This window comes from Pseudomonas sp. 008 (assembly GCF_016861935.1).
GTDB lineage: Bacteria > Pseudomonadota > Gammaproteobacteria > Pseudomonadales > Pseudomonadaceae > Aquipseudomonas.
Window position 1 is genome coordinate 57,672 of the sequence record NZ_BOMA01000011.1, and the last position, 115,343, is coordinate 173,014.

Genomic DNA, 115,343 nt, shown 5'->3' on the forward strand with positions numbered 1-115,343 from the left:
GTTCGAACACGATCGGCTTGAGCACTTCCAGCACCGACGGATCGGCGACTTTCTTCTGCTTGCCGCGCTTGTCGGTCTCGTAGGCGTAGAAGCCCTTGCCATTTTTCTGGCCCAGGCGCTTGGCTTCATAGAGCACGTCGACGGCCGAACGGCGATCGTCCTTCATGCGATCCGGGAAGCCTTCAGCCATGACGTCACGACCATGGTGGCCGGTGTCGATGCCGACCACGTCCATCAGGTATGCCGGGCCCATTGGCCAGCCGAACTTCTCCATGACCTTGTCGATGCGGACGAAGTCCACACCGGCGCTGACCAGCTTGGCGAAACCGCCGAAGTACGGGAACAGCACGCGGTTGACCAGGAAGCCCGGGCAGTCGTTGACGACAATCGGGTTCTTGCCCATTTTCTTGGCGTAGGCAACGGTGGTGGCAACGGCCACTTCGCTGGACTTCTCGCCACGGATCACTTCAACCAGCGGCATCATGTGCACCGGGTTGAAGAAGTGCATGCCGACGAAGTTTTCCGGACGCTTGAGGGCTTTGGCCAGCAAGGTGATGGAAATGGTCGAGGTGTTGGACGCGAGGATGGTGTCCTCTTTGACCTTGTCTTCGACTTCGGCCAGAACGGCTTGCTTGACCTTCGGGTTCTCGACCACGGCTTCGACCACCAGGTCGACGTGACCGAAATCGCCGTAGGACAGGGTCGGACGAATGCCATTGAGCACTTCAGCCATCTTCGCCGGGGTCATGCGACCTTTATCAACGCGGCCAACCAGCAGCTTGGCGGCTTCGGCCAGACCTTGCTCAATACCGTGCTCGTTGATGTCCTTCATCAGGATCGGCGTGCCTTTGGAGGCCGACTGATAAGCGATACCGCCACCCATGATGCCGGCGCCCAATACGGCGGCCTGCTTCACTTCCTTGGCGATTTCGTCGTAGGCCTTGGCCTTTTTCTTCAGCTCCTGATCGTTCAGGAACAGACCGATCAAGCTCTGTGCGGCAGAGGTCTTGGCCAGTTTGACGAAACCGGCGGCTTCGACTTCCAGGGCCTTGTCGCGACCGAAGTTCGCGGCTTTCTGGATGGTCTTGATCGCTTCGACCGGCGCCGGGTAGTTCGGGCCCGCCTGGCCGGCCACGAAACCTTTGGCGGTTTCGAACGACATCATTTGTTCGATGGCGTTGAGCTTGAGCTTTTCGAGCTTCGGCTGACGCTTGGCCTTGTAGTCAAACGTGCCGGAGATGGCGCCCTTGATCAGGTTCAGCGCCGCTTCGTGCAACTTCTGCGAGTCGACCACCGCATCGACGGCACCGACTTTCAGTGCGTCTTCAGCGCGGTTTTCCTTACCGGCGGCAATCCACTCGATGGCGTTGTCGGCACCGATGATGCGCGGCAGGCGCACGGTACCGCCGAAGCCTGGGTAGATGCCCAGCTTGACTTCCGGCAGACCGATTTTGGCGGTGCTGGCCATGACGCGGAAATCCGCCGCCAGGCACATTTCCAGACCGCCACCCAGTGCGATGCCATTGATCGCGGCAACAGTCGGGACGTTGAGGTCTTCGAAATCGCTGAAAATCTTGTTGGCTTCGAGGTTGCCAGCAACAAGCTCGGCATCCGGCAGCTTGAAGTTGTCGACGAATTCGGTGATGTCGGCGCCGACGATGAATACGTCCTTGCCACTGCTGACGATCACACCCTTGATCGAAGCATCTGCCTTGATGGTGTCTACAGCCTGACGAAGTTCGTTCAGGGTAAGACGGTTGAACTTGTTGACGGACTCACCCTTGAGGTCGAACTTCAGTTCGACGATGCCACTTTCAAGAGCCTTAACCGTGATGGCTTTACCTTCGTAAATCATCAACTGATCTCCACGATATGGAAGCTGAACAGTACACGTCGGACGCAGGCGGCTGGCTCGGCAGGGACGTTTATCGTCAATGCTAACGCCAACTCACCCGGCACACCCGCCAACGCGATAGTCGGGATTCTGTAGGAGCAGTCTGTAATACAAACGCTCAATTCATACGCCCGTTTGATTTGGGTGTGTCACCTTCACGGAATTTCCGGCAATTGTCAATCGCCCAAAATACTGGTTGAAACGCGACTTTCCGGTCACTTCCGTACCACGAAGCCCTGCAACACGCGGATGCATGTGAGGCCATTCATAGAATCAATAGTTAGAAAAGTCGCCCTAATTCGCGGCAACCTGTGTTTAACAGGCTACGCTGGCGGGACCCTGGAGAAAAAATTGAACGCTTTTGACGAATGCCAAGCGTAAGATCTGTGCCACAAAGAATTACCGGCCTGCCTGGCCAACCCCAGCCCGATGATGATGTCGGGCTTTTTATTGCCTTCCGCAGCAGATCGGGGTTCAGGCGAGTGCTTTGAGCGTAGCGTCGATCTGTTGCAGAACCTCGGCTTCGCCCTTCTCGCCCCAATACAGGGCAATCATTTGCTTGTCTGCCTCGACCTTGTAGACGTTGGCAGGCAATTTTTCGAAATGATTCAGCAGCACTCCATCCTCGCAGACTTCCTGCCACTGATTGACCCACACACCCGGCGCCTTCTGCCAATAGCTCCAGCACGCCGGCTGAGTGCCACGGCGCGGCCGGTGGTACTGGGCGCAAGGGCTTGGCGGCTCCTGGCTCAGCCAGTGCGGCCACTCCTGGGGCGACAATTGCATGGCAAGGCCGATGCGCCGCGCCTCCATGCGCAGGGCCATGCGACCGCTCTGGACACGAGACGGTCGCAACCAGGCCAGCGGGCTCAGCACCACCAGCAGGATTGACACCACTATCCAGACCGTCATATCTGTACTCCCGATTCTTGATGAGCCCATTGGGTCACGTTGAAACCAATGCACTTGAAACCAGCCATACTTACCAATATTGCAATCCTCAGGAGGAGCACCTCATGCCCTACCACCATATTCTGGTCGCTGTAGATCTAACCGAAGAGTGCGATCCTGTAATCCACCGCGCCCGCGAACTTTCGGTGAGCAATGGCGCAAAGCTGTCCCTGGTGCATATCGTCGAGCCGATGGCCATGGCCTTTGGCGGCGACGTGCCGATGGACCTTTCCCAGTTGCAACAGCAACAGTTCGATCAGGCCAAGGAGCGCCTTGAGCGGCTGATCCTGAAATACCCGGAGCTCTCCAAGGAATACAGCCACTTGACCTACGGCCAGCCGCGACAGGAGATTCACCATCTCGCCAAGGAGCAAACGTGCGACCTGATCGTGGTGGGCAGTCATGGCCGGCATGGCCTGGCACTGTTACTCGGTTCCACTGCCAATGACGTGCTGCACGGCGCGCCTTGCGATGTACTTGCCGTGCGCCTGCAAAAAAGCTGACAACTAGCAACAATAAAACCCTTACGAAAAGCCCGGCATTCACACGAGTGAAGCCGGGCTTTTTTATAGCCGGATCAATCAGGCATCCAGTTCTGCCCAGCGCTCGACCATCACGTCGAGTTCAGCCTGTAACTGCTCAAGCTGAGCGATCACTGCAGCCGTCTCGGCAGGAGGACGCTGATAGAAACCGGCGTCCGCCATCTGCGCTTCAACCACCGCGATCTGCTGCTCCATGGCTTCGATCTGGCCAGGCAAGGCTTCCAGCTCGCGCTGCAACTTGTAGCTGAGTTTCTTTTTTGCCACCGGCGCTGGCGTTTCCACTGCAGCAACCGGCGCAGGTTCGGCCGTCACGACAGCCGAATTCAGGTCGGCTTTGCCGGACTTGCTCTCGGTCACACCCAGCAGGCGCGGCGAGCCGCCCTGACGCAGCCAGTCCTGATAACCGCCGACGTATTCGCGAACCTTGCCTTCGCCTTCGAAGACCAGGGTACTGGTGACCACGTTGTCGAGGAATGCCCGGTCGTGGCTGACCATCAACACGGTGCCGTTGAAGGTCAGCAAGACCTCTTCCAGCAGTTCGAGGGTTTCCACATCGAGGTCGTTGGTCGGTTCGTCGAGCACCAGCAGGTTCGCCGGTTTGCTGAACAGTTTGGCCAGCAGCAGACGCGCACGCTCACCACCGGACAACGCCTTGACCGGCGTGCGGGCACGCTGCGGGCTGAACAGGAAGTCGCCAAGGTAGCTCAGCACGTGACGGCTCTGGCCATCGATATCGATGAAGTCGCGACCTTCAGCCACGTTGTCGATCACGGTCTTTTCCAGATCCAACTGATGGCGCAACTGGTCGAAATAGGCCACGTCGATGCGCGTCCCCTCTTCCACTGTGCCGCTGGTCGGTTGCAGACCGTTGAGCATCAGCTTCAACAGCGTGGTCTTGCCGGTACCGTTGGCGCCGAGCAGACCGATGCGGTCGCCGCGCTGCAGGACCATCGAGAAATCCTTGATCAGGAACGGGCCGCCCGGGTGAGCGAAACTCACGTTCTCGAGCACCATTACCTGCTTGCCGGACTTGTCGGCGGTATCCAGCTGAATGTTGGCCTTGCCGGTACGCTCACGACGCTCGCTACGCTCGACGCGCAGGGCTTTCAGTGCACGGACACGGCCTTCGTTACGGGTGCGACGCGCCTTGATGCCCTGGCGGATCCAGACTTCTTCTTGGGCCAGTTTCTTATCGAACAGCGCGTTGGCGGTTTCTTCAGCGGCCAATGTGGCCTCTTTGTGCACGAGGAAGCTGGCGTAATCGCCGTTCCAGTCGATCAAGCCGCCGCGATCCAGTTCCAGGATCCGGGTTGCAAGGTTCTGCAGGAATGAACGGTCGTGCGTGATGAACAGCACGGCGCCCTGGAAATCCTTCAGCGCTTCTTCAAGCCAGGCGATGGCACCGATGTCCAGGTGGTTGGTCGGTTCGTCGAGCAGCAGCAGGTCCGGTTCGGAAACCAGGGCCTGGGCCAGCAGGACGCGACGACGCCAGCCGCCGGACAATTCGGCGAGGGTCTTGTCGGCAGGCAACTGCAGACGGCTCAAGGTGCTGTCGACCAGTTGCTGCAAGCGCCAGCCATCTCGGGCTTCGAGGTCGTGCTGGACGTGCATCAGTTTGTCCAGATCGGCGTCAGTGACGATGTTCTGGCTCAGATGGTGATATTCGGCAAGCAACGCGCCAACGCCGTCGAGGCCTTCGGCGACCACGTCGAACACGGTCCGCTCGTCGGCTACCGGCAATTCTTGCGGCAATTCACCAATCTTGAGGCCAGGTGCGCGCCAAACGGAGCCATCGTCGGGCTTCTGGTCGCCCTTGACGAGCTTCATCATGCTGGACTTGCCAGTGCCGTTGCGGCCGATGATGCACACCCGCTCACCACGGGCGATCTGCCAGGACACCTTGTCCAACAACGGCATAGCGCCGAAAGCAAGGGACACATCGCTGAATTTGAGCAGGGTCATGAGCTTCTCCAAAAACCGGGCGCGCATTCTACCTGACTTGAGGCTACAGAAGGCCGGCAATTTCAATGTCGAAGCACTCTGCACAACAATTGTTGCGAACTTATGCTGGCATGTCGGCAAAGCTTTCGCCCGTTGCTGGCAAAAGGCTAAGCTACAGATAATTAGGTGCCGGTTTTATCGGCACTTGTCATGATTTCTCTGCCCGGATGTCTCATGCGCAGTCGCCTTTTCAGTCTTTTTTCATGCTTGCTTCTTACAGCCGCTGCCGTTCAATCCGCCCAGGCGGTAGACCTGTCTACCCAACGACAATATTACGACGAAGCCAAGCGTGCCTTGGCCAAGGGCGATTCCGGCCCATATTTCCGTTATAGCCAGGCGCTCAGCGATTATCCGCTGACACCCTACCTGGCCTATGACGAACTGACCGCGCGACTGAAAACCGCGAACAACGCCGAAATCGAGAGTTTCCTCGCCGAACATGGTGACCTGCCGCAAGCCAACTGGATGAAATTGCGCTGGCTGCGCTGGCTGGCTGAACGCGGCGATTGGGAAACGTTCGTCAAATATTATGACCCCAAGCTCAATTTCACCGAACTGGACTGCCTGAACGCGCAGTATCAGATCAGCCATAACCGTAAGGCCGAAGGTTACGCCAACGCTGACAAACTCTGGCTGAGCGGCAAAACCCGGCCCGAGGCATGCGATGCAGTGTTCGGCATGTGGGCCGCCGATGGTCAACTGACTGAACAGAAACGCTGGGAACGCACCAAGCTCGCCGCCCAGGCCGGCAACTACCCGCTGGCCAACAGCCTGATCAATGGCCTGACGACCCTCGCCCCGCGCGGTCGCCTGCTGGTGGATGTGGCGCAGAAACCCGAACTGCTGAATCAGCCGTCGCGCTTTACCCCGGCCGATGAGCCGATGTCCGACATCGTCAGCCTTGGCCTGCGCCGCCTGGCCCGTCAGGATCCGGACAGGGCCATGGCCCTGCTCGACGGCTACGCCAGCAGCATGCATTTTTCCCGAGACGAAAAAGTCGCGATCGCCCGGGAAATCGGGCTGACCCTCGCTCGACGTTTTGACAGTCGCGCACTGGACGTGATGACCAAATATGACCCGGAACTGCGGGACAACACCGTTTCGGAATGGCGCTTGCGCCTGCTGTTGCGCCTGGCTCGTTGGGACGACGCCTATCAGTTGACCCGCCGCCTGCCTCAGGACCTGGCCACCACCAACCGCTGGCGTTACTGGCAGGCTCGCACCCTGGAGTTGGCGCAGCCACAGAATCCACAAGCGCAAACGCTTTACAAGGGCCTGGCTCGCGAACGCGACTTCTACGGCTTCCTGGCGGCCGATCGTTCGCAGTCTCCCTACTCGCTGATCAACAAACCGCTGATGCTCAGCCAAGCGCTGATCAACAAGGTGCGCAATACACCCGGTGTGCGCCGCGCGCTGGAGTTCCATGCACGCGGACAGATCGTCGACGGCCGACGTGAGTGGTACCACGTCAGCCAGCATTTCAGTCGTGACGAGATGGTCGCCCAGGCGAAACTGGCCTATGACCTGAAATGGTATTTCCCGGCAATCCGCACCATCAGTAAGGCGCAGTACTGGGACGACCTGGACATCCGCTTCCCGATGGCTCACCGCGATACCCTGGTGCGTGAAGCCAAGGTCCGTGGCCTGCACTCGAGCTGGGTGTTCGCGATCACTCGTCAGGAAAGCGCCTTCATGGACGACGCCCGTTCCGGCGTTGGCGCCAGCGGCTTGATGCAACTGATGCCCGGCACCGCCAAGGAAACCGCGCGCAAGTTCAGCATTCCCCTGGCCTCGCCACAGCAAGTGCTCGATCCGGACAAAAACATCCAGCTCGGCGCCGCTTATCTGAGCCAGGTCCATAGCCAGTTCAACGGCAACCGCGTCCTCGCCTCCGCTGCCTACAACGCCGGCCCCGGCCGCGTGCGTCAATGGCTGCGCGGCGCCGATCACTTGAGTTTCGATGTGTGGGTGGAAAGCATCCCGTTCGACGAAACCCGCCAGTACGTGCAGAACGTGCTTTCGTATTCGGTGATCTACGGCCAGAAGCTCAATTCACCGCAGCCGCTGGTGGATTGGCATGAACGTTACTTTGACGATCAATAAGCCTGCTTTGAAACGCTGACAAAAATGCCCGCATCGATTGATGCGGGCATTTTTATGGTGCTCGACTTGGTCGGTTACTTAGTCAGTTACTTGGTCGATTGGGGTATGGAGCCCATCACTAAACTGCAATGCAGCCAATCGCGCATACAACGCATTGCTCGCAATCAACTCTTGATGCGTCCCCACCGCCACCAGTTTACCTTGGTCCATCACCGCGATTCGGTCAGCGTTTTTCACTGTCGCCAGTCGATGGGCGATGACCAGTGTGGTGCGGTTTTTCATCAGGCTGGGCAGGGCTTGCTGGATCAGATGCTCGCTCTGGGCGTCGAGGGCGCTGGTGGCTTCGTCGAGCAGCAGGATCGGCGCGTCCACCAACAGTGCCCGGGCGATAGCCAGGCGTTGGCGTTGACCGCCGGACAAACCGAGACCCGCGTCGCCGAGGTGGGTCTGGTAGCCGTTGGGCATTTGCTCGATGAAGTCGTGGGCGTAGGCAATTTTGGCGGCTTCCTGGACCTGGGCCAAAGTCGCCGTCGGGTGGCCGTAGCGAATGTTCTCTTCGATGCTGCCGAAGAACAGCGCCGGGGTTTGCGAGACGAGGGCGAAGCAGCGACGCAGGTCCAGAGGGTCGAGTTGGGTCAGCGGCACACCGTCCAGCAGGATGCGTCCTTCAGCGGGGTCGTAAAAGCGCAACAGCAGGTCATACACCGTCGATTTGCCAGCACCTGACGGCCCGACCAGAGCGAGGGTTTCGCCGGCGTTGATCGTCAGACTCAAACCATCGACGGCATAGCTCTCAGGACGCGACGGGTAGGAAAAGCGCACATCTTGCAGCACCAGATCGCCCTTCACCCGCTCAGGCAAGGTCACCAGCCCATGGGTCGGGGGCTGAATGATGTTTTCCGAACGCAGCAATTCGGCAATCCGTTCCGCCGCCCCTGCTGCTCGCTGCAGTTCGCCGATCACTTCACTCAAGGTGCCGAAGGCGCCGCCGACGATCAGGCTGTAGAAGACAAACGCTGCCAGTTCGCCTGCGGAAATCCGCCCGGCGATCACATCCATGCCGCCGACCCAGAGCATTACCCCGACAGCCCCCAACACCAGCAGGATCACCAGGGTAATCAACCAGGCCCGCTGGAAGATGCGCTTGCGGGCGGTATTGAAAGCCTCTTCCACGGTCGCGGCAAAACGCTGCTCGTCCTGCACCTGATGGTTGTAGGCCTGCACGGTTTTGATCTGACTCAGGGTTTCGGACACATAACTGCCGATATCGGCAACCCGATCCTGGCTCTGGCGCGACAGGGTGCGTACCCGGCGGCCAAAAATCAGAATCGGCGCGACCACCAACGGCAACGCGACCACTACGATGCTGGTCAGCTTGGGGTTGGTAATAAACAACAAGACAATCCCGCCGATCACCATCAGCCCGTTGCGCAGGAACAGCGATAGCGAAGAGCCGATCACCGATTGCAGCAGCGTGGTGTCGGCAGTCAGTCGTGACTGGATCTCGGAGCTGCGGTTGTCTTCATAAAAGCCCGGATGCAGATAGACCAGGTGGTTGAACACCCGACGGCGGATGTCCGCGACAACGCGCTCGCCGATCCACGACACCAGGTAAAAGCGGACAAAGGTGCCGATCGCCAGACCGATCACCAGCAACATGAACAGGCCGATGGACTGATTGAGCAAATGCGTCGACTGGGTCATGAAACCCTGATCCACCAACAGGCGAATCCCCTGCCCCATGGACAAGGTGATGCCGGCAGTGACAATTAACGCCAGCAAGGCGCCTAAGGCCGGCCAGCGATAAGGCGTGATGAAACGGCTGGCCAGGCGAATGGCGCGGCGGTGACGGGCAGAGAGCATGAAGATCATCCGATGATGCAACCAATGGGTTTTGACCCGATCAAGCCTACACCGGTCAATCGGCTTGAACGCTGTAAATCACAATGAGTAACGTTAATTATGACCACCAAGACTAGTGGCTAGAGGTTATTGGTCTAAAGTCCGGGTGGAAACGTCAGGGTATTTCTGATGGACTGAAGAGGCCGACCTGAAAGATCGCAGGGAGTTGTCACAGCCCGGTCACTTGGCGGTTCTACAGTAAGCAAACAACCTGATGAGGAGACAGGCCATGTCCTTGCAAAACAGCAGCGATGACAAGATTCCAGTGATCCGCACGCAGCCAGACCAGTCTCTGGGTTGCTCGATTATTGATGAGGATGGGCGCGAAGTACCGATCACTGAAAGCATGATCCAGGACGCTTGCCGCGAACTGGAAAAGCGATTGGTCAAGCCTGCCGAACAAAAGTGATATAGCCACCGTCTTCTTGACCCGGCCCTGTTGACCGGGTTTTTTATGGGTGTCTGTTTTGTGTGGCTTTTGTAGGGATCCGGTCAGTTTGCTAGGCAGAGGTTGCGCCTAAGGCCGCCACGATCTGCTGCAACGCCGGCGAATCCCCTTCGACCCGCACTTTCAACCCATCGATTTCACGCCGCAGCGGGTAATGTTTGCGCAACGCATCGAACGCCACACGTTGTTCGTTCACATTACCTACAAGGCTACGACGGAAATCCGCGTCGTCACGGCGCGGGTCATACACGCCACGGCACAACATCGCCAGCGCCCAGGCCGGATCGGTGTCAGCATTCAACGTAACAGCCGACAGCCATGGCGCTGGCAACAAATCGTTCAGGCTGACCTGTTCCGGTTGCCCAAGAAATTTGCAAAACGCCTGATAGATCTGCGCCGTCCCGCGCTGTTTGCCGTCGAGGCTGTAGCCGGCAATGTGCGGCGTCGCGATGACACACAACTCCGCCAGCGCTACATCGACTTCAGGCTCAGCCTCCCAGACATCCAGCACCGCTTGCAGATCTTCACGCCGCAACAGCACCTGACGCAGGGCGGCGTTGTCGATCACCGGGCCACGACTTGCATTGATCAGCCAGGTGCCGGGTTTGAGTTGGTTTAAACGGTTTTTATCGAACAGATGCCAGGTTGCCTGAGGGCCCTGTTTGTCCAGCGGCGTGTGCAGGCTGACGACATCGCATTGCTCGATGATCTGCTCGAGACTGACGTAATCGCCCCCTTCAGCGGCTTGCCGTGGCGGATCGCAAACCAGCACATTCCAGCCCAGGCCTTGCAGAACCTTGACCAGCCGCCCGCCCACCTCGCCGGCGCCGACCACGCCGTAAGTGCGCTGAGTCAGGTCGGCACCTTCGATTTCGGCCAGGGTCAGCAAGCTGCCCAGCACGTAATCGACCACACCCCGGGCATTGCAGCCTGGCGCGCTGGACCAGGTGATGCCGGCCTGCTGAAAGTAGTCCAGATCCAAATGATCGGTGCCGATGGTGCATGTGCCGACAAAGCGCACTTTGCTGCCTTCGAGCAATGCGCGATTGACGTTGGTCACTGAGCGCACCAGCAGCACATCGGCCTGTTCGACGGTGGCGCGGTCGATGGAACGTCCCGGCACTCGGCGGATTTCACCGAAACCTTCGAAGAAGGCATCGAGCAGCGGGATATTTTCGTCGGCAACAATCAACATGGCAGGCTCCTTTGGCGGACCGGCAGTTTAGGCGCAGATGGAGGTGATGGGCCAGCAGGTATTAAGCACCTTAGTTGCCCCCCTGTGGCGAGGGAGCTTGCTCCCATCCGGCTGCAAAGCAGTCGCAAAGACTGATGCCGCGGTGTGTCTGAAGGAACTGGACAGCTGCTTTTGGGGCTGCTGCGCAGCCCAGCGGGAGCAAGCTCCCTCGCCACAGGGAGTGGGGGATGCCTGTAAAACTGATTACAAATCCGCAACACAGGATTTTTCCTGACCATTGCGTCAAGGCGTAGAATGCGCCGCCTCGCGCATCAAAATCCTTTGGACGTTTCGCCTTGAATTCCGTGACCGACCCCACCGCCGCTATTTCCCTCAACCGCCCGGCCCGGGTTCGCCTGGAGCTGAAAAACCTGCTCGGCCTGGCGTTGCCGATCATGATCGCGCAACTGGCGACCACCGCCATGGGCTTCGTCGATGCGGTGATGGCGGGACGGGTCGGGCCTCGCGATCTTGCGGCCGTCGCGTTAGGCAACTCGATCTGGGTGCCGGTGTTTCTGTTGATGACCGGTACGCTGCTGGCCACCACCCCGAAAGTCGCCCAGCGCTTCGGTGCCGGCACTCACAGCGAGATCGGCCCGATCGTGCGTCAGGCCTTGTGGCTGGCGTTGGTGGTGGGTTTGATGGCGACCGGCCTGCTGTTCAGCGCCGAACCGATCCTGCATATCATGAAGGTCGATCCCGAGCTGATCGGCCCGTGCATGCAGTACCTGCACGGCATCGCCAGCGGCCTGCCCGCCGTCGCGTTCTATCACGTATTGCGCTGCTTCAGTGATGGCCTGGGTCGCACGCGTCCGGCCATGGTCCTTGGCTTGTGCGGGCTGGCGCTGAATATTCCGCTCAATTACATTTTCATCTATGGCCACTTTGGTGTGCCGGCGATGGGCGGTGTCGGCTGCGGCTGGGCCACGGCAATCGTGATGTGGGTGATGGCGCTGGGGATGGCCGGCTGGGAACGGTGGGCGCCAGCCTATCAGTCGAGCCAGTTGTTCAGCCGTTTCGACTGGCCCCAGTGGGCGGTGATCAAACGTTTGCTGGGCATCGGCCTGCCAATCGGCATCGCCGTTTTCGCCGAGTCGAGCATCTTTGCGGTGATCGCCCTGCTGATCGGCAGCCTCGGCGCCACGGTGGTCGCCGGGCACCAGATCGCCCTGAATTTCAGCTCACTGGTGTTCATGATCCCCTACTCCCTGGGCATGGCCGTGACCGTGCGGGTCGGCCAGGCACTGGGCCGTGAAGAACCACGCGAAGCACGCTTCGCCGCCGGGGTCGGTATGGGCACGGCACTGGCTTATGCGTGCATTTCCGCAAGCATGATGCTGTTGCTGCGTGAACCCATCGCCGCAATCTACACCGCCGATCCGACGGTGATTCACGTAGCCGCGATGCTGATTGTGTACTCGGCGCTGTTCCAGTTTTCCGATGCGATCCAGGTGACAGCGGCCGGCGCACTGCGCGGCTATCAAGACACGCGAGTGACGATGATCCTGACGCTGTTCGCTTATTGGGGCATCGGTTTGCCGGTGGGTTACGCCTTGGGCCTGACCGATTGGTTCAGCGCGCCGAGTGGCCCGAGCGGGCTGTGGCAGGGTTTGATCGTCGGCTTGAGTTGCGCGGCGCTGATGCTGTCGATCCGCCTGGCACGCAGCGCACGCAAACGGATCCGCATCAGCCGTTCGGCCGGTTAAGCGAGCGCAAAAAAAGGGCCTGCACATGCAGGCCTTTTTTGTGCCCGTTAAGCGAGTTTCTTGCGGATCCAATACAGGTAGGTGCCTGCCTCTTCGTGCTGCGCCACCAACTCGTGGTCGAGGAACACGCAGAACTTGGGGATGTCGCGACGGGTCGACGGGTCAGTGGCGATCACCTTCAGCAGGCCGCCGGGCACCAGGTCACGGATGTGCTGGTGCAGCATCATCACCGGTTCCGGGCAATTGAGGCCGGTGGCGTCGAGGGTGCCGTCGACCGGCGTATCGATCATTTCACTCATGGTTTACTCCTGAAACTTGCCGGCATTGTCGCGCATTGCCGGGTGTTCGGTCACCTGTGGGAGCGGGACCGTGTGAATCAGCGGGATTTCGGTTTTTTCACGTCAAGCCGGCGCAAATGGCAGGTCACTTCTTCACGGTCGTGATACAGCTGCTTGCAGCCGATTTCAACCCGAATGCCCCGCGCCTTGAACCCCTCGGCAATACGCTCCAGCAAGCGCTTCACTTCGGCATAACGCTGTTTCATCGGCAGCTTGAGGTTGACCACCGCTTCCCGGCAATGCCCCTCGCCAATCCATTCTTCCAGCATCGCCGCGTTGCGCGCCGGCTTCTCGACAATGTCACAGACCATCCAGTCCACCGGCTGCTTGGGCTTGAAGGTGAAACCGTCCGCCATCAAATGCTGCACCAGACCAGTATCCATCAGGCTTTCGGCCATCGGGCCATTGTCGATGGCGGTCACCAGCATGCCGCGGTTGACCAGTTGCCAGGTCCAGCCGCCCGGGGCGGCGCCGAGGTCGACACCGGTCATGTCGCTGTGCAGACGCTCATCCCACTGGTCGCGGGGAATGAAGTGATGCCAGGCCTCTTCCAGCTTCAACGTCGAACGGCTCGGCGCTTCACGGGGGAACTTCAGGCGCGGAATGCCCATCGGCCACATCGCCGAGTTGTTCGACTCCGCCAGCCCCATGAACACTTCGCGGCCGCTCTTGAAGGTCAGCAGCAGACGCGGCTTGTTAGGGTCTTCCACCAGTTTGCCGGCCGCCATCAACGCCTTGCGCAGGTGCACTTCAAACTTCTTGCAGAAGTTCGACAGCTCTTTGCCATCGTTGGTGTCGACCATTTCCAGCCACAGGCTGCCGCACAGCGGGAAGTCCGCCATGTGGGCGAGGATCACGCTGATGCGGTCGGTTTCCGGCAGATCAATAAAGATCCCACGGGCCCACTGGCGCGGGAAGATCAGGTCGGCGAAACGCTGGCCACGCATCAGGCGTTCGGCGCCGTCTTCTTCGGTGCAGATGAATTCGGCATAGGCGCTGGCGGTTTTGGCCTTGGCATAACCGGCCACGTTCAGCCGCGCGGCATGTTCGGAAATCTCGGAACAGACTTCGCCTTCGAAGCCCGGTCGGCAATGCATAAAGAGGGTGTTCATTCTTACTCCTGGGCAGTTGGCGGAAAAATTGCGCCACTGCGCGATGCCCAGGCTTGCGTTGAAGCAAAGCCTGTCACGAAAACCGGCGCATGATAGCCGAGTTCGGAACCTTGGACTTGCCCTTAGGGTCCAGTTATTAGCCTTAAGCACCAAACAGGACTAGGTTTAAACATCTGCCCGTCCCTCAGTCCGTAGCCGTGTGGACTTAAAGGAGTCATTTCAATGCCGTCCCTCGATAGCCTGAAAACCCTTAAAACCTTACAAGTCGACGACAAGACCTATCACTACTTCAGCTTGCCCGAAGCCGCCAAGAGCCTGGGTGATCTCGACAAGCTGCCCATGTCGTTGAAAGTGTTGCTGGAAAACCTGCTGCGCTGGGAGGACGAGAAAACCGTCACCGGCGCCGACCTCAAGGCGATTGCCGCCTGGCTCAAGGAGCGTCGCTCCGACCGCGAAATCCAATACCGCCCCGCGCGGGTATTGATGCAGGACTTTACCGGTGTCCCGGCCGTGGTCGACCTGGCCGCCATGCGCGCCGCCATGGCCAAGGCCGGTGGCGACCCACAGCGCATCAATCCGCTGTCGCCGGTGGACCTGGTGATCGACCACTCGGTGATGGTCGACAAGTTCGCCAGCTCAAGCGCCTTCGAACAGAACGTCGACATCGAAATGCAGCGCAACCACGAGCGGTACGCCTTCCTGCGCTGGGGTCAGAGCGCCTTCGCCAACTTCAGCGTGGTGCCGCCGGGCACCGGTATCTGTCACCAGGTCAACCTTGAATACCTAGGACGCACGGTCTGGACCAAGGATGAGGACGGCCGCACCTATGCTTTCCCCGACACCCTGGTCGGCACTGACTCCCACACCACCATGATCAACGGCCTCGGCGTACTCGGCTGGGGCGTCGGCGGGATCGAAGCGGAAGCGGCGATGCTGGGTCAACCGGTGTCGATGCTGATTCCGGAAGTGATCGGCTTCAAACTCACTGGCAAGCTCAAGGAAGGCATCACCGCCACCGACCTGGTGCTGACCGTCACCCAGATGCTGCGCAAGAAAGGTGTGGTCGGCAAATTCGTCGAGTTCTACGGCGACGGCCTCGCCGACCTGCCGCTGGCCGACCGCGCGACCATTGCTAACATGGCTCCGGAATACGGCGCCACCTGCGGCTTCTTCCCGGTGGACGAGGTGACCCTGGAATACTTGCGCCTGTCCGGCCGCACCACGGAAACCGTGAAACTGGTGGAGGCCTACAGCAAGACCCAGGGCCTGTGGCGCCTGCCCGGCAAAGAGCCGGTGTTCACCGACAGCCTGGCGCTGGACATGGGCAGCGTCGAAGCCAGCCTCGCCGGGCCGAAGCGCCCACAAGACCGCGTCTCGTTGCCGAATGTCGCGCAAGCGTTCGCTGACTTTCTCGGCCTGCAAGTCAAACCGACCAGCAAGGAAGAAGGTCGCCTCGAAAGTGAGGGCGGCGGCGGTGTCGCAGTGGGCAACGCCGATCTGATCGGTGAGGCGGACTACGCCCACGAAGGCCATACGCATCGGCTGAAAAACGGTGCGGTGGTGATTGCCGCGATCACCTCTTGCACCAACACCTCCAACCCCAGCGTGATGATGGCGGCCGGGCTGCTGGCGAAAAAAGCCGTGGAAAAAGGCCTCAAGCGCAAACCGTGGGTCAAGAGCTCCCTGGCCCCCGGTTCGAAAGTGGTCACCGACTATTACAAGGCAGCCGGTCTGACCCAATACCTCGACCAACTCGGTTTTGCCCTGGTCGGTTATGGCTGCACCACCTGCATCGGCAACTCCGGGCCGTTGCCGGAGCCGATTGAAAAAGCCATCCAGAAAGCCGACCTGACCGTCGCCTCGGTGCTGTCGGGCAACCGCAACTTCGAAGGCCGCGTGCATCCGCTGGTGAAAACCAACTGGCTGGCCTCCCCGCCCCTGGTCGTCGCCTACGCGCTGGCCGGCACGGTGCGCATCGACATCAGCAGCGAGCCCTTGGGAAACGACAAGGACGGCCACCCGGTTTACCTGCGAGACATCTGGCCGAGCACCAAGGAAATCGCCGACGCGGTAACTCAGGTGAACACCGCAATGTTCCACAAGGAGTACGCCGAAGTGTTCGCCGGCGACGAGCAGTGGCAAGCCATCGAAGTGCCGCAGGCGGCGACTTATGTCTGGAACAACGATTCGACGTATATCCAGCATCCGCCCTTCTTCGATGACATTGGCGGTCCTGCGCCGGTGGTCAAGGATGTCGAAGGGGCGAAAGTCCTCGCGCTGCTCGGCGACTCGGTGACCACCGACCACATCTCCCCGGCCGGCAACATCAAGACCGACAGCCCCGCCGGCCGTTACCTGCGTGAACAAGGAGTGGAACCGCGGGACTTCAACTCCTACGGCTCACGTCGCGGCAACCACGAAGTGATGATGCGCGGCACCTTCGCCAACATCCGCATTCGCAACGAAATGCTCGGCGGTGAAGAAGGCGGCAACACGATTTACATTCCGACCGGGGAAAAACTGCCGATCTACGACGCGGCCATGCGTTACCAGGCATCGGGCACGCCGCTGGTGGTGATCGCCGGGCAAGAATACGGCACCGGATCGAGCCGTGACTGGGCGGCCAAGGGCACCAACCTGCTGGGGGTCAAAGCCGTCATCGCAGAAAGCTTCGAGCGGATTCACCGTTCAAATCTGGTGGGCATGGGCGTGTTGCCGCTGCAGTTCAAGCTGGATCAGAACCGCAAGAGCCTGAACCTCACCGGCAAGGAAACCCTGGACATTCTTGGCCTGACGGGCGTCGAACTGACTCCGCGGATGAACCTGACGCTGGTCATCACCCGTGAAGACGGCAGCCAGGAGAAGGTCGAGGTATTGTGCCGGATCGATACCCTGAACGAAGTGGAGTACTTCAAGGCTGGAGGGATTTTGCATTACGTGTTGCGGCAGTTGATTGCCTCGTAACAGCCAGCTGACAACGACACCGCCTTCGGGCGGTGTTTTTGTTTGGGCGGTGTATGTCTCTATAATTGCGCGCCCCAAGAAAACAGGCACCTCCGCCCTCAAGGACTTCAAATGATCGCTCTGCCATGGATCTATCTGGCACTTCTCTCGCTCGGCTACGGCCTGGCTTTGATCTACGGCCATCTCGGCTGGCTGGCTGCCATTTCTTTCGGGTTACTGCTGATCGCCGGTTTCGCCGTTCGCCAACAACAGATTCCCCTCGGCCGCTACCTCGGCCACGGCTTGTTCATCGTCCTGGCGGTGGCGCTGGCGACACACTGGCTTCCCGGTTTCTACAACGGTCGAGCCATCGATCCCCAGCGTTTCACCGACGATGCCGTGCGGTTCGCCATGTACCTGAATCTGGACAAACCCCTGATCGGCTTCTGGCTGTTGCTGGTTTGTCCGTGGATTATCGGTCGGCGCTCCCTGCGCCTGTCCGTGTATGCCACCGCCCTCGCCCTGACCGTGAGTGCCGTACTGGCTCTGGGTGGTGCGCTGTTGCTGGGGGTGATCAGTTGGGCACCGAAATGGCCGGATCAGGCCTGGCTGTGGATGCTGAACAATCTGTTGCTGGTGACGCTGGTGGAAGAAGCGCTGTTTCGCGGCTACATCCAGGGCGGTCTGATCCGGCAGTTTAAACACCTGCCTTATGGCGAAAGCCTCGCGCTGGTGCTCGCATCATTGCTATTTGGCCTCGTTCATCTGGGCGCTGGCTGGCAATGGGTGTTACTGGCGAGCCTGGCCGGTATCGGCTATGGCCTGGCTTACCGATTCGGTGGGTTAGGTGCGGCCATCGCCACCCATTTTGGTTTGAATCTGCTGCATTTCGGCTTGTTCACGTATCCGATGCTCGCGGGATGATGACGCAGCGGTCGTTTTGCGACGCGTTACTGATCTATTGAAAAAAAACTTCAATAAATGCCCGACGATGCCGATACACCATCAAAGCCTTGCGGATTGAAAAAGCCATGCGTAACAACCAGCCCATTACACAACGCGAACGGACCTTCCCGGCTCAGCAACGGTTGATTTCCACCACCGATGCCAAGGGCATGATCACCTACTGCAACGATGCTTTCATCGAAATCAGCGGGTTTTCGCGTGAGGAACTGATCCGTGCGCCGCATAACCTGGTTCGTCACCCCGACGTCCCGGCTGCGGTGTTCGCGCACATGTGGGGCACACTGAAACAAGGCTTGCCATGGATGGGCATTGTCAAGAATCGCTGCAAGACCGGTGACCACTACTGGGTTAACGCCTATGTCACACCGGTGTTCGAAGGCAATCAGGTGATCGGTTACGAGTCGGTGCGGGTCAAGCCCACCGCCGAGCAGATCCGCCGTGCCGAAGCGCTCTACCAACGCATCAACCAGGGCAAGTCCGCCGTTCCTCAAAGAGATAAGTGGTTGCCAGTACTTCAGGATTGGCTGCCGTTCATTCTGGTCAGCCAGTTGAGCTTCATGATCGGCGCCACCCTGACGTCGCAATGGGGCTTCGCCCTCGCCGCCGGTCTTTCGGTGCCGTTGGGCTTGATGGGCTTGAGCTGGCAACAGCGCGGCATCAAGCGTTTGCTGCGCCTGGCCGAACAGACCACGTCCGACCCGCTGATCGCGCAGATGTACACCGACAGCCGCGGTGCCCAGGCACGCTTGGAAATGTCCATTCTCAGCCAGGAAGCTCGCCTGAAAACCTGCCTGACGCGCCTGCAAGACACCGCCGAGCATCTGAACGAACAAGCGAAACAGTCCGACACGCTGGCTCACAACAGCTCCACCGGCCTGGAACGTCAGCGCGTCGAAACCGAGCAAGTGGCGACCGCCGTCAATCAGATGGCCGCTACCACTCAGGAAGTCGCCAGTCACGTGCAGCGCACCGCCGACGCCACTCAGGAAGCCAATCGCCTGACCGGTCGCGGTCGCGACATCGCAGGTGAAACCCGCGAAGCCATTCAACGCCTGTCAGTGGTGGTCGGTGAAACCGGCCTGACCGTTACGCAACTGGCCAAGGACAGCGACGAAATCGGCGGCGTGGTCGACGTGATCAAAGGCATTGCCGACCAGACCAACCTGCTCGCCTTGAACGCTGCGATCGAAGCCGCGCGTGCCGGTGAGATGGGTCGTGGTTTTGCGGTGGTGGCCGACGAAGTGCGCCAATTGGCGCAGCGCACCAGCGAATCCACCGGGCAGATCCACGCCCTGATCGCCAAGCTGCAACAAACCGCCAGCACGGCGGTGCAAACCATGGAGGCCGGCCATCGCCAGGCCGAAGAAGGTGTGGCGCGGGTATTGGAAGCGGATCAGGCGCTGGTGGGCATCAGCGAAGCGGTAGCCCACATCACTGACATGACCACCCAAATCGCTGCTGCGACCGAAGAGCAAAGTTCGGTGGCCGAAGAAATCAGCCGCAACATCAGCAACATCTCGCAACTGGCTGATCAGACCTCGGAACAGGCACAGAACTCGGCGCTGCTGAGTGAAGAACTGACCAAGACCGCGAATACCCAGTATTCGTTGGTGGAGCGGTTTAACCGCTGATCGTGGTCGAAAAACAAATAACCCGGACAGCGAAAGCTTCCGGGTTTAATGAGATGGTCAGCCTGACCGAGAAGCCCTGCAGGTTTACGCTTGCAGGGCTTTTCTCGTTTTCGGCGGAGGATCTCTCATGAACACGATGACGCTTCTCGGTATCGACATTGGCAAACACAGTTTCCACCTGCATGGCCATGGATGCCAGCTGCCAAAATCTCTGCACTTTTTGAACAAATAGACAACTGGCAAAACTTCGCCGCACACTTTTACAACTACAAAGTTGTGCGGCGAACTGCCGACTATTTTCGGGCGAGACGAACGGCTCGACCTCAGCGATATGCACCACATCCACCTGGCAAGCACTCAAGCGATTCAAGCCCAATGGGCAAAAATCGACCGCCAGTATTACCGAACCGCTCTGGTTGAAGATCCTGACAATGACTTCTGGCTGATCTATGCCTTTGATGCCTTTCGGGATGAATACCTTTTGCTGACTGTCACCGGCCCTGATGCCCATAACCGAAGTGAGTGGGGTTCATTCCTGCGCACTGTGCATTGTGAAATCGTTGGGCCTTGGGTAGTGGGTAAAGTCATCTTTCCCGACCTGGACGACTGTTGATTCAAATGACGGACCAGACCTCGGAACAGGCACAAAACTCGGCGCTGCTGAGTGAGGAACTGACCAAGACCGCGAATACCCAGTATTCGTTGGTGGAGCGGTTTAACCGCTGACAACAAAGTCAAAGGCTGCGATCTTTTGATCTTGCTTCTCACAGAAACCCGGCGACTTTCTTCGCTGTCGCGTCCAAATGCTGCTCATGCGTAAACCCCGAAGCCTTCAACGGTTTCAAATCATGGTCCGCCGCCCCCAGCCAGAACACTTCGATACCTGGTGCCAACGTGTAAGCCTCAACGGCTTCACGATTCCCCAGCGCATCGCGCTCGCCCTGCACAATCAACGTCCGTGTCTTTAGCGCAGCCAAATGCTCAACCCGAGGTTTCTCCGGTTTGCCGACGGCATAGAACGGATAACCGAGGCACACCAAGGCATCCGCACCCAGTTCATCAGCCAAAAGACTGGCCATCCGCCCGCCCATGGACTTGCCGCCAATGGCCAGACGCCCAGTGACATGGCGTCGCACCACGGCATACACCTCACGCCAGCATTCCAGCAGTTTCGGTGCCGGGTTCGGTGGGCGCTTGCCGCCGTCCACTCGCCGCTGGGCCATGTACGGAAACTCGAAGCGCAACACGTTGACGCCTTGCGCGGCAAGGCGCGCAGCCATGTCGCTCATCCAGCCGCTGTCCATCGGCGCACCGGCGCCATGGGCGAGAATCAGTGTCGCCGAGGCCGGTACCGAGGCGGCATTCCACAGCCATCCGTGATCCCGCACGCACTGCGCCCATTGATCCCCGTCAATACTGGCCTTGTGCTGTTTGTCCATGCTTGCCTCGCTTTTAGTCTGCCTATAACTCCAGGCGAAGGGAGCGCCTGCCTTGCGGCTTACTCGCAAAGACAGGCCCTCACTTCGGCTGAACCGTGGATGGGGAACCATGAACACTTCTATCAGTACCGCCTACAACTACAAGGTGGTCCGCCAATTCGCCATTATGACGGTGGTGTGGGGCATCGTCGGCATGGGGCTCGGGGTTTTTCTCGCCGCCCAGTTGGTCTGGCCCGAACTCAACTTCAATCTGCCATGGACCAGTTTCGGCCGGTTGCGCCCGCTGCACACCAACGCGGTGATCTTCGCCTTCGGCGGCTGCGCGTTGTTCGCCAGTTCGTTCTACTCGGTACAGCGTACCTGCCAGACTCGATTGTTTGCGCCGAAAATCGCCGCGTTCTGCTTCTGGGGCTGGCAACTGGTGATCCTGTTGGCGGCGATCAGCCTGCCGCTGGGTTACACCAGTTCCAAGGAATACGCCGAACTGGAATGGCCGATCGACATCCTGATCACCATCGTCTGGGTGGCCTACGCCATCGTGTTCTTCGGCACGATCATGCAGCGCAAGACCAAGCACATCTATGTCGGTAACTGGTTCTTCGGTGGATTCATCATCACCGTGGCAATCCTGCATATCGTCAACAACCTGGAATTGCCGGTGAGTCTGACCAAGTCCTACTCGCTGTACTCCGGTGCGACCGATGCCATGGTGCAGTGGTGGTACGGCCACAACGCCGTAGGATTTTTCCTCACCGCCGGTTTCCTCGGGATGATGTACTACTTCGTGCCGAAACAGGCCGAACGCCCGGTGTATTCCTATCGCTTGTCGATCGTGCACTTCTGGGCGCTGATCACCCTGTACATCTGGGCCGGTCCCCACCACTTGCACTACACCGCGCTGCCGGACTGGGCACAATCGCTGGGCATGGTGATGTCGCTGATCCTGCTGGCGCCCAGCTGGGGCGGGATGATCAACGGCATGATGACCCTGTCGGGTGCCTGGCATAAGTTGCGCAGCGACCCGATCCTGCGTTTCCTCGTGGTGTCCCTGGCGTTCTACGGCATGTCGACCTTCGAAGGGCCGATGATGGCGATCAAGACGGTCAACGCCCTCTCCCACTACACCGACTGGACCATCGGCCACGTTCACGCCGGCGCGCTCGGCTGGGTGGCGATGATTTCCATCGGTGCGCTGTATCACATGATCCCGAAAGTCTTCGGCCGCGAGCAGATGCACAGCATCGGCCTGATCAACGCGCACTTCTGGCTCGCCACCATCGGCACCGTGCTGTACATCGCCTCGATGTGGGTCAACGGCATCGCCCAGGGCCTGATGTGGCGCGCAGTCAACGAGGACGGCACGCTGACCTACTCCTTCGTCGAAACCCTGGTGGCCAGCCATCCTGGCTTCATCGTGCGACTGGTGGGCGGCGCGATCTTCCTCAGCGGCATGCTGCTGATGGCTTACAACACCTGGCGCACCGTGCGGGCCTCGCAGCCTGCCGAAGCCGTCGCTGCCGCGCAGATCGCCTGAGGAGTCCGCCATGAAACACGAAACAATCGAGAAAAACGTCGGCCTGTTGATGTTGCTGATGGTGTTCGCCGTGAGCATCGGCGGCCTGACCCAGATCGTCCCGCTGTTCTTCCAGGACGTGACCAATAAACCGGTGGAAGGCATGAAGCCCTACACCGCGCTGCAACTGGAAGGTCGCGACATCTACATCCGCGAAGGCTGCGTCGGTTGCCACTCGCAGATGATCCGCCCGTTCCGCGCCGAAACCGAACGCTACGGCCATTACTCGGTGGCCGGGGAAAGCGTGTGGGATCACCCGTTCCTCTGGGGCTCCAAGCGCACCGGCCCGGACCTGGCGCGAGTCGGCGGGCGCTACTCCGAAGACTGGCACCGCGCGCACTTGTACAACCCGCGCAACGTGGTGCCGGAATCGAAGATGCCGGCGTATCCATGGCTGGTGGCCAACCCGCTCGACAGCAGCCACACCGAAACCAAGATCCGCGCCATGCGCACCCTCGGCGTGCCGTACACCGACGAAGACATTGCAGGCTCGGTCGCTTCGCTCAAGGGCAAGACCGAGATGGACGCGCTGGTCGCCTACCTGCAAGTGCTCGGCACTGCCATCAAGAGCAAGAGGTGAGTCATGGTCATTGATATGAGCACAGGCCTGATCCGCGGCCTCGGCACAGTCGTGGTGTTCGTGGCCTTCGTCGGCCTGACGCTGTGGGTGTTCAACAGCAAGCGCAATCCGCAATTCGCCGAAGCGCGCCTGCTGCCGTTCGCTGACGAGCCGCAACCCGAAACTACCCAAGAATCTGCAACAACAAGGAGCGCCCGGCCATGACCACCTTCTGGAGTGCGTGGATCTGCGTACTGACCATCGGCAGCCTGATCGGCCTGACCTGGCTGCTGATCGGCACCCGCCGCGGCGAAACCAAGGGCAGCGTCGACCAGACCATGGGCCACAGCTTCGACGGCATCGAGGAGTACGACAACCCGCTGCCGCAGTGGTGGTTCATGCTGTTCGCCGGCACCCTGGTGTTCTCGGTCGGCTACCTGATTCTTTATCCGGGCCTGGGCAACTGGAAAGGCATATTGCCCGGTTATGAAAACGGCTGGACCGGCGTGCACGAATGGGAAAAGGAGATGAGCAAGGCGGACGCCAAATTCGGGCCGATCTTCGCCAAATTCGCGGCAATGCCGGTGGAAGAAGTAGCGAAAGACCCGCAAGCGCTGAAAATGGGCGGACGCCTGTTCGCCTCCAACTGCTCGGTGTGCCACGGCTCGGATGCCAAGGGCGCGTTCGGTTTTCCCAACCTGGCTGACAGCGATTGGCGCTGGGGCGGCAATGCCGAGACCATCAAGACCACTATCATGGGTGGCCGGATGGCGGCCATGCCGGCCTGGGGTGAAGTGTTGGGTGAGACCGGGGTGAAGAACGTCGCCGCGTACGTGCGTCACGAATTGGCCGGCCTGCCGCTGCCGGCCGACAGTGGTGCCGACGTGCAAGCCGGACAGCAACTGTTCAGCACCACCTGTGTAGCCTGTCATGGGGCAAACGGCCAGGGCACTGAAACCATGGGCGCGCCGAATCTGACGCACCCGGCCGGTTTTATCTATGGCACCAGCCTGGCGCAACTGCAACAGACTATTCGCCACGGCCGCCAGGGCCATATGCCAGCGCAAAACGAACTGCTGGGCAACGACAAGGTGCAATTGCTGGCCGCTTATGTGTACAGCTTGTCCCACGGAGTCGGCACCGAGCGTTTGCAGGCACAAGGCAAAAGCGAATAATTTTTGACCGCTCTGCTGCCGCATTCTGCGGAATGCGGCAGTTCCCTGCCTCTTTGCGACCCATTGTCGCACCCTCCCGTTCCCCTTCCTTTCGGTTCACCAGATTCGGGTCTAAGCTTCCTCGGTGCGGACTGGCATGAGTCGGTTCCAGGTCGATTTTACCGGATGTGTTCGACGATTCTGTTCGATGACAGGCCGCAAAGGCTGGTAGATACCGGCTGTCGCGCAAATTGCCGTCTGTCCCTCGATCGTTGCGTTTGAACACACCCCGTTACATCTGACTTGAACCCCTCGCCTTTTTCATCCGCTGCGACATTTTGTCAGAGGGCAATTTTGTCCTTACGCGGCGCATGGAAAGGCCGCAGAATCAGGTTTTGAAAGCATTGACCCAGGTCATGGCGCGTTGCAATGACCCCCCGCTTTCTCCATACTTGCGGCCGATTTTTACTCCTAATAAAACACCCAAACCGTGGAACCTTAGAATGAGCACAGCAATCAGTCCGACTGCTTATAACTATAAGGTAGTCCGCCAGTTCGCCATCATGACGGTGGTCTGGGGGATCCTTGGCATGGGGCTTGGTGTCTTCATCGCCTCACAGCTCGTATGGCCGGAATTGAACTTCGGTCTGCCGTGGACGACTTTTGGACGCTTACGCCCGTTGCACACCAACCTGGTGATTTTCGCCTTCGGTGGTTGTGCTCTGTTTGCCACTTCTTATTACGTCGTGCAGCGAACCTGCCAAACGCGACTGATCTCCGACAGCCTCGCGGCCTTCACCTTCTGGGGTTGGCAAGCGGTGATCGTCGGCGCGATCGTGACCTTGCCGATGGGTTTCACCACCACCAAGGAATACGCGGAACTGGAATGGCCCCTGGCTATTCTGCTGGCCATCGTCTGGGTCACCTACGGTCTGGTGTTCTTCGGCACCATCGTCAAGCGCAAGACCAAGCACATCTATGTCGGTAACTGGTTCTACGGTGCCTTCATCGTCGTGACCGCGATGCTGCACATCGTCAACCACATGTCGCTGCCGGTCAGCCTGTTCAAGTCCTACTCGGCCTACTCGGGTGCGACCGACGCGATGATCCAGTGGTGGTACGGCCACAACGCCGTGGGCTTCTTCCTGACCACTGGCTTCCTGGGGATGATGTACTACTTCGTGCCGAAACAGGCCGAGCGTCCGATCTACTCCTATCGCCTGTCGATCGTGCACTTCTGGGCGCTGATCACCCTGTACATCTGGGCCGGTCCGCACCACTTGCACTACACCGCACTGCCGGACTGGGCTCAGTCCCTGGGCATGGCGATGTCGATCATCCTGCTGGCTCCGAGCTGGGGCGGCATGATCAACGGCATGATGACCCTGTCGGGCGCCTGGCATAAGCTGCGTACCGACCCGATCCTGCGCTTCCTCGTGGTATCGCTGGCGTTCTACGGCATGTCGACCTTCGAAGGCCCGATGATGGCCATCAAGACTGTCAACTCGCTCTCGCACTACACCGACTGGACCATCGGCCACGTACACGCCGGCGCCTTGGGCTGGGTAGCGATGATCTCGATCGGCGCCATCTACCACATGATTCCGAAACTGTTCGGCCGTGCACAAATGCACAGCACCGGCCTGATCAACGCGCACTTCTGGCTCGCGACCATCGGTACCGTGCTGTACATCGCTTCGATGTGGGTCAACGGCATCACCCAGGGCCTGATGTGGCGTGCAATCAACGACGACGGCACCCTCACCTACTCGTTCGTGGAAGCGCTGCAAGCCAGCCACCCTGGTTTCATCGTTCGTGCCCTGGGCGGCGCGTTCTTTGCCAGCGGCATGCTGTTGATGGCCTACAACGTGTTCCGTACCGTTCGTGCCTCGGACCCGGCTGAAGCTGAAGCCGCCGCCAAGATTGCTGTAGTTGGAGCTCACTGATGAAGCATGAAGCAGTCGAGAAGAATATTGGCCTGCTGGCCTTCTTCATGGTTATCGCCGTCAGCATCGGCGGCCTGACCCAGATCGTTCCGCTGTTTTTCCAGGACGTTACCAACAAGCCGGTCGAGGGCATGAAGCCTCGTACCGCCCTTGAACTGGAAGGCCGTGACATCTACATCGCCAACGGTTGTGTCGGCTGCCACTCGCAGATGATCCGCCCGTTCCGTGCTGAAACCGAACGCTACGGCCACTACTCGGTCGCCGGTGAAAGCGTCTGGGACCACCCGTTCCTGTGGGGTTCCAAGCGTACCGGTCCGGACCTGGCCCGTGTCGGCGGTCGTTACTCCGATGACTGGCAGCGTGCGCACTTGTACAACCCGCGCAACGTGGTGCCCGAGTCGAAAATGCCAGCTTACCCGTTCCTCGTGGAAAACAAGCTCGACGGCAAAGACACCGCCAAGAAAATGGAAGTCTTGCGCACGCTCGGCGTCCCTTACACCGACGAAGACATCGCCGGCGCCAAGGATGCTGTGAAGGGCAAAACCGAAATGGACGCGCTGGTGGCCTATCTGCAAGGCCTGGGCACCATCATCAAAAGCAAACGGTGATTTAGATGGATATCGGGATGATTCGTGGCCTGGGCACCGTTGTTGTGATGGTGGCCTTCATCGGTCTGGCGTTGTGGGTATTCAGCCCCAAGCGCAAGTCGGAGTTTGAAGACGCGACCTTGCTGCCTTTCGCGGATGATCCCGAAGCCATCAAGCACGTCGAGCAAGCTTCTAGGAGTAACAAAGAATGACTACGTTCTGGAGTCTGTACGTCACAGTCCTCAGTCTCGGCACCATCTTCGCCCTGACCTGGCTGCTGCTGTCCACCCGCAAGGGCCAGCGCGCCGAGCAGACCGACGAGACGGTCGGCCACTCCTTCGACGGGATCGAGGAGTACGACAACCCACTGCCGAAATGGTGGTTCATGCTGTTCGTGGGCACCATCATCTTCGCCCTTGGCTATCTGGTCCTGTACCCGGGCCTGGGTAACTGGAAAGGCCTGTTGCCAGGTTACAACTACCTGGATAACGAGAAGCAGACCGCGTTCGCCAACGGCCAGACCGGCTGGACCGGCGTTCACGAGTGGGAAAAGGAAATGGCCAGGTCGGACGCCAAGTTCGGCCCGATCTTCGCCAAGTTCGCTTCCATGCCAATCGAAGAAGTCGCCAAGGACCCGCAAGCCCTGAAGATGGGTGGCCGCCTGTTCGCCTCCAACTGCTCGGTCTGCCACGGTTCCGACGCCAAGGGCGCTTATGGCTTCCCTAACCTGACCGACGCCGACTGGCGCTGGGGCGGTGAAGCGGCAACCATCAAGACCACCATCATGGGCGGCCGTCACGCCGTGATGCCGGCCTGGGCCGAAGTGATCGGTGAACAAGGCGTCAGCGACGTTGCCGCTTACGTGCTGACCAGCCTCGATGGCCGCAAACTGCCGGAAGGCGCCAAGGCTGACCCGGTTGCCGGCCAGAAGCTGTTCGCTGCCAACTGCGTGGCTTGCCACGGTCCGGAAGGCAAAGGCACCCCGGCCATGGGCGCTCCGAACCTGACTCACCCGGCAGCGTTCATCTACGGTTCGAGCTTCGCTCAACTGCAGCAGACCATCCGTTACGGCCGTCAGGGCCAGATGCCTGCGCAAGAACAGCTGCAAGGCAACGACAAGGTTCACCTGCTGGCCGCTTACGTCTACAGCCTCTCTCACGGTGAGAAAGCGCCGGTGGCAGACGCCCAGTAAGGCAAACGCTCGATGCAAACAAAACGGCCCCGCCAATGAGAATTGGCGGGGCCGTTTTGTTTTAGACACACTCTGCCTGCCCCCTACCGACCAGTGGTAGCAGCCCCGTCATCCATGAGGTTGCGATACGACCTACCGAGTAGTAACGTTTCTACAAAGCACTTTCAAGAGGGTCAACCATGATGGCCATCACCACCATTTCCAGCCGTGAATTCAATCAGGACACAAGTAGTGCCAAAAAAGCCACGCGTCAGGGGCCGGTTATCATCACCGACCGTGGCAAGCCTGCTCACGTACTGCTAAGCATTGAGGAGTACCAAAAACTGACTGGCATAAACGCCAACATCGTCGATCTGTTGGTGATGCCAGAAGCAGCCGACATCGAATTCGAAACCGAGCGCGCCGTGATCATTCATCGCCCCGTGGACTTGTCCTGATGTTTCTACTCGACACCAACGTGATTTCTGAACTACGCAAACCCCAGGCTGATGTAAATGTCGTCGCCTGGGCTAAAAGTATCATCGCGCCACGCATGTTTATTTCGGCCATTACCTTGAAGGAACTGGAGACAGAGGTATTACGAATGGAGCGACGTGACCCCGCGCAAGGGAAGGTTTTGCGTGCGTGGCTGAAGCGACATGTCATTCCGGCCTTCGATGCCAGAATCTTGCCGGTCGACGCCGCTGTGGCGCTACGCTGTGCCAGCCTGCATGTTCCGGACCGCGCCAACGAAAGCCACGCACTGATCGCAGCGACCGCGCTGGTTCATGGCCTTACAGTGGTCACCCGTAACATCAGCGATTTTCAATCCAGTGGTGTTGCCCTGATCAATCCATGGGCCGATTGAGCGCCGACACTCGCGTAACCGTCCATAATTCACAAGTCAATTGATTCAAGTCATTACACTGTCAGTTGATTTCCACCAACGTGACCAAAGGTCGCACCCTTGAGTTAGAGCTACAGGCGTATCATTGCGCCACTGCAACACCTCTTTTTGACCGCGGTCGGCACGTACTGACCGAGGCATTTTTCCACTGCCGTGGGATGCAATGATGAGCAATCAGATTCCGGTACACGACGTCACTCCACCTGCCAAGAACGCAAACAACAGCGTCGACCTCTACGCCTCTCGAGAAAAGATCTACACCCGCGCCTTCACCGGTCTGTTCCGCAACTTGCGGATGACGGGTGGTGCCGCACTGTTTCTGCTGTATTTCGGCACGGTGTGGCTGAGCTGGGGCGGTCATCAGGCCGTCTGGTGGAACCTGCCGGAGCGTAAGTTCTTCATTTTTGGCGCGACCTTCTGGCCCCAGGACTTCATCCTGCTCTCGGGCATTCTGATCATCAGCGCCTTCGGCCTGTTCTTCATTACCGTGTATGCCGGTCGGGTCTGGTGCGGCTACACCTGCCCGCAAAGCGTCTGGACCTGGATTTTCATGTGGTGCGAAAAGGTCACCGAAGGCGACCGCAACCAGCGCATCAAGCTCGACAAGGCGCCGATGAGCGCCAACAAATTCCTGCGCAAATTCAGCAAGCACACGATGTGGCTGCTGATCGGTTTCGTGACCGGCATGACCTTCGTCGGCTACTTCTCACCGATTCGTGAACTGGTGATCGATTTCTTCACCGGTGAAGCCGATGGCTGGTCGTATTTCTGGGTCGGTTTCTTCACCCTCGCCACCTACGGCAACGCCGGCTGGCTACGCGAACAGGTGTGCATTTACATGTGCCCGTACGCCCGCTTCCAGAGCGTGATGTTCGACAAGGACACGCTGATCGTCTCCTACGATCCGCGCCGTGGCGAAGGCCGTGGCCCGCGCAAGAAAGGCATCGACTACAAGGCTCAGGGCCTGGGCGATTGCATCGACTGCACCATGTGCGTCCAGGTCTGCCCCACCGGCATCGACATCCGCGACGGCCTGCAAATCGAATGCATCGGCTGCGCGGCCTGCATCGACGCCTGCGACAGCATCATGGACAAGATGGATTACCCGCGTGGCCTGATCAGCTACACCACTGAGCACAACCTGTCGGGGCAAAAAACCCATAAACTGCGCCCGCGCCTGATCGGCTATGCCCTGGTGTTGCTGACCATGATCGCGTTGCTGGTGACCGCGTTCTTCATGCGCTCGCTGGTCGGTTTTGATGTCAGCAAAGACCGCGTGCTGTATCGCGAAAACGCCGAAGGCCGGATCGAAAACGTCTACAGCCTGAAGATCATGAACAAGGACCAGCGCGACCACACCTACGTGCTGGAAGCCACCGGCCTGCCGGACCTCAAGCTGCAAGGCAAGCGCGAGATCAAAGTCGCCGCCGGGGAAATTTTCAGCCAGCCGGTCGAGTTGTCCAGCTCGCCGGAGCAACTGCCGTCGAGCACCAACGAGGTGAAATTCATCCTCAAGGATGCCGATGACGCCAGCGTCCACGTTGAAGCCAAGAGCCGATTCATCGGCCCACAAATTCGTTGAGAGAAGTGATCATGCCCGCAGCAACTGCCGCAAGTCCCTGGTACAAGCACCTTTGGCCGTGGATCATTATCGCCATCCTGGCCTGCTCGGTGACCTTGACCCTGTCGATGGTGACCATCGCGGTGAATCACCCGGACAACCTGGTCAATGACAACTATTACGAGGCCGGCAAAGGCATCAATCGCTCCCTGGACCGGGAACTGCTGGCCCAGACCCTGCAACTGCGAGCCAGCGTGCACCTGGATGAGCTGACCGGCGAAGTCGACCTGCGCCTGAGCGGCAACAGCCAACCGAAAACCCTTGAGCTGAATCTGATTTCGCCGACCCAGCCAGAGAAGGATCGCAAGATCACCCTGGCCCGCAGCGAAACTGAACAGGGCCGCTACATTGGCCAGTTGAGCGACAAGGTCGAAGGCCGCCGCTTCGTCGAATTGCTGGGTGTGCAGGATGACAAGACCTGGCGCATGTTCGAAGAAGAACAGGTCAGCCATGCCAAGGATCTGTTGCTCGGTGATGAGCCGTTGCAAGGTGCCGAAGACCTGAAGAAATAGTCACAACGATCTCCTGTGGCGAGCGGGCTTGCCCGCGTTCGGTTGCGCAGCAGCCGCAAGTTGTCTACTCGATCTATCGAGAAGTTCGCGCTGACTGTCTTTGGGACCGTTGCGCGGTCCACGGGGGCAAGCCCCCTCGCCACAGAGGCCTTTGGGCCTGCCACAATGGTTTTCATGGCAACAAACATGACCACTCCAATCCCCTGCTACCACTGCGCCCTGCCCGTCCCGGCCGGTAGCCGCTTTACCGCCGCCGTCCTCGGGGATACCCGCGAATTCTGCTGCCCGGGTTGCCAGGCGGTGGCCGAGGCCATCGTGGCCGGTGGGCTGGAAAGTTATTACCAGCATCGCAGCGAAGCCTCGGCCAACCCCGAAGCCTTGCCGGTGCAGTTGGTCGACGAGTTGGCGCTGTATGATCGCGCCGACGTGCAGCAACCCTTTGTCCGTCACGAAGGCGAACTCGCCGAAACCACCCTGTTGATGGAAGGCATCAGCTGCGCCGCCTGCGGCTGGCTGATCGAAAAGCATCTTCGCAGCCTGCCGGCGGTGGCCGAAGCACGCCTGAACCTGTCCAACCATCGCCTGCACGTGCGCTGGGCCGACGCGCAATTACCGTTGAGCCAAGTGCTCAGCGAATTGCGCCACATCGGTTACGCCGCTCACCCTTATCAGGCCGACCGTGCCAGTGAACAACTGGCCAGCGAAAACCGTCTGGCCCTGCGCCAACTCGGGGTCGCCGGGTTGCTGTGGTTCCAGGCGATGATGGCGACCATGGCCACCTGGCCGGAATTCAACATTGACCTCAGCCCCGAACTGCACACCATCCTGCGTTGGGTCGCGTTGTTTCTCACCACGCCGATCGTGTTCTACAGCTGTGCGCCGTTCTTCAAAGGGGCGATGCGCGATCTGCGCACCCGGCACCTGACGATGGACGTCTCGGTGTCACTGGCAATTGGCAGTGCCTATATCGCCGGGATCTGGACCTCGATCACCGGGGTCGGCGAGTTGTATTTCGATGCGGTGGGGATGTTTGCGCTGTTCCTGCTGGCCGGGCGTTATCTGGAACGCCGCGCCCGGGAACGCACCGCTGCCGCGACCGCACAACTGGTCAATTTGTTGCCCGCCTCCTGCCTGCGGTTGAGCGCTGACGGTCAGAGCGAACGGATCCTGCTCAGCGAGTTGCGCGTGGGCGATCAGGTGCTGGTGCATCCCGGCGCGATTCTTCCGGCCGACGGCAAGATCCTTGACGGTCAGTCGAGCATTGACGAATCCCTGCTCACCGGCGAATACCTGCCGCAACCACGAACCCTGGGCGACGCTGTCACCGCTGGCACCTTGAACGTCGAGGGTGCGTTGACCGTGGAGGTCCTCGCGCTGGGTCAGGACACGCGCCTGTCGGCCATCGTCCGCCTGCTGGATCGCGCCCAGGCCGAAAAGCCGCGGCTGGCGGAAATCGCCGACCGCGCCGCGCAATGGTTCTTGCTGCTGACGCTTATCGCAGTGGCCGCCATCGGCCTGCTCTGGTGGGAGCTGGATTCATCGCGAGCGTTCTGGATTGTCCTGGCGATGCTGGTTGCGACCTGCCCGTGCGCCTTGTCCCTGGCCACGCCGACCGCCCTCACCGCCGCCACCGGCACACTGCACAAACTCGGTTTGCTGCTGACGCGCGGCCATGTACTGGAAGGCCTGAACCAGATCGACACGGTGATTTTCGACAAGACCGGCACCCTCACCGAAGGTCGGCTGGCCTTGCGTTCGATCCGACCGCTTGGGGCACTGGCCAGCGATCAATGCCTGAGCCTCGCCGCCGCCCTGGAAAACCGCTCCGAACACCCGATCGCCCGGGCTTTTGGCCGCGCGCCGCTGGCTGCCGAAGAAGTCCACAGCACGCCAGGCCTGGGCCTTGAAGGCTTGGTCGGCGCGCAACGCCTGCGCATTGGCCAACCGGGTTTTGTCTGCGAGCTCAGCGGTGCTCAAGTGCCGATGATGCCCGATGAACCCGGCCAATGGCTGCTGCTCGGCGACAGCCAGGGACCGCTGGCGTGGTTTGTCCTCGATGACCGTTTGCGCGCCGACGCCCCCGCCCTGCTGGCGGCATGCAAGGCTCGCGGCTGGCGCACCTTGCTGCTGTCCGGCGACAGCTCGCCGATGGTCGCCAGCGTCGCCGCCGAACTGGGCATCGACGAGGCCCGTGGCGGTTTGCGTCCGGACGATAAATTGCAGGTGCTGCAACAACTGCACCTGGAAGGTCGCAAGGTGTTGATGCTCGGCGACGGGGTCAACGACGTGCCGGTGCTGGCCGCCGCCGACATCAGCGTGGCGATGGGCTCGGCCACCGATCTGGCGAAAACCAGTGCCGACGCGGTGTTGCTGTCGAACCGCCTCGACGCGCTGGTGCAAGCCTTCAGCCTGGCCCGTCGCACCCGTCGGGTCATCATCGAGAACTTGCTGTGGGCAGCGCTGTACAATGGCCTCATGTTGCCATTCGCCGCCCTCGGCTGGATCACTCCGGTGTGGGCCGCGGTCGGCATGTCCATCAGTTCGTTGACCGTGGTGTTGAATGCTTTGCGCCTGACTCGCCTGCCGAGCGCGCCTGCCGCCAGCGCCACGCCAGAAACCCGCCCGCTGCCGGCCTAGCCGCGCGGGCATGGAGTCCAGATGCCAGCTCTCTACGTGATGATCCCGGCCGCGCTGCTGATCGTGGCCATCGCTATCTACATCTTCTTCTGGGCGGTCGACAGCGGTCAGTACGACGACCTCGACGGCCCGGCCCACAGCATCCTGTTCGACGACCAGGACCCGAAGCACACGGCAGCGGTCGACGAGGCCAGCGGCCATCCGGCCAAACCGGACGACAAGGCGCCACCCCATGCTTGAGTTGGCGCCACTGCTGGTCTCTGCGCTGATCCTCGGCCTGCTCGGTGGCGGCCATTGCCTGGGCATGTGCGGCGGTTTGATGGGCGCGTTGACCCTGGCGATCCCCAAGGAACAGCGCAGCCGACGCTTCCGCTTGTTGCTGGCCTACAACCTGGGGCGGATTCTCAGCTACGCCGCGGCCGGCCTGCTGATCGGTCTGGCTGGATGGGCCGTGGCCAATAGCCCGGCGGCGATGTTCATGCGCATCCTCGCCGGATTGCTGCTGATCGCCATGGGGCTGTACCTGGCCGGCTGGTGGAGCGGCTTGACCCGCATCGAAAGCCTCGGTCGCGGCCTGTGGCGGCATATCCAGCCGGTGGCCAACACACTGTTGCCAGTGTCGAACCTGCCCCGCGCCTTGCTGCTCGGCGCGCTGTGGGGCTGGCTGCCGTGCGGGCTGGTTTACAGCACATTGCTGTGGTCGGCGAGTCAGGGGAATGCGCTGGACAGTGCGTTGCTGATGCTGGCGTTTGGGTTGGGCACCTGGCCAGTACTGCTCGCCACAGGCCTGGCGGCCGAGCGGGTCACGGCGTTGTTGCGTAAACGCAGCGTGCGCATGACCGGCGGCTTGTTGGTGATGGTGTTCGGCATCTGGACCTTGCCGGGGCCGCATCAGCATTGGCTCATGGGGCATTAGCCCCCTCGCCACAAAAACTATCGCTATCGCCAATCACCGTTGATGCAAATCAAGATGCCGCAACGTCGCAGCCCCTAGACTCGCCGACACTGCCAGCCTATCCGGGGGAATGCCCGCATGCTCGACGCCATTCGTTGGGACACAGATCTGATCCGCCGTTACGACCTGGCGGGGCCACGCTATACCTCGTATCCGACGGCCGTACAATTTGACAGCCAGGTCGGCACCTTCGACCTGTTTCATGCCCTGCGCGACAGCCGCAAGGCGCTGCGGCCGTTATCCCTCTATGTGCACGTGCCGTTCTGCGCGAACATTTGCTACTACTGCGCCTGCAACAAAGTCATTACCAAGGACCGCGGCCGCGCCCTGCCCTATTTGCAGCGCCTGGAACAGGAGATCCAGCTGATCGCCTGCCACCTCGACCCCATGCAAAAAGTCGAGCAACTGCATTTCGGCGGCGGCACACCGACCTTTCTCAGCCACGATGAACTGCGTCAGCTGATGGCCCGGCTGCGCAAGCATTTCAATCTGCTGGACGACGATTCCGGCGACTACGGCATCGAGATCGACCCGCGCGAGGCCGACTGGTCGACCATGGGCCTGCTCCGGGAACTGGGCTTCAACCGGGTCAGCATCGGCCTGCAAGACCTTGACCCGGCGGTACAGCGGGCGGTCAATCGCCTGCAAAGCCTGGAAGAAACCCGCGCGGTGATCGACGCCGCCCGGACTCTGCAATATCGCTCGATCAACATCGATCTGATCTACGGCCTGCCCAAGCAGACGCCCGAGAACTTCGCCCGCACCGTCGACGAAGTCATCAGCCTGCAACCGGACCGGCTCTCGGTGTTCAACTACGCCCATCTGCCAGAGCGCTTCATGCCGCAACGGCGGATCAACAGCAACGATCTGCCGGCACCGGCGCAGAAGCTCGAAATGCTCCAGCGCACCATCGAACAACTGACGGCCGCCGGTTACCGCTACATCGGCATGGACCACTTCGCCCTGCCCGATGATGAACTGGCGATTGCCCAGGAAGAGTCGACCTTGCAACGCAACTTCCAGGGCTACACCACCCACGGTCATTGCGACCTGATCGGTCTGGGGGTATCGGCCATCAGCCAGATCGGTGACCTGTACTGCCAGAACAGCAGCGACCTGACCCAGTACCAGAACGCTTTGGCGTCCGCGCAACTGGCCACCGCCCGTGGCCTGCTGTGCAATGCCGACGATCGCTTGCGCAGGGCGGTGATTCAGCAACTGATTTGCCATTTCAACCTGGAATTCGCGGAAATCGAGCAGGCCTTCAATATCGATTTTCGGGGTTACTTCGGCGAACTCTGGCCACAGCTGCGAGGCATGGCCGAGGACGGATTGATCGAGTTGAACAATGAAAGAATCACCGTACTGCCCGCAGGCCGGCTGCTGGTGCGCTCGGTGTGCATGGTGTTCGATGCATACCTGGAACACAGTAATCGCCAGCGTTTCTCACGCGTGATTTAGGGGGGGGCGCTCTCAATTAGTTTCCCCGCCGCGCCGGGGAAACTAATTGAGAACACCCCCTTGAGGATAAATTGTCGCAGGCTGGCCCGAATGTCCTCCGGTGGGGTACCCTTACGGCTTATGTGTGTTTTTTCCCACAAGGATTAAAGAAATGTCCGAGCCAGTAAAACTGCGCGCTCATAACCAGGCCCATTGCAAGGATTGCAGCCTGGCCCCTCTCTGCCTGCCACTTTCTCTGAATCTGGAAGACATGGATGCGCTGGACGATATCGTCAAACGTGGTCGCCCGCTGAAAAAAGGCGAATTCCTGTTTCGCCAGGGCGACACGTTCGATTCCGTTTATGCAGTACGCTCCGGCGCCCTGAAGACCTTCAGCCTGAGCGATGGCGGCGAAGAACAACTCACCGGTTTCCATTTGCCCAGTGAACTGGTCGGCCTGTCGGGCATGGACACCGAACAGCATCCGGTCTCGGCGCAAGCCCTGGAAACCACTTCGGTGTGCGAGATCCCGTTCGAGCGCCTCGACGAACTGGCCCTGCAACTGCCACAACTGCGCCGCCAGTTGATGCGCGTGATGAGCCGCGAGATTCGTGACGATCAGCAAATGATGTTGCTGCTGTCGAAGAAGACCGCCGACGAGCGCATTGCTACTTTCCTGGTCAACCTGTCGGCCCGTTTCCGCGCCCGGGGCTTCTCGGCCAATCAGTTCCGGTTGAGCATGTCGCGCAACGAAATCGGCAATTACCTGGGCCTGGCGGTGGAAACCGTGTCTCGGGTGTTCACCCGCTTCCAGCAAAACGAACTGATCGCCGCCGAGGGTAAGGAAGTGCACATCCTCGACCCGATCCAGCTCTGCGCCCTGGCCGGTGGCTCGATCGAAGGTTGATCCTTTAACGGTGGCTGAGCGAAACGGTTCAGCCGCCGTTATACTGCGACGTTTGCAGCCCGCCAGGACACTTCGACGATGGTCTTCGACTCCTTCGACATCAAATCCCTGATCCGCCCCGTGATCGACTTTCCCAAGCCGGGCGTAATCTTTCGCGACATCACCCCGCTGTTCCAGTCGCCCACGGCCCTGCGCCTGGTGATGGACAGCTTTGCCCATCGCTACGTCGAGGCCGACTTCACCCACATCGGCGCCATGGACGCGCGCGGGTTCCTGATCGGTTCGATATTGGCGTATCAGCTGAACAAGCCATTGGTGTTGTTCCGCAAGCAGGGCAAATTGCCTGCCGACGTGCTGGCCGAAGGTTACGCGACCGAATACGGCGAAGCCTTCCTTGAAGTCCACGCCGACAGCCTGTGCGAGGGGGATTCGGTGGTGCTGTTCGATGACCTGATCGCCACTGGCGGCACGCTGATTGCGGCGGCCAACCTGGTTCGGCGCATGGGCGCGCGGGTGCATGAAGCGGCGGCGATCATTGACTTGCCGGAGCTGGGTGGTTCGCAACGGCTGGAAGACATGGGGATTGCGACTTTCTGTCTGACGCAGTTTGCGTTGAGCGATAAGTAAGCGGCGTCTGGAAGGACGCCTTCACGGGCTTGCCCGCGATGGCGTCAGTTGCCATACCGCCAACTACAGCCCCATCTGCTTGCTGATAATCTCGTTCATCACTTCTCGCGTCCCGCCGCCAATCGACAGAATCCGGTTATCGCGGTACAGCCGCTCCACCAGGCTTTCACGCATGTAACCCAATCCCCCCAGAATCTGCACCGCATCGGTGGTAATGCGATCCGCCGTGTCTGTAGCGAAATTCTTCGCCATGGAAATCTCTTTGATCACACTCTGCCCGGCCGCCATTTTCGCCGCCTGGCGGTAGGTGAATTCCCGAGACACCTCCAATGCCGTGGCCATTTCCGCGAGGCGGTGCTTGAGCACCTGGAACTTGCCGATGGGTTTACCGAAAGCTTCACGCTGACCAGCCCATTTCAGGCTCTCCTCCAGCGCCAACTGCGCGGTCATGTTGGCCATCAGCGCCAGAGCCAGACGCTCGCTCTGGAAGTTGCCCATGATGCAGGCAAAGCCCCCGTTTTCGGCACCGATCAAATGGCTGGCCGGCACCCGGCAATCATCGAAAAACAGCTCGGCGGTGTCGGACGCCCACCAGCCCATTTTCTTCAACTGACGACCGACGGTGAAACCCGGCGTGCCCTTCTCGATCAGTAGCAAACTGATGCCGCCGAACCCCGGCTCGCCGGTGCGCACCGCCACGGTGTAGACATCCGCGCGAACGCCGCTGGTAATGAAGGTTTTGCTGCCGCTGACCCGGTAGAAGTCGCCATCACGCACGGCGCGGGTTTGCAGGTTGGCGACGTCGGAGCCACCGCTGGGCTCGGTGACGGCCAAGGCGCTGATTTTCTCGCCCGCCAGCACCTGAGGCACTACGCGATCGCGAACTTCGGGCCTGGCCCACTTGAGGATCGGCGGCAGGCCGATGTCCAGCGAGCCCAACCCTGCGACCAGACCACCGGAACCACAGCGCATCAGCTCTTCACTGGCGGCGATCTTGGCGAACACATCGCCTTCATGGCTACCGCCCAGGACTTCGGGATAGCCGATGCCCAGAATCCCCGCCGCGCCGGCCTTGAGGTAGAGCTCACGAGGGAAGCTTTCGGCTTCTTCCCACTGATCGATGTCCGGAAGAATCTCGCGCTCGACGAAACGTCTGACGCTGTCGCGGACCAATTGGTGGCTGGGGTCGAAGTATTCCTGGAAGACAGGCATCGGCGAACTCCACTGAAGGTTCAGCGAAGTTAACCGAGCGCTTGCTTGGTTTTCAAGTGAGGATTGAAGATGCGGTTACAGCGAAATCGGCTTACGCCCGGCAAACGAATGCGCCAATGTCCCGCCATCCACCAGTTCCAGCTCGCCACCCAACGGCACGCCGTGGGCAATGCGTGAGGCAATCAGGCCCTTGTTACTGAGCAACTGGGCGATGTAATGCGCCGTGGCCTCGCCTTCCACCGTCGGGTTGGTGGCGAGGATGACTTCGGTAAACGTGCCCGCCTCTTCGATCCGCGCCATCAGTTGTGGAATGCCGATGGCTTCCGGCCCCAACCCGTCCAGAGGCGACAAGTGGCCCTTGAGCACGAAGTAGCGACCGCGAAAACCGGTCTGCTCCACCGCGTACACGTCCATCGGACCTTCCACCACACACAGCAAGGTGTCGTCGCGACGTGGATCGGCGCATTGCGGGCACAGATCGTCTTCGGTCAGCGTGCGGCACAAACGGCAGTGGCCCACCCCTTCCATGGCCTGGCTCAGCGCCTGGGCCAGCCGCGAACCGCCGCTGCGATCGCGCTCGAGCAGTTGCAACGCCATGCGCTGGGCAGTTTTCTGACCCACACCCGGCAAAATTCGCAGGGCATCGATCAGTTGGCGAATCAAAGGGCTGAAGCTCATGGGGAAAAGTCCGACATAACAACGAGACGCGGTTTATACCCGCGCCTCTGTTTAGCGTCAAATAGCAGCGCCAATTACCCTGTGGCGAGGGGGCTTGCCCCCGTTGGCTCGCGAAGCGGGCCCAGCATCAAAAACTGTATTGACTGATTTAACGACTGCTGCGCAGCCGAACGGGGCGGTGCGGCGTTCCGACAAGCCCCCTCGCCACAGGGTAAACCGCGGGCAGAAACAAAAATGCCAGGCGCGATGCCTGGCATTTTTTTTAACCCATCCGACGCGCGTTGGCGAATCAGAATGGCAATTTCATACCCGGTGGCAGTTGCATGCCAGCGGTCATGCTGCCCATTTTGTCCTGGCTGTTGGCTTCGATCTTGCGCACGGCATCGTTGACGGCGGCGGCGAATACAGCCTCCAGCATCTCTTTGTCGTCTTCGCTCAGGCCTTCGACCAGGCTTGGGTCGATGGTCACGCGCTTGACGTCGTGACGACCGGTCATTACCACGGTGACCATATCGCCACCGGCCTTACCGGTGACTTCGGCGTTGGCCAGCTCTTCCTGCATCTTGGCCATTTTTTCCTGCATCTGCTGCGCCTGCTTCATCAGGCCGGCCATGCCACCTTTCATCATGGGAATCACCTCAAAAGTACTTGGATAAAAACAGCGCCCGGCGAGTGCGGCCAAGCGCCTTCAGTTATTAGCCCTGACTGACCAGGACCTCGACAGGTTCAATAGTATCGTGACGGACCACCGCTCCGAACTGCTGCATCATTTGCTGGATGAACGGATCGCCATGGATCGACTCTTCGGCCTCGCGCTGACGGTCGGCACGACGCCGGGACGCTGCCTGGGCCGGGGTTTCCTGCTCAGGCTTGATCAGCTCGATGCTCAGGGTCAGCGTGCGCCCGTGGTGCTGGTTCAGCGCATCGTTGAGACGACGTTGTTGCGTCGCGTTGAACAAGGCGCTGTGAGCCGGGTCCAGATGCAACAGCCAATTGTCGCCATCGACGGCGATCAGCGTGCAGTTGGCGGCGATGCTGCCGGTCATGCCGGACACCGGCAATTTCGGGAACAACTCCAGCCATTGCAGGGCCAGGCCCGTGGCCGGCATCGCGGCCGGTTCAGGCTCGGGCTGCGCCGCAGGTTCGGCGGTGTGCTCACTGGCCAGATCGTCGAGGTAGCTGTAGGCCGAATCCATGTCCGGCTCGATGTAATCCTCGTCCAGCGGCGGCTCGTCATCCAGGTCGATGCCTGGCGTGGCGGCATCGACTTCGGCCACGGACGGTTCCGGAATCGGCGCAGCGGCCCACTCAGGCGCATCCGGCACCACGCTGTCCGGCGTCGGCATGGGCATCGGTGGTAATTCGGGTTGTTCGCCGGCCGTCTCCAGCATTGGCTCGACGGCGGGCTGCTGGACAACCTCGGGCTCTACCGGATCGTTCCAGGGCAGATCGACGACTTCTTCGACCGCTACAGGCTCGACCACGGGCTCGGGCTCAGGCACCGCCACCAGCGCAACAGGTTCAGGCGCAACGGCCGGGACAGGCGCGGGTGCTGGTGCAACCACGGGCGCCACCGGAACCGGTACCACGGCCGCAGCGACTACCGGCGCAACAATCGGCGCGGCAGCCACTGAGTTTGCGGAATCAACTGTGGCCTGGCTGATCCCCACTGGCTTTAGCGGTTGCCTCGGAGCGTCCTCGGTGTCTGCTGGCCGGAATGCGAGCATTCGCAGCAGGACCATTTCGAAACCGCCGCGCGGATCCGGCGCCAGCGGCAAATCCCGGCGACCAATCAGGCCCATCTGGTAATAGAACTGCACATCTTCGGCCGGCAGTGCCTGGGCCAGTGCCAATACGCGATCACGGTCGCCATGACCGTTGTCGACACCTTCAGGCAGGGCCTGGGCGATGGCAACACGGTGCAACACGTTGAGAATTTCCGAGAGCACGCCGTTCCAGTCCGGGCCTTGCTCGGCCAGATGGCGCACGGCTTCGAGCAACGCCTTGGCGTCGCCTTCGATCAGCGCATGCAGGACGTCGTAGACCTGGCCGTGATCGAGGGTGCCGAGCATCGCCCGCACGTCGGCGGCCAGAACCTTGCCTTCACCGAAGGCGATGGCCTGGTCGGTCAGGCTCATGGCATCGCGCATCGAACCGTCGGCGGCGCGACCCAGCAACCACAGCGCATCGTCTTCGAACGGCACGTTCTCGACGCTCAGCACATGGCTCAGATGCTCGACCACCCGCTCAGGGGTCATGTTCTTCAGGGAGAACTGCAGGCACCGCGAGAGAATCGTTGCAGGAAGTTTCTGCGGATCGGTGGTAGCCAGGATGAACTTGACGTAGGGCGGCGGCTCTTCGAGGGTTTTCAACAGCGCATTGAAGGAATGGCTGGAAAGCATGTGCACTTCGTCGATCAGGTAGACCTTGAAGCGCCCGCGGCTCGGCGCGTACTGCACGTTGTCGAGCAGTTCGCGGGTGTCTTCGACCTTGGTCCGGCTCGCGGCGTCGATCTCGATCAGGTCGACGAAGCGGCCTTCATCGATTTCGCGGCACACCGAGCACTCGCCACAGGGCGTCGAAGTGATACCTGTTTCACAATTCAGGCATTTGGCGATGATCCGCGCGATGGTGGTCTTGCCGACCCCGCGGGTACCGGTAAACAGGTAGGCGTGGTGCAGCCGCTGGCTGTCCAAGGCATTGATCAGAGCCTTGAGCACATGGGTCTGGCCGACCATTTCGCGGAACGAGCGCGGACGCCATTTACGTGCAAGAACCTGATAACTCATCGAAAACCGTCGCAGCGAAGGAAGCAGAAGCGGCTAATGCTAGCGGAGCAAGGCCAAAATTGCATCCGGTGCGCTCGTCTATTCTGGCTAAGCTGCACTTTGAGGAGCTTTTATCAGCTCAGGCTTGAGCCGTACCGGAGCATTTATGCACTTCGCCTTGGGGGCACTGCTATTAGTCAGCCTGAGCGTCGCGGCCGCCGAAGTGCCGTTGCGCTTTGTCGTGCCGGACAGCTGGGCCATGCCCTTGGTGCAAATCGAGCGCGACCGGCCGACCCAGGGCATTCTGCACGACATCATGCTTAGCCTGGCGACTCAGGTCGGCGCGCCGGCGCAATTTCACGTGTTGCCTCGGCCGCGAGTACAGAACGCCATGGAACACGGCGAAGCCGATGTGCGCTGTTTCGTCTCACAAGACTGGCTGCCGACCCCGTCCGGCGACTATATCTGGAGCGTTCCGCTGCTGGTTCAGCGCGACATGCTGATTGGCCGGCAAGGCCCACCCGACTCTGTCAATCCAACGGACCTGCCACAACAGTCGATCGGCACCGTGCTCGGCTATAGCTACCCGACCCTGCAACCGCTGTTCGATGCCGACCGGCTGCACCGCGAGGACGCACGCAATCAGGAACAGGTGCTGGAAAAGCTGCTGGCTGGACGCTATCGCTACGCGGTGAGTAACCAATGGACCCTGGACTGGTTCAACCAGCGCCTACTGCCCGACCAGCAACTGAAAAGCGTAGCGCTGGTGCAGGAACAGCCTATCAGTTGTTACGTGCGCAATGACCCCAAAGTGCCAGTACAACGCATTTTGCGTACGTTGCAGCAAATGAAAACGTCGGGGGAGATCAATGACATCATCCGGCTCTATACCGGTAACCCGACCCCGTAGCAGCTGCCGAAGGCTGCTATATAGAGCGAGTCAGGCTATTTGATCGAGTGCCTGCCATTGCGACGGGGCGACAAACCCCGCCACCCAGGCCGGCACCTCGGAGGGCGGCATCGGACGGGCGATGAAATAGCCTTGAGCGACTTCGCACCCCAGCCGCAACAACAACTCACCGTGCTCAAGGCTTTCCAGCCCCTCGGCAATCACCTGCCGACCGAATGCGCGGGCCAGGCCAATCACCGCCGTGGTCAGGGCCAGGTCATCCCGGTCATTCAGAATGTCACGCACAAATGACTTGTCGATCTTGATAGTCTGGGTGCGTAAACGCTTGAGATAACTCAGGGACGAATAACCGGTGCCGAAATCCCCCAGGGAAAACTGCACCCCCAACGCCTGACAGGCCTGCAAACAGGCGCTGACATGCTGGATATTCTCGATCGCCACCGACTCGACGATTTCCAGGTCGAGCATCCGCGGGGCAACCTGAGCATGCCGAGCGAGTACCTGTCTGAGCCGGTCGACGAAATCCGCGCGCTGAAAATGTCGCGCCGCGATGTTGATACTGATCGGCCAGCCCTGCCCCGCTTGCTGCCAGCGGTGCAACTGCGCCAGCACCTGGTCCATCACCCATTCGCCGATATCGATGATCAGGTCGGTATCCTCTACCAGCGGCAAAAACTCCCGGGGCGGCACCATGCCGTTTTGCGGGTGCTGCCAACGCAACAAGGCCTCGAAACCGACGACCTCGCCACGGCGCATGTTCACCTTGGGCTGAAAGTGCAGGCGAAATTCACCGGCGACCAGCGCCTGACGCACCCGCTCGACGGTCTGGTGCGTGGCCTTGACCTCTTGATCCCGGGACACATCGAACAGATGAAAGCGGTTTCGCCCGCGCTGCTTGGCCACATACATCGCCTGGTCGGCGTGGCGCAGCAGGGTTTCGGCATCTTCATTGTCATGGGGAAACAGGGTGACGCCGATACTGGCAAATACATTGATGTCCTTGCCGTGCAATGTGTAAGGCGCCGAGATCGCCCCCAGCACGCGACTCAACGCCGCGCGCAATTCCGGCAGATCACGCACGTAACGCAACACCAGCACGAACTCGTCACCGGCCAATCGCGCCACCACATCTTCGCCGCGCACAATGTCACGCAGACGCTTGGCCACTTCCACCAGCAGCATATCGCCACTGGCGTGACCGTAGCCGTCGTTGACCGCTTTGAACCCGTCGAGGTCAAGCATGCACACTGCCAGCGGAATGTTTTCCTGCCGGGAAAACTCCAGCGCCTGATCCAGCAAATCCGACAGGAACGCGCGATTGGGCAGCCCGGTCAGTACGTCATGCCCGACTCGCCATTGCAGGGATTGCAGCAATTGGCGTTTTTCGCTGATGTCGAAACGAATCGACAGGTATCGATCAACGAGCCCGGTGGTGTCGTCGAGCACCGGCACCATGGTGCTGTCGACCCAATACAACCTGCCATCCTTGGCGCGATTACAGATTTCGCCTTTCCAGATATTGCCCAGGGCAATGGTGCGCCACATGGCAGCGAAGAAATCGGCGGAATGCAGGCCGGAGTTCAGCAGGCGATGGTTTTGCCCCAGCAATTCCTCGCGGCTGTAGCCGGACACGACGCAGAATTGATCATTGACGTAAGTAATCCGGCCGTTCAGATCAGTCTCGGAAAAAATTGCGGCGGCATCCACGGCCCTGCGGTATTTCTCATCCATGAGTGAGGCTCACTGTCGCTAGCGGAGGTACCGCTCGACCAGTGCAGGATGCCCGGAAGAGATGTTTTGAGACGTACAGCGCAGAGACACGTTATCACTCCATGAACAGCATTTGATGGCCCCCGGACCGCCGAAGATCAACTAGTCTCGGGCAAGGTAGCAACACCGACTCTGGTAACATTTCGCGAGGGTTTCAGACCGCCAACGGCTTCTCTGCACACCCGGCAAGGGAAGACAATGCTGGCTGTTTCATATCGCCTAAACTTCAGACAGCAGATCACCAAAACCCCCTCCGAAGCGGCGATTCTACGAAATGCATCACATTTTGCAAAGCAAGGTGATGGATCATGCAGTTGCCTAATGCAAAAATCTATCGTTAAGTTCTTGATTCTAAATGGGAATTGAGCGATGCAAATTTCAAGTTTGGGTCCAGCCATCCGACGCTACCGCAAGGTCGCAGGGCTTACTCAGGCTGAACTCGGCGAAAAAACCGGTTTTGACCCCAAAACCATCAGCCGCTTCGAAACTGGCACCTATACCCCCAGCGTGGAAGCATTGTTCCTGCTTGCCGACGTGCTGGGTGTGAAGCTGAAAGCCTTTTTCGCAGATCTAGGCGACGAGGATGAACAGCGAGCGTACCTGTTCAGCGTCATACACAAAGCCACCCCGAAGGATCTGGGAAAGCTGATCGCAGCGGTTGACCAGGCCTTGTCCAAGCCTTGATGCTTACAATCAAAAAAAAAGGAGGCCGACCTGTCGAATGCGACAGATCGGCCTCCTTTTTTATATCCCGTTGTTTCATTCGGAAACGACGAAAAGCCGCCCTGGATGAGCTCCATGGCAGGGAAAGCAAAACAGTATTTTTAGATAGAAAACACGAGAGAGGGTTCGTGTTGCGTTATGGAGGCAACCCCACCAGCCACACCCCGGCACACAATGTTCCCGCTGTGGCTGCTTCCTTCCGGATCTGACCAGGTTCACGGGTAATCGTTGCGGGGGGACCGATGGGGTCACCATAACGACGCTCACCTGACGGCGAGCCGCGCCATTGTACCTATCTGAGACGAAGTTACAACCGTTCGGGCAGATTAAAAAACATGAGCCGCTTCAAGGACATGCGCCGGCCTTCAAAAGATCGCGACCAGGCCGCGATCCTTTGATCCTATTGCACCAACACTTCATCCGCCCGGCCACCCTCTTGCTGGATCACCAGGTGAATGAAGTGCAGCCTGGCGATCACCGCCGGCGGCAAGACGAACGGATAGAAATCCGGCTGCCCCATGCTGCGTGACAGCTCGTTGAGCATGCCGGCCAGTTCGATCCACGCATTGACGAACGACAGGAACGCCGGCCCGCCGGGGTGCTGTGGGTCGAACAGCGTGTTGGGCGGAAACGGCTGATAGTCGAAATCCATTTCCTGGGCACTCATGCCAAAACCCAGAGCGGTGTCCACCGCATCCATCATGTGCAGGTAGTGAGCCCAGGTTTCCGCCCAGTCTTCCCAAGGGTGCATGGTGGCGTAGGCGCTGACGTAATGTTGCTGCCAGTCGAGCGGCGCACCTTGTTGATAATGCTGTTCAAGAGCCTCGGCGTAGCTGGCACGCTCGTCGCCGAACAGGCTGCGGAACGGTTCCAGCCAGGCACTGTTGGCAATCAGCCGGTCCCAGTAGTAATGCCCTGTCTCGTGCCGAAAGTGACCGAGCAGCGTGCGATAGGGTTCGCGCATCTGTACGCGAACCTGCTCGCGGTGGGCGTCGTCGGCTTCTTTGATATCGAGCGTGATCAGGCCGTTGGCGTGCCCGGTGGTCGGTGGCTTGCCTTCGAGATCGATACCAATGAAATCGAAGGCCAGCCCCGTCTCTTCGTCCACCGTTTTGGGAATGACCTGCAAGCCCAGGCTGAGCAACTGTGCTACCAGACGACGCTTGGCGGTTTCCACTTTGCGCCAGCGTTCGTGGTTCTCGGGGATCGACAGGTCGGGAATGGTGCGATTCAGGCTACAGGCGATGCACAACCCATCGTGATGATTGGCCGGCAATAACCAGTTGCACGCAGCCGGGGAATCGAGATTGGCGCAACGGCGGAACACACCGGCGTCAGGGTCGGCGTCGAGCAACCAGGTGTCCGCTTGCGGGCCGGGTTGCAGCGATGACAAGCGACTTTGCTGCGGCTGATAGCCCAGCGCCGCCGAACAGGCCAGGCACTGGCTGTTGCGAAAGAACAGCGACTGCCCGCAGCGACAATGCCAGACCTTGCTGTTGCGCAAATGCTCACCCATGAAGGGCGCGGCGATGCGCGAGCTGAGCTGTTCGAAGAAGCGGTACATGGCGATCTCTCTTTGGGGACTGCCAAGACTAGATCATTGCTCAGACATGATCGTTCCCACGCTCTGCGTGGGAATGCCGCCCCGGACGCTCCGCGTCCGCTATGACGCAGAGCGTCACGGGATGCGTTACCACGCAGAGCGTGGGAACGATCAGTTAAACCGAAATATTGTGCCTGCCAAGAAACTCGACAAACGCCTCCTCATCCAGCACCTTCAACCCCAGCTCATTAGCCTTGGCCAGCTTCGAACCTGCGCCCGGTCCGGCGACTACACAATGGGTCTTGGCCGACACGGAGCCGGCGACCTTGGCGCCGAGGCTTTCAAGTTTGTCCTTGGCGACATCGCGACTCATCAGTTCCAGCGAACCGGTCAGCACCCAGGTCTGTCCGGCCAGCGGCAATCCTTCGACGACTTTTTTCTCGCTCTGCCAATGCATGCCGAAATCGCGCAGCTGCTTTTCAGCGGACTCGGCGAGCTGACGGTTTTCTGCGACCGCAAAAAACTCACGCACCGAGGTCGCCTGCTTCTCCGGCAACGCCTGACGCATGTCCAGCCAGTCAGCATTCATCACCGCATCAAGCGAGCCGAATTTGTCGGCAAGCTTCTGCGCCCCGCCCGGCCCGACCGAAGGAATGTTCAGCTTGTCGAGAAAACCGCCAAGCGTGGTGCTTGCAGCGAATTCGGCACCCAATGCTCCCTGATCCTGAATCTGCAGGCCGTGCTTCAACAGATTGGCAATCACCTGCTGGTTATGCGGGTCTTCAAAGAAGCTGTGAATCTCGTGAGCTACTTCCAGCCCGACATCCGGCAGATACGTAAGCACTTGCGGCAACGCCTGCTGAACACGCTCCAGCGAGCCGAGAGACCGCGCAAGCACCTTGGCCGTCTCTTCGCCGACATCAGGGATACCCAAGGCATAGATGAACCGCGCCAGGCTCGGCTGCTTGCTGTCTTCGATGGCGCCGAGCAGGTTCTTGCTCGACAGCTCGGCAAAGCCTTCAAGGTCGACGATTTGTTCGAAGGTCAATGCGTACAAATCGGCTGGCGAATTCACCAGACCTTCATCCACCAGTTGCTCGACGCTCTTCTCGCCCAGCCCTTCGATGTCCATGGCGCGACGCGAAACGAAGTGAATGATCGCCTGCTTGAGTTGCGCACCACAGGCCAGACGGCCGACGCAGCGATACACCGCGCCTTCGCTGACAGTCTCGCGACCCTTGCTGCGCTTGACCAGCTGCGTACGCTCGACATGCGAACCGCAGACCGGGCACTGCTCGGGAATCTGTACCGGTCGCGCATCCTCAGGACGACGCTCGATGACCACTTGCACCACTTGCGGAATAACGTCACCGGCGCGACGGATGATCACGGTGTCGCCGATCATCAGCCCCAACCGCGCGACCTCATCCATGTTGTGCAACGTCGCATTGGCCACGGTAACGCCGGCGACCTTGACCGGTTTCAAGCGCGCCACCGGCGTCACGGCACCGGTGCGACCGACCTGAAACTCCACATCGAGCAACTCGGTGAGTTCTTCCATCGCCGGGAATTTATGCGCGATGGCCCAACGCGGTTCGCGAGCACGAAAACCCAACTCGCGCTGGGAGGCAATGCTGTTGACCTTGAACACCACGCCGTCGATTTCATAGGGCAGCGCATTGCGGCGTTCGCCGATGTCGCGGTAGTAATCCAGGCACTCATCGATGCCACGAGCCGATTTCAATTCATGACTGATCGGCATACCCCAGGCTTTGAGTTGCTGCAGATTGCCAATGTGCGTGTCGGCGATATCGGCGGAAACCTGGCCGATGCCGTAGCAGCAGAATTCCAACGGGCGGTTGGCGGTGATCTTTGAATCCAGCTGCCGCAAGCTACCTGCCGCCGCGTTCCGCGGGTTGGCGAAGGTCTTGCCGCCCATTTCCAGTTGCGTGGCGTTGAGCCGCTCGAAACCGGCCTTGGACATGAACACTTCGCCGCGCACTTCCAGGGTCGCCGGCCAGCCGCTGCCGTGCAGCTTGAGCGGGATATTGCGCACGGTGCGCACGTTGACACTGATGTCTTCACCGGTGGTGCCATCGCCGCGAGTAGCGCCGCGCACCAGCATACCGTCCTGATACAGCAGACTGACCGCCAGGCCATCGAGCTTGGGTTCGCAGCTGTACTCCACCGCTGCGCCGCCACCGAACAGGTCGCCGACCGGCAAGTCCAGACCTTCCGTCACCCGGCGATCGAATTCGCGCATGTCGGTTTCTTCGAAGGCGTTGCCAAGGCTGAGCATCGGCACTTCATGACGCACCTGAGTGAACGCCGACAGCGCCGCACTGCCGACGCGCTGGGTCGGCGAGTCGCTGGTGATCAGTTCGGGATGGGCCGCTTCGAGCGCCTTGAGTTCATGGAACAAGCGATCGTATTCGGCGTCCGGAATGCTCGGCTCATCCAGCACATGGTAGCGATAGTTGTGCTGATCGAGCTCGGCGCGCAGCTCTAGAATGCGGGTTTCGACGGCAGTCATGGGTGTTCTCTCATAAAGCAAAAGAGCAGCCGAGGCTGCTCAATCTGTTGATGCTGTACAAATCATTGCAGGAGCCAGCGGTACGGCAAACCTGGCTCCTACAGATCAACGCTTCTGGGTCAATGCGCGACGTTCGAATTCGACGATGCGCTGACGGTAGTGCTCAATCGTCTGGGCGGTCAGCACGCTGCGCTGGTCGTCCTTCAGTTCGCCGTTCAGCTCCTGGGACAGCTTGCGTGCCGCCGCCACCATCACGTCGAAGGCTTGCTTCGGATGACGCGGGCCTGGCAGGCCGAGGAAGAAGCTCACCGCCGGGGTGCTGAAGTGGTCGATATCATCCAGATCGAAAACGCCCGGTTTGACCGCGTTGGCCATCGAGAACAGCACTTCACCGTTACCGGCCATGCTTTCGTGGCGGTGGAAAATATCCATCTCGCCGAAACGCAGACCGCTTTCCAGAATGTTCTGCAACAGCGCCGGGCCCTTGAAGCCGGCCGGGTCGCGGCAGATCACACTGATCACCAGCACTTCTTCGGCTTGTGGCTGATCTTTTTCAGGTGAACTGGCGGACTTGCTGTCATCCGGGAAATCGTTGTCACGGCTGCTGAAGCTCGGGCCGCCGTCCAGGTCCAGGCTGAGGTTCATATCGCCTTGCGACGGCTCGCCATGGCCACGCTTGCCACGCTTGGAACCCGATTCGCGCGGTTCACGGGCAGGCATGCTCACCGACGGCAAGTCGTGCTCGTCCAGCTGCGGTTCTTTCTGGGTGTCCAGCACGCGAGGCGGGCCCAACAGCTCGGCGCTGGTGTCCTCGTCCGGCAGGTTGGACAGACTTCGGTCAAGACGGAATTTCAGTTTTCCCTTGCCGCCGCGCATGCGACGCCAGCCATCGAAAAGAATACCGGCAATGACAATAATGCCGATGACGATCAGCCACTCGCGCAGACCGATTTCCATGTAATCCCGTGCCTCTATAAAAAATGCTGAAAAATAAGGGGTTTACATTGTGTAAACCGCTTTAAAACGTGGCGCCAACTCTATGTTCTGACAGGCGTTTTGCCCACGTATACGAAAAATTGACATTAAACTAGCACGACCAAAGATAACTTTACACCGTCTGTCACATTGGCTGGCGCGAATATGTCGATTAGCCATCAAATCAAGGCAGGTAAAAAAGCCCTACAGCTCAAAATTACTTGCCCTACACCCAATGACTCAGGCGTCCACCATGGCCATCGCCTCCTCCACATCCACTGCCACCAGACGCGAGCAACCCGGTTCGTGCATCGTCACCCCCATCAATTGATCGGCCATTTCCATGGCGATCTTGTTGTGGGTGATATAGATGAACTGCACCGTCTGCGACATCTCTTTGACCAGCCGTGCGTAGCGTCCAACGTTAGCGTCATCCAATGGCGCGTCAACTTCATCGAGCATGCAGAACGGCGCCGGATTCAACTTGAAGATGGCAAATACCAGGGCCAATGCGGTCAGGGCTTTTTCGCCACCGGAGAGCAAATGGATGGTGCTGTTCTTCTTTCCTGGCGGCCGCGCCATGATCGTCACCCCTGTATCGAGTAGATCTTCGCCCGTCAGTTCCAAATAGGCGCTGCCTCCACCGAAAACTTTTGGGAAAAGGGCCTGTAAACCGCCATTGATCTGATCAAAGGTATCTTTGAAGCGGTTCCGGGTTTCCTTGTCGATCTTGCGAATCACGTTCTCGAGAGTGTCCAGTGCTTCCACCAGATCGTCGTTCTGAGCATCCAGATAACGTTTACGCTCGGATTGTTGCTGGTATTCGTCGATGGCCGCGAGGTTGATCGCGCCGAGGCGCTGAATCCGTGCGGCAATACGCTCGAGTTCTTCTTCGGCGTCTTTCTCGCTGGCCCCGGCCACCAGTGTGGCGAGCACGCCATTGAGGTCGTAGCCATCTTCGAGCAATTGATCCTGCAAGGTCTTGCGCCGCACCGTCAACGCTTGCCATTCCATGCGTTGCTGTTCGAGCTGGCTGCGAATCAACTGGGATTGCTGCTCGGCCTGAGTCCGACGCTTTTCCGCATCGCGCAGTTCACGGTCGGCGTCTTCCATGGCGATTTGCGCGGTCTTGAGCTCTTCGTCGACGGTCATGCGTTTGTCGAGCAACTCTTCGAGTTTCAGCCGCAGCTCTTCCAGAGGTGCCTCGCCCTCTTCCAGATTGAGGCTCAGCTGTTCGCGCTTCTCGGTCAGGCGCTCTGCCTGCATTTCCAGCCGCTCAAGAGCCTGACGGGTGGAATCGTGTTGCGCCTTCAGGGACCCCAGGCGCACCGCCAATTGATGCGCATGGTCCTTGTGCTGCCGGGCTTCCTGGCGCACCCGGTCGAGGCGTTCGCGCAGGCTGTCGCGCTGGGCCAGCAGCAACTCGCGCTGCTCGGTATCCACCGCCATGCTGTCGAGGGCTTCCTGCAACTGCAGGCGCGCTTCGCCGATGTTTTCGTGTTCCAGGGCGCGCTGTTCGCTGAGCTCGGTGAGTTCTTCATCGAGACGGCTACGGCGCAGGGTCAATTGTTCGACCTTGGCTTTACCGGCCGACAACTGGGCTTTCAATTCGCCCTGCTGACGCGCTTCGTCTTGCAGCAGACGGCGTAAATGTTCGCGGCCGTTTTCCTGCTGACGCTGTTGCGCCCTGAGATTCTGAAGTTGGGTTTCCAGAGTTTCAACCGTGGCTTCGCGTTCTTCACGCTCCAGGCCCAGCCGTTGGATTTCCTGGCCACGGGCGAGCACGCCGCTTTCTGCCTCGCTAGCCCGACGTACGCGTAAAAAGTGCCTGCCAACCCAGTAGCCGTCGCGGCTAATCAGGCTTTGGCCGGCAGCCAATTGCCCGCGCAAGGCCAAGGCCTGTTCAAGGCTGTCGACCGGTTTGACCTGCCCCAGCCAAGGCGACAGATCGATCTGCGCCTCGACCTTGTCGAGCAAACTGCCGGGCATGCGCACGCCATCGCTGGCCGGGCTGAGCAGGCGCAGATCGCCTTGGGCGAACCCGGCCAGATCGAAATCACCGAAGTCGTCCACCAGCACCGCTTGCAGGTCGGCGCCGAGCACGGTTTCCACCGCCAGCTCCCAACCCGCTTCAACTTTCAGGCCTTCGGCCAAACGCGGACGATCCGCCAGATGCTGTTCGCGCAGCCATTCGGCGGTGCCGGTGCCCGGATCGAGCGCGGCTTGCTGCAAGGCTTCCAGCGACGCCAGCCGACCGTTGAGCCGCTGCAAATCACCTTGGGCTTGCTGCTGCGCCGACAACGCTTGCTGCAACTCCTGACGCAGTTGCTCGAGACGTTCGACTTGCGCCTCTTCACTGGCCTGCAAGTCTTCCAGCGTCGCCTCGGACGCGGCCAACTGCTCGCTGAGTTCCATGATCGCCGCGTCTTCCGGGTCCGCCGAAAGCAGCGCGCGCTCTTCGGCCAGACGCTTCTGGCGATCGGCCAATCGCTCCATGCTGGTTTCCAGCTGCTGGATCCTCGACTGCTGAACTTCAGCCTGGCGACGGGGCTCGGCGGCGGTGAGGTTGAAGGTGTCCCACTGCTCCTGCCAGCCATGCATGGTGGTTTCGGATTCTTCCAGTGCGGCGGCGGCCTCTTCGGCGGCGGCGCTGGTAACTTCCTGCTCCGGCGTGAGCATGTCCAGCTCTTCGCCCAAAGTCAGCAATAAGGTGCGGTCATGGCCCAAGTGCGATTCGGTTTCCAGACGCGCGCGCTCGGCTTCTTTCAGATCGTCCTGCAATTGACGCAAGCGCTGCTGGCCGTGCTGGATGCTCTGCTCGACCCGGGCGATGTCGCCGCCGACCGAATAGAAGCGCCCCTGCACCAGATTGAAGCGCTCGGACAGGTCGTGATGCCCGTCGCGCAGGCGTTCAATGGCCGCGTCGGCATTGCGCTGCTCGGCCACCAGGGCTTCGAAAGTGATTTCCTGGGTGCCGATGATCGCTTCGCGCTGGCCGACCTGCTCGTTCAGCGCCTGCCAGCGCAGGGCTGACAGCTGGGCCTTGAGCTGACGCTCTTCGCCCTTGTATTCCTGATACTTCTTGGCGGCCTCGGCCTGGCGGTGCAAGCGTTCAAGCTGACGCTCGAGCTCTTCGCGCAGGTCGGTCAGGCGGGCCAGGTTTTCGTGGGTGCGGCGGATGCGGTTTTCGGTTTCGCGTCGACGCTCCTTGTACTTGGAGATGCCCGCCGCTTCTTCGATAAAGTTGCGCAGGTCTTCCGGCTTGGCTTCAATCAGCTTGGAGATCATCCCCTGCTCGATGATCGAATAGCTGCGCGGGCCGAGACCGGTGCCGAGGAAAATGTCAGTGATGTCACGACGACGGCATTTGGCGCCGTTGAGGAAATAACTGTTCTGGCTGTCGCGGGTCACTTTGCGGCGGATGGAAATTTCCGCGTAGGCGGCGTATTCGCCGATCAAGGTGCCATCGGAGTTATCGAACACCAGCTCGATGCTCGCCTGGCTCACCGGTTTACGGCTGGTGGAGCCGTTGAAGATGACGTCGGTCATCGACTCGCCGCGCAAGTTCTTGGCCGAGCTCTCGCCCATCACCCAACGCACGGCGTCGATGATGTTCGACTTGCCACAACCATTGGGCCCGACCACCGCCGCCATGTTACTGGGGAAGTTCACCGTGGTCGGGTCGACGAAGGATTTGAACCCCGCCAGTTTAATGCACTTGAGCCGCACGCTTAAGCGACCGTCAAGGCAGAAACCACCAGATCGCAACTGCGCTGGGCATACGCCGTCAGCACCACGCGGATCTGCGCAAAGTCACGGGCCAGCACGGCGGCCAGCAGGCGTTCGAACAGTTCAAGGAACTCGCTCATCGAGGCCTTGCGCTGCTCCAACGCCAGGAAATACGCACGGCTCATGGCCGGCTGCAGATTCTCGACGGTTTCCTGCAGGTACGGGTTGTTGGCGAACGGATACGCGGCGCGCATCACGCTGAAGCTGTCGTCGACGAACGTGCGGATGTCCTGGCGTTCGTAGCTGTCGGTCAGGCGCTGCTGGATCTGCAGGAACGGCGCCATGTCGGCCTGGACTTGCCAGCCGCTAGCCACGGCGTTGCCGAGCAAGATGTACAACTCGCTCATCAGCGTGCACAGGCTCTGCACCTTGTGCGCCGTGAGTTCGGTCACATGGGCGCCACGTCGCGGCAAAATCGCGATCAGGTGGCGGCGCTCGAGAATCAGCAAGGCCTCACGGACTGAACCGCGGCTGACATTGAGCGCCAGCGTGACCTTCTGTTCCTGAATGCGCTCCCCCGGCTTCATTTCGCCGCGAATGATACGTTCGGCGAGGTGGTGAGCGATTTGCTCGGCGAGGCTGTCCGGCGCCTTGAACGTCATGGTTGTCCTTCAAACTCTTCGATCTGCACAAGCGGCGCAGTGTAGCGCAATTGATGGGTCATGGCGGAGTGCCCACCCAGCGGTTTTTGGCACGATTCAAGCAAAAAGCAGGCTATCCCGTGAGGGTCAATAATGAAGGAACGAGTCGTTGATCGACAAAATGCCATTTCCTGACCTTTAAGTCAGAAAATCATTGACCGAAAAGTCAGACCTGATAAATTCGGCTCATGTCGGTTAACAACAATAATGAGTTTGCGAGGCCATCCGTGATCCAGTTTTTATTAAACCAGGAACTCCGTAGCGAGCACGCCCTGGACCCGAACCTGACCGTGCTCAATTACTTGCGCGAACATGTGGGCAAACCCGGCACCAAAGAAGGCTGCGCCAGCGGTGACTGTGGCGCCTGCACCGTGGTGGTCGGCGAGTTGCAGACGGATGACGATGGCCGCGAACACATTCGCTATCGCAGCCTCAACTCCTGCCTGACCTTTGTTTCGTCGCTGCACGGCAAGCAACTGATCAGCGTCGAAGACCTCAAGCACAAGGGCGAGTTGCACAGCGTGCAAAAAGCCATGGTTGAGTGCCACGGCTCGCAGTGCGGTTTCTGCACCCCGGGCTTTGTCATGTCGCTGTTCGCCCTGCAAAAGAACAGCGATCAACCGGACGCCCACAAGGCCCATGAAGCGCTGGCTGGCAACCTCTGCCGCTGCACTGGTTATCGGCCGATCCTGGCCGCTGCCGAGCAATCCTGCTGCGGCAAGCAACCGGATCAGTTCGATGCTCGCGAAGCGCAAACCATCGCTCGCCTGAAAGCCATCGCCCCCACCGACATCGGCGAACTCAATAGTGGCGACAAACGCTGCCTGGTGCCGTTGACCGTGGCCGATCTGGCCGACCTCTACGACGCTTATCCACAGGCCCGCCTGCTGGCCGGCGGTACCGACCTGGCGCTGGAAGTCACGCAATTCCACCGCACCTTGCCGGTGATGATCTACGTCGGCAACGTCGCCGAAATGAAGCGCATCGAGCGCTTCGACGATCGCCTGGAAATCGGCGCCGCCACCGCCCTCTCCGACTGTTACGACGCTTTGAAAGCCGAGTACCCGGACTTCGGCGAATTGCTGCAGCGCTTCGCTTCGTTGCAGATTCGCAACCAGGGCACCCTCGGCGGCAACATCGGCAATGCCTCACCGATCGGTGACTCGCCACCGCTGCTGATCGCCCTTGGCGCGCAGATCGTGCTGTGCAAAGGCGAGACTCGCCGCACCCTGGCCCTGGAAGATTACTTCATCGATTACCGGGTCACCGCGCGCCAGGAAAGCGAGTTCATCGAGAAGATCATCGTGCCCCGCGCCAGCGCTGAACAACTGTTCCGCGCCTACAAGGTGTCGAAGCGTCTGGACGATGACATTTCCGCGGTCTGCGCCGCCTTCAACCTGCGCATCGACAATGGCGTAGTCGCCGACGCCCGCGTTGCTTTCGGCGGCATGGCGGCCATCCCCAAACGCGCGAAAAACTGCGAAGCCGCGCTGCTTGGCGCACCGTTCAACACCACCACCATTGAGCGCGCTTGCGCCGCACTGGCCGAAGATTTCACACCGCTCTCGGACTTCCGCGCCAGCAAGGAATATCGCCTGCTCAGCGCGCAGAACCTCCTGCGCAAGTACTTCATCGAACTGCAAACACCGCACATCGAGACTCGGGTGACCGCTTATGTCTAATCATCACGCTGTAGAGAAGACCCAAGCCGAACTGGCTGAATTGTTCGCCAAGGACCTGACCACCGGAGTCGGCCGCAGCGTCAAGCACGACAGCGCCGCCAAGCATGTGTCCGGTGAAGCACAGTACATCGACGATCGGCTGGAATTCCCCAATCAGCTGCACGTTTATGCTCGGCTGTCGGACCGCGCCCACGCGAAAATCATCAGCATCGACACCAAGCCCTGCTACGCATTCGAAGGCGTGCGCATCGCCATCACCCACGAAGACGTGCCAGGCCTGAAAGACATCGGCCCGCTGTTGCCGGGCGATCCGCTGCTGGCCATCGATGACGTGCAGTTTGTCGGTCAACCGGTACTCGCCGTCGCCGCGAAAGACCTGGAAACCGCGCGCAAAGCCGCGATGGCAGCGATCATCGTATACGAAGACCTCGAACCGGTTCTGGACGTGGTCGAAGCCCTGCGCAAACGCCATTTCGTGCTCGACAGCCATACCCACCAGCGCGGCGATTCGGCCAATGCCTTGGCCACTGCCGAGCATCGCATCCAGGGCACGCTGCACATCGGCGGCCAGGAACACTTTTATCTGGAAACCCAGATCTCTTCGGTGATGCCGACTGAAGACGGCGGGATGATCGTTTACTGCTCGACCCAGAACCCCACCGAAGTGCAGAAACTGGTGGCGGAAGTGCTGGACGTGTCGATGAACAAGATCGTCGTCGACATGCGCCGCATGGGCGGTGGTTTCGGCGGCAAGGAAACCCAGGCGGCAAGCCCGGCGTGCCTGTGCGCGGTGATCGCGCACCTGACCGGTCAACCCACCAAAATGCGCCTGCCGCGTGTTGAAGACATGCTGATGACCGGTAAGCGTCACCCGTTCTACGTCGAGTACGACGTGGGCTTCGACAGTACCGGCCGCCTGCACGGCATCGCCCTGGAGCTGGCCGGTAACTGCGGTTGCTCACCGGACTTGTCGGCGTCGATTGTCGACCGCGCGATGTTCCATGCCGACAACTCGTACTACCTGGGCGATGCGACCATCAACGGTCACCGCTGCAAGACCAATACCGCGTCGAACACCGCTTACCGTGGTTTCGGCGGCCCGCAAGGCATGGTCGCCATCGAAGAAGTGATGGACGCCATCGCCCGTCATCTGGGCCTCGATCCGCTGGCGGTGCGCAAGGCCAACTACTACGGCAAGACCGAGCGCAACGTCACCCATTACTACCAGACCGTCGAGCACAACATGCTCGAGGAAATGACCGCCGAACTGGAAGCCAGCAGCCAGTACGCCGAGCGCCGCGAAGCGATCCGTCGCTACAATGCCAACAGCCCGGTCCTGAAAAAAGGCCTGGCGCTGACCCCGGTCAAATTCGGCATTTCCTTCACCGCCAGTTTCCTCAACCAGGCGGGTGCGTTGGTGCATGTCTACACCGACGGCAGCATCCACCTGAACCACGGCGGCACCGAAATGGGCCAGGGGTTGAACACCAAAGTTGCGCAAGTGGTGGCTGAAGTATTCCAGGTGGAAATGGACCGGGTGCAGATCACCGCGACCAACACCGACAAAGTGCCGAACACCTCGCCAACCGCCGCTTCCAGCGGCGCCGACCTCAACGGTAAAGCCGCACAGAACGCCGCGGAAATCATCAAGAAACGCCTGGTGGAATTTGCTGCGCGGCAATACAAGGTCAGCGAAGAAGACGTGGAATTCCACAACGGGCATGTGCGGGTTCGCGATCACATCCTGACGTTCGAAGCGCTGATCCAGCAGGCGTATTTCGCCCAGGTATCGCTGTCGAGCACTGGCTTCTATAAGACCCCGAAAATCTACTACGACCGCAGCCAGGCTCGCGGCCGGCCGTTCTACTACTACGCCTTCGGCGCGGCCTGCGCCGAGGTGATCGTCGACACCCTGACGGGCGAGTACAAGATGCTGCGCACCGACATCCTCCACGACGTCGGCGCCTCGTTGAACCCGGCCATCGACATCGGTCAGGTCGAGGGCGGTTTCATCCAGGGCATGGGCTGGCTGACCATGGAAGAACTGGTGTGGAACGACAAAGGCAAACTGATGACCAACGGCCCGGCCAGCTACAAGATCCCGGCCGTGGCGGACATGCCGTTGGACCTGCGGGTGAAGCTGGTGGAAAACCGCAAGAACCCGGAAGACACGGTGTTCCATTCCAAGGCTGTGGGTGAGCCGCCGTTCATGCTTGGCATCGCCGTCTGGTGCGCGATCAAGGACGCCGTGGCGAGTTTGGGCGACTACCGGCATCAACCGAAAATCGACGCGCCGGCGACGCCGGAGCGGGTGTTGTGGGGCTGTGAGCAGATGCGTCAGTTGAAGGCGGTGAAGGCCGTCGAAACTGAGTCGGAAGTAGTGGTTTGATCGTTCCCACGCTCTGCGTGGGAATGCAGCCCGCGACGTTCTGCGTCGCATTGTGAACAGCGGACGCGGAGCGTCCAGAGATGCATTCCCACGCCGAGCGTGGGAACGATCTTGAGAGGTGAACATGTACAACTGGATCGACGCCCTCGCCGACCTGCAAAACCGGGGTGAACCCTGTGTGTTGGTGACCATCATCGAAGAGCTCGGCTCGACGCCGCGCAATGCCGGCTCGAAGATGGTCATCAGCGCCACGCAAACGTTCGACACCATCGGTGGCGGGCATCTGGAATACAAGGCCATGCAGATCGGCCGCGAGATGCTTGCCAGCGGCCGGCAGGACACCCATCTGGAGCGCTTCAGCCTCGGCGCCAGCCTGGGCCAGTGCTGCGGCGGCGTGACCGTGTTGTTGTTCGAGCCGATGGGCCAGGTGCAAGCGCAGATTGCTGTATTCGGCGCCGGCCACGTCGGTCGGGCGCTGGTGCCGCTGCTCGCCAGCCTGCCCTGCCGGGTGCGCTGGATCGATTCGCGGGAAGCCGAATTCCCCGAACAGATCCCCCATGGCGTGCGCAAAATCATCACCGAAGAACCGCTGGATGAAGTCGATGACCTGCCCGCTGGCAGCTACTGCATTGTCATGACTCACAACCACCAGCTCGACCTCGAACTCACCGCCGCGATCCTCAAGCGCAATGACTTCGCCTACTTCGGCCTGATCGGTTCGAAGACCAAACGGGTGAAGTTCGAACACCGCCTGCGTGATCGTGGTTTCGACAGCGCCGTGCTGCAACGCATGCGCTGTCCGATGGGGCTGGGCGAAGTCAAAGGCAAGTTGCCTGTGGAAATCGCCATCTCCATCGCCGGCGAAATCATCGCCACTTACAACGCGAATTTTGGCCAGCACACCGCCAGCGCCGGATCATCGATCGCCAAACTGCTGCCTGCTTCACGCCGCAGCCAAGCTTCTAACTGAAGAGCTTCGAACTGAAAAGCCTCGAACTGAAAAGCTCCGAACTAATTGAGAACACCCATGCCAATGACTCGCAAAGCCTACCGCGCCGCCATTTTGCACAGCATCGCCGACCCTGCCGAAGTGGGTATCGAAGCCTCGTATGAGTATTTCGAAGACGGCCTGCTGGTGGTCGAGAACGGCCAGATCAACGCCATCGGCCACGCCAGCGAATTGCTGCCAGCGCTGCCGGCCGACATCGAGATCACCCATTATCAGGACGCACTGATCACCCCCGGCTTCATCGATACCCACATTCACCTGCCGCAAACCGGCATGGTCGGCGCCTACGGTGAGCAACTGCTGGACTGGCTGAACACCTACACCTTCCCGTGCGAAAGCCAGTTCGCCGACAAGGCTCACGCCGACGAAGTGGCGGATATTTTCATCAAGGAACTGTTGCGCAACGGCACCACCACCGCCCTGGTCTTCGGCAGCGTGCATCCGCAATCGGTGAACTCGTTTTTCGAGGCTGCCGAGCAACTGGATCTGCGGATGATCGCCGGCAAGGTGATGATGGATCGCAACGCGCCGGACTACCTGACCGACACCGCCGAGTCGAGCTATGTCGAAAGCAAGGCGCTGATCGAGCGCTGGCATGGCAAGGGCCGCCTGCATTACGCAGTCACGCCGCGCTTCGCCCCGACCAGCACCCCGGAACAGCTTGCACTGGCGGGGCAGTTGCTCAGCGAATACCCGGATCTGTACATGCAGACCCACATCAGCGAAAACCTCAAGGAAGTCGAGTGGGTCAAGGAACTGTTCCCGGAGCGCAAGGGCTACCTGGACGTCTACGATCACTACCAATTGCTCGGCGAGCGCTCGGTGTTCGCCCACGGCGTGCACCTGTGCGACGACGAATGCGCGCGCCTGGCACAGACCGGATCGGCGATTGCGTTCTGTCCGACCTCAAACTTCTTCCTCGGCAGCGGCTTGTTCAACCTGCCGATGGCCGAGAAGCACAAGCTGAATGTCGGCCTGGGCACGGACGTCGGTGGCGGCACCAGTTTCTCGCTGCTGCAAACCCTGAACGAAGCCTACAAGGTTATGCAGCTGCAAGGTGCGCGGCTGAGCCCGTTCAAGTCGCTGTACCTCGCCACCCTCGGCGGCGCCCGCGCGCTGCGGCTGGAAGACAAGATCGGCACCCTGCAACCGGGCACCGACGCGGACTTCCTGGTGCTGGACTACAACGCCACGCCGCTGCTGAGCTATCGCATAAAGCAGGCGAACAACATTGCCGAGACGTTGTTTGTGTTGATGACGCTGGGGGATGATCGGACTGTGCTGCAGACGTATGCGGCGGGGAGTCTGGTGCATCAGCGCTAAAGTCTTTCAGGCATAAAAAATCCCCCGCATTCATTGATTGCGGGGGATTTTTTTGTCGCCTGTCAGACCGCTATCGCGACTCGGCCCGATTTATAGCTTGGCAGTCGAACGCCCCGGTTTCTTGGTCTGCAACAGATGCGAGAACACCGCATGCAAATCATCCGACGCGCTTTCTTCGTCGAGGTTGAGTTTGCTGTCGATGTGGTCCATGTGATGCATCATCAAGTCCACCGCCAGCGTCGCGTCCCGCGCTTCGATGGCGTCGATCAGCTGGGTGTGTTCATCGTAGGAACAGTGGGAACGGTTGCCGCTCTCATACTGGGCGATGATCAGCGATGTCTGGGACACCAGGCTGCGCTGGAAGCTGATCAGCGGCGCGTTCTTCGCCGCTTCGGCCAGTTTCAAGTGGAACTCGCCCGACAGACGAATACCGGCACCGCGATCGCCGCGGGAGAAGCTGTCGCGCTCGTCGTTGACCATCTGCCGCAAGTCGGCAATCTGCTCGGCAGTGGCGTGCTGTACCGCCAACTCAGTGATCGCCCGCTCCACCAGCCGCCGCGCCATGAACACCTGACGTGCCTCTTCGACACTCGGGCTGGCGACGACAGCGCCGCGATTCGGACGCAGCAATACCACGCCTTCATGGGCCAGACGCGACAGCGCGCGGCGAATGATGGTGCGACTGACCCCGAAAATTTCCCCCAGCGCTTCTTCGCTCAACTTGGTGCCGGGCGCCAGACGCTGTTCGAGGATGGCCTCGAAGATATGCGCGTAGACAATATCGTCCTGGGTACCGCTGCGGCCGGCTTTGCCTGCTCGCGGTTGTTTCTTGAGGGGTTGCAACTGTTCGTTCATGGGCACTCGAGTCGGGAGAACTGCGGCGAATTGACCGTGACTGTAATACGGCACAGTGGGTCGCTGGCAAGTATCGCGTAAAAAACACTGCAATTGTACACAATGGCGGGTGGCAACACGACTGTACGGCTGTTTGTCGCCTTTGCTGTATCGCAACGACCGGTTACGTTTCAGTTTAGGCTTGAACGCAGAATTCGCAGCCTGAACACAATCCCTACAGGAGCGAGGCTTGCCCGCGAAGGCGTCGTGTCAGTCGATATCAATGTTGAATGACACGACGCCTTCGCGGGCAAGCCTCGCTCCTACAGGTTCAGCGGCTACGGACATCTTTATCAGAACAAGGAACACCGCTGTCATGACCGACGCCACGCACACGCAGCTTCGTCCCCTGACCGACACGTCGCCCTCGGCCATTGTCGCCGGGTTCATCGCCATGATGACCGGTTACACCAGCTCCCTGGTGCTGATGTTCCAGGCTGGGCAAGCGGCGGGCCTGACCAGCGGGCAGATTTCGTCGTGGATCTGGGCGATCTCCATCGGCATGGCGGTGTGCTCGATCGGCCTGTCCTTGCGCTACCGCACCCCGATTACCATTGCCTGGTCGACCCCCGGCGCGGCGTTGCTGATCACCAGCCTGGGCGGTGTCAGCTACGGCGAGGCCATCGGCGCCTACATTACTTGCGCAGTGTTGGTGACCGTGTGCGGCCTGACGGGCAGTTTCGAACGGCTGGTGAAAAAGATTCCGGCCTCGTTGGCGGCGGCGTTGCTGGCGGGGATTCTGTTCAAGATCGGCAGCGAGATTTTCGTCGCCGCCCAGCACCGCACCGCGCTGGTCCTGGGGATGTTCTTCACGTATCTGCTGGTCAAGCGCCTGTCACCACGCTACGCCGTGCTCGCGGCACTGCTGATTGGCACCGCGCTGGCCGGTTTCATGGGGTTGCTGGATTTCAGTGGCTTTCACCTGGAAGTCGCGACGCCGGTCTGGACCACGCCGCATTTCTCCCTGGCCGCGACCATCAGCATCGGCATCCCGCTGTTCGTGGTGGCGATGACCTCGCAGAACATGCCGGGCATCGCCGTTTTGCGCGCCGACGGCTACAACGTGCCGGCCTCGCCGCTGATCACCACCACCGGCATCGCCTCGTTGCTGTTGGCGCCGTTCGGCTCCCACGGGATCAACCTGGCCGCCATCAGCGCAGCGATCTGCACCGGGCCGCACGCCCATGAGGATCGCAACAAGCGTTACACGGCAGCGGTCTGGTGCGGGATTTTCTACGGGATTGCCGGGGTGTTCGGCGCGACATTGGCGGCGTTGTTTGCCGCGTTGCCTAAAGAACTGGTGCTGTCGATTGCCGCGCTGGCGCTGTTCGGCTCGATCATCAACGGTCTGAGCATTGCCATGGCGCAAGTGCAGGAACGCGAAGCGGCGCTGATTACCTTTATGGTGACGGCATCGGGGCTGACGCTGTTTTCCATCGGTTCGGCGTTCTGGGGGATTGTCGCGGGGGTGTTGACGCTGGTGATTCTGAATTGGCGTAAAGCCTGAAAAAAAACGGCGACCCTTGGGGTCGCCGTTTTTTTAGAACATCAGGCTACCGGATTGATCGGCTTTTCCGGGTACCAGACGTCGATCAGCGGGCTGACTTCAGCGCTGGTCAATTCACTACGGCCCTTGAGCCAGGCTTCAACAGCGGCACGCTGTGCTTCGGTCACCGAGCCACGCTTCTGCAGGCAAACCAGACCGAAGTCATCGCCGCCCACATAACCCAGACCGTTGGCTTCCATGGCTTCTTTCAGGAACGCGTCGAGGAAAGCATCAATGGCTTCATCAGCCAAATCTTCTTTGAAATCCAGGTTCAGTTCGAAACCCAGCTCTTGAAATTCATCGACGCACAGTTTTTTGCGCAGACGCTGGGAACGGTTAGTCGCCATTGGAACAATCCTCATAAGTAATAACGGGCGGCACTTTAGCAGTTTAAGGCGCCGATTACCCGCCTCAGAACGGCGCGACGTCTACCGTCGGTAAAAAAATAGCGGATTAGTCGACCAAGGTGCGGCACAAGCCCTTGCACCTTGGGGCATAATGCCGACACTTTCATGACCGCTGAGGGAATTTATCACCATGCCCTCGTCTTTTTCCCCCTCGGCTGTAGGGTTTTATTTCAGATGATCAAATCTTTGCGTCCATTGCTGCTGGCCAGCCTTCTTCTGCCCCTGGCTCTCCCCGTTTCCGCCGCGCCGATCAACACCGCCCTGTCGCCCAACGTTGAAAAGGCCCTCAAGGCCAGCAAATTGCCGGACAGCGCCTTGTCGCTGGTGATGATCCCGCTTAACGGCCCGGGCACCCCAACCGTTTATAACGCTGACGTTTCGGTCAACCCGGCCTCGACCATGAAACTGGTCACCACCTATGCGGCGCTGGAAATGCTAGGCCCGAACCATCAGTGGAAAACCGAGTTCTACACCGACGGCACCCTCAGCGGTGGCATCCTCAACGGTAACCTCTACCTCAAGGGTGGCGGCGATCCGAAGCTGAACATGGAAAAACTCTGGCTGCTGATGCGCGACTTGCGCGCCAATGGCGTGACCCAGGTCACCGGCGACCTGGTGCTGGACCGCGGCTTCTTCGTGCAACCGCAACTGCCCGAGTTCAACGACGACGGCAATGACGAGAACAAACCGTTCCTGGTCAAGCCCGACGCACTGCTGGTCAACCTCAAGGCCCTGCGTTTCGTGGCCCGCAACGACTCGGGCAAGGTCCTGGTGTCGGTCGAGCCGCCGATTGCCAGCATCCGCATCGACAATCAGGTCAAGGCGCTCAACTCCAAGCAATGCACCGGGGGCGTGCGCTACAACCCGGTGACCCAGGCTGATGGCAGCGTCACCGTGACCGTCGGCGGCCAGTTGGGCGAAGGTTGCAGCTCCCAGACCTACTTGTCGCTACTCGACCACGCGACCTACACCGCCGGCGCCGTGCGCGCGATCTGGAAGGAATTGGGCGGCAGCATCCAGGGCCAGGATCGTCTGGCACCGACGCCGAGCAGCGCCAAGGTGCTGGCCCGGGCCTACTCGCCAGACCTGGCGGAAATCATTCGCGACATCAACAAATACAGTAACAACACCATGGCTCAGCAGTTGTTCCTGAGCCTGGGCCAGAAATTCCGCACCGACGCCGACAGTGATGACGCGAAAGCGGCCCAACGTGTGGTGCGTCAGTGGCTGGCGCAGAAAGGCATCACATCACCGCACCTGGTGATGGAGAACGGTTCCGGCCTATCCCGCGCCGAACGGGTAAGCGCACGTGAAATGGCCGCAATGCTGCAAGCCGCCTGGCGCAGCCCGTACGCCGCCGAGTTCATCAGCTCGATGCCGATTGCCGGCACCGACGGCACCATGCGCAAACGCCTGAAACACACGGCCATGACCGGTGAAGCCCACGTCAAGACTGGCACCCTGAACACCGTGCGTGCCATCTCCGGCTTCAGCCGCGATGTCAATGGCAATACCTGGGCGGTGGTGGCGATTCTTAACGACAAGGCTCCGTTTGGCGCGTCTTCGGTGCTGGATCAGGTGCTGTTGGACCTGTATCGCCAGCCGAAACTGCCGACCACGGCATCGGTGTTGTAACCGGATCCATCGAACACCTCAGATCCAATGTTGGAGATTCTATGTTGCAGGGCAACCCTGCAACATAGAATCTCCAACAGGGTCTGTATGCAGACCTAGCTCATCTGCCCCTCAACCCGATCCCTTCCCGCCTGCTTCGCCGCGTAAACCCCCGAATCCGCCCGCAACAGCAACGCATCCGCGCCTTCCCCGGCCCGCCAGCTGGCAATCCCGAAACTCGCGGTAACGATCCCCACCTCGTCGATCGGCGAACTGCGCAACCCTTGCCACAGTTCCAAGGCCAGCACATGAGCCTGCTCGCCGTCGATGTCCGGACAGAGCACCATGAACTCTTCGCCCCCCAGGCGACAGAATACATCGGTGCGCCGCAGGCGACGGCCAATACGCTCACACACCGCCTGCAATACCCGATCGCCCACGGCATGGCCGTGCTGGTCATTGATGCGTTTGAAGTGGTCGATGTCGAGCATGATCACCGACAACTCGCCACCACCGCGCTCGACCCGGGCCATTTCTGTGGTCAGGCGCTCCTGAAAGTAGCGGCGGTTGTGGATCCCGGTCAGGGAGTCGGTCACCGACAGTGCGCGCAACTCCTCTTCCACCCGCTTGAGGTCGGAAATGTCCGAAATGTAGCCATGCCACAGCACACCGCCACCGGGCAGCTCCTCCGGCGTCGCTTCGCCGCGGACCCAGCGCAGGCCACGCTCGGGCAATTGCACGCGATACTCTTCGCGCCAGGGGCTGAGGTTGTCCGCCGACACCTGGATCGATGCGCGGACCCGGCGCGAGTCCTGAGGATGAATCCGCGAGAACACCGCTTCGGCATTGCTCAACAGTACCTCCAGTTCGAGTTCGTAGATCTCGCGCATCCCGTCGCTGGCATAGATCACGCTGAAGCGCCCATCGAACTCCATCTTGAACTGGTAAATCCCGCCGGGCACATGGGCGCTGAGTTTCTTCAACAACAAGTCCCGCGCCGCCAGGGCCTCGTGGACGCGCTTGCGCTCGGTGATGTCGATACAGATCGCCAAGTGCCCGACCCACAAACCCTGCTCGTCGAGAACGGGGGTCGCCAGCATGTTCACCGTCAAATGGCTGCCGTCGCGGCGCACCAGCGTCCACTCCCGGGCTTCGTGACCGCCCTCTTCCCCGCCTTCGACCAACATGGCCTGACAGGTCGGAATCGGCTTGCCATAGCGCGCGCTCAACTCCGCCGACCGCGCCTCGAGCTCCCGGGGCAGGTGCAGGTTTTCCAGGGTCATGTGGCCCACGGCCTGCGCACTGGAGTAACCGAGCATGTGCTCGGCACCGGCGTTGAAAGTGCTGACGATCCCGCGCAGGTCGGTGGCGATAATCGCCACCTGAGTCGCAGCATCCAGCACGCCGCGCAATTGGCCATGCGTGCCGCGCAGCTCTTGCTCACGGGCGTGCAGTTCCTCGGTCCGTTGCTCGACCATTTTCAGCGCCCGTTGCCGCTGGCTGACCAACACATAGAGAAACACACTGAGCAACAAGCTGAGTAAACCACCCAGCACCACCTGGCTGGTCACTGAGGAATGGTTGGCTTGCAGGAACGCAGCACTGGGGCGCATATCCACTTGATAATCGTGGTCGGCCAGGCGCAGCAAGCGCGTAGAGGACAAGTCACTGGCCCCCGCCGGGTTGGTCGACTCGTACAGCACTTCGTGTTGGTCATCGGTGGACAAGTCGAGAATGCGCACCGAGAGAGAATCATGATTCTCTTCCGGCAGCCCGTCCGCCAGCAGCTGGCGCATGCTGATCACCGCCATCACATACCCGACGGGCGTGGTGTCCGGCAGGTGCTGACGGCTGACGGGGGCCACCAGCAACACCCCCCGTGAATAGGCAGGCTCAATGCCTACCAGATGCAATGGTTGCGAGACAGCCATGCGGCCAGTTCGATCGGCACGCTCCAGGGTCGAACGGCGCAGGGGCTGAGCCAGCAGGTCGTAACCCAGCGGCGTGGGCAGTCGGCTCTGGGTTTGGGTATAGAGCACCGGCACGTACTCGTCCCGCTCCGCGGCCGGTTGCAACTGGCCGTCGGCGGTGAGTTCGCGAAAGGTGAAATTGCTCAAGCCTTCGTCATGCACGAAGCGTTCAAGCAAGGGGCGTTCGGCGCGGGAAACCCGTGGTGCCCAGGAATAGGCTTGGGTGCGCCGCAGAAGAGGTTTGGCGTAACCGTCGAATTCCTCGCGGGACACCGACTCGGAATTGGCAAAGAACCGGCGCAGGCCATCGAGGCGCTGCTCCTGATCTTCGAAACGTTCTTCGATACGGCTGTAGCGTTCACTGGCGAGCAGTTGGAAACGTTGCCGCATTTGCTGATGAAACTGATTGAGCGTGGCCCAGGCCAGTAACCCCGTAAGAATCCCGCCGACGAGCAATACCAGCAGCGCGACCAGCCAGGCCGAGACATCTTCGCTGATAAAACCCAGGATCTTGGGGCGCACGGCGTGTAACGACATAAACGCAACTCATAACGCCAGGTGCCGGAAAGCCCATTGGCCATGAGTTGAGTTATAGCTATTAGCCACTAATTTGACCAGCACTGAAAGAACCAAAGAGCCTTTAAAAATCAAGGCTCTGTGGATCCAATCAGGCTCAAGTGTCAGCGAGCAGTGATCTTCCAGGCACGGTGGATCTTGCCATTACGGGCGAAATCCGGATCGATGGTCTGGGCCGTGATTTCTTCAACGGCATAACGCTCGGTGAGGTTTTCCTCGAGCTGGAACTTGCGGAAGTTGTTGGAGAAGTACAACACCCCGCCCGGCGCGAGACGCGCCATCGCCAGGTCGATCAACTGCACCTGATCACGCTGCACGTCGAAGATCCCTTCCATGCGCTTGGAGTTGGAGAAGGTCGGCGGATCGATGAAGATCAAGTCGTACTCGTCACGGCAGGCGTCGAGCCAAGCCATCACATCGCCCTGCTCCAGACGGTTCTTGTCAGAGAAACCGTTCAGCGACAGGTTGCGACGCGCCCAATCCAGGTAGGTTTTCGACAGGTCGACGCTGGTGGTGCTGCGCGCACCGCCCTTGGCCGCATGCACGCTGGCGGTCGCGGTGTAGCAATACAGGTTGAGGAAGCGTTTGCCGGCCGCCTCTTTCTGAATCCGCATGCGCATCGGCCGGTGGTCGAGGAACAGCCCGGTATCGAGGTAGTCAGTGAGGTTCACCAGCAGCTTCACGCCGCCTTCGTTGACCTCGTTGAACTTGCCCTGGGCGCTCTGGCGTTCGTACTGCTTGGTGCCGCTCTGACGTTCGCGACGCTTGACCACCACGCGGCTCTTGTCGATGTTCAACGCCTGCGGGATTGCGGCCAGGGCATCGAACATCCGCGCCGAGGCTTTTTCCGGATCGATGGATTTCGGCGCGGCGTATTCCTGAACGTGGACCCAGTCGTGATACAGGTCGATGGCCATGGAATATTCCGGCATGTCGGCATCGTAGACGCGGTAGCAGTCGATGCCTTCACGCTTGACCCACTTGCCCAGCGCCTTGACGTTCTTTTGCAGACGATTGGCAAACATCTGCCCGCCTTCACTCAGGCGCGGCTGCTCGATCACCGGGGCGGGTGCCGGAGCCGGTTTGATCGGATTGCCGTTCTTGTTGTACTTGCGCTCTTGCGGCTCACTCGGTGCTTCATCGTAGGCCGCCTGTTCACGCTCGGCCTGACGCTGTTCCGGGGTGCGACGCTCGCCGGTGACAAACTGGTCTGGCGTGACCTTGATCAGCAGCAATTTGCACGGCAATGCGCCGTTCCAGAACGAATACTGTTTGTGGCTGCGGATGCCCATGCGCTTGCCCAGGTCCGGGGCGCCGGTGAACACCGCCGCCTCCCAGTTCAAGCACGCCTGACGCAGACGCTCGCCGAGGTTCTGGTAGAGGTAGAGCAGGCTCGCCTCATCGCCCAGACGCTCGCCATACGGAGGGTTGCAGATCACCAGGCCTTTCTGGTTCTGGTCCGGGCGCGGCTCGAACGTTGCCACTTCGCCCTGATAAATCTTGATCCACTCGCTCAGGCCGGCACGTTCGACGTTGTTGCGGCCCGGTTGAATCAGGCGTGGATCGGCTTCGTAACCGCGAATCCACAGCGGTGGCTTGGCCAGGCCGGCCGCGGCGCGTTCGGTGGCTTCTTCGTGGAGTTTTTTCCACAGCGCCGGCACGTGCCCGAGCCAGGCGGTGAAGCCCCACTGCTCGCGGCGCAGGTTCGGTGCCATGTCGGCGGCGATCATGGCGGCCTCCACCAGGAACGTGCCGACACCGCACATCGGGTCAGCCAGCGCGCCACCATCGGCGGCAATGCGCGGCCAGCCGGCACGGATCAGAATCGCTGCCGCGAGGTTTTCCTTCAGCGGCGCCGCGCCTTGCTGCAAGCGATAACCGCGCTGGTGCAGGCTGTGCCCGGACAGGTCGAGGGACAGGATGGCTTCGCCACGGTCCAGACGCAGGTGAACGCGCAGGTCCGGGTTGAGCTTGTCGATGGACGGACGATCGCCTTGCGGGGTGCGCAGTTTGTCGACGATGGCATCCTTGACCTTCAAGGCGCCAAAGTGCGTGTTGTCGATGCCAGAGCCGTGACCGCTGAATTCGACGGCCAGGGTGCCGTCGTTGAGCATGTGGTCTTGCCAATCGATATCCAGCACGCCGTGATAGAGGTCTTCGGCGTCCTTCATCGGGAAGCGCTTGAGCACCAACAGCACCCGGTTCGCCAGACGCGACCACAGGCACAAGCGATAAGCGGTTTCCATGGTGGCCATGCCGCGCACAGCCGAGGTGTGCTCGCGTGCTTCCTCAAGGCCAAGCCCGACGGCTTCCTCGATGAGCAGACCTTCAAGGCCTTTGGGGCAAGTGAGGAAGAGTTCGAAACGATCGGACATGGTAATTCCAGAGCCTTTAGCTAAGTGAACCGGCAACGCGTTGCCGATCCGGTTTTCAATCAGGCGTTTTTCTAACAGAACGCCCGCGTGGCACGAAGGTGTGCCGTCCCACCCTGACTGCTCGGGTTAAAAGAGCTTAGATGCCAGGGCAGATAAAAAAGTTGATGAAACAAAATGTCATAAGTCGACCCTTCGTCGAATAATACCCAAGAGCAACGGGTGTCATTCTCGTTAAGGCACAACCCCCAGCATCCAGCGGAGGGCCGATCATACCGGGCTTTGGCCAATCAACACGGCACAAATATCGTGTTACTTATGGCCATAGCATCTTTATGGTTACGTTCTTATGACAAAACGGTCATTCCCTCGATGTGACGCATTGGTTAGAACTCAACTCAGGTTGACGTCGCAACGGCGTCAACACCTTGGCTCGCGACGCCGGCAGCGAGCCACCAACGGCAGAATTTTTCTGCCTGACCTCGATTGAGGTCGACGCGATACATACAGTCAACAAGTGAGGGAAACACCCTATGAGAAGACTTAAGCGTGATCCGTTGGAAAGAGCATTTTTGCGCGGATATCAATATGGCGTTGGTGGTAAATCCCGTGAGCTTTGCCCTTTTACTCTACCGTCGGTACGCCAAGCCTGGATCAATGGCTGGCGAGAAGGACGCGGCGACAATTGGGACGGTATGACCGGCACTGCGGGAATCCACAGACTCAACGAACTTCACGCCGTCGGCTAATACAGGGCACACACTCCGACACGACAATCTGATTACGCTACGACTTAACCACGCACGTCCTATCCGGACGGCGGGCTTCGGCCCAGGGGCTCCTTCGGGGAGCCCTTTTTTATGCCTGCTCCAAATTCAGCGAAGAAACCATTGTGGCGAGGGGGCTTGCCCCCGTTGGGCTGCGAAGCGGCCCCAAAACCAGGCAACGCGGTGAATCAGAGAGAACACGGACACAGGGTTTACGACTGCTTCGCAGCCGAACGGGGGCAAGCCCCCTCGCCACAAAAGCCCTCAGCACAAGGTCCCTACACTGCCTTCAGCGCAGCGCGGCGATGGCGTCTACCGACTCACGAATCAACGCCGGGCCTTTGTAGATGAAGCCGGAGTAAATCTGCACCAGGCTCGCACCCGCGGTGATTTTCTCAGCTGCGTGCTTGCCTTCGGTGATACCGCCCACGGCGATGATCGGCAAGCGACCGGCCAGTTCTGCCGCCAGCACCTTCACGGTGTGGGTGCTCTTGTCGCGAACCGGTGCGCCAGACAAACCGCCCGCCTCGTCACCGTGCTCCAGGCCTTCGACACCGACGCGGCTCAGGGTGGTGTTGGTGGCGATCACCGCATCCATCCCGGTTTCGATCAGTGCCTGGGCCACCTGCGCGGTTTCTTCATCGCTCATGTCCGGTGCGATCTTGATCGCCAGCGGCACATGTTTGCCGTGGCGCAGGGCCAATTCCGCCCGGCGCGTGGCCAGGTCGGCGAGCAATTGCTTGAGCGAGTCGCCGAATTGCAGGCTGCGCAGGCCCGGCGTATTCGGTGAGCTGACGTTGACGGTCACGTAGCTGGCGTGGGCGTAAACCTTGTCCAGGCAGATCAGGTAATCGTCGACCGCACGTTCAACCGGCGTATCGAAGTTCTTGCCGATGTTGATACCCAGCACGCCCTTGTACTTGGCCGCGGCCACGCGAGCGAGCAAGTGATCGACGCCAAGGTTGTTGAAACCCATGCGGTTGATGATCGCCTCGGCTTGCGGCAAGCGGAAAATCCGTGGTTTCGGATTACCCGGTTGCGGGCGCGGGGTGATGGTGCCGATTTCGACGAAACCGAAACCCAGTTGGGCAAATCCGTCGATCGCCGCGCCGTTCTTGTCCAGACCGGCCGCCAGACCCACCGGGTTCGGGAACTCCAGGCCCATGACCGTCACCGGCATTTTCGCCGGTGCCTTGCACAGCAAGCCGTTGAGGCCCAAACGTCCGCCCGCGCCGATCAGGTCCAGGGACAGATCGTGGGAGGTTTCCGGGGAAAGTTTGAACAGCAGCTGACGGGCCAGGGTGTACATGGGCAGGCTTGACTCGGGTGGCGATGAGAGGCGGCGATTATAGCCGCGCATCGAGTCCACAGGCGAGGCGCACGACAAAATCAGCCAGCGATGGCATATGCCTTGCACCAACATGGTCATCAGCACTCATGCCAACGACGGAATGAGTGGCAGGACAATGGCGTCGTCACCGGCTCTGCTCGCGCAGAGGCCATGGGGCGACGTTTTTTTTGGAAGGTGCAAATCGATGAATGAACCATCAGCCGGCCCACTGGCCTGGGTCAACGGCAGCGATGCCCCGGAAAAAACCGAAATCAACCTTGGCTTCATGGCTCTGAGCGACTGCGCCTCAGTGGTGGTCGCCGCCACCCAGGGCTTCGCCCAGCCTTACGGCCTGACCCTGAACCTCAAGCGCCAGTCGTCCTGGGCCAACCTGCGAGACAAACTGGTCAGCGGCGAACTCGACGCCGCCCACAGCCTGTACGGCCTGATTTACGCCGTGCATCTGGGCATCGGCGGCGTAGCCTCCACCGATATGGCCGTGCTCATGGGCCTGAACCAGAACGGCCAGAGCATCAACCTCTCCCACGGTTTGCAGGCCCTGGGCGTGACCAGTCCTGAAGCACTGGACCATCACGTGCACCAAAGTCGCCCAAAACTGACCTTCGCCCAGACATTTCCCACGGGCACCCACGCCATGTGGCTGTATTACTGGCTGGCGAGCCAGGGCATTCATCCGTTGCAGGATGTCGACAGCGTGGTCGTCCCCCCGCCGCAAATGATCGCGCACCTGCAAGCCGGGCGCATCGACGGTTTCTGCGTCGGCGAACCGTGGGCTGCCAGTGCGGTGCAACAGAATCTCGGTTTCACCATGGCCACCACCCAGACCATCTGGCCCGACCACCCGGAAAAAGTCCTCGGCTGCACCCGCGCCTTCGTCGAGCAATACCCCAATACCGCCCGGGCCTTGGTGATGGCGATCCTCGAGGCCAGCCGCTTCATCGAAGCCAGCCGCGAAAATCGCCGCAGCACCGCGCAACTGTTGAGCGCCCCCGAATACCTGGATGCCCCGCTCGATTGCATCGAACCGCGCTTGCTCGGTGACTACGCCGACGGCTTGGGCAATCGCTGGCAAGACCCGCACGCGATGCGTTTCCACGGTGGCGGCGTGGTCAATCTGCCGTACTTGTCCGACGGCATGTGGTTCATGACCCAGTTCCGTCGCTGGGGTTTGCTGCGTGACGACCCGGATTACCTCGGCGTGGCCCGCCAAGTCCAGCAACTAGACTTATACCGTGAGGCCGCCACCGCTGTCGGCGTGCCCGCCCGGACTCAGGAAATGCGCAGCAGCCAACTGATCGACGGCAAGATCTGGGACGGTTCGGACCCGGCCGGCTATGCCCGCAGTTTTACGCTGCACGCCATGAGCGACAACGCCCCCCTTCTCGCCAGCCGCTGACAGGAGCCTACGAATATGTTGCGTATCCTGCTGATCAATGACACCGCAAAAAAAGTCGGGCGTCTGAAGGCGGCTCTGACCGAAGCCGGGTTCGAGGTCATCGACGAGTCTGGCCTGACCATCGACCTGCCCGCGCGCGTCGAAACGGTGCGTCCGGACGTGATCCTGATCGATACCGAGTCACCGAGCCGCGATGTGATGGAGCAAGTGGTGCTGGTGACCCGCGACCAACCACGGCCAATCGTGATGTTCACCGACGAGCACGACCCCGGCGTAATGCGCCAGGCAATCAAGTCCGGCGTCAGTGCCTACATCGTTGAAGGTATTCACGCACAACGCTTGCAGCCGATTCTCGATGTGGCCATGGCGCGCTTTGAAAGCGACCAGGCCCTGCGCGCCCAACTGCACGCCCGCGACCAGCAACTGGCCGAGCGCAAGCGCATTGAGCTGGCCAAGGGGCTGCTGATGAAGATGAAGGACTGCAACGAAGAAGAGGCCTACACCCTGATGCGCCGCCAGGCCATGAGCCGCCAGCAAAAACTGATACAGGTGGCGGAGCAAATCATTGCCATGAGTGAGTTGCTTGGCTGAAGGACGCTATCGCGGGCAAGCCTCGATCTCACGTGTTGGCACAGATCTCGCTAAGTAATCCCTGCAAGGTAACCAACGGCGGTTGCCCCACCTACGACAAAGACGTCGCTCACCTCATTCGCCCCCTTTTGCGAATCAGGTAGCGGCGTTTTTCCGTTTTGGCCCCAGAGACCGGGGCTGGTGGTGCGGCCGTTGCGGCGCCCCACCTGCAAGCTCATGACTCCTTCTTGATACGCCTGACAGCTGAGGTGCGCGATGAATTCAAGCTTCTGGAAATCCGGCCATACCCCGACACTGTTCGCAGCCTTCCTCTATTTCGATCTGAGCTTCATGGTCTGGTACCTGCTCGGCCCTCTGGCGGTGCAGATCGCCGCTGACCTGCACCTGACCACCCAACAGCGCGGGCTGGTAGTGGCCACGCCGATTCTGGCCGGCGCCGTATTGCGCTTTGCGATGGGCCTGCTGGCTGATCGCCTGTCGCCAAAAACCGCCGGGATCATCGGCCAGATAATCGTTATCAGCGCCCTGCTCGTTGCCTGGAAAGTCGGCATCCACAGTTACGAGCAAGCGCTGTTGCTGGGCCTGTTCCTCGGCATGGCCGGTGCATCCTTCGCCGTCGCCCTGCCACTGGCCTCGCAATGGTATCCGCCGCAGCACCAAGGCAAAGCCATGGGCATCGCCGGTGCCGGTAACTCGGGCACCGTGCTGGCCGCCCTGATCGCCCCGGTGCTGGCCGCCGCGTTTGGCTGGAGCAACGTGTTCGGCTTCGCCCTGATCCCGTTGATCCTGACCCTGATCGTCTTCGCCTGGCTGGCCAAGAATGCCCCTGAGCGGCCGAAAGCCAAGTCCATGGCCGACTACCTCAAGGCCCTGGGTGACCGCGACAGCTGGTGGTTCATGTTTTTCTACAGCGTGACCTTCGGCGGCTTCATCGGCCTGGCCAGCGCCCTGCCCGGCTACTTCAACGACCAGTACGGCCTTAGCCCGGTGACCGCCGGTTACTACACCGCTGCTTGCGTGTTCGGTGGCAGCCTGATGCGTCCGTTGGGCGGCGCGCTGGCGGATCGCTTCGGCGGGATTCGCACCCTGTTGGCGATGTACACCGTGGCAGCGATCTGCATTGCGACAGTGGGTTTCAATCTGCCGAGTTCCTACGCAGCGTTGGCGCTTTTCGTCTGCACTATGCTCGGTTTAGGTGCAGGTAACGGTGCCGTGTTCCAGTTGGTGCCGCAGCGTTTTCGTCGGGAGATTGGTGTGATGACCGGTTTGATCGGCATGGCCGGCGGCATCGGTGGCTTCGCACTGGCGGCCGGCATGGGCGCGATCAAGCAAAGTACCGGCAGCTATCAAATGGCCTTGTGGTTGTTCGCCAGCCTCGGCGTACTCGCCTGGTTCGGTCTGCACGGGGTGAAACGTCGCTGGAGAACCACTTGGGGTTCGGCAGCCGTCACCGCAGCTCGAGTGTGAGGGCTGAATGAGCCTGCAACTGAGTTTTGCCGAAGCCAGCGCCATCGGGCCTCGCGAAGAGAACCAGGATGCTCTGCGCCTGGTTACTCCGGCCCCGGCACTGGCGGCGAGCAAGGGTTACCTGTTCGCCATCGCCGACGGCGTCAGCCAATGCGCCGACGGCGGTCTCGCGGCCCGTTCGACCTTGCAGGCTTTGGCGCTGGATTATTACGCCACACCGGAAACCTGGGGTGTCGCCCAGGCGCTGGATCGCCTGCTGCTGGCGCAAAACCGCTGGTTGCAGGCCAACGGCGGCGGGCAACCGCTGCTGACCACGGTCAGTGCCTTGGTGATGCGCGGCAGGCGTTTCACTTTGGCGCATGTCGGCGATTGCCGGGTTTACCGCTGGCACGCCGACACCTTGCAACGGGTGAGCGAGGATCACGTCTGGGACCAGCCGGGCATGCAGCATGTGCTCAAGCGGGCCTTGGGGCTGGATCAACATCTGGTGCTGGACTTTCTGGACGGCGAATTGCGCCTGAACGAGAGTTTCGTGCTGCTCAGCGACGGCATCTGGGCCGTGCTGGGCGACACCGCCATCGCGGCGATTCTGCGCGATCAACCTGACCTCAACAGTGCCGCGCAGACCTTGGTCAGCGCCGCGCACCTGGCCGGCAGTCAGGACAATGCCAGCGCCCTGCTGGTGCGGGTCGATGCCCTTGGCGAAACCAGCATTGGCGATGCACTGATTCACCTGCAGCAATGGCCTCTGCCGCCTGCACTGAAACCGGGCCAGACCTTCGAAGGCTGGCAGGTCGAAGGGATTCTCGGCCAGAGCCAGCAATCGCTGCTCTACCGGGTGCGCGATGCACAACAACAGCGCTGGTTGCTGAAAACCTTGCCCGCTGCTCTGCGTGACGATCACCAGGCCGGGCAGGCATTGTTGTCGGAGGAATGGTTTCTCAAGCGCGTGGCCGGTCGGCATTTCCCTGAAGTCCATGCCGCCAGTCAGCGTCAGCATTTGTATTACGTGATGCGTGAATATTCCGGGTCGACCCTGGCTGAGTTGCATGAACGCGTCACAACGCTGCCACTGGCGCAATGGCAGGACCTGGCCGAACGCTTGCTGCGGGCTGTCGGCATCCTGCATCGACGGCAGATTCTGCATCGCGATATCAAACCGGAGAACCTGCTGCTGGGGGACGACGGCGAGTTGCGCCTGCTGGATTTCGGCCTCGCCTACTGTCCGGGGCTGTCCGAAGATCAAGCCTTCGCCCTGCCTGGAACGCCCAGCTATATCGCGCCGGAAGCGTTTCGCGGCGACCCGCCGACACCACAACAGGATCTGTATGCCGTCGGCGTGACCTTGTATTACCTGCTCACCGGGCATTATCCCTACGGCGAAATCGAAGCGTTCCAGCGCCCACGGTTTGGCGTGCCGGTCAGCGCCAGTCGCTACCGACCCGACCTGCCGGAATGGATCGCGCAGAGTCTGGAGCGCGCGGTGGCGGTAGCCCCGGATCAGCGCTTTGAAACGGCAGAAGAATGGTTGCTGGTGTTGGAACAAGGGGAACGACGCAGTTTGAGCGTGCGACCCAGACCGTTGCTGGAGCGCGAGCCGTTGAAGGTTTGGCGGACGTTGGCACTGGTGTCGTTGCTGGTGAACCTGGTGCTGATGTTTTTGCTGTTTCATGGCTAACACCAATCCTTGTAGCAGCTGGCGAAGCCTGCGTTCGGCTGCGAAGTAGTCGCGATTTCAGGCACTGCGGTGTGACAGGTACATCGTGCATGCAGGATTTACGACTGCTTCGCAGCCGAACGCAGGCTTCGCCAGCTGCTACAGGGACCGCGCCAATTGCGGGCAACATGCATTGTTTCGGTGCACAAACATCCCAATCAAATACCGAGACCGCGACCAACCCCAGCAAATTCTGGCGTCTGAAGAACTTGGCACAACCACTGCATTACCTTTCCCAACATACATAAAGCCCGGCCTTCAACGTAGAAGGCTGCGCTGCCCGAGAGAACGGGACAAGGACAAAGGCGTCCTCGCTAGTTAGCTAGCGGGACGCCTTTTTTTGTTTGCGCAAAATTTTGTCGAGCAAGGCCTGAATGCCCTGATGAGGCAGGCCCGAGCTCCCCGGAGAACCTGATGAAAAAACTAAAACTGGTGATGATCGGCAACGGCATGGCCGGGGTTCGTACCCTGGAAGAACTGCTCAAGCTGAGTAATGAGCTGTACGACATCACGGTCTTCGGCGCCGAACCGCATACCAACTACAACCGCATCCTGCTGTCCCCCGTACTGGCCGGCGAACAGACGTTCGAAGAGATCGTGCTCAACGATCTGGACTGGTACCTGGAAAACAACATCAAGCTGCTGCTCAACCGCAAAGTGGTGGAGATCGACCGGGTCAAACGCCGGGTCATCGCCGAAGACGGCACTGAGGCTGAATACGACCGCCTGCTGATTGCCACCGGCTCGACCCCGTTCATCCTGCCGATCCCCGGCAATACCTTGCAGGGCGTGATCGGCTACCGCGACATCGCCGACACTCAGGTGATGATCGACACCGCCAAGACCCACAAGCACGCCGTGGTCATCGGTGGCGGCCTGCTGGGCCTTGAAGCCGCCAACGGCCTGATGCTGCGGGGCATGCACGTCACCGTGGTGCACATCGGCGAATGGCTGCTGGAGCGCCAACTGGACAAAACCAGCGGCCAACTCCTGCAAACCGCCCTGGAAGCCCGTGGCCTGCATTTCCGCCTGTGCGAACAGACCCAGGCCCTGCACGACGCCGGCAATGGCCGGGTCGGCTCAGTGCAGTTCAAGAACGGCGACATCATCCCCGCCGATCTGGTGGTGATGGCCGCCGGCATTCGCCCCAACACCGAACTGGCGGAAAAAGCCGGCATCCCTTGCAGCCGCGGGATTCTGGTCAACGACACGATGCAAACCTACGACCCTCGGGTGTACGCCATCGGTGAATGCGCCAGCCACCGCGGCACCGCCTACGGCTTGGTCGCACCGCTGTTCGAACAAGCCAAGGTGTGCGCCAACCACCTCGCCCAACTGGGCTTCGCCACTTACAAGGGCTCGGTGACGTCGACCAAATTGAAAGTCACCGGCATCGACCTGTTCTCCGCCGGCGACTTCATGGGCGGCGAAGGCACCGAGACCATCACCCTTTCCGACCCGATCGGCGGGGTCTACAAGAAACTGGTGATCAAGGATGACGTGCTGGTCGGCGCCTGTCTGTACGGCGATACGGCAGACGGCGGTTGGTATTTCCGGCAGATCCGTGAGAACCATGCCATCGGCGAGATCCGCGATCATTTGATGTTCGGCGAAAACGCCTTGGGCGACGTAGGACACCAAGGCCAGGACAAAGCCATGAGCATGGCCGACACCGCCGAAGTCTGCGGCTGTAACGGCGTGTGCAAAGGCACCATCGTCAAAGCCATTCAGGAACACGGGCTGTTCAGCGTCGACGACGTGAAGAAACACACCAAGGCCGCCAGCTCCTGCGGCTCTTGTGCCGGCCTCGTCGAACAGATCCTGATCAACACCGTGGGCGGTGCGGCAGACGTCAAACCGAAAAGCGAAAAAGCCATCTGCGGGTGCAGCGACCTCAACCACGGGCAAATCCGCCAGGCCATCCGCGACCAGCATCTGCTGACCATCGCCGGCACCATGAGCTACCTGAACTGGCGCACGCCGAACGGCTGCGCCACCTGCCGCCCGGCGCTCAACTACTACCTGATTTCCACCTGGCCCGGCGAGGCCAAGGACGATCCGCAATCGCGGCTGATCAACGAACGTGCCCACGCCAACATTCAGAAAGACGGTACTTACTCTGTAGTCCCGCGGATGTGGGGCGGTGTGACCAATCCGTCAGAACTGCGGCGCATCGCCGACGTGGCCGACAAGTACAACGTGCCGATGGTCAAGGTCACCGGCGGCCAACGCATCGACTTGCTGGGGATCAAAAAGCAAGACCTGCCGGGTGTCTGGAAAGACCTCGACATGCCGTCCGGCCACGCCTACGGCAAATCCATCCGCACTGTGAAAACCTGCGTTGGCAGCGAGTTCTGCCGCTTCGGCACCCAAAACTCCACGCAACTGGGCATCGAGCTCGAACATGACCTGTTCAACATGTGGTCGCCGCACAAAGTGAAACTGGCCGTCTCCGGCTGCCCACGCAACTGCTCGGAAGCGGGGATCAAGGACGTCGGAATTATCGGCGTGGATTCCGGCTGGGAGATGTACATCGGTGGCAACGGCGGGATCAAGACCGAAGTCGCGGAGTTCTTCGTCAAGCTGAAAACCGCCGAAGAAGTGCGCGAATACAATGGTGCGTTCCTGCAGCTGTACCGCGAAGAAGCCTTCTACCTCGAGCGCACCGTGCATTACCTGCAACGGGTCGGCATGGAACACATCAAGAAAGCTGTGCTGGAAGACCCGGTACGGCGCAAGGCACTCAACGAACGCCTGCAATTCTCCCTGTCGTTCGAACAGGATCCGTGGAAGGAACGCCTCGAGCAACCACTGCTGAAAAAAGAATTCGAGGTCATTCCCGTGAAGAACCTGGAGGTGTCGGCATGAACTGGCTGGATATCTGCGCACTGGAAGAGATCAACACCCTTGGCTCGCGGATCGTCGCCGGCCCGAAAGGTGACATTGCGATTTTTCGTACGAGCGACGATGAGGTTTTCGCCCTCGACGACCGCTGCCCACACAAGGGCGGACCACTGTCCCAAGGCTTGATCTACGGCAAACGGGTCGCCTGCCCACTACACAATTGGCAGATCGATCTGGAAACCGGTGAGGCCCAGGCTCCCGATATCGGCTGCGCCCACCATCACTCGGCACGGGTCGAGAATGGCCGGGTGTTGCTGGCCCTGCGGGAAGCAAGCTGATGGACCGCCAAATCACCGCCTCCACCTGCTGCTACTGCGGGGTCGGCTGCGGCGTGCTGATCGAACACGACGGCGAACGCATCCTCGGCGTCAGTGGCGATCCGGCACACCCGGCCAACTTCGGCAAATTGTGCAGTAAAGGTTCGACCTTGCACCTGACCGGCGACCTGACCGCGCGCGCCCTTTACCCTGAGTTGCGCCTGGGCAAAGGCCTGGCCCGCAGCCGCACCGACTGGGACACCGCCCTCGATCACGCTGCCAATGTATTCGCGCAAACCATCACCGAGCACGGCCCGGACAGCGTCGCGTTCTATATTTCCGGGCAATTGCTGACCGAGGATTACTACGCCTTCAACAAACTGGCGCGGGCGCTGGTGGGCACCAACAACATCGACAGCAATTCACGGCTGTGCATGTCTTCAGCGGTGGTCGGCTACAAGCGCAGCCTCGGCGCCGATGCTCCGCCCTGCAACTACGAAGACCTGGAACTGAGCGACTGCGTGATGATCGTCGGCAGCAACATGGCCTACGCCCACCCGATCCTGTTTCGTCGCCTGGAAGAAGCCAAATCCCATCGTCCGCAGATGAAAGTCATCGTCATCGACCCACGGCGCACTGACACCTGCGATCTGGCTGACCTGCACCTGGCGATTCTGCCCGGTACCGATGTCGCGTTGTTCCATGGGATTTTGCACTTGCTGCTGTGGGAAGACTGGATCGACCGCGACTTCATCAAGGCCCACACCGAAGGCCTGGCCGAGCTGAAAAAGCTGGTGCGCGACTACACCCCGACAATGGTTTCGCAACTCTGTGGCATCAGCGTCGAGCAACTGCACCAATGCGCGGAATGGGTCGGCACGTCACCGAGCTTTCTGTCGCTGTGGTGCATGGGGCTGAATCAGTCCACCGCCGGCAGCGCGAAGAACAGCGCGCTGATCAACCTGCACTTGGCTACCGGGCAAATCGGCCGGCCCGGTGCAGGACCTTTCTCGCTGACCGGTCAGCCCAATGCCATGGGCGGCCGGGAAACCGGCAGCTTGTCGAATCTGCTGCCAGGCCATCGCGAAGCGGCCAATGCCGAGCACCGCGCGCAAGTGGCCGCCTACTGGGGCGTCGATCAACTGCCCGAAAACACCGGGCTCACGGCCGTCGAACTGTTCGAGCAGATGCGCAGCGGCAAGATCAAAGCCCTGTGGATTGCCTGCACCAACCCTGCCCAGTCGCTGCCGGACCAGACCACTGTGCGCGAGGCACTGCAAGCCTGCCCGTTCGTGGTGTTGCAGGAAGCCTTCCACACCACCGAAACCGCCGCATTCGCCGACCTGTTGCTGCCCGCCGCCAGTTGGGGTGAAAAGGACGGCACGGTTACCAACTCCGAGCGACGCATTTCCCACGTCCGCCGAGCCATCGGCGCCCCCGGTGAAGCACGGCCCGATTGGGCGATCACGGTGGATTTCGCACAGCGTCTGGAAAAACACCTGCGTCCCGGAGCCTCCAGCCTGTTTGCCTTTGAAACCCCGGCACAGGTCTTCGACGAATACAAACAACTGACTCGCGGCCGCGACCTCGACCTGTCCGGGATCAGTCATGAGTTGATCGACCAGCTCGGTCCGCAGCAATGGCCTTTCCCCACCGGAGCCCGCGAAGGCACTGCGCGGTTGTACCTTGACGGGGTTTTCCCGACCGCCAGCGGGCGTGCGCAGTTCGTGACAGACCCGTATCGCGCCGCCAAGGAGCAACGCGATGCACGCTTCCCGCTGACCCTGATCACCGGCCGCCTGCGCGACCAATGGCACGGCATGAGCCGCACCGGCACCGCCGCGCAATTGTTCGGCCATGTCAGCGAAGCCGTGCTGAGCCTGCACCCGGACGAGCTGCGTCGGCATCGCCTGCAACCTGGCGACCTGATCAATCTGAAAAGCCGCCGGGGCGCGGTGATCCTGCCGGTCAGCAGCGACGACAGCGTACGTCCGGGCCAGGCCTTCCTGCCGATGCATTGGGGCGACCGTTTTCTCAAGGGCGGCGTGAATACCCTCACCCTTCCCGCCTTCGATCCATTGTCGAAACAGCCGGAACTCAAACATAGCGGCGTGCGACTCGAGCCTGTGAATTTGCCCTGGCAGCTTTTCGCCCTGATTGAAGGCGATGTTCAACAGCATCTGGAGACACTGCGACCACTCTGTGAGGCGTTTTCCTACGCCAGCCTCAGCCTCGCCGGCCGTGAACGCCCTGCACTGCTGATACGCGCTGCCAGCGCCACCGCGCCAGAGCCACAGCTATTGCGTGATATCGATCAATGCCTGGGGCTCAACGATGGCCCGGTGTTGGCCTATGACGATCCCCGGCGCTCGATCGGTAAGCGGGTTCGTATCGAAAACAGCCGGATCACCGCGATTCGCCTGGCCGGTGAAACGCTCGCCCAGCACTGGCTGCAAAGCCTGTGGCTCGAAGGTCGCGCCGACGAACAACTGCGCCGTTGGCTGCTGGCACCCTTGAGTGCGCCACCAGGCAACACTGGCGCCCCGGCATCCGACAGCAAAACCCTGTGCAACTGCATGAACGTCAGCCAGAACGCAGTCTGCGCCGGCATCAGCCGTGGCCTGGACTTGCAGGGCTTGAAACAAGAATTGGGCTGCGGCACGCAATGCGGCTCCTGCGTCCCGGAAATCAAGCGTTTGCTGGCCGCCACCGCGCAGCCAGTCGCCGTCACCTCGTGAGGAAAACACTATGAACGCAAAAGTCTGGCTGGTGGGTGCGGGTCCCGGCGATCCGGAATTGCTGACCCTCAAGGCGGTTCGCGCGTTGCGCGAAGCGGACGTGGTGTTGATCGACGATCTGGTCAATCCTGCGGTGTTGGAGCATTGCTCGAATGCCCGGATTATTCCTGTGGGCAAGCGCGGTGGCTGTCGCTCCACGCCTCAAGCCTTCATTCATCGCCTGATGCTGCGTTATACCCGCCACGGCAAATGCGTGGTGCGGCTCAAGGGTGGCGATCCGTGCATCTTCGGGCGCGGTGGTGAAGAGGCGCAGTGGTTGCGTGAACGTGGCGTCAAGGTTGAGCTGGTCAATGGCATCACCGCTGGCCTTGCCGGCGCGACCCAATGCGATATTCCGCTGACGCTGCGGGGCGTCGCCCGTGGCGTGACACTGGTCACGGCCCACACTCAGGATGACAGCAGCCTGAACTGGCAGGCCCTGGCTCAAGGCGGCACCACGTTGGTGATCTACATGGGTGTCGCAAAACTGAGCGAGATTCGTGAGCAACTGCTGGCCGGAGGTATGGCAGCGGATACACCGGTGGCAATGATTGAAAACGCTTCGCTGCCGTACCAACGGGAATGTCGGAGTGACCTGACAGCGATGGAAGAGGATGCCCTCAGCTTTCAGTTGAAAAGCCCGGCGATCCTGGTGATCGGTGCCGTGGCAGCCTGTGCAACTTCATCTCTGTGGGAGCGTGGGTTGCCCGCGATGACGGCCGATCAATCAGCCTGAACCCTACCTATCGCCCCCACTTCACCAAATCGCAGACAAAGAAAAGCCCGGCCTAAGCCGGGCTTTTCTTGAGCTGCGAGCTAATTACTTAGCTGCTGCTTCAACCTTCGCTTCTACGCGACGGTTTACAGCGCGACCAGCTTCAGTGGCGTTGTCAGCAACTGGGCGGGATTCGCCGTAGCCAACAGACTGAACGCGGGACGGCGAAACACCGTACTGGTTGGTCAGAACTTGCTTAACGGCGTTTGCACGACGCTCGGACAGTTTCTGGTTGTAAGCGTCAGGACCGACGGAGTCAGTGTGACCTTCAACAACAGTAGTGGTGGATGGGTACTGCTTCATGAAGTCAGCCAGGTTTTTGATGTCGCCGTAGCTGTTAGGCTTGACTACCGACTTGTTGAAGTCGAATTTCACGTCCAGCTCAACACGAACAACTTCAGCAACTGCTGGGCAGCCATCAGCGTCAACAGTTACGTTGGCTGGGGTGTCTGGGCACTTGTCAACGTTGTCGCAAACGCCATCGTTGTCGCTGTCGGAGCAAACTTCAGCCGGTGCTGGAACTGGAGCAGCAGCAGGCTTGGAGCCGCCACCGAAGTTCACACCGATACCGACGCTAGGAGCCCACTCGGTGTCGCCCTGGTCGATGTTGTACTGAGCTTCAACGCCAGCACGGGCGTAGAAGTTTTCAGTGAAGTACAGCTTGGCACCGCCGCCAACGTTGGCGAAAGTGGAGCGGTTACGACCCGAACCGTTCTGGCCAATGCTCTGGTCCGAGAAACCGGCAGAAACGTATGGACGGATCATGTCGCCTGGGTTGTTGAAGTGGTACAGAGCGTCCAGAGCGGTATCAGCGCCCTTTACGTTGCGACCATCATCTGCACGTACGTTGTGCACTTCGTCGTAGGCCAGACGCAGTTCTACGTCGTCGGTCAGGAAGTAACCAACCGAGCCGCCGAACAGGTTGCCGTTGTTCTTGAAGTTACGATCGCTGTCGTACTGTTCTTTCTTGGCGAAGCCTTCGATTTCAACTGCGCCTTGGCCTTGTGCCAGCGCGCCGAACGAAGTAGCGGCAATAAGAGAACCAATGGCCAAGCCCAAGGTGTTTTTCAGTTTCATCCGTTAAATCCCCATCTGGTGATTGTGAAGCAGTCCCGCAAACCGGGGGACAACTCGGCGGCAAGTCTATCAGAACTTGCCTACACGTAAGAGATATTTGCGCCAAACTAAGTTTCGGCAATGCCTGCAAATTTCTCACGCAATTTGTCTAGAGCGCGTTTGTACCGCATTTTTGTTGCACTCAAACCCATGTGCATGATGTCTGCGATCTCCTGAAACTCCAGCTCTGCGACAAAACGTAGCACCAGAATTTCACGGTCAATCGGGTTCACATACACCAGCCAGCGATCAAGTCCGCCCTTCTCCTCGGGTTTCGGCGCCTTTTCTTCAGACGCTTCCTCGAGGGGGTCCAGACTCAAAGCGTCCATCAAGCGACGCTTACGCCGTTCCTTCCGATACTGTGTGATGCACTCGTTGTACGTAATGCTGTAGAGCCACGTTTTGAACTTCGATTTGCCCTCGAAGTTCTTCAGGCCGTACAGCACCTTCAACATCACTTCCTGACAGACATCGTCTGCATCACGATCGTTCCCCAGATACCGTGCACAAACGTTAAATAATGTTCGCTGGTAACGCCGCATCAGTTCTTCATAGGCGCGCGTTACGTGAAACAGCTCGGAGTGCGAGCGCGCGACCAACTCCTCATCAGAGAGCTCGCGGGGGTCGTAGCGCGTGGAGAGCGATTGAGCTTTATTCAAAACAAGTCGGGCCGACAGTCAGGTCAATGTCCGCCGCTGCCCTTCAGGGCAATTTGCGGCGGCATACATTAGCAGGATTTGCCGGGTTAGCGGCTACTCACATGCTGCTCCAGGAGAATCCGATTCGAGAGAGAGACTAGCTCACCCTCGTCGGTCAGCACCGTGGTTTTCACCGTGCCGATCTCTTCGATCTGCCCTTCGACCTCGCCAACACGCACTTGTTGCCCAACCTGATACAACTCACGCACATAGATTCCCGCAAGAATCTGACCAGCAATTTCCCGGCTTCCCAACCCCATGGCCAGCGCAACCGCCAGACCAACGGTAATCAAGACGATCACAATCACGTGGTTGAGCAGGTCTGTCTTGACCTCCAACTGGCTGATCGCAACCGAAATACTGATGATGATCACCAGGCCCTGGGCAATCCGCCCCAGTCCCGCGGCGTAATCCAGCCCTACGCCTTCTGCCGCGCCACGCACCAACCCATTGGCCAGTTGCGCCAGCAAGACACCTACCAGCAGCACCAGCGCCGCGCCGAATACTTTCGGAACATACAACGCCAGCATGTCCAGCGTAGCCGAAACTCGTTCAAGTCCAAGGGATTCTGCGGCAGAAACGAGAAAAATCAGCAGGACGAACCAGTAAACAATTTTGCCGATCAGCGTCGAAATAGGCACCTGGAGGCCGGCGCGGGACAGCAATTTGGTCAGTCCGGTGCCGCCCATCAGGCGATCAAGGCCCAATTTGGCGAGCAATTTTGAGAGCAGCGTGTCCAGCAGCTTGGCCACGACAAAACCCAGCAGCAGCACAACCAGTGCGCCAAACAGGTTCGGAATGAAGTTCGCAACTTTGGTCCACAACGCAGTCATTGCAGTGACGAGGCTCTGAGTCCAGAGATCAAGTTCCATATTCAATCAGCCTTATCAGCAGTGCGAGCGGTAGGTTTACGCAGACGAGAAACCGGCGCGACATGGGCCGATCCGTTATTCAGGGCAATCATCAGCGCGGGCAGCCAACGGCCCAGCAGGCTGAACAGATCACCGGCACCGACCTGGCGGTTGGCGGTTTTCAGTACACGCCCCAGACAGGCATCGTCGTCACGGCTGGACGGCGATGCTTTGAGCATGTCACGCAAAGACTGTTCAAACGGATCGTGCATACGCACCTCTCGTGATGTCTGTCAAAGACGCGGTTAAATTTGGTCGGGTCACATGGCTCATCGTCAGACCCAGCGCAAACGTCGGAATAACCACCACTGCCCCAGCGCTACCAAGATCATCAACAGGCAGGCGATCAGGAAGCCGTAGGGGCTGGCAGAGAACGGAATACCGCCGACGTTGATGCCCAAAAGACCGGTCAGAAAACTCATCGGCAAAAAGATCCCGGTGATGATCCCGAAGCGGTACATCGTGCGGTTCATGCGCACGCTCAAACGCCGGTCTTCAGCCTCCAGGACCAGCCCCACGCGCTCCCGGGTCAACTCCAGTTCCTCGAGATACCGGGTCAGGCTGTTGTTCAATTCGTTCCAGTAATCGCCATCGTCTTCGCAGAACCACGGCAGTTTTATCCGCGTCAGCTGACCGAAAATATCCCGCTGCGGCGCCAGAAAACGCTTCAGTCCAGCGGCTCTGCGGCGGATGTGCAAAATGGCGCCATGTTCGGGAGTATACCGTTCGTCGGCATCGAGCTTTTCTTCCTCCTCATCGACCACCTCGGAGAGGCAAGCGACCAGATCCTGCACCTTGTTGGTCAGGTATTGCGCCATATAGAGGATCAGTTCGGAAGCTGTTCTAGGCCCCTTGCCCTCGGCCAGTTGCACCAGCAGCTCATCGGTGGCGCGCAACGGTCGCAGACGCAGGGAAATCACCCGTTGGGCCGAACCGAAGATCCGCACTGAGACCATGTCTTCCGGCTCCGCGCCCGGGTTCAGGTTGACCCCACGCAAAAACAGCAGCAGTTCAGAGTCCGGCAGCGGTAAAAGACGCGGTCGGGTGTTCTCTTCCAGCAACAAATCGCAACTAAATTCACTCAGCCCGCTGGATTTGCGCAGCCAGGTCTGGGTTTGCGGGTGACTGCGATCCCAGTGCAGCCACAGGCTTTCATGGGCCTGCAGCTGCAAGTCATCGAGTTCAGTCCGGGCTATCGAACGCGCACCGCCTTTACCGTCCAGCACCAGAGCATGCACCAGCCCCCACTGCGCGTTTTCTTCCTCGAACATCCTCACCCCTATTCTTGAAACAAAAAGCCAGCAGCGCTTATTCAGGCATTTTCAGCGGGCTTGGCGAGACGATCACGCCGTTGTTGTCCGCATAAACGTAGTGGCCCGGGTGAAAGGTCACGCCCGCGAAGGTCACGGCAACGTTGAGATCGCCAACACCGCGCCTGTCGGTTTTCATCGGGTGACTGGCCAGGGCCTGAACCCCCAGATCAGTTTGCGCGATGACGTCGACGTCGCGGATGCAACCGTAGATCACCAGCCCTTCCCAACCGTTGTTCGCGGCTTTCTCGGCCAGCATGTCGCCCAACAGCGCGCGGCGCAGGGAACCGCCACCGTCGACCACCAGCACCTTGCCGTTGCCCTTGAGCTCGACTTGCTCCTTGACCCGCGAGTTGTCTTCGAAACATTTGATGGTCACGATTTCGCCGCCGAAAGAATCACGGCCGCCGAAATTGCTGAACATCGGTTCCAGCACCTGCACCAGCTCCGGATAGGCGTCGCACAGGTCAGGCGTGAGGTAATGATTCATCGAGAAACTCCTGTAACAAGGAAGACAATCGAGTATGCAGCATACTCGGGCCAAGGCTGGACGGTTGCAAATCGCTCCGCTCGCACGAACCCAGCGACCGCATCAGTCACTCAAAGTGACCAGAACCACTCAATGCGTCACATATTAGCCGCAAGCCGACCAGAGAGAAATGCCCTTGTTAGAGCATCAGGCTCAAATCGCTGTGGCCAAATCCGGCTTTTCACCCAGTAAAGGCGTTTGTTGATCCGCCAGCCAGCGCGCTACCAACGGCCAGACTTCAGCCTGTGCAGCCTTGCTGACCAGCATTTCCACGTGACCGAAATTATCGCCAAAGCCGTGCTCGCGGCCAAGGGTGATGAACTGCTTGTGCTCGGAGCCGACTTGATCGAACAGCTTATGGCAGGCCCAGGTCGGGTCCTGATGATCGCCCGCGGCACTCACGGCCAGCACCGGCAATTGCACCTCGGCCAACCCCGCCCACCAGTCTTTGTCGGCATCGCCGAAGCGGCCGAACAGCCCGTACCAACGCATGCTTTCCAGGGCCAGGCCTATCGGCTCGTCCTCCGGGCCGCGTTTGAGCCGTGAGCCCGACAGTTGGGCAAAACGCTTGAGAATGAAGCGCCCGCTCCACTCCACTGGTGGAAACTTCAACGGCCAGTAAGTACGGCTGACTTGCGTGCCGAAAAACGCCGCAGAAGCCACGGCGGGCTCGCCCAGGTACTGGCCGCCCAACGCCGCGGCGAGGGTAATGCCGCCCAGCGAATGGCCGATCCAGTGCGGGATCTGGCCGCTTTGCTCGCGCACGAACGCGCCAATGGCCGGCAAATCGTAACGCGCATAGTCGGCGACGCTGTTCTGGCGATAGTTCTGGTTGCGCTGAGACAGGCCGTGACCGCGCATTTCCGGAATCCACACATCGAATCCCAGACGCGTCAGGTAAGCGCCCAGGCCCAAACCTTTGGGAGAAAACCAGAACCGCCGATTGGAAAAGCTGCCGTGCAGCAGAATCACCGGCACGCCACGCACCGCCGGCTCATCGGCCAGGCCCAGGCGTGTCACAGCCAGCTCAACGGTGCCGTCGGGGCTGTTGCCGGGTTTCAAACGATAGACGTCTTCGCTCAGATCGCCGCGCCGCTCGGCGCTGATCAGGGCGACAGGAAATAGGTTGCTGCTACTTTGCATATGCTCTTGCACAAAAAAGGGCGGCATCCAGAGGAGCCCGCCCTACTTGAATCTCTGAAAGGGCCGATCACAGATCGGCCCTTTCACTCACACCATCAAGCCGAAGCCTGACCTTCAGCCAGGAAGAACCAGGTTTCCAGTACGGAATCGGGGTTCAGCGAAACGCTTTCGATGCCCTGCTCCATCAGCCACTTGGCCAGGTCCGGGTGGTCCGAAGGGCCCTGACCGCAGATGCCGATGTACTTGCCGGCCTTGTTGCACGCGGCAATGGCGTTGGCCAGCAGTTTCTTGACTGCAGGGTTACGCTCGTCGAACAGGTGCGCGATGATCCCGGAGTCACGGTCCAGGCCCAGTGTGAGCTGGGTCAGGTCGTTGGAGCCGATGGAGAAACCGTCGAAGAACTCGAGGAATTCTTCAGCCAGGATCGCGTTGGACGGCAGTTCGCACATCATGATCACGCGCAGACCGTTGTCGCCACGGGCCAGACCGTTTTCAGCCAGCAGATCGACCACCTGGCTCGCTTCGCCCAGGGTACGGACGAACGGCACCATGATCTCAACGTTGGTCAGGCCCATCTCGTTACGCACGCGCTTGAGGGCGCGGCACTCGAGCTCGAAGCAGTCACGGAACGATTCGCTGATGTAACGCGAAGCGCCACGGAAGCCCAGCATCGGGTTTTCTTCTTCCGGCTCGTAGAGTTTGCCGCCGATCAGGTTCGCGTATTCGTTGGACTTGAAGTCCGACAGACGCACGATGACCTTTTTCGGCCAGAACGCTGCCGCCAGGGTGCTGATGCCTTCGACCAGTTTGTCGACATAGAAGCCGACCGGGTCGTTGTAACCGGCAATGCGCTTGTCGACGCTGTCCTTGATTTCCTGCGGCAGGCCGCCGTAGTTCAACAACGCCTTGGGGTGCACCCCGATCATGCGGTTGATGATGAACTCCAGACGGGCCAGGCCCACACCGGCGTTCGGCAGTTGCGCGAAGTCGAAGGCGCGGTCCGGGTTGCCGACGTTCATCATGATCTTGAACGGCAGCTCCGGCATGGCATCCACGGAGTTTTTCTTGATGTCGAAGCCCAGTTCGCCTTCGAAGATGTAACCGGTGTCGCCTTCAGCGCAGGAAACGGTCACGCCCTGGCCGTCTTTCAACAGCTGGGTGGCGTTGCCGCAACCGACCACGGCCGGGATGCCCAGCTCGCGAGCGATGATCGCCGCGTGGCAGGTACGGCCGCCACGGTTGGTGACGATGGCGCTGGCGCGCTTCATGACCGGTTCCCAGTCCGGGTCGGTCATGTCGGAAACCAGCACGTCGCCCGGCTGGACTTTGTCCATCTCGGACACGTCCTTGATGATCCGCACCTTGCCGGCGCCGATGCGCTGGCCGATGGCACGACCTTCCACCAGCACGGTGCCGGTTTCTTTCAACAGGTAACGTTCCATGACGTTGGCCTGGGTGCGGCTCTTCACGGTTTCCGGACGGGCCTGCACGATGTAGAGCTTGCCGTCGTCGCCGTCTTTGGCCCATTCGATGTCCATCGGGCACTTGTAGTGCTTCTCGATGATCATCGCCTGCTTGGCCAGTTCGCTGACTTCGGCGTCGGTCAGGCAGAAACGTGCGCGATCAGCCTTGTCCACGTCGACGGTCTTGACCGATTTACCAGCCTTGGCTTCGTCGCCGTAGATCATCTTGATGGCTTTGCTGCCCAGGTTGCGACGCAGGATGGCCGGGCGGCCGGCTTCCAGCGTGCCTTTGTGGACGTAGAACTCATCCGGGTTCACCGCGCCTTGTACGACGGTTTCACCCAGGCCGTAGGCGCCGGTGATGAACACCACGTCACGGAAGCCCGATTCGGTATCGAGGGTGAACATCACGCCGGCGGTGCCGGTTTCGGAGCGGACCATGCGCTGCACGCCAGCCGACAGGGCCACCAGCTTGTGGTCGAAGCCCTGGTGGACGCGGTAGGAAATGGCGCGATCGTTGAACAGTGAAGCGAACACCTCTTTGGCGGCGCGAATGACGTTTTCGACACCACGGATGTTCAGGAAGGTTTCCTGCTGGCCGGCGAAGGAAGCGTCCGGCAGGTCTTCGGCGGTAGCGGAAGAGCGCACGGCCACGGCCATGTCAGGGTTGCCGGCCGACAGCGTGGCGAACGCGGTGCGGATCTCGGCGTTGAGCTTCTCGGGGAACTCGGCTTCCATGATCCATTGACGGATCTGGGCGCCGGTCTTGGCCAAGGCGTTTACATCATCGACGTCCAGGGCGTCGAGGGCGGCGTGGATCTGATCGTTCAGGCCGCTCAGTTCCAGAAAATCACGATAAGCCTGAGCTGTCGTGGCAAAGCCACCTGGCACCGATACACCGGCGCCTGCAAGGTTACTGATCATCTCGCCCAGGGATGCGTTCTTGCCCCCCACATGCTCTACATCATGGACGCCGAGCTTATCGAGGGAAACTACGTACTCTACCAAGGTGATCTCTCCACTAACTGTGTTGGAAAAGCTCAGAAGCCGGCGACTCGGGGGAGCCTTTGCCGGCTGTATGGCCTGGACCTGGAAAATAAGTGAGAATGCGGGCCATCGGTGGCCGACAAATCGCGCCTACTATATCCAAGAATCGTCACTAGCTTAAGGCCCAAGGTGCAAATGAAACGATCTGCTTTCTTTATCTCCGATGGCACCGGCATTACCGCCGAAACCCTCGGCCAAAGCCTGCTGGCGCAGTTCGAAAACATTACCTTCAGCAAAATCATACGACCGTATATCGACGACGTAGATAAAGCGCGGGCCATGGTACAACAAATCAACAAAGCCGCCGAAAACGATGGTTTTCGTCCGATTATTTTCGACACCATTGTCAATCAGGACATTCGTGAGATTCTCGCAACGTCGAATGGTTTCATGATCGACATTTTCTCGACCTTCCTGGCGCCCCTTGAACAGGAGCTGACCGAGCATTCTTCCTACACCGTCGGCAAATCCCACTCCATCGGCCATAACTCCAATTACATGGAGCGCATCGAGGCGGTGAACTTCGCCCTCGACAATGACGATGGCGCCCGCACGCACTATTACGACAAAGCTGACCTGATACTAGTAGGCGTGTCGCGATGCGGCAAAACACCGACGTGTTTGTACATGGCCATGCAATTCGGCATCCGCGCAGCCAACTATCCGCTGACCGAAGACGACATGGAGCGTCTGCAACTGCCGACCGCCCTGCGCGCCCACCAGCACAAGCTGTTCGGCCTGACCATCGATCCGGACCGCCTCACCGCAATCCGCAACGAACGCAAGCCCAACAGCCGCTATTCGAGCTACGCGCAGTGCGAATTCGAAGTGCGCGAGGTGGAGAATCTGTTCCGACGCGAGAACATTCCCCACATCAATTCAACGCATTTCTCCGTGGAAGAGATTTCGGCGAAGATTCTGGTGGAAAAAGGTGTGGAGCGGCGGTTCAAGTAGCTTCCCGGCGCCTGCTCCACCGCCTTCGCGGGCAAGCCTTGCTCCTACAGGGTTCGGTGTGAATCACGTGACCTGTAGGAGCCAGGCTTGCCCGCGAAGAACGATAACGCGGCCAGCTAGATCACAAACAAATCCACAAACCGGTTCACCGGCGTCGCCTCAAGTGCTGCCGGGTCCTTGCACAGCGCAAGGATCTCGGCACTCCGCTGAGCCGTGAAGCGCGTCGCCAGGTTGGCCTTGAACTTGTCTTCCAGCAACGGAATGCCATCAGCACGGCGCCGGCGATGACCAATCGGGTACTCCACCACCACGTTATCGGTGCTGGAACCATCCTTGAAGAACACCTGCAGCGCATTGGCGATGGAGCGTTTGTCCGGTTCCAGGTATTCGCGGGTGAAACGCGGGTCTTCGACAATGACCATCTTGTCGCGTAGCACATCGATAATCGGGTGCGCGGCGTGGAAGTCGTCTTCGTACTGCTCAGCTACCAGATTGCCGAATACCAGAGGCACGGCGGTCATGTACTGGAGGCAGTGATCGCGGTCCGCGGCGTTGGCCAGCGGGCCGACCTTGGAGATGATACGGATCGCTGATTCGTGGGTGGTGATAACGATCCTGTCGATTTCATGCAGGCGATTCCTGACCAATGGATGCAGGGTGACGGCTGCTTCGCAGGCCGTTTGCGCGTGGAACTCGGCGGGAAAGCTGATCTTGAACAGCACGTTTTCCATCACATAGCTGCCGAACGGCCGGGAAAAACTGAAAGCACGCTTGCCTTCAGGCTTGAGCCCCAGGTCGTTGTTGGTGTGGCTGAACAGTACATCGTAGAAACCCCATTGCTTGGCGGTCAGTACGCCGGGGATGCCCATCTCACCATGCATCGCAATGTCCGCCAGACGCACGCCCCGACTGGTCGCATCTCCGGCCGCCCAGGATTTACGCGATCCGGCGTTCGGCGCATGCCGGTAAGTGCGCAGCGCCTGGCCGTCGGCAAAGGCATGGGACAACGCCGACAGCAGTTGCTCGCGATTGGCGCCCATGAGTTTGGCAGTGACGGCGGTCGAGGCGACTTTCACCAGAATCACGTGATCGAGACCGACGCGGTTGAACGAATTTTCCAGGGCGATCACGCCCTGAATCTCGTGCGCCATGATCATGGCTTCCAGCACAGCGCGAATGGTCAACGGGGCGTCGCCATTGGCCAGGCGCTTTTGCGACAGGTGGTCGGCCACCGCGAGAATACCGCCGAGGTTATCGGACGGATGCCCCCATTCGGCGGCGAGCCAGGTGTCGTTGTAATCGAGCCAGCGGACGATGCAACCGATGTCCCAAGCGGCCTTGACCGGGTCGAGACGATAGCTGGTGCCGGGCACGCGGGCGCCGCAGGGGACGACAGTGCCTTCGACGATAGGACCCAGGTGTTTGGTGCATTCGGGGAAACGCAGCGCCAGTAAGCCGCAGCCAAGGGTGTCCATCAGGCAATTGCGGGCAGTATCAAGCGCCTCGGGCGACTGGATGGTGAAATTGAGGACGTAGTCGGCGATGTCCTGCAGAACCGTGTCGTAGTCGGGGCGGGTGTTCAGGTCGACGTTGGCGCTCATGTTCGATTCACTCTTGAAGTGGTTCGTTGATGGGACCTCGGTTCAGGGTAGTCTCAGTCGGTACAACACTCTTGTTTTGGAAATGCATCACCTGTGGGAGCGGCGCTTCCACAGGGATTTGTGTATGCCTGGATTGAGGTTAGAAACAATCCCCCGGCACACGGACATATCCTTCCATCAACACCCGCGCACTGCGGCTCATGATGGCTTTTTTCACCGTCCACTCACCGTTGACCTGAGCGGCCTCGGCGCCCACGCGCAAGGTGCCGGACGGATGACCGAAGCGCACGGCGTTGCGTTCAATGCCGCCCGCCGCCAGATTGACCAGCGTGCCGGAAATCGCCGCCGCCGTGCCGATCGCCACCGCGGCCGTGCCCATCATGGCGTGGTGCAGCTTGCCCATGGACAGCGCGCGCACCAGCAGGTCGATGTCGGTGGCTGCGATTTTCTTGCCGCTGGACGCAATGTAATCCGCAGGTTTGGCGACGAACGCGACCTTCGGCGTGTGCTGGCGCTTGGCGGCTTCATCCAGGTGTTCAATCAGCCCCATGCGCAGCGCACCGTAAGCGCGGATGGTTTCGAACATTGCCAAAGCCTCCAGGTCACTGTTGATCGCGCCCTGCAACTCGGTGCCGGTGTAGCCGATGTCTTCGGCATTGATGAATATGGTCGGGATGCCAGCGTTGATCAGGGTAGCCTTGAGCGTGCCGACACCTGGCACTTCAAGGTCGTCCACCAGATTGCCGGTGGGGAACATCGAGCCACCGCCACCCTCTTCTTCCGCCGCCGGATCCATGAATTCGAGCTGCACTTCGGCGGCCGGAAAGGTCACGCCGTCGAGTTCGAAATCACCGGTTTCCTGCACCTCGCCATTGGTGATCGGGACATGAGCGATGATGGTCTTGCCGATGTTGGCCTGCCACACGCGCACCACCGCCACACCGTTGTGCGGAATGCGGCTGGCATCCACCAGGCCATTGCTGACGGCGAACGAACCGACCGCCGCCGACAGGTTGCCGCAGTTGCCGCTCCAGTCGACGAAAGGTTTGTCGATGGCGACCTGACCGAACAGGTAATCGACGTCGTGATCGGCCTTGATGCTTTTCGACAGGATCACGGTTTTGCTGGTGCTGGATGTCGCGCCGCCCATGCCGTCGATTTGCTTCTCGTACGGATCGGGACTGCCGATCACGCGCAGCAACAAGGCATCGCGGGCGGTGCCTGGCATCTGCGCCGCTTCGGGCAAATCCTTGAGGCTGAAGAACACGCCTTTGCTGGTGCCGCCGCGCATGTAGGTGGCAGGGATTTTTATCTGAGATGCGTGAGCCATATTGATCCTGTATGGCCAGCGCGGGACTTGAAATCCCGCGCGGCTCGTCGTGTTAAACGGCAACCGCCGACTCTTCGAGGAAGTCCTGAGCGAAACGCTGCAACACGCCGCCGGCCTCGTAGATCGACACTTCTTCGGCGGTGTCGAGGCGGCAGGTCACCGGCACTTCGACGCGTTCACCGTTCTTGCGGTTGATCACCAGCGTCAACGTCGCGCGCGGGGTGCGATCGCCGATCACGTCATAGGTTTCGCTGCCATCTATCCCTAAGGTTTTACGATTGGTACCCGGCAGGAACTCCAGCGGCAACACGCCCATGCCCACCAGGTTGGTGCGGTGAATGCGCTCGAAACCTTCGGCGGCAATCGCTTCCACCCCCGCCAGACGCACGCCTTTGGCCGCCCAGTCCCGGGACGAACCCTGGCCATAGTCGGCACCGGCAATGATGATCAGCGGCTGCTTGCGTTCCATGTAGGTTTCGATGGCTTCCCACATGCGCATCACTTTGCCTTCCGGCTCCACGCGGGCAAGAGAACCCTGCTTGACCTTGCCGTTTTCCTGCACCATTTCATTGAACAGTTTCGGGTTGGCGAAGGTTGCGCGCTGCGCGGTCAAGTGGTCGCCGCGGTGCGTGGCGTAGGAGTTGAAGTCCTCTTCCGGCAGGCCCATTTTCGCCAGGTACTCACCCGCCGCGCTGTCGAGCATGATCGCGTTCGAAGGCGACAGGTGATCGGTGGTGATGTTGTCCGGCAGCACCGCCAGCGGGCGCATGCCCTTGAGCGGACGCGCGCCGGCCAGCGCGCCTTCCCAGTACGGCGGACGACGGATGTAGGTGCTCATCTCGCGCCAGTCGTACAGCGGCGTGACTTTCGGGCCGGTATCTTCGTGGATGGCGAACATCGGAATGTACACCTGGCGGAACTGCTCCGGCTTGACCGAGGCCTTGACCACCGCGTCGACTTCTTCGTCGCTCGGCCAGATGTCTTTCAGGCGGATTTCCTTGCCATCGACCACGCCCAGTACATCTTTTTCGATGTCGAAACGGATGGTGCCGGCGATGGCATAAGCCACCACCAATGGCGGCGATGCGAGGAACGCCTGCTTGGCGTACGGGTGAATCCGCCCGTCGAAGTTGCGGTTGCCGGAGAGTACGGCGGTGGCGTACAGGTCGCGGTCGATGATCTCTTGCTGGATCACCGGATCCAGCGCACCAGACATGCCGTTGCAGGTAGTGCAAGCGAAGGCCACGACGCCGAAGCCGAGTTGCTCCAGCTCTTTGGTCAGGCCGGCTTCATCCAGATACAGCGCCACGGTTTTCGAACCGGGTGCCAGGGACGACTTGACCCATGGCTTGCGGGTCAGCCCAAGCTTGTTGGCATTGCGCGCCAGCAGGCCGGCGGCAATGACGTTGCGCGGGTTGCTGGTGTTGGTGCAACTGGTGATGGCAGCGATGATCACCGCGCCGTCCGGCATCTGGCCGGGCACATCTTCCCACTGGCCGGAGATGCCTTTGGCAGCCAGATCCGAGGTCGCAACACGCGCATGCGGGTTGCTCGGGCCTGCCATGTTGCGCACCACCGAGGACAGGTCGAAGCTCAGCCCACGCTCGTACTGCGCGCCTTTGAGGCTGTCGGCCCACAGGCCGGTCTGTTTGGCGTAGTTCTCGACCAGTTGCACTTGCTCGTCTTCACGGCCGGTGAGTTTCAGGTAGTCGATGGTCTGCTGGTCGATGTAGAACATTGCCGCAGTGGCGCCGTATTCCGGGGCCATGTTGGAAATGGTCGCGCGGTCGCCGAGGGTGAGGTTTGACGCGCCTTCACCAAAGAACTCCAGCCATGCGCCAACGACTTTTTGTTTGCGCAGGTATTCGGTCAGCGCCAACACCATGTCGGTGGCGGTGATGCCCGGTTGCAGCTTGCCAGTGAGTTCAACGCCAACGCTTTCCGGCAGACGCATCCACGATGCGCGGCCGAGCATCACGCTTTCCGCTTCCAGACCACCAACGCCGATGGCGATCACACCCAGCGCATCGACGTGTGGCGTGTGACTGTCAGTACCCACGCAGGTATCAGGGAAAGCCACGCCGTCGCGCACCTGGATCACCGGCGACATTTTCTCCAGGTTGATCTGGTGCATGATCCCGTTGCCCGGCGGGATCACGTCGACGTTCTTGAAGGCTTTCTTGGTCCAGTTGATGAAGTGGAAACGGTCTTCGTTGCGACGGTCTTCGATGGCGCGGTTCTTTTCGAACGCCTTGGGATCGAAGCCGCCGGACTCGACGGCCAGCGAGTGATCGACGATCAATTGCGTTGGCACCACCGGGTTCACTTGCGCCGGGTCGCCGCCTTGCAGGGCGATGGCATCGCGCAAGCCGGCAAGGTCCACCAGGGCGGTCTGGCCGAGAATGTCGTGGCACACCACGCGGGCCGGAAACCACGGGAAGTCGAGGTCGCGTTTGCGCTCGATCAGTTGTTTCAGGGAATCGGTGAGCGTGGCCGGGTCGCAGCGACGCACGAGGTTTTCCGCCAGCACGCGGGAGGTGTACGGCAGGGTGTCGTAGGCGCCGGGTGCAATGGCATCGACCGCCGCACGGACGTCGAAATAATCCAGAGAGCTGCCGGGCAGCGGTTTGCGGAATTCAGTATTCATCGTCAGGACTCGGTCACGGTAATTTCAATAGGTAGGCGCCTGGCACCGGGCCGAACCCCGACCTGCGGGGTTCCCGGTTCCTTCAGTAACCAGTACCGGCGCCCTCCCCGGTCAGCGTTGTTCGATTGGCACGAACTTGCGCTGTTCGACGCCGACGTACTCGGCGCTCGGGCGGATGATGCGATTGTTGGCACGTTGTTCGAACACATGCGCCGCCCAGCCGGTCAGGCGTGAGCAGACGAAGATCGGTGTGAACAACTTGGTCGGGATGCCCATGAAGTGGTACGTCGAGGCGTGGTAGAAGTCGGCGTTCGGGAACAGTTTCTTCTGTTCCCACATGGTTGCGTCGATGGCTTCTGAAACCGGGAACAACACCGTGTCGCCCACTTCGTCGGCGAGTTTTTTCGACCAGCCCTTGATCACCTCATTGCGCGGATCGTTGTCCTTATAGATCGCGTGGCCGAAGCCCATGATCTTGTCCTTGCGTGCCAGCATGCCGAGGGTGCCCTCGACCGCCTCTTCCGGCGAGCTGAAGCGCTCGATCATTTCCATCGCCGCTTCGTTGGCCCCGCCGTGCAGCGGGCCGCGCAGGGAACCGATGGCGGCTGTAATGCAGGAATACAGATCCGACAGCGTCGAGGCACACACCCGGGCGGTGAAGGTCGAGGCGTTGAATTCGTGTTCCGCGTAGAGGATCAGCGAAACGTTCATCACCTTGACGTGCAACTCGCTCGGCTTCTTGTCGTGCAACAGGTGCAGGAAATGGCCGCCGATGCAGGCTTCGTCGGTCACGCAGTTGATGCGCTTGCCGTCGTGGCTGAAGCGATACCAGTAGCACATGATCGCCGGAAACGCGGCCAGCAGGCGGTCGGTTTTGTCGTGCTGCTCGGAGAAATCCTTCTCCGGCTCGATGTTGCCCAGGAACGAGCAACCGGTGCGCATCACATCCATCGGATGGGCGTCGGCAGGGATGCGCTCCAGCACTTCTTTCAGCGCTTGCGGCAGGTCGCGCAGCTTGCTTAGTTTCTCGGTATAGCCGGCCAGTTGTAACTGGGTCGGCAGTTCACCGTACAGCAGCAGGTAAGCCACTTCTTCGAACTGTGCGTCCGCCGCCAGTTCGCGCACGTCGTAACCGCGATAGGTCAGGCCGGCGCCCGACTGGCCCACGGTGGACAGTGCGGTTTGCCCGGCAACCTGGCCACGGAGCCCGGCGCCACTGAGTACTTTTGCTTCGGCCATTGCTGTCTCCAGTTTTTGAATTTGTTAGGGAATCTGCAACTTCTATACGGTTATCTTATTTTCGTAGCAGCTGCCGAGCCTGCGAGGCTGCGTTCGGCTGCGCAGCAGTCGTAAACCCTGCATACGCGGTGTATCTGAAAGACCGAATTGCCTGGCTTGGCGAGCCCTTCGGTCTCGAACGCAGCCTCGCAAGCTCGGCAGCTGCTACAGGGCTTTCATTACTTCTTCGCCGCAAACAACGCATCGAGCTTCTGCTCGAACGTGTGGTAATCGATACGATCGTAAAGCTCCATGCGCGTCTGCATGGTGTCGATGACGTTCTGTTGCGTGCCGTCGCGGCGGATCGCGGTGTAGACGTTTTCGGCAGCCTTGTTCATCGCGCGGAACGCCGACAGTGGGTACAGCACCAGCGACACATCGGCACCGGCGAGTTGCTCGGTGGTGTACAGCGGTGTCGCGCCGAATTCGGTGATGTTGGCCAGGATCGGCGCTTTCACGCGGCTGGCGAACAATTTGTACATCTCAAGCTCAGTGATGGCTTCCGGAAAGATCATGTCGGCGCCGGCCTCGATGCACGCGGCCGCGCGATCCAGTGCAGACTCCAGACCTTCCACCGCCAGGGCATCGGTGCGGGCCATGATCACGAAGCTGTCGTCGGTGCGGGCATCGACGGCAGCTTTGATACGGTCGACCATTTCCTGCTGCGAGACGATCTCTTTATTGGGACGATGACCGCAACGCTTGGCGCCGACTTGGTCTTCGATGTGAATTGCCGCCGCGCCGAACTTGATCATCGACTTGACGGTACGGGCGACGTTGAACGCCGAGGAACCGAAACCGGTGTCCACGTCCACCAGCAGCGGCAGGTCGCAAACGTCGGTGATGCGGCGCACGTCGGTCAGCACGTCATCCAGGCCGGTAATGCCCAGGTCCGGCACGCCGAGGGAGCCGGCAGCCACCCCGCCCCCCGACAAGTAAATAGCCTTGAAACCGGCGCGCTTGGCCAGCAGCGCGTGGTTGGCGTTGATCGTGCCGACCACTTGCAGCGGATGTTCGCTGGCGACCGCATCGCGGAAACGCTGGCCTGGAGTGCTCTTGTTGGAACTCATGACTCACCTCGTTCAGTGGCTGTCGGGTTAGCGCCGTCCTGGTAGTGACGGGCGATATTGCGTTTGGAGGCGCCGATGTGACGGCGCATCAACAACTCGGCCAGCTCACCGTCACGGTCGGCGATGGCATCGAGAATTCGGTGGTGCTCGGCAAACGCCTGGCGTGGCCGATTGGGCGTGGTGGAAAACTGGATGCGGTACATGCGCACCAGTTGATAGAGCTCGCCGCAGAGCATCTGGGTCAGGGTGCGGTTGCCGCTGCCCTGGATGATCCGGTAATGAAAGTCGAAATCGCCTTCCTGCTGGTAATAGCCGACGCCTGCCTGAAACGCCGCATCGCGCTCGTGGGTTTCCAGCACCCGGCGCAGCTCGTCGATTTCTTCAACGGTCATGCGTTCAGCCGCCAGACGGCAAGCCATGCCTTCCAGGGATTCGCGGATTTCGTAGAGTTCCAGCAATTCGGCGTGACTCAACGACACCACCCGCGCCCCGACGTGCGGCACGCGAACCAGCAGGCGCTGGCCTTCCAGTCGGTGGATCGCCTCACGCAACGGCCCGCGGCTGATGCCGTAGGTGCGCGCCAGCTCCGGCTCGGAGATCTTGCTGCCCGGGGCGATCTCACCCTTGACGATGGCCGCCTGAATGCGTCGGAAGACGTTTTCGGAAAGTGTTTCCGAGTCGTCCTGAACCGTGACCGGGGGATCGAGTTGATCCAGCATATTGTCGACACCTTTAAAAGCAGTGTCGCAAAAATTAGCGAATAAGGCCGGTTACGTCAAAGGATAAATAGATATTGTCGACAATCGTCTAATAACCGCTTGCACCATAAAGAAGCAGCACCCCCGATTACAGCCGTCCGCCAGCGCTGGCGCCGTAAAACCACCGTGCTAGAATGCCGCCCGCATTTGCTTGTCATCTGCATTGCCTGTCATAAAAAAAGGATAGGCATACGAGGGAGCTTGTGCAGCAATGCCAGGGCCTTGAATTGAAGAACGGACCGCTGCGCATCAGGATTTATGAGACTCAAGCTCTTCACCACATTTCTTTGTCTTCTTGGCCTGTCAGGTTTTGCCGCCGCAGGGGAAAAGACTGTGTACGGCCTCAATGAGTACGCGTCGCTGGATGGCATCAACCTGGAAGTTGCTGCCAAACTCGACACCGGGGCGAAAACCGCCTCGCTGAGCGCCCGCGACATCAAACGGTTCAAACGCAATGGCGAATCCTGGGTGCGCTTCTATCTGGCCATCGACGCCGCGCATTCGCACCCGATTGAACGACCGCTGGCCCGTGTCAGCAAGATCAAGCGCCGGGCCGGCGACTACGACCCGGAAGAAGGCAAGAAGTACACCGCCCGTCCGGTCATCGAGCTGGATATCTGCATGGGGTCGGCTTTACGCAGTATTGAAGTGAACCTGACTGACCGCAGTGCCTTCCAATACCCGCTCTTGATCGGCTCCGAGGCACTCAAGCGTTTCGATGCGCTGGTCGATCCAAGTCTTAAATACGCTGCTGGCAAACCTGCCTGCGCCACCGACGCACATACCGCAGAGTAATTCCAATGCGCTCTCTTACCCTCCATCTGAAATTGCTGATCGCCATCCTGGTGGTGCTGGGCATTTCAGTTACGGCCTATCAGATTTTCGTGCTCGGTATTCCGGTGACTGAAGACGCCACCGATGACTTGTGGAACATCGACGCCAAGGTCGAGTTCGTCGCCAACGCCAAAGACCCGATCAAGATCCAGATGTTCGTACCGCCGCTGAGCCGCGACTACGTGAGCCTTAACGAGAGTTTCATTTCCAATAACTACGGTGTGGCAGTGAACCGTGTCGACGGCAACCGCAAGGTCACCTGGTCGGCGCGTCGGGCCAAGGGCAACCAGACCCTTTATTACCGCCTGGTGCTGACCAAGCGCTACACCGGCGAAAAATCCAAGGTCAAAGGGGCGACCTTCCGCGACAGCATCGCCGTCGAAGGCCCGGAAAAAATCGCCGCCGAAGCCTTGCTCGCGCCGATCCGCCAGCATTCGGCTGACGTCGAAACTTTCATCGGCGAAGCCATCAAGCGTGTCAACAACCTCAACGACGACAACGTGAAACTGCTGCTGGCCGGCGATCCGTCCACCGCGAACAAAGCCAAAATCGTCGAGCTGGTTCTGTCCATCGCCCACGTGCCGGTGGAAAAGGTCCATACCATCCGCCTGGTGGCCGATCAGCCGCAAACGCCTGAACTCTGGCTGCGCAGCTTCAACGGCACCGACTGGCTGTACTTCAACCCGGAAACCGGCGAACAGGGACTGCCCACCGACCGCTTGCTGTGGTGGACCGGCGATGAAAACCTGATCACCGTCGATGGCGGCAAGAAAGCCAACGTCACCTTCAGCCTGAACAACAGCGAAATGAACGCCATTCGCCTGGCCAAGCTGACCGACGAGAACTCCGACGCCAATTTCCTCGATTACTCGCTGTACGGCCTGCCGCTGGAAACCCAGCAGACCTTCATGATCATGGTGATGATCCCGATCGGCGTGCTCGTGATCCTGATCCTGCGCAACCTGATCGGCATCCAGACACTCGGCACCTTTACCCCGGTGCTGATCGCCCTCGCCTTCCGGGAAACCCAACTCGGCTTCGGCATCGTGCTATTTACCATCATCACGGCGCTGGGGCTGTCGCTGCGCTCCTACCTTGAACACTTGAAACTGCAAATGCTGCCGAGATTGTCGGTGGTGCTGACCTTCGTGGTGGTGCTGATCGCAGCCATCAGTCTGTTCAGCCACAAACTCGGCCTGGAGCGCGGGTTGTCGGTGGCGCTGTTCCCGATGGTGATTCTGACCATGACCATCGAACGCCTGTCGATCACCTGGGAAGAGCGCGGCGGCGGCCATGCCATGAAAGTAGCGATCGGCACGCTGTTCGCCGCCTCCCTGGCGCACCTGATCATGAGCGTGCCGGAGCTGGTGTACTTCGTGTTCACCTTCCCGGCGGTCCTGCTGATCCTGGTGGGTTTCATGCTGGCCATGGGTCGCTATCGCGGCTACCGCCTGACCGAGCTGGTGCGTTTCAAGGCTTTCCTGAAGGAGGCTGACGCCTGATGTTCGGTCTCTGGAAGACCTGGAAAGCCCTGGAGGCCCGGGGCATCATGGGGATCAATCGGCGTAACGCCGACTACGTGCTCAAGTACAACAAGCGCAGCCTGTACCCGATCGTCGATGACAAGATCATCACCAAGGAGCGCGCCATCGCCGCCGGCATCCACGTGCCGGAGCTGTACGGCGTGATCTCCACCGAGAAGGAAATCGATAACCTCAAGGAGATCATCGGCGGGCGCACCGACTTCGTGATCAAACCGGCCCAGGGCGCCGGCGGCGACGGCATCATTGTGGTTGCCGACCGGTTCGAGGGGCGCTATCGCACAGTGTCCGGCAAAATCATCGCCCATGAGGAACTCGAGCACCATATCTCGAGCATCCTCACCGGCCTGTACTCCCTGGGCGGGCACCGCGACCGTGCACTGATCGAATACCGCGTGACCCCGGACCAGATCTTCAAAAGCATCAGCTATGAAGGTGTGCCGGACATCCGCATCATCGTGCTGATGGGCTATCCGGTGATGGCCATGCTGCGCCTGCCGACCCGACAGTCCGGCGGCAAGGCCAACCTGCACCAGGGCGCCATCGGCGTCGGTGTCGACCTGGCCACCGGCCTGACATTGCGCGGCACCTGGCTGAACAACATCATCAACAAACACCCGGACACCACCAACGCGGTAGACGGCGTGCAACTGCCCTACTGGGACGGCTTCATGAAACTGGCCGCCGGCTGTTATGAGCTGTGCGGGCTGGGCTACATCGGTGTCGACATGGTGCTTGACCAGGAGAAAGGGCCGCTGATTCTTGAGCTCAATGCCCGGCCTGGGTTGAACATTCAGATCGCCAACGATTGCGGGCTGACGTTGCGTACCCACGCGGTCGAGGCGCGACTCGAAGAGCTGAAGGCGCGCGGGATCACCGAAACGGCGCAGGAACGTGTGGCGTTCGTTCAGGAATTGTTTGGGCATATTCCGGCGGTTGAGGGCTGACCTGTGGCGAGGAGGCTTGCCCCCGTTCGGCTGCGCAGCAGTCGTAAAACCGGCTAATGCGGGTTATCTGATACACCGGGGGAGAATGACGTGGGGTCGCTGCGCAACCCAACGGGGGCAAGCCCCCTCGCCACAGGTCTTGCGCAGCTGCTCTCAACCTGCCAATCCCCGACATCCCCTCTAGGAGCAAATCCTGCAGAGGACTACAATCGCTCCCCCGCCTCGTTGGCTGATCTGCCCCGCCCATGTTGACCTGTTCTGTACACCCGCTGCCCTATCGCGCCAACCCCGCCGAGTACTTCGCGGCGATTCGTCATGCCCCCGGTGCCGTGCTGCTCGACAGCGGCCGGCCGAGCGCCGAGCGTGGGCGTTTTGACCTGCTCAGCGCCTGGCCGCTGGAGCAACTGGCCGTGTTGCCGGATGAAAGCGGCAGCCATTTCCTGCAACGCCTTCGCAACAACCTTACACGGCTCGGTGAAGCAACCGTCTCTGACGACCTGCCCTTCGCCGGCGGCCTGATCGGCTACCTGAGCTACGACTTCGGCCGGCATCTGGAAAACCTGCCGAGCCTGGCGCGGGACGATCTGCAATTGCCCGACGCACGCTTCGGGCTGTATGACTGGGCGCTGATCAGCGATCACCACCAGGCCACCAGTCAACTGGTGTTCCACCCGACGCTGATCGATAGCGAGCGACAACGACTGATCGAACTGTTCACTCAGCCCACCACCGAGAACATCCAGCCGTTCAAGCTGGACGGCCCGATGAGTGCCGACCTGAGCGCTGACGACTATCGGCAAGCCTTCGAACGCATTCAGCAGTACATCCAGGCTGGCGACTGCTATCAGGTCAACTTCGCCCAGCGCTTTCGCGCCCAATGCCAGGGCGATCCGTGGGCGGCCTATTGCGCGCTGCGGGCGGCTTGCCCGACACCGTTTTCCGGCTTCCAGAGCCTGCCCGACGGCGACGCGGTGCTGAGCCTGTCGCCGGAGCGCTTCGTCAAAGTCAGCGAGCGCCACGTCGAAACCCGCCCGATCAAAGGCACTCGCCCCCGCGGGCTGACCGCTGCCGAAGATGCAGCGAACGCCGCCGAACTGCTGGCCAGCCCCAAGGATCGCGCGGAAAACCTGATGATCGTCGACTTGCTGCGCAACGATCTGGGTCGTACCTGCCGTATCGGCTCGGTACGGGTGCCGGAGCTGTTCAGCCTGGAAAGCTATCCGAACGTGCATCACCTGGTGAGCAGCGTTACCGGCGAACTGGCGGATGACAAGGACGCACTGGACTTGATCGCCGGCAGCTTCCCCGGCGGCTCGATTACCGGCGCGCCAAAAATTCGCGCCATGCAGATCATCGATGAACTGGAACCGACCCGTCGCGGGTTGTATTGCGGTTCATTGCTGTATCTGGACGTGCGCGGGGAGATGGACAGTTCCATCGCCATTCGCAGTTTGTTGGTCAAGGATGGGCAGGTGTGCTGCTGGGGCGGCGGCGGGATCGTCGCGGATTCGGATTGGCAGGCGGAGTATCAGGAATCGATCACCAAGGTGAAGGTGCTGCTCGAAACGTTGCAGAACCTCTGATATCGCACTTCTGTGGCGAGGGGGCTTGCCCCCGTTGGGGTGCGAAGCGCCCCTAAAATCCGACACCGCGAATTTTCAAATAGAACGCATGCACCGGTTTGCGACTGCTTCGCAGCCGAACGGGGCGATGCGGCGTTCCGACAAGCCCCCTCGCCACAGTGTTGTGTTTACAAACTCAATGCCCGGTTCGAAGCCTTGATAAACTCCTGCTTCAACTCGGCAAAGCTGTGCACCGCAGGGAACTGCGGGAACTCGCGAATCACATTGTCCGGCGCATGGAACAGAATCCCGGCATCCGCCTCGCCCAGCATCGTCGTGTCGTTGTAGGAATCCCCCGCCGCGATCACTCGGTAGTAGAGGCTCTTGAACGCCAAAACCGACTGACGCTTGGGATCTTTCTGACGCAACTGATAGCCCGTGACCCGACCGGTATCGTCAGTGATCAGACGATGGCAGAGCAACGTAGGGAAGCCCAGTTGACGCATCAGCGGTTGGGAAAATTCGTAAAAGGTGTCCGACAGAATCACCACCTGAAAGCGCTCACGCAGCCAGTCGACAAATTCACTGGCGCCTTCCAGAGGCTTGAGCGTGGCGATCACTTCCTGGATGTCGGAGAGCTTCAGGCCATGCTCGTCGAGAATCCGCAGACGTTGCTTCATCAACACGTCGTAGTCGGGAATGTCCCGAGTGGTGGCCCTGAGGGACTCGATCCCGGTTTTTTCGGCAAAGGCGATCCAGATTTCCGGGACCAGCACACCTTCAAGATCCAGACAGGCAATTTCCACAAGACACTCCCATTGGTATTGTTTATGAGTCGAGCGAGCAAAAGGACTGCCGAACTCTAGCGACTCGCCCCCCTCCGTGCAACGCAGAGGACGCGCCAGCCACCGCAGGATTTTGTTACCATCGACGCATATAGAGCGCCCAGCGCCACCGACCTGTAGGAAGCCGCCCTGATGAGCCCATCGTTCGATGTCGTGGAACTCGCCACGACCTATGCCAACAAATCCGCCCAGGACATCCTGAAACTCGCGTTTGCCGAGTTCGGCGATGACCTGTGGATATCTTTCAGCGGCGCCGAGGATGTGGTGCTGGTGGACATGGCCTGGAAGCTGAACAAGAACGTCAAAGTGTTCAGTCTCGACACCGGCCGCTTGCACCCCGAGACCTACCGCTTCATCGAGCAGGTGCGCGAGCACTACAAGATCGATATCGAAGTGGTGTCGCCGGACTACAGCAAGCTCGAACCTTTCGTGAAGGAAAAAGGCCTGTTCAGTTTCTATAAAGATGGCCATGGCGAGTGCTGCGGCATTCGCAAGATCGAGCCGCTGCGCCGCAAACTGTCTGGCGTGACCGCCTGGGCCACCGGCCAGCGTCGGGACCAGAGCCCGGGCACCCGCAGCGCCGTCGCGGTGCTGGAAATCGACACCGCGTTTTCCACCCCGGAACGTACCCTGTACAAGTTCAACCCGTTGGCACAGATGACCAGCGAAGAGATCTGGGGTTACATCCGCATGCTGGAGCTGCCGTACAACAGCCTGCATGAACGCGGATTCATCAGCATTGGTTGCGAGCCTTGCACCCGTCCGGTACTGCCGAACCAGCATGAGCGCGAAGGTCGTTGGTGGTGGGAAGAAGCTACGCAGAAAGAATGCGGGCTGCATGCCGGGAACATCATCAGCAAGTCCAAAGCTTAAAAGATCGCAGCCCGTAGCAGCTCCTGCAGGAGCTGGCGAAGCCTGTGATGGTTTTACTTTAAAAAAGTGTACACAGAAATGTCACCATAAGTGCCATATCTGTGTGCACTTTCAGTTTCAGCGCCCCAAAAAGTTACATTCCCCTGTCCTGACTTCCTCAGTCGAACATTCCGACAAAACCCGCCAAAAATAAATACCTGTTCAATCGGTCAATTTATATCGTCTTTTTTTCAACTACTTATCTTCGATCAATAACAAAACGAAATTAGCCTTAAATTTTATAGATCACCAACTGGCACACATCTGGCTTAAGTGAACACATGTTTTGTATACAATAAATACAAAAACATACACACACTTTAGATCCGCAAGCCTGAAGCGCCCTATCCCGTACAGGCTGCAGATGCCCCGTAACCAATGACGCTCTTGCATCCGCGACGAAGATTTGTCGAGCCCACGCTCATGCACAGTCATCGCGGCAACGAGCTTCAGGAGCCTGCCGGAATGCGTACTAGCCTCCCCAATAACAATATTGCGCTGGATCTGCCCTCTCCTCTTTCTACCTCCGTGATTCACGATCAAACGTTTCAACCACCCGTCGTGCTCAGCCCCCGCTTGCACAATAAGGATCTTGCACCGACCAAGGCCGAAGGTCGGCGCTGGGGTCGTTACAGCATATTTGCCCTGTGGACAAACGATGTGCACAACATTGCCAACTACTCCTTTGCCATTGGCTTGTATGCACTGGGCCTGAGCGGCTGGCAGATTCTGCTGTCCTTGGGAATCGGTGCGGCGCTGGTGTATTGCTTCATGAACCTTTCCGGTTACATGGGCCAGAAAACCGGGGTGCCGTTTCCGGTGATCAGCCGGATCAGTTTCGGCATCCATGGGGCGCAGATTCCTGCATTGATTCGCGCCGTTATCGCCATTGCCTGGTTCGGAATTCAGACGTACCTGGCGTCAGTGGTCTTTCGCGTATTGCTGACGGCGGTGCATCCCGGACTCGCCGATTACGACCACAATTCGATACTCGGGCTGTCGAGCCTGGGCTGGGTGTGTTTCGTGGCGATCTGGTTCGTGCAGTTGGTGATCCTGGCCTATGGCATGGAAATGGTGCGACGCTACGAGGCGTTTGCCGGCCCGGTGATTTTGTTGACCGTCGCCGCCCTCGCCGGCTGGATGTACTTCCAGGCCAACGCCACCATCGCCTGGTCGATTCGCGAACCGCTGAGTGGCGGTGAGATGTGGCGCAATATCTTTGCCGGCGGCGCCTTGTGGCTGTCGATCTACGGCACGCTGATCCTCAATTTCTGCGACTTCGCCCGCTCTTCTCCCTGCCGCAAGACCATCCGGGTCGGAAATTTCTGGGGCCTGCCCGTCAACATTCTGGTATTCGCCGGGATCACCGTCCTGCTGTGCGGTGCGCAATTTCAGATCAATGGCCGGATCATCGAAAGCCCGACCGAGATCATCGCGTCAATTCCCAATACCTTCTTTCTGGTACTCGGCTGTCTGGCGTTCCTGATTGTCACCGTGGCGGTGAACATCATGGCCAACTTCGTGGCCCCGGCCTTTGTCCTGAGCAATCTGGCGCCAAAATACCTGACCTTTCGCCGCGCCGGGCTGATCAGCGCGACCATCGCTGTGCTGATCCTGCCGTGGAACCTCTACAACAGCCCGCTGGTGATCGTGTATTTCCTGTCGGGCCTCGGCGCCCTGCTCGGCCCGTTGTACGGGGTGATCATGGTCGACTACTGGCAGGTACGAAAAGGCCGGATCAACGTGCCGCAGTTGTACAGCGAAGATCCCGATGGCGATTATTACTACAGCCGTGGGGTCAATTTGCGCGCCGTGGCGGCGTTCATTCCGGCCGCCTTGATCGCCATTGTCCTGGCCCTGGTGCCAGGTTTCGACAGCGTCTCGCCATTCTCCTGGCTGATTGGCGCCGGGATTGCAGGGATGCTCTACCTGATCATCGCCAAACGGCAGCCTTACTACGCCGATGTCAGCGGTGAAGCCATCGCGGTCGATAACGTCAGCCATTAATCCTCTCGGCGGCCCAGTGACATCGGGACGCAAACCACCTCGCTATAAGGACCTCCCATGCGAATTCTCGTGGTCAACGTCAACACCACCGAATCCATTACCCAAGCCATCGCCCGTCAAGCACAGTCCGTGGCCGCGCCCGGCACGGAAATCATCGGCCTGACCCCGCATTTCGGCGCCGACTCCATCGAAGGCAATTTCGAAAGCTACCTGGCCGCCATCGCCGTGATGGACCGGGTCATGTCGTACGATCAGCCCTTCGATGCGGTAATCCAGGCCGGCTATGGCGAGCACGGCCGCGAAGGTTTGCAGGAGTTGCTCAACGTGCCGGTGGTGGACATCACCGATGCCGGCGCCAGCACCGCGATGTTCCTCGGCCATGCCTATTCGGTGGTGACCACACTGGACCGAACCGTGCCTCTGATCGAGGATCGCCTCAAACTCTCCGGGCTCTGGGATCGTTGTGCATCGGTGCGGGCCAGTGGGTTGGCGGTGCTGGAGCTGGAGTCCGATCCAGAGCGTGCGCTGGAGGCGATTGTCCGCCAGGCGGAACTGGCGGTGAGCGAGGACAAGGCCGAGGTGATTTGCCTGGGCTGTGGCGGCATGGCCGGGCTGGATGAGCAGATTCGTCAGCGCACCGGTGTACCGGTGGTGGATGGCGTGACGGCGGCGGTGACCATTGCCGAATCGCTGGTGCGGCTGGGGTTGTCGACGTCGAAAGTACGGACGTATGCGACGCCTCGGCCGAAGACCATTATTGGTTGGCCTGGGCGGTTTGGGCGCTAGACCGCGTTATCGTTCTTCGCGGGCAAGCCTCGCTCCTACAGGGGTTTGCATCACTCTGTGGGAGCGTGGCTTGCCCGCGATGGCCATACCTCGGTCCCAAGCCGGGCTCAAACTGCACTGAACCGCTGCCCCAACCCCTGCTGCGCAAACTGCTCGATGATGAAATCGACAAACGCCCGGGTCTTGCCCGGCAGCAGTTTGTGCTCGGCGTAATAGATGGAGATGTTGCCATCGTCGACGTACCAGTCGGGCAACACCCGCTGCAAGGTCCCGGCGTCCAGATAGCCCACGGCGAACGGCAGGCTCACCAATGCAATGCCCAAATCCTGGGTCGCCGCCGCGCAGGCCGCTTCCGAATCGCTCATGGTCATTCGCGCCTTGAGCATCAGCGGGCTGTGTTGCCGGTTGCGACAGGTCAACTGCCAGGAACGCACACGCCCCGTCTGCGGCGACCGTATCAGGATGCCATCGTGGCGCTGGAGGTCGTCAGGTTCGACGATCGCCTCGTGCATTGCCAGATACTCGGTTGAAGCCACCAGCACCCGATGGGCGGGCGTCAGCTTGCGCGCCACCACACCCTGGGGCAGTTCGAATCCACCACCAATCGCCGCATCGAACCCCTGGCCGATCAGGTCGACCTGACGGTTATCGAAATGCCAGTCCGGGTTGATCGCCGGAAAGCGCCGCAAAAACTCTCCGAGCAACGGCACGATGTACAAGCGCCCGAACACCGTGCCCATGCTGACCTTCAGCGTTCCCGCCGGACGTCCTTCGGCGCTGGCCAGGTTGGCCACGGCATTCTGGATCGTGTGCAAGCTGGCGCTGACTTCGCCGAGAAACAGCTGACCGGCCTCGGTCAGCGTCAAGCTACGCGTGCTGCGCTGGAACAGCCGCACACCAAGTCGCGCCTCCAGCTTGGCGACGCTCTTGCCCACCGCAGCAGGTGTCAGACTCAAGCGTCGCGCAGCCTCGGCGAAGCTGCCGACCTCAGCGCTGCGCACGAAGCATTCGATACTGCTGAAGGTTTCCATAAGCGTCACTATAAACTTCTGGTTTACACAGACTATAGCAATCACGGTCTACCCGCCGGGTAATGCGAAGCCGATACTCGACTCCGACAACAAGGCAGCCTGCCTTGAACTTCTGGAGATCGACATGACCACTCAACACCTCAGCGGTAAAGTAGCTCTGATTCAAGGCGGTTCACGCGGTATCGGTGCTGCCATCGTCAAACGCCTGGCCGCAGAATGCGCAGCCGTCGCCTTCACCTATGTCAGCTCTACCGCCAAAGCCGAAGACCTGCAAAACAGCATCATCTCCGCCGGCGGCAAAGCCCTGGCCATCAAGGCCGACAGCGCCGATGCCGTTGCTATTCGCAATGCGGTCAACGCCACCGTCGAGGCCTTCGGTCGCCTGGACATCCTGGTCAACAACGCAGGCGTTCTGGCCGTCGCACCGCTGGAGGACTTTAAACTCGAAGACTTCGACCAGACCCTGGCCATCAACGTAAGAAGCGTGTTCATCGCCACCCAGGAAGCCGCCCGCCACATGACCGAAGGCGGTCGCATCATCAACATCGGCAGCACCAATGCCGAGCGCATGCCCTTCGCCGGTGGCGGCCCGTACGCCATGAGCAAATCGGCGCTGGTCGGCCTGACCAAAGGCCTGGCTCGCGACCTCGGCCCACGGGGCATCACCATCAACAACGTGCAACCGGGCCCGGTCGACACTGACATGAACCCCGCCAGCGGCGACTTCGCCGATAGCCTGATCCCGCTGATGGCTGTGGGTCGTTACGGCAACGTGGAAGAAATCGCCAGCTTCGTCGCTTACCTCGCAGGTCCCGAAGCTGGCTACATCACCGGTGCCAGCCTGACCATCGACGGTGGTTTCGGCGCCTGACACACCGCTCGATTGAAACAAAAACGCCGGCAATCAATTGCCGGCGTTTTTTTGTGTCAGGGACTTTTGTCTCAGGGACTACCGAATGATCAGCCCCATTCAAGCGCCGGCAAGCCACATGCACTGGGCTTGAACGCCTTCAACGTACGAAGAATGCCATCGGCGTGTGCGTACTTTTCGTCGGCCATCGCCGCATCCGGGACCGCAATCGCCGTCATTCCTGCCGCTTTGGCTGCAGTGACGCCGAACGGCGAATCCTCGAATACCAGGCAATCCCGGGGCGCGACCCCAAGGCGTCGCGCCGCCGTCAGGAAAATATCCGGCGCCGGTTTCGCTGCACCTACTTCCGGGTCATCAGCGGTGACGATGAAGTCGAACAGCGCGAACCAGTCGCGGTGCAAGGTGGTTTTCTGACCAAACGACTGACGCGAAGAACTGGTGCCCACCGCGATAGGAATGTTGTTGGCTTTCAAGTGCCGAACCAGTTCCTCCGCGCCGGGCATCGCCAGCGCCGTCGGAAAACGCTCGCGCATCAAGGGCTCGCGGATCACCAAAAACTCTTCGGCGGTGATCGGCAGGTCCAGCGCCTCGACCACATAGCGCGCCAGATCACCCGCGCCACGGCCAATGATGTTCTGTTTGACGCTCCAGTCGAAGGTCCGCCCATAACGCTCGGCAATGATGGACGTGACCTCGGTGTAAATGCCCTCGGTGTCCAGCAGCAAACCGTCCATATCGAAAATCACGGCCTTGATCGGACCGAACTCATCCAAGGGTGCACTCATCGCATCTGATCCGTTTTCTCACGACATCTCAGGGCGGCTCAGGTATGGCCGGATCCGTGATGGATTAAAGGGTTCAGCAGCATAGCGAGCGCGATTGGTCGAGAGCAACGGGCAATGCCTGGCGGATACAAAATCCTCTGCCAAGGGCGCCATGATGATTTAGCGATTTCCCCTACACCAAACACCTCCTTTCCCGACTTCTTTCCTTTTTGATCCCCCGCAAAGTCTCTCGCTC

93 protein-coding genes, 1 other RNA gene and 1 pseudogene (1 of these 95 only partly in view) are annotated in these 115,343 nt (G+C 60.2%); 53 read left to right on the plus strand and 42 right to left on the minus strand.

What is annotated here, in order from left to right; genetic code table 11:
- Together fadB and JUI81_RS21475 are read right to left on the minus strand one after the other, a co-directional pair.
- A protein-coding gene (gene fadB, locus JUI81_RS21470) for a fatty acid oxidation complex subunit alpha FadB (RefSeq protein ID WP_096479824.1) crosses the window boundary here: on the minus strand, positions 1-1,855 show its 5' portion. It extends 293 nt beyond the left edge of the window; only the first 1,855 of its 2,148 coding nucleotides appear in the window; the start codon lies at positions 1,853-1,855; its stop codon lies beyond the left edge, outside the window.
- Positions 1,856-2,368: 513 nt separating this feature from the next.
- Positions 2,369-2,806, minus strand: coding sequence for a hypothetical protein (locus JUI81_RS21475; RefSeq protein ID WP_019579914.1), 438 nt, complete (start codon positions 2,804-2,806; stop codon positions 2,369-2,371).
- Between the two features lie 104 nt (positions 2,807-2,910).
- On the opposite strand from JUI81_RS21475, the gene JUI81_RS21480 reads away from it, so the two are divergent.
- Positions 2,911-3,348 (plus strand): universal stress protein, encoded by a 438-nt coding sequence (locus JUI81_RS21480; protein WP_007933196.1) that lies wholly within the window; start codon positions 2,911-2,913, stop codon positions 3,346-3,348.
- A gap of 78 nt (positions 3,349-3,426) precedes the next feature.
- Here the strand turns inward: JUI81_RS21480 and JUI81_RS21485 are convergent, their stop codons facing one another.
- Positions 3,427-5,349: an ATP-binding cassette domain-containing protein gene (locus tag JUI81_RS21485; protein WP_018925314.1), complete on the minus strand. Its 1,923-nt coding sequence runs from the start codon at positions 5,347-5,349 to the stop codon at positions 3,427-3,429.
- A gap of 213 nt (positions 5,350-5,562) precedes the next feature.
- Between JUI81_RS21485 and JUI81_RS21490 the strand changes: the two genes are divergently transcribed.
- Positions 5,563-7,491, plus strand: coding sequence for a transglycosylase SLT domain-containing protein (locus tag JUI81_RS21490; protein WP_019579912.1), 1,929 nt, complete (start codon positions 5,563-5,565; stop codon positions 7,489-7,491).
- A 78-nt stretch (positions 7,492-7,569) separates the two neighbouring features.
- Here the strand turns inward: JUI81_RS21490 and JUI81_RS21495 are convergent, their stop codons facing one another.
- Positions 7,570-9,354, minus strand: a complete 1,785-nt coding sequence (locus JUI81_RS21495) for an ABC transporter transmembrane domain-containing protein (protein ID WP_026331762.1) — start codon at positions 9,352-9,354, stop codon at positions 7,570-7,572.
- A 268-nt stretch (positions 9,355-9,622) separates the two neighbouring features.
- Here JUI81_RS21495 and JUI81_RS21500 point away from each other — a divergent pair, with 268 nt between their 5' ends.
- Positions 9,623-9,802, plus strand: a complete 180-nt coding sequence (locus JUI81_RS21500; RefSeq protein WP_019579910.1) for a PA1571 family protein — start codon at positions 9,623-9,625, stop codon at positions 9,800-9,802.
- Between the two features lie 91 nt (positions 9,803-9,893).
- Here the strand turns inward: JUI81_RS21500 and pdxB are convergent, their stop codons facing one another.
- The gene (gene pdxB / locus JUI81_RS21505; protein ID WP_204125000.1) at positions 9,894-11,036 is read right to left on the minus strand and encodes a 4-phosphoerythronate dehydrogenase PdxB; all 1,143 of its coding nucleotides are present in this window, start codon (positions 11,034-11,036) and stop codon (positions 9,894-9,896) included.
- Positions 11,037-11,371: 335 nt separating this feature from the next.
- Between pdxB and JUI81_RS21510 the strand changes: the two genes are divergently transcribed.
- Positions 11,372-12,781, plus strand: coding sequence for an MATE family efflux transporter (locus JUI81_RS21510; RefSeq protein WP_019579908.1), 1,410 nt, complete (start codon positions 11,372-11,374; stop codon positions 12,779-12,781).
- A 47-nt stretch (positions 12,782-12,828) separates the two neighbouring features.
- Here JUI81_RS21510 and tusA read toward each other — a convergent pair whose 3' ends face one another.
- Positions 12,829-13,080 carry a sulfurtransferase TusA gene (tusA, locus tag JUI81_RS21515; protein ID WP_007907805.1) on the minus strand — a complete coding sequence of 84 codons (252 nt, stop codon included), beginning with the start codon at positions 13,078-13,080 and terminating at the stop codon, positions 12,829-12,831.
- A 77-nt stretch (positions 13,081-13,157) separates the two neighbouring features.
- A complete protein-coding gene (rlmM, locus tag JUI81_RS21520; protein WP_018925308.1) occupies positions 13,158-14,231 on the minus strand; it encodes a 23S rRNA (cytidine(2498)-2'-O)-methyltransferase RlmM in 1,074 nt (357 codons plus the stop codon).
- A 222-nt stretch (positions 14,232-14,453) separates the two neighbouring features.
- Between rlmM and acnA the strand changes: the two genes are divergently transcribed.
- From acnA to JUI81_RS21535, 3 genes are all read left to right on the plus strand, one after another.
- A complete protein-coding gene (gene acnA / locus JUI81_RS21525) occupies positions 14,454-17,195 on the plus strand; it encodes an aconitate hydratase AcnA (protein WP_204125001.1) in 2,742 nt (913 codons plus the stop codon).
- Positions 17,196-17,306: 111 nt separating this feature from the next.
- Positions 17,307-18,098, plus strand: a complete 792-nt coding sequence (locus JUI81_RS21530; protein WP_204125002.1) for a CPBP family intramembrane glutamic endopeptidase — start codon at positions 17,307-17,309, stop codon at positions 18,096-18,098.
- Between the two features lie 107 nt (positions 18,099-18,205).
- Complete coding sequence (locus JUI81_RS21535; protein WP_019579905.1) at positions 18,206-19,771, plus strand: PAS domain-containing methyl-accepting chemotaxis protein; 1,566 nt, start codon at positions 18,206-18,208, stop codon at positions 19,769-19,771.
- Here the strand turns inward: JUI81_RS21535 and JUI81_RS31855 are convergent.
- Positions 19,761-20,108 carry a hypothetical protein gene (locus tag JUI81_RS31855; RefSeq protein ID WP_239077720.1) on the minus strand — a complete coding sequence of 116 codons (348 nt, stop codon included), beginning with the start codon at positions 20,106-20,108 and terminating at the stop codon, positions 19,761-19,763. The two genes, JUI81_RS21535 and JUI81_RS31855, sit on opposite strands and share 11 nt — an antisense overlap.
- Between JUI81_RS31855 and JUI81_RS21545 the strand changes: the two genes are divergently transcribed.
- Both JUI81_RS21545 and JUI81_RS32055 read left to right on the plus strand, forming a co-directional pair.
- Complete coding sequence (locus tag JUI81_RS21545) at positions 20,103-20,384, plus strand: type II toxin-antitoxin system YafO family toxin (RefSeq protein WP_231380607.1); 282 nt, start codon at positions 20,103-20,105, stop codon at positions 20,382-20,384. The genes JUI81_RS31855 and JUI81_RS21545 overlap by 6 nt on opposite strands.
- 8 nt (positions 20,385-20,392) lie before the next feature.
- Positions 20,393-20,497 (plus strand): annotated as a pseudogene (locus JUI81_RS32055) (aerotaxis receptor Aer); the annotation flags it as partial.
- A 38-nt stretch (positions 20,498-20,535) separates the two neighbouring features.
- On the opposite strand, the gene JUI81_RS21555 reads toward JUI81_RS32055, so the two are convergent.
- Positions 20,536-21,210 (minus strand): alpha/beta family hydrolase, encoded by a 675-nt coding sequence (locus JUI81_RS21555; protein ID WP_019579903.1) that lies wholly within the window; start codon positions 21,208-21,210, stop codon positions 20,536-20,538.
- A gap of 109 nt (positions 21,211-21,319) precedes the next feature.
- On the opposite strand from JUI81_RS21555, the gene ccoN (JUI81_RS21560) reads away from it, so the two are divergent.
- The 18 genes from ccoN (JUI81_RS21560) (at position 21,320) to JUI81_RS21645 (ending at position 37,806) form a co-directional block, all read left to right on the plus strand.
- The gene (gene ccoN, locus JUI81_RS21560; protein ID WP_007942213.1) at positions 21,320-22,744 is read left to right on the plus strand and encodes a cytochrome-c oxidase, cbb3-type subunit I; all 1,425 of its coding nucleotides are present in this window, start codon (positions 21,320-21,322) and stop codon (positions 22,742-22,744) included.
- 10 nt (positions 22,745-22,754) lie between these two features.
- Positions 22,755-23,363, plus strand: coding sequence for a cytochrome-c oxidase, cbb3-type subunit II (gene ccoO, locus JUI81_RS21565; protein ID WP_007942211.1), 609 nt, complete (start codon positions 22,755-22,757; stop codon positions 23,361-23,363).
- Between the two features lie 3 nt (positions 23,364-23,366).
- Positions 23,367-23,567, plus strand: coding sequence for a cbb3-type cytochrome c oxidase subunit 3 (locus JUI81_RS21570; protein ID WP_018925303.1), 201 nt, complete (start codon positions 23,367-23,369; stop codon positions 23,565-23,567).
- A complete protein-coding gene (ccoP, locus tag JUI81_RS21575; protein ID WP_204125004.1) occupies positions 23,564-24,517 on the plus strand; it encodes a cytochrome-c oxidase, cbb3-type subunit III in 954 nt (317 codons plus the stop codon). Before JUI81_RS21570 ends, ccoP (JUI81_RS21575) begins: the two co-directional genes overlap by 4 nt.
- A 482-nt stretch (positions 24,518-24,999) precedes the next feature.
- Positions 25,000-26,442, plus strand: coding sequence for a cytochrome-c oxidase, cbb3-type subunit I (gene ccoN / locus JUI81_RS21580; RefSeq protein WP_019579901.1), 1,443 nt, complete (start codon positions 25,000-25,002; stop codon positions 26,440-26,442).
- Positions 26,442-27,050, plus strand: a complete 609-nt coding sequence (gene ccoO / locus JUI81_RS21585; protein WP_018925301.1) for a cytochrome-c oxidase, cbb3-type subunit II — start codon at positions 26,442-26,444, stop codon at positions 27,048-27,050. The genes ccoN (JUI81_RS21580) and ccoO (JUI81_RS21585) overlap by 1 nt, the downstream gene beginning before the upstream one ends.
- Positions 27,051-27,055: 5 nt before the next feature.
- On the plus strand, positions 27,056-27,241 hold the full coding sequence (locus tag JUI81_RS21590) for a CcoQ/FixQ family Cbb3-type cytochrome c oxidase assembly chaperone (RefSeq protein WP_003175465.1): 186 nt from the start codon (positions 27,056-27,058) through the stop codon (positions 27,239-27,241).
- Positions 27,238-28,221, plus strand: coding sequence for a cytochrome-c oxidase, cbb3-type subunit III (gene ccoP / locus JUI81_RS21595; RefSeq protein WP_018925300.1), 984 nt, complete (start codon positions 27,238-27,240; stop codon positions 28,219-28,221). The genes JUI81_RS21590 and ccoP (JUI81_RS21595) overlap by 4 nt, the downstream gene beginning before the upstream one ends.
- A gap of 182 nt (positions 28,222-28,403) precedes the next feature.
- On the plus strand, positions 28,404-28,658 hold the full coding sequence (locus tag JUI81_RS21600; protein WP_026331761.1) for a type II toxin-antitoxin system Phd/YefM family antitoxin: 255 nt from the start codon (positions 28,404-28,406) through the stop codon (positions 28,656-28,658).
- On the plus strand, positions 28,658-29,068 hold the full coding sequence (locus tag JUI81_RS21605; protein WP_204125005.1) for a type II toxin-antitoxin system VapC family toxin: 411 nt from the start codon (positions 28,658-28,660) through the stop codon (positions 29,066-29,068). The genes JUI81_RS21600 and JUI81_RS21605 overlap by 1 nt, the downstream gene beginning before the upstream one ends.
- Positions 29,069-29,273: 205 nt before the next feature.
- Positions 29,274-30,689 carry a cytochrome c oxidase accessory protein CcoG gene (gene ccoG, locus JUI81_RS21610; protein ID WP_028941154.1) on the plus strand — a complete coding sequence of 472 codons (1,416 nt, stop codon included), beginning with the start codon at positions 29,274-29,276 and terminating at the stop codon, positions 30,687-30,689.
- 11 nt (positions 30,690-30,700) lie between these two features.
- Entirely contained in the window at positions 30,701-31,240 is a 540-nt protein-coding gene (locus JUI81_RS21615) for a FixH family protein (RefSeq protein ID WP_019579898.1), read from the plus strand.
- 186 nt (positions 31,241-31,426) lie between these two features.
- Entirely contained in the window at positions 31,427-33,877 is a 2,451-nt protein-coding gene (locus JUI81_RS21620) for a heavy metal translocating P-type ATPase (RefSeq protein ID WP_204125006.1), read from the plus strand.
- Between the two features lie 21 nt (positions 33,878-33,898).
- A complete protein-coding gene (gene ccoS / locus JUI81_RS21625) occupies positions 33,899-34,117 on the plus strand; it encodes a cbb3-type cytochrome oxidase assembly protein CcoS (protein ID WP_007933363.1) in 219 nt (72 codons plus the stop codon).
- On the plus strand, positions 34,110-34,793 hold the full coding sequence (locus JUI81_RS21630; RefSeq protein ID WP_007933361.1) for a sulfite exporter TauE/SafE family protein: 684 nt from the start codon (positions 34,110-34,112) through the stop codon (positions 34,791-34,793). Before ccoS ends, JUI81_RS21630 begins: the two co-directional genes overlap by 8 nt.
- A gap of 117 nt (positions 34,794-34,910) precedes the next feature.
- Positions 34,911-36,293, plus strand: a complete 1,383-nt coding sequence (hemN, locus tag JUI81_RS21635; protein ID WP_204125007.1) for an oxygen-independent coproporphyrinogen III oxidase — start codon at positions 34,911-34,913, stop codon at positions 36,291-36,293.
- A gap of 151 nt (positions 36,294-36,444) precedes the next feature.
- Positions 36,445-37,179 carry a fumarate/nitrate reduction transcriptional regulator Fnr gene (gene fnr, locus JUI81_RS21640; protein WP_019579894.1) on the plus strand — a complete coding sequence of 245 codons (735 nt, stop codon included), beginning with the start codon at positions 36,445-36,447 and terminating at the stop codon, positions 37,177-37,179.
- A 78-nt stretch (positions 37,180-37,257) separates the two neighbouring features.
- Positions 37,258-37,806, plus strand: coding sequence for an adenine phosphoribosyltransferase (locus JUI81_RS21645; protein ID WP_019579893.1), 549 nt, complete (start codon positions 37,258-37,260; stop codon positions 37,804-37,806).
- A gap of 63 nt (positions 37,807-37,869) precedes the next feature.
- Here JUI81_RS21645 and JUI81_RS21650 read toward each other — a convergent pair whose 3' ends face one another.
- From JUI81_RS21650 to dnaX, 4 genes are all read right to left on the minus strand, one after another.
- Entirely contained in the window at positions 37,870-39,018 is a 1,149-nt protein-coding gene (locus JUI81_RS21650; RefSeq protein WP_204125008.1) for an acyl-CoA dehydrogenase family protein, read from the minus strand.
- 75 nt (positions 39,019-39,093) lie between these two features.
- Positions 39,094-39,696, minus strand: coding sequence for a recombination mediator RecR (recR, locus tag JUI81_RS21655; RefSeq protein ID WP_007933351.1), 603 nt, complete (start codon positions 39,694-39,696; stop codon positions 39,094-39,096).
- 289 nt (positions 39,697-39,985) lie between these two features.
- Positions 39,986-40,324, minus strand: coding sequence for a YbaB/EbfC family nucleoid-associated protein (locus JUI81_RS21660; RefSeq protein ID WP_007933349.1), 339 nt, complete (start codon positions 40,322-40,324; stop codon positions 39,986-39,988).
- Between the two features lie 67 nt (positions 40,325-40,391).
- On the minus strand, positions 40,392-42,485 hold the full coding sequence (gene dnaX / locus JUI81_RS21665; RefSeq protein ID WP_204125009.1) for a DNA polymerase III subunit gamma/tau: 2,094 nt from the start codon (positions 42,483-42,485) through the stop codon (positions 40,392-40,394).
- 145 nt (positions 42,486-42,630) lie between these two features.
- Here dnaX and JUI81_RS21670 point away from each other — a divergent pair, with 145 nt between their 5' ends.
- Complete coding sequence (locus JUI81_RS21670; protein ID WP_019579890.1) at positions 42,631-43,374, plus strand: ABC transporter substrate-binding protein; 744 nt, start codon at positions 42,631-42,633, stop codon at positions 43,372-43,374.
- Between the two features lie 30 nt (positions 43,375-43,404).
- Here the strand turns inward: JUI81_RS21670 and JUI81_RS21675 are convergent, their stop codons facing one another.
- Positions 43,405-45,105: a bifunctional diguanylate cyclase/phosphodiesterase gene (locus JUI81_RS21675; protein WP_019579889.1), complete on the minus strand. Its 1,701-nt coding sequence runs from the start codon at positions 45,103-45,105 to the stop codon at positions 43,405-43,407.
- Between the two features lie 408 nt (positions 45,106-45,513).
- Here JUI81_RS21675 and JUI81_RS21680 point away from each other — a divergent pair, with 408 nt between their 5' ends.
- Positions 45,514-45,828 (plus strand): helix-turn-helix domain-containing protein, encoded by a 315-nt coding sequence (locus JUI81_RS21680; RefSeq protein ID WP_007933342.1) that lies wholly within the window; start codon positions 45,514-45,516, stop codon positions 45,826-45,828.
- A gap of 187 nt (positions 45,829-46,015) precedes the next feature.
- On the opposite strand, the gene ffs is transcribed toward JUI81_RS21680, so the two are convergent.
- The 6 genes from ffs to JUI81_RS21710 all read right to left on the minus strand — a co-directional run bounded on the left by ffs (position 46,016) and on the right by JUI81_RS21710 (position 55,309).
- An RNA gene (ffs, locus tag JUI81_RS21685) (signal recognition particle sRNA small type) lies at positions 46,016-46,112 on the minus strand.
- A 155-nt stretch (positions 46,113-46,267) separates the two neighbouring features.
- Positions 46,268-47,431, minus strand: coding sequence for a putative zinc-binding metallopeptidase (locus tag JUI81_RS21690; protein ID WP_204125010.1), 1,164 nt, complete (start codon positions 47,429-47,431; stop codon positions 46,268-46,270).
- Between the two features lie 154 nt (positions 47,432-47,585).
- Positions 47,586-49,943: an NAD-dependent DNA ligase LigA gene (ligA, locus tag JUI81_RS21695; protein ID WP_204125011.1), complete on the minus strand. Its 2,358-nt coding sequence runs from the start codon at positions 49,941-49,943 to the stop codon at positions 47,586-47,588.
- Positions 49,944-50,048: 105 nt separating this feature from the next.
- Complete coding sequence (gene zipA / locus JUI81_RS21700) at positions 50,049-50,900, minus strand: cell division protein ZipA (protein ID WP_019579886.1); 852 nt, start codon at positions 50,898-50,900, stop codon at positions 50,049-50,051.
- Positions 50,901-51,158: 258 nt separating this feature from the next.
- Positions 51,159-54,647: a chromosome segregation protein SMC gene (gene smc, locus JUI81_RS21705; protein ID WP_028941144.1), complete on the minus strand. Its 3,489-nt coding sequence runs from the start codon at positions 54,645-54,647 to the stop codon at positions 51,159-51,161.
- A gap of 2 nt (positions 54,648-54,649) precedes the next feature.
- Complete coding sequence (locus tag JUI81_RS21710) at positions 54,650-55,309, minus strand: GntR family transcriptional regulator (protein ID WP_018925281.1); 660 nt, start codon at positions 55,307-55,309, stop codon at positions 54,650-54,652.
- A gap of 266 nt (positions 55,310-55,575) precedes the next feature.
- Here JUI81_RS21710 and xdhA point away from each other — a divergent pair, with 266 nt between their 5' ends.
- The 4 genes from xdhA (at position 55,576) to guaD (ending at position 61,751) form a co-directional block, all read left to right on the plus strand.
- A complete protein-coding gene (gene xdhA / locus JUI81_RS21715) occupies positions 55,576-57,030 on the plus strand; it encodes a xanthine dehydrogenase small subunit (RefSeq protein ID WP_204125012.1) in 1,455 nt (484 codons plus the stop codon).
- Complete coding sequence (xdhB, locus tag JUI81_RS21720) at positions 57,023-59,419, plus strand: xanthine dehydrogenase molybdopterin binding subunit (protein WP_204125013.1); 2,397 nt, start codon at positions 57,023-57,025, stop codon at positions 59,417-59,419. Before xdhA ends, xdhB begins: the two co-directional genes overlap by 8 nt.
- Before the next feature lie 124 nt (positions 59,420-59,543).
- A complete protein-coding gene (gene xdhC / locus JUI81_RS21725) occupies positions 59,544-60,389 on the plus strand; it encodes a xanthine dehydrogenase accessory protein XdhC (RefSeq protein ID WP_204125014.1) in 846 nt (281 codons plus the stop codon).
- Positions 60,390-60,452: 63 nt separating this feature from the next.
- Positions 60,453-61,751: a guanine deaminase gene (guaD, locus tag JUI81_RS21730; protein WP_204125040.1), complete on the plus strand. Its 1,299-nt coding sequence runs from the start codon at positions 60,453-60,455 to the stop codon at positions 61,749-61,751.
- Positions 61,752-61,841: 90 nt separating this feature from the next.
- Here the strand turns inward: guaD and JUI81_RS21735 are convergent, their stop codons facing one another.
- Positions 61,842-62,606, minus strand: a complete 765-nt coding sequence (locus JUI81_RS21735) for a GntR family transcriptional regulator (RefSeq protein ID WP_007941070.1) — start codon at positions 62,604-62,606, stop codon at positions 61,842-61,844.
- A gap of 355 nt (positions 62,607-62,961) precedes the next feature.
- On the opposite strand from JUI81_RS21735, the gene JUI81_RS21740 reads away from it, so the two are divergent.
- Entirely contained in the window at positions 62,962-64,152 is a 1,191-nt protein-coding gene (locus JUI81_RS21740; RefSeq protein ID WP_204125015.1) for a benzoate/H(+) symporter BenE family transporter, read from the plus strand.
- Between the two features lie 41 nt (positions 64,153-64,193).
- Here the strand turns inward: JUI81_RS21740 and JUI81_RS21745 are convergent, their stop codons facing one another.
- On the minus strand, positions 64,194-64,538 hold the full coding sequence (locus JUI81_RS21745; protein ID WP_018925275.1) for a YggL family protein: 345 nt from the start codon (positions 64,536-64,538) through the stop codon (positions 64,194-64,196).
- A gap of 234 nt (positions 64,539-64,772) precedes the next feature.
- On the opposite strand from JUI81_RS21745, the gene dacB reads away from it, so the two are divergent.
- Positions 64,773-66,233, plus strand: coding sequence for a D-alanyl-D-alanine carboxypeptidase/D-alanyl-D-alanine-endopeptidase (gene dacB, locus JUI81_RS21750; protein ID WP_019579764.1), 1,461 nt, complete (start codon positions 64,773-64,775; stop codon positions 66,231-66,233).
- 95 nt (positions 66,234-66,328) lie between these two features.
- On the opposite strand, the gene JUI81_RS21755 is transcribed toward dacB, so the two are convergent.
- Together JUI81_RS21755 and rlmKL are read right to left on the minus strand one after the other, a co-directional pair.
- The gene (locus JUI81_RS21755) at positions 66,329-68,719 is read right to left on the minus strand and encodes a diguanylate cyclase (RefSeq protein WP_096479815.1); all 2,391 of its coding nucleotides are present in this window, start codon (positions 68,717-68,719) and stop codon (positions 66,329-66,331) included.
- 143 nt (positions 68,720-68,862) lie between these two features.
- Positions 68,863-71,133 (minus strand): bifunctional 23S rRNA (guanine(2069)-N(7))-methyltransferase RlmK/23S rRNA (guanine(2445)-N(2))-methyltransferase RlmL, encoded by a 2,271-nt coding sequence (gene rlmKL / locus JUI81_RS21760; protein WP_019579762.1) that lies wholly within the window; start codon positions 71,131-71,133, stop codon positions 68,863-68,865.
- Positions 71,134-71,663: 530 nt separating this feature from the next.
- Between rlmKL and rmf the strand changes: the two genes are divergently transcribed.
- Positions 71,664-71,879 (plus strand): ribosome modulation factor, encoded by a 216-nt coding sequence (gene rmf / locus JUI81_RS21765; protein ID WP_003223300.1) that lies wholly within the window; start codon positions 71,664-71,666, stop codon positions 71,877-71,879.
- A 307-nt stretch (positions 71,880-72,186) separates the two neighbouring features.
- On the opposite strand, the gene JUI81_RS21770 is transcribed toward rmf, so the two are convergent.
- On the minus strand, positions 72,187-73,206 hold the full coding sequence (locus tag JUI81_RS21770) for a quinone-dependent dihydroorotate dehydrogenase (protein ID WP_026331742.1): 1,020 nt from the start codon (positions 73,204-73,206) through the stop codon (positions 72,187-72,189).
- A gap of 226 nt (positions 73,207-73,432) precedes the next feature.
- Between JUI81_RS21770 and JUI81_RS21775 the strand changes: the two genes are divergently transcribed.
- The 8 genes from JUI81_RS21775 (at position 73,433) to cobA (ending at position 85,093) form a co-directional block, all read left to right on the plus strand.
- Positions 73,433-74,644 carry a CmpA/NrtA family ABC transporter substrate-binding protein gene (locus tag JUI81_RS21775; RefSeq protein ID WP_204125016.1) on the plus strand — a complete coding sequence of 404 codons (1,212 nt, stop codon included), beginning with the start codon at positions 73,433-73,435 and terminating at the stop codon, positions 74,642-74,644.
- 15 nt (positions 74,645-74,659) lie between these two features.
- Positions 74,660-75,235: an ANTAR domain-containing response regulator gene (locus JUI81_RS21780; RefSeq protein WP_018925269.1), complete on the plus strand. Its 576-nt coding sequence runs from the start codon at positions 74,660-74,662 to the stop codon at positions 75,233-75,235.
- A 255-nt stretch (positions 75,236-75,490) separates the two neighbouring features.
- On the plus strand, positions 75,491-76,702 hold the full coding sequence (locus JUI81_RS21785; RefSeq protein ID WP_019648267.1) for a NarK/NasA family nitrate transporter: 1,212 nt from the start codon (positions 75,491-75,493) through the stop codon (positions 76,700-76,702).
- 7 nt (positions 76,703-76,709) lie between these two features.
- A complete protein-coding gene (locus tag JUI81_RS21790; RefSeq protein ID WP_019579757.1) occupies positions 76,710-78,380 on the plus strand; it encodes a bifunctional protein-serine/threonine kinase/phosphatase in 1,671 nt (556 codons plus the stop codon).
- A gap of 453 nt (positions 78,381-78,833) precedes the next feature.
- The gene (gene nirB / locus JUI81_RS21795; RefSeq protein WP_028941084.1) at positions 78,834-81,287 is read left to right on the plus strand and encodes a nitrite reductase large subunit NirB; all 2,454 of its coding nucleotides are present in this window, start codon (positions 78,834-78,836) and stop codon (positions 81,285-81,287) included.
- Positions 81,284-81,601, plus strand: a complete 318-nt coding sequence (gene nirD / locus JUI81_RS21800; protein ID WP_018925265.1) for a nitrite reductase small subunit NirD — start codon at positions 81,284-81,286, stop codon at positions 81,599-81,601. The genes nirB and nirD overlap by 4 nt, the downstream gene beginning before the upstream one ends.
- Complete coding sequence (locus tag JUI81_RS21805; RefSeq protein WP_204125017.1) at positions 81,601-84,318, plus strand: nitrate reductase; 2,718 nt, start codon at positions 81,601-81,603, stop codon at positions 84,316-84,318. Before nirD ends, JUI81_RS21805 begins: the two co-directional genes overlap by 1 nt.
- A 10-nt stretch (positions 84,319-84,328) precedes the next feature.
- Positions 84,329-85,093: a uroporphyrinogen-III C-methyltransferase gene (cobA, locus tag JUI81_RS21810; protein ID WP_019579754.1), complete on the plus strand. Its 765-nt coding sequence runs from the start codon at positions 84,329-84,331 to the stop codon at positions 85,091-85,093.
- Positions 85,094-85,177: 84 nt separating this feature from the next.
- Here the strand turns inward: cobA and JUI81_RS21815 are convergent, their stop codons facing one another.
- From JUI81_RS21815 to ppsA, 8 genes are all read right to left on the minus strand, one after another.
- Positions 85,178-86,209, minus strand: coding sequence for an OmpA family protein (locus tag JUI81_RS21815; protein ID WP_019579753.1), 1,032 nt, complete (start codon positions 86,207-86,209; stop codon positions 85,178-85,180).
- 107 nt (positions 86,210-86,316) lie between these two features.
- The gene (gene sigX / locus JUI81_RS21820) at positions 86,317-86,907 is read right to left on the minus strand and encodes an RNA polymerase sigma factor SigX (RefSeq protein ID WP_026331741.1); all 591 of its coding nucleotides are present in this window, start codon (positions 86,905-86,907) and stop codon (positions 86,317-86,319) included.
- Between the two features lie 86 nt (positions 86,908-86,993).
- The gene (locus JUI81_RS21825; RefSeq protein ID WP_007940637.1) at positions 86,994-87,818 is read right to left on the minus strand and encodes a mechanosensitive ion channel domain-containing protein; all 825 of its coding nucleotides are present in this window, start codon (positions 87,816-87,818) and stop codon (positions 86,994-86,996) included.
- Between the two features lie 2 nt (positions 87,819-87,820).
- The gene (locus JUI81_RS21830; protein WP_007940635.1) at positions 87,821-88,069 is read right to left on the minus strand and encodes a hypothetical protein; all 249 of its coding nucleotides are present in this window, start codon (positions 88,067-88,069) and stop codon (positions 87,821-87,823) included.
- 63 nt (positions 88,070-88,132) lie between these two features.
- Positions 88,133-89,128, minus strand: a complete 996-nt coding sequence (locus tag JUI81_RS21835) for a zinc transporter ZntB (RefSeq protein WP_019579752.1) — start codon at positions 89,126-89,128, stop codon at positions 88,133-88,135.
- Positions 89,129-89,165: 37 nt separating this feature from the next.
- Positions 89,166-89,657, minus strand: coding sequence for a ribonuclease E activity regulator RraA (gene rraA, locus JUI81_RS21840; RefSeq protein WP_019579751.1), 492 nt, complete (start codon positions 89,655-89,657; stop codon positions 89,166-89,168).
- Between the two features lie 192 nt (positions 89,658-89,849).
- Complete coding sequence (locus JUI81_RS21845) at positions 89,850-90,839, minus strand: alpha/beta fold hydrolase (protein WP_019579750.1); 990 nt, start codon at positions 90,837-90,839, stop codon at positions 89,850-89,852.
- Between the two features lie 95 nt (positions 90,840-90,934).
- The gene (gene ppsA / locus JUI81_RS21850) at positions 90,935-93,310 is read right to left on the minus strand and encodes a phosphoenolpyruvate synthase (RefSeq protein WP_026286343.1); all 2,376 of its coding nucleotides are present in this window, start codon (positions 93,308-93,310) and stop codon (positions 90,935-90,937) included.
- Positions 93,311-93,484: 174 nt separating this feature from the next.
- Between ppsA and JUI81_RS21855 the strand changes: the two genes are divergently transcribed.
- Positions 93,485-94,303, plus strand: coding sequence for a pyruvate, water dikinase regulatory protein (locus JUI81_RS21855; RefSeq protein WP_007940629.1), 819 nt, complete (start codon positions 93,485-93,487; stop codon positions 94,301-94,303).
- A gap of 116 nt (positions 94,304-94,419) precedes the next feature.
- Here JUI81_RS21855 and prpD read toward each other — a convergent pair whose 3' ends face one another.
- From prpD to JUI81_RS21885, 6 genes are all read right to left on the minus strand, one after another.
- Positions 94,420-95,904, minus strand: a complete 1,485-nt coding sequence (gene prpD, locus JUI81_RS21860; protein ID WP_204125018.1) for a 2-methylcitrate dehydratase — start codon at positions 95,902-95,904, stop codon at positions 94,420-94,422.
- Between the two features lie 139 nt (positions 95,905-96,043).
- Positions 96,044-97,234 carry a 2-methylaconitate cis-trans isomerase PrpF gene (gene prpF, locus JUI81_RS21865; protein WP_019579747.1) on the minus strand — a complete coding sequence of 397 codons (1,191 nt, stop codon included), beginning with the start codon at positions 97,232-97,234 and terminating at the stop codon, positions 96,044-96,046.
- Between the two features lie 52 nt (positions 97,235-97,286).
- Positions 97,287-99,881: a Fe/S-dependent 2-methylisocitrate dehydratase AcnD gene (gene acnD / locus JUI81_RS21870; protein WP_204125019.1), complete on the minus strand. Its 2,595-nt coding sequence runs from the start codon at positions 99,879-99,881 to the stop codon at positions 97,287-97,289.
- A 111-nt stretch (positions 99,882-99,992) separates the two neighbouring features.
- Positions 99,993-101,120: a 2-methylcitrate synthase gene (gene prpC / locus JUI81_RS21875; protein WP_018925251.1), complete on the minus strand. Its 1,128-nt coding sequence runs from the start codon at positions 101,118-101,120 to the stop codon at positions 99,993-99,995.
- A 218-nt stretch (positions 101,121-101,338) separates the two neighbouring features.
- The gene (gene prpB / locus JUI81_RS21880) at positions 101,339-102,229 is read right to left on the minus strand and encodes a methylisocitrate lyase (RefSeq protein ID WP_018925250.1); all 891 of its coding nucleotides are present in this window, start codon (positions 102,227-102,229) and stop codon (positions 101,339-101,341) included.
- Positions 102,226-102,948, minus strand: coding sequence for a GntR family transcriptional regulator (locus JUI81_RS21885; RefSeq protein WP_007902102.1), 723 nt, complete (start codon positions 102,946-102,948; stop codon positions 102,226-102,228). Before JUI81_RS21885 ends, prpB begins: the two co-directional genes overlap by 4 nt.
- Before the next feature lie 297 nt (positions 102,949-103,245).
- On the opposite strand from JUI81_RS21885, the gene JUI81_RS21890 reads away from it, so the two are divergent.
- The 4 genes from JUI81_RS21890 (at position 103,246) to pabB (ending at position 107,892) form a co-directional block, all read left to right on the plus strand.
- Positions 103,246-103,782 carry an ATP-dependent zinc protease gene (locus tag JUI81_RS21890; RefSeq protein ID WP_019579744.1) on the plus strand — a complete coding sequence of 179 codons (537 nt, stop codon included), beginning with the start codon at positions 103,246-103,248 and terminating at the stop codon, positions 103,780-103,782.
- A 5-nt stretch (positions 103,783-103,787) separates the two neighbouring features.
- On the plus strand, positions 103,788-105,323 hold the full coding sequence (locus JUI81_RS21895) for an inactive transglutaminase family protein (RefSeq protein ID WP_019579743.1): 1,536 nt from the start codon (positions 103,788-103,790) through the stop codon (positions 105,321-105,323).
- Entirely contained in the window at positions 105,323-106,309 is a 987-nt protein-coding gene (locus JUI81_RS21900; RefSeq protein WP_019579742.1) for an alpha-L-glutamate ligase-like protein, read from the plus strand. Before JUI81_RS21895 ends, JUI81_RS21900 begins: the two co-directional genes overlap by 1 nt.
- 245 nt (positions 106,310-106,554) lie before the next feature.
- Positions 106,555-107,892: an aminodeoxychorismate synthase component I gene (gene pabB / locus JUI81_RS21905; protein ID WP_019579741.1), complete on the plus strand. Its 1,338-nt coding sequence runs from the start codon at positions 106,555-106,557 to the stop codon at positions 107,890-107,892.
- A gap of 167 nt (positions 107,893-108,059) precedes the next feature.
- On the opposite strand, the gene thrH is transcribed toward pabB, so the two are convergent.
- On the minus strand, positions 108,060-108,677 hold the full coding sequence (gene thrH / locus JUI81_RS21910) for a bifunctional phosphoserine phosphatase/homoserine phosphotransferase ThrH (protein ID WP_019579740.1): 618 nt from the start codon (positions 108,675-108,677) through the stop codon (positions 108,060-108,062).
- A 171-nt stretch (positions 108,678-108,848) separates the two neighbouring features.
- Between thrH and JUI81_RS21915 the strand changes: the two genes are divergently transcribed.
- The 3 genes from JUI81_RS21915 to JUI81_RS21925 all read left to right on the plus strand — a co-directional run bounded on the left by JUI81_RS21915 (position 108,849) and on the right by JUI81_RS21925 (position 112,421).
- The gene (locus tag JUI81_RS21915) at positions 108,849-109,589 is read left to right on the plus strand and encodes a phosphoadenylyl-sulfate reductase (RefSeq protein ID WP_007942164.1); all 741 of its coding nucleotides are present in this window, start codon (positions 108,849-108,851) and stop codon (positions 109,587-109,589) included.
- Positions 109,590-110,093: 504 nt separating this feature from the next.
- A complete protein-coding gene (locus JUI81_RS21920) occupies positions 110,094-111,635 on the plus strand; it encodes an NCS1 family nucleobase:cation symporter-1 (RefSeq protein WP_204125020.1) in 1,542 nt (513 codons plus the stop codon).
- Positions 111,636-111,692: 57 nt separating this feature from the next.
- Positions 111,693-112,421, plus strand: a complete 729-nt coding sequence (locus tag JUI81_RS21925; protein WP_007942162.1) for an aspartate/glutamate racemase family protein — start codon at positions 111,693-111,695, stop codon at positions 112,419-112,421.
- Between the two features lie 107 nt (positions 112,422-112,528).
- Here JUI81_RS21925 and JUI81_RS21930 read toward each other — a convergent pair whose 3' ends face one another.
- Positions 112,529-113,452: a LysR family transcriptional regulator gene (locus JUI81_RS21930; RefSeq protein WP_204125021.1), complete on the minus strand. Its 924-nt coding sequence runs from the start codon at positions 113,450-113,452 to the stop codon at positions 112,529-112,531.
- 124 nt (positions 113,453-113,576) lie between these two features.
- On the opposite strand from JUI81_RS21930, the gene JUI81_RS21935 reads away from it, so the two are divergent.
- The gene (locus JUI81_RS21935; RefSeq protein ID WP_204125022.1) at positions 113,577-114,323 is read left to right on the plus strand and encodes a 3-oxoacyl-ACP reductase family protein; all 747 of its coding nucleotides are present in this window, start codon (positions 113,577-113,579) and stop codon (positions 114,321-114,323) included.
- Between the two features lie 89 nt (positions 114,324-114,412).
- On the opposite strand, the gene JUI81_RS21940 is transcribed toward JUI81_RS21935, so the two are convergent.
- Positions 114,413-115,108, minus strand: a complete 696-nt coding sequence (locus JUI81_RS21940; RefSeq protein WP_018925242.1) for an HAD-IA family hydrolase — start codon at positions 115,106-115,108, stop codon at positions 114,413-114,415.
- Positions 115,109-115,343 lie beyond the last annotated feature (235 nt).

What these genes read in the sequence shown, in the direction of transcription:
- JUI81_RS21555 (WP_019579903.1), bottom strand. Translation starts at nt 21,210, where the DNA reads ATGGACAAACAGCACAAGGCCAGTATTGACGGGGATCAATGGGCGCAG.
- rraA (WP_019579751.1), bottom strand. Translation starts at nt 89,657, where the DNA reads ATGAATCATTACCTCACGCCTGACCTGTGCGACGCCTATCCGGAGCTG.
- JUI81_RS21745 (WP_018925275.1), bottom strand. Translation starts at nt 64,538, where the DNA reads ATGGCGACTAACCGTTCCCAGCGTCTGCGCAAAAAACTGTGCGTCGAT.
- JUI81_RS21785 (WP_019648267.1), top strand. Translation starts at nt 75,491, where the DNA reads ATGAATTCAAGCTTCTGGAAATCCGGCCATACCCCGACACTGTTCGCA.
- cobA (WP_019579754.1), top strand. Translation starts at nt 84,329, where the DNA reads ATGAACGCAAAAGTCTGGCTGGTGGGTGCGGGTCCCGGCGATCCGGAA.
- nirB (WP_028941084.1), top strand. Translation starts at nt 78,834, where the DNA reads ATGAAAAAACTAAAACTGGTGATGATCGGCAACGGCATGGCCGGGGTT.
- JUI81_RS21650 (WP_204125008.1), bottom strand. Translation starts at nt 39,018, where the DNA reads ATGCCTGTCTTCCAGGAATACTTCGACCCCAGCCACCAATTGGTCCGC.
- pdxB (WP_204125000.1), bottom strand. Translation starts at nt 11,036, where the DNA reads ATGTTGATTGTTGCCGACGAAAATATCCCGCTGCTCGATGCCTTCTTC.
- JUI81_RS21535 (WP_019579905.1), top strand. Translation starts at nt 18,206, where the DNA reads ATGCGTAACAACCAGCCCATTACACAACGCGAACGGACCTTCCCGGCT.
- JUI81_RS21615 (WP_019579898.1), top strand. Translation starts at nt 30,701, where the DNA reads ATGCCCGCAGCAACTGCCGCAAGTCCCTGGTACAAGCACCTTTGGCCG.
- JUI81_RS21890 (WP_019579744.1), top strand. Translation starts at nt 103,246, where the DNA reads ATGAGACTCAAGCTCTTCACCACATTTCTTTGTCTTCTTGGCCTGTCA.
- xdhB (WP_204125013.1), top strand. Translation starts at nt 57,023, where the DNA reads ATGTCTAATCATCACGCTGTAGAGAAGACCCAAGCCGAACTGGCTGAA.
- JUI81_RS21815 (WP_019579753.1), bottom strand. Translation starts at nt 86,209, where the DNA reads ATGAAACTGAAAAACACCTTGGGCTTGGCCATTGGTTCTCTTATTGCC.
- ccoG (WP_028941154.1), top strand. Translation starts at nt 29,274, where the DNA reads ATGAGCAATCAGATTCCGGTACACGACGTCACTCCACCTGCCAAGAAC.
- JUI81_RS21660 (WP_007933349.1), bottom strand. Translation starts at nt 40,324, where the DNA reads ATGATGAAAGGTGGCATGGCCGGCCTGATGAAGCAGGCGCAGCAGATG.
- JUI81_RS21710 (WP_018925281.1), bottom strand. Translation starts at nt 55,309, where the DNA reads ATGACGTTCAAGGCGCCGGACAGCCTCGCCGAGCAAATCGCTCACCAC.
- JUI81_RS21490 (WP_019579912.1), top strand. Translation starts at nt 5,563, where the DNA reads ATGCGCAGTCGCCTTTTCAGTCTTTTTTCATGCTTGCTTCTTACAGCC.
- fnr (WP_019579894.1), top strand. Translation starts at nt 36,445, where the DNA reads ATGTCCGAGCCAGTAAAACTGCGCGCTCATAACCAGGCCCATTGCAAG.
- JUI81_RS21770 (WP_026331742.1), bottom strand. Translation starts at nt 73,206, where the DNA reads ATGTACACCCTGGCCCGTCAGCTGCTGTTCAAACTTTCCCCGGAAACC.
- JUI81_RS21740 (WP_204125015.1), top strand. Translation starts at nt 62,962, where the DNA reads ATGACCGACGCCACGCACACGCAGCTTCGTCCCCTGACCGACACGTCG.
- JUI81_RS21475 (WP_019579914.1), bottom strand. Translation starts at nt 2,806, where the DNA reads ATGACGGTCTGGATAGTGGTGTCAATCCTGCTGGTGGTGCTGAGCCCG.
- JUI81_RS21915 (WP_007942164.1), top strand. Translation starts at nt 108,849, where the DNA reads ATGAGCCCATCGTTCGATGTCGTGGAACTCGCCACGACCTATGCCAAC.
- JUI81_RS21545 (WP_231380607.1), top strand. Translation starts at nt 20,103, where the DNA reads ATGCACCACATCCACCTGGCAAGCACTCAAGCGATTCAAGCCCAATGG.
- JUI81_RS21780 (WP_018925269.1), top strand. Translation starts at nt 74,660, where the DNA reads ATGTTGCGTATCCTGCTGATCAATGACACCGCAAAAAAAGTCGGGCGT.
- JUI81_RS21620 (WP_204125006.1), top strand. Translation starts at nt 31,427, where the DNA reads ATGACCACTCCAATCCCCTGCTACCACTGCGCCCTGCCCGTCCCGGCC.
- xdhC (WP_204125014.1), top strand. Translation starts at nt 59,544, where the DNA reads ATGTACAACTGGATCGACGCCCTCGCCGACCTGCAAAACCGGGGTGAA.
- acnA (WP_204125001.1), top strand. Translation starts at nt 14,454, where the DNA reads ATGCCGTCCCTCGATAGCCTGAAAACCCTTAAAACCTTACAAGTCGAC.
- rmf (WP_003223300.1), top strand. Translation starts at nt 71,664, where the DNA reads ATGAGAAGACTTAAGCGTGATCCGTTGGAAAGAGCATTTTTGCGCGGA.
- rlmM (WP_018925308.1), bottom strand. Translation starts at nt 14,231, where the DNA reads ATGAACACCCTCTTTATGCATTGCCGACCGGGCTTCGAAGGCGAAGTC.
- JUI81_RS21600 (WP_026331761.1), top strand. Translation starts at nt 28,404, where the DNA reads ATGGCCATCACCACCATTTCCAGCCGTGAATTCAATCAGGACACAAGT.
- dnaX (WP_204125009.1), bottom strand. Translation starts at nt 42,485, where the DNA reads ATGAGTTATCAGGTTCTTGCACGTAAATGGCGTCCGCGCTCGTTCCGC.
- pabB (WP_019579741.1), top strand. Translation starts at nt 106,555, where the DNA reads ATGTTGACCTGTTCTGTACACCCGCTGCCCTATCGCGCCAACCCCGCC.
- JUI81_RS21570 (WP_018925303.1), top strand. Translation starts at nt 23,367, where the DNA reads ATGGTCATTGATATGAGCACAGGCCTGATCCGCGGCCTCGGCACAGTC.
- prpC (WP_018925251.1), bottom strand. Translation starts at nt 101,120, where the DNA reads ATGGCCGAAGCAAAAGTACTCAGTGGCGCCGGGCTCCGTGGCCAGGTT.
- JUI81_RS21530 (WP_204125002.1), top strand. Translation starts at nt 17,307, where the DNA reads ATGATCGCTCTGCCATGGATCTATCTGGCACTTCTCTCGCTCGGCTAC.
- JUI81_RS21645 (WP_019579893.1), top strand. Translation starts at nt 37,258, where the DNA reads ATGGTCTTCGACTCCTTCGACATCAAATCCCTGATCCGCCCCGTGATC.
- ccoP (WP_018925300.1), top strand. Translation starts at nt 27,238, where the DNA reads ATGACTACGTTCTGGAGTCTGTACGTCACAGTCCTCAGTCTCGGCACC.
- JUI81_RS21590 (WP_003175465.1), top strand. Translation starts at nt 27,056, where the DNA reads ATGGATATCGGGATGATTCGTGGCCTGGGCACCGTTGTTGTGATGGTG.
- rlmKL (WP_019579762.1), bottom strand. Translation starts at nt 71,133, where the DNA reads ATGTCCGATCGTTTCGAACTCTTCCTCACTTGCCCCAAAGGCCTTGAA.
- JUI81_RS21925 (WP_007942162.1), top strand. Translation starts at nt 111,693, where the DNA reads ATGCGAATTCTCGTGGTCAACGTCAACACCACCGAATCCATTACCCAA.
- JUI81_RS21930 (WP_204125021.1), bottom strand. Translation starts at nt 113,452, where the DNA reads ATGGAAACCTTCAGCAGTATCGAATGCTTCGTGCGCAGCGCTGAGGTC.
- JUI81_RS21605 (WP_204125005.1), top strand. Translation starts at nt 28,658, where the DNA reads ATGTTTCTACTCGACACCAACGTGATTTCTGAACTACGCAAACCCCAG.
- JUI81_RS21805 (WP_204125017.1), top strand. Translation starts at nt 81,601, where the DNA reads ATGGACCGCCAAATCACCGCCTCCACCTGCTGCTACTGCGGGGTCGGC.
- JUI81_RS21500 (WP_019579910.1), top strand. Translation starts at nt 9,623, where the DNA reads ATGTCCTTGCAAAACAGCAGCGATGACAAGATTCCAGTGATCCGCACG.
- ccoO (WP_018925301.1), top strand. Translation starts at nt 26,442, where the DNA reads ATGAAGCATGAAGCAGTCGAGAAGAATATTGGCCTGCTGGCCTTCTTC.
- ccoP (WP_204125004.1), top strand. Translation starts at nt 23,564, where the DNA reads ATGACCACCTTCTGGAGTGCGTGGATCTGCGTACTGACCATCGGCAGC.
- JUI81_RS21825 (WP_007940637.1), bottom strand. Translation starts at nt 87,818, where the DNA reads ATGGAACTTGATCTCTGGACTCAGAGCCTCGTCACTGCAATGACTGCG.
- prpD (WP_204125018.1), bottom strand. Translation starts at nt 95,904, where the DNA reads ATGAGCGCCAACGTCGACCTGAACACCCGCCCCGACTACGACACGGTT.
- recR (WP_007933351.1), bottom strand. Translation starts at nt 39,696, where the DNA reads ATGAGCTTCAGCCCTTTGATTCGCCAACTGATCGATGCCCTGCGAATT.
- ligA (WP_204125011.1), bottom strand. Translation starts at nt 49,943, where the DNA reads ATGACTGCCGTCGAAACCCGCATTCTAGAGCTGCGCGCCGAGCTCGAT.
- ccoN (WP_007942213.1), top strand. Translation starts at nt 21,320, where the DNA reads ATGAACACTTCTATCAGTACCGCCTACAACTACAAGGTGGTCCGCCAA.
- JUI81_RS21680 (WP_007933342.1), top strand. Translation starts at nt 45,514, where the DNA reads ATGCAAATTTCAAGTTTGGGTCCAGCCATCCGACGCTACCGCAAGGTC.
- JUI81_RS21690 (WP_204125010.1), bottom strand. Translation starts at nt 47,431, where the DNA reads ATGTACCGCTTCTTCGAACAGCTCAGCTCGCGCATCGCCGCGCCCTTC.
- JUI81_RS21485 (WP_018925314.1), bottom strand. Translation starts at nt 5,349, where the DNA reads ATGACCCTGCTCAAATTCAGCGATGTGTCCCTTGCTTTCGGCGCTATG.
- nirD (WP_018925265.1), top strand. Translation starts at nt 81,284, where the DNA reads ATGAACTGGCTGGATATCTGCGCACTGGAAGAGATCAACACCCTTGGC.
- ccoS (WP_007933363.1), top strand. Translation starts at nt 33,899, where the DNA reads ATGCCAGCTCTCTACGTGATGATCCCGGCCGCGCTGCTGATCGTGGCC.
- JUI81_RS21775 (WP_204125016.1), top strand. Translation starts at nt 73,433, where the DNA reads ATGAATGAACCATCAGCCGGCCCACTGGCCTGGGTCAACGGCAGCGAT.
- acnD (WP_204125019.1), bottom strand. Translation starts at nt 99,881, where the DNA reads ATGAATACTGAATTCCGCAAACCGCTGCCCGGCAGCTCTCTGGATTAT.
- JUI81_RS21790 (WP_019579757.1), top strand. Translation starts at nt 76,710, where the DNA reads ATGAGCCTGCAACTGAGTTTTGCCGAAGCCAGCGCCATCGGGCCTCGC.
- dacB (WP_019579764.1), top strand. Translation starts at nt 64,773, where the DNA reads ATGATCAAATCTTTGCGTCCATTGCTGCTGGCCAGCCTTCTTCTGCCC.
- JUI81_RS21855 (WP_007940629.1), top strand. Translation starts at nt 93,485, where the DNA reads ATGAAACGATCTGCTTTCTTTATCTCCGATGGCACCGGCATTACCGCC.
- JUI81_RS21885 (WP_007902102.1), bottom strand. Translation starts at nt 102,948, where the DNA reads ATGCTGGATCAACTCGATCCCCCGGTCACGGTTCAGGACGACTCGGAA.
- JUI81_RS21920 (WP_204125020.1), top strand. Translation starts at nt 110,094, where the DNA reads ATGCGTACTAGCCTCCCCAATAACAATATTGCGCTGGATCTGCCCTCT.
- JUI81_RS21830 (WP_007940635.1), bottom strand. Translation starts at nt 88,069, where the DNA reads ATGCACGATCCGTTTGAACAGTCTTTGCGTGACATGCTCAAAGCATCG.
- JUI81_RS21480 (WP_007933196.1), top strand. Translation starts at nt 2,911, where the DNA reads ATGCCCTACCACCATATTCTGGTCGCTGTAGATCTAACCGAAGAGTGC.
- JUI81_RS21735 (WP_007941070.1), bottom strand. Translation starts at nt 62,606, where the DNA reads ATGAACGAACAGTTGCAACCCCTCAAGAAACAACCGCGAGCAGGCAAA.
- JUI81_RS21935 (WP_204125022.1), top strand. Translation starts at nt 113,577, where the DNA reads ATGACCACTCAACACCTCAGCGGTAAAGTAGCTCTGATTCAAGGCGGT.
- prpB (WP_018925250.1), bottom strand. Translation starts at nt 102,229, where the DNA reads ATGAGTTCCAACAAGAGCACTCCAGGCCAGCGTTTCCGCGATGCGGTC.
- JUI81_RS21630 (WP_007933361.1), top strand. Translation starts at nt 34,110, where the DNA reads ATGCTTGAGTTGGCGCCACTGCTGGTCTCTGCGCTGATCCTCGGCCTG.
- hemN (WP_204125007.1), top strand. Translation starts at nt 34,911, where the DNA reads ATGCTCGACGCCATTCGTTGGGACACAGATCTGATCCGCCGTTACGAC.
- JUI81_RS21845 (WP_019579750.1), bottom strand. Translation starts at nt 90,839, where the DNA reads ATGCAAAGTAGCAGCAACCTATTTCCTGTCGCCCTGATCAGCGCCGAG.
- ccoN (WP_019579901.1), top strand. Translation starts at nt 25,000, where the DNA reads ATGAGCACAGCAATCAGTCCGACTGCTTATAACTATAAGGTAGTCCGC.
- JUI81_RS21495 (WP_026331762.1), bottom strand. Translation starts at nt 9,354, where the DNA reads ATGCTCTCTGCCCGTCACCGCCGCGCCATTCGCCTGGCCAGCCGTTTC.
- JUI81_RS21940 (WP_018925242.1), bottom strand. Translation starts at nt 115,108, where the DNA reads ATGAGTGCACCCTTGGATGAGTTCGGTCCGATCAAGGCCGTGATTTTC.
- zipA (WP_019579886.1), bottom strand. Translation starts at nt 50,900, where the DNA reads ATGGAAATCGGTCTGCGCGAGTGGCTGATCGTCATCGGCATTATTGTC.
- ccoO (WP_007942211.1), top strand. Translation starts at nt 22,755, where the DNA reads ATGAAACACGAAACAATCGAGAAAAACGTCGGCCTGTTGATGTTGCTG.
- JUI81_RS21895 (WP_019579743.1), top strand. Translation starts at nt 103,788, where the DNA reads ATGCGCTCTCTTACCCTCCATCTGAAATTGCTGATCGCCATCCTGGTG.
- guaD (WP_204125040.1), top strand. Translation starts at nt 60,453, where the DNA reads ATGACTCGCAAAGCCTACCGCGCCGCCATTTTGCACAGCATCGCCGAC.
- JUI81_RS21675 (WP_019579889.1), bottom strand. Translation starts at nt 45,105, where the DNA reads ATGGATGAGAAATACCGCAGGGCCGTGGATGCCGCCGCAATTTTTTCC.
- prpF (WP_019579747.1), bottom strand. Translation starts at nt 97,234, where the DNA reads ATGGCTCACGCATCTCAGATAAAAATCCCTGCCACCTACATGCGCGGC.
- JUI81_RS21900 (WP_019579742.1), top strand. Translation starts at nt 105,323, where the DNA reads ATGTTCGGTCTCTGGAAGACCTGGAAAGCCCTGGAGGCCCGGGGCATC.
- JUI81_RS21835 (WP_019579752.1), bottom strand. Translation starts at nt 89,128, where the DNA reads ATGTTCGAGGAAGAAAACGCGCAGTGGGGGCTGGTGCATGCTCTGGTG.
- JUI81_RS21755 (WP_096479815.1), bottom strand. Translation starts at nt 68,719, where the DNA reads ATGTCGTTACACGCCGTGCGCCCCAAGATCCTGGGTTTTATCAGCGAA.
- tusA (WP_007907805.1), bottom strand. Translation starts at nt 13,080, where the DNA reads ATGAGTGAAATGATCGATACGCCGGTCGACGGCACCCTCGACGCCACC.
- JUI81_RS21670 (WP_019579890.1), top strand. Translation starts at nt 42,631, where the DNA reads ATGCACTTCGCCTTGGGGGCACTGCTATTAGTCAGCCTGAGCGTCGCG.